At 72.1% G+C, this 114,502-nt stretch carries 105 protein-coding genes and 2 riboswitches (1 of these 107 cut by a window edge); of the genes, 62 read left to right on the top strand and 43 right to left on the bottom strand.

The features are described from left to right. Positions 1–43 precede the first annotated feature (43 nt). Together QMF80_RS20970 and QMF80_RS20975 are read left to right on the top strand one after the other, a co-directional pair. Positions 44–946, top strand: a complete 903-nt coding sequence (locus QMF80_RS20970; protein WP_283455557.1) for a TIGR01777 family oxidoreductase — start codon at positions 44–46, stop codon at positions 944–946. Positions 947–1,105: 159 nt separating this feature from the next. Beyond that, a complete protein-coding gene (locus QMF80_RS20975) occupies positions 1,106–2,362 on the top strand; it encodes an FAD-dependent oxidoreductase (RefSeq protein ID WP_283455559.1) in 1,257 nt (418 codons plus the stop codon). 98 nt (positions 2,363–2,460) lie between these two features. Here the strand turns inward: QMF80_RS20975 and QMF80_RS20980 are convergent, their stop codons facing one another. Continuing rightward, complete coding sequence (locus QMF80_RS20980) at positions 2,461–3,900, bottom strand: NsdA family TPR-like regulatory protein (protein ID WP_283455561.1); 1,440 nt, start codon at positions 3,898–3,900, stop codon at positions 2,461–2,463. A gap of 172 nt (positions 3,901–4,072) precedes the next feature. On the opposite strand from QMF80_RS20980, the gene QMF80_RS20985 reads away from it, so the two are divergent. The 5 genes from QMF80_RS20985 to QMF80_RS21005 all read left to right on the top strand — a co-directional run bounded on the left by QMF80_RS20985 (position 4,073) and on the right by QMF80_RS21005 (position 7,472). Further along, positions 4,073–4,351 carry a hypothetical protein gene (locus tag QMF80_RS20985; RefSeq protein WP_283455563.1) on the top strand — a complete coding sequence of 93 codons (279 nt, stop codon included), beginning with the start codon at positions 4,073–4,075 and terminating at the stop codon, positions 4,349–4,351. A gap of 119 nt (positions 4,352–4,470) precedes the next feature. Beyond that, complete coding sequence (gene lipB / locus QMF80_RS20990) at positions 4,471–5,268, top strand: lipoyl(octanoyl) transferase LipB (protein ID WP_283455565.1); 798 nt, start codon at positions 4,471–4,473, stop codon at positions 5,266–5,268. A gap of 130 nt (positions 5,269–5,398) precedes the next feature. Next, on the top strand, positions 5,399–6,346 hold the full coding sequence (lipA, locus tag QMF80_RS20995) for a lipoyl synthase (RefSeq protein ID WP_283455566.1): 948 nt from the start codon (positions 5,399–5,401) through the stop codon (positions 6,344–6,346). A gap of 225 nt (positions 6,347–6,571) precedes the next feature. Then, positions 6,572–6,769 (top strand): SCO2195 family GlnR-regulated protein, encoded by a 198-nt coding sequence (locus tag QMF80_RS21000; protein WP_214937012.1) that lies wholly within the window; start codon positions 6,572–6,574, stop codon positions 6,767–6,769. Positions 6,770–6,779: 10 nt separating this feature from the next. After that, positions 6,780–7,472: a DUF4191 domain-containing protein gene (locus QMF80_RS21005; protein WP_283455568.1), complete on the top strand. Its 693-nt coding sequence runs from the start codon at positions 6,780–6,782 to the stop codon at positions 7,470–7,472. A 129-nt stretch (positions 7,473–7,601) separates the two neighbouring features. Here QMF80_RS21005 and QMF80_RS21010 read toward each other — a convergent pair whose 3' ends face one another. Next, positions 7,602–8,069 (bottom strand): RDD family protein, encoded by a 468-nt coding sequence (locus QMF80_RS21010; protein WP_283455570.1) that lies wholly within the window; start codon positions 8,067–8,069, stop codon positions 7,602–7,604. A gap of 188 nt (positions 8,070–8,257) precedes the next feature. Here QMF80_RS21010 and glnA point away from each other — a divergent pair, with 188 nt between their 5' ends. Beyond that, on the top strand, positions 8,258–9,667 hold the full coding sequence (glnA, locus tag QMF80_RS21015; protein WP_283455572.1) for a type I glutamate--ammonia ligase: 1,410 nt from the start codon (positions 8,258–8,260) through the stop codon (positions 9,665–9,667). Positions 9,668–9,767: 100 nt separating this feature from the next. Here the strand turns inward: glnA and QMF80_RS21020 are convergent, their stop codons facing one another. Then, the gene (locus QMF80_RS21020) at positions 9,768–10,421 is read right to left on the bottom strand and encodes a TetR/AcrR family transcriptional regulator (protein ID WP_283455573.1); all 654 of its coding nucleotides are present in this window, start codon (positions 10,419–10,421) and stop codon (positions 9,768–9,770) included. A gap of 86 nt (positions 10,422–10,507) precedes the next feature. Between QMF80_RS21020 and QMF80_RS21025 the strand changes: the two genes are divergently transcribed. Then, a complete protein-coding gene (locus QMF80_RS21025; protein ID WP_283455575.1) occupies positions 10,508–11,278 on the top strand; it encodes an SDR family NAD(P)-dependent oxidoreductase in 771 nt (256 codons plus the stop codon). Positions 11,279–11,302: 24 nt separating this feature from the next. Here QMF80_RS21025 and QMF80_RS21030 read toward each other — a convergent pair whose 3' ends face one another. The 6 genes from QMF80_RS21030 to QMF80_RS21055 all read right to left on the bottom strand — a co-directional run bounded on the left by QMF80_RS21030 (position 11,303) and on the right by QMF80_RS21055 (position 20,320). Continuing rightward, the gene (locus QMF80_RS21030) at positions 11,303–11,821 is read right to left on the bottom strand and encodes a DUF4240 domain-containing protein (RefSeq protein ID WP_283455757.1); all 519 of its coding nucleotides are present in this window, start codon (positions 11,819–11,821) and stop codon (positions 11,303–11,305) included. A gap of 117 nt (positions 11,822–11,938) precedes the next feature. Next, positions 11,939–14,623, bottom strand: a complete 2,685-nt coding sequence (aceE, locus tag QMF80_RS21035) for a pyruvate dehydrogenase (acetyl-transferring), homodimeric type (RefSeq protein ID WP_283455577.1) — start codon at positions 14,621–14,623, stop codon at positions 11,939–11,941. Between the two features lie 227 nt (positions 14,624–14,850). Next, positions 14,851–15,474, bottom strand: a complete 624-nt coding sequence (locus tag QMF80_RS21040) for a GntR family transcriptional regulator (RefSeq protein WP_283455759.1) — start codon at positions 15,472–15,474, stop codon at positions 14,851–14,853. Positions 15,475–15,633: 159 nt separating this feature from the next. Then, positions 15,634–17,037, bottom strand: coding sequence for a 2-oxoglutarate dehydrogenase, E2 component, dihydrolipoamide succinyltransferase (sucB, locus tag QMF80_RS21045; protein ID WP_283455579.1), 1,404 nt, complete (start codon positions 17,035–17,037; stop codon positions 15,634–15,636). Positions 17,038–17,090: 53 nt separating this feature from the next. Continuing rightward, positions 17,091–18,479 carry a dihydrolipoyl dehydrogenase gene (gene lpdA, locus QMF80_RS21050; protein ID WP_283455581.1) on the bottom strand — a complete coding sequence of 463 codons (1,389 nt, stop codon included), beginning with the start codon at positions 18,477–18,479 and terminating at the stop codon, positions 17,091–17,093. Positions 18,480–18,790: 311 nt separating this feature from the next. Then, complete coding sequence (locus QMF80_RS21055; RefSeq protein WP_283455583.1) at positions 18,791–20,320, bottom strand: leucyl aminopeptidase; 1,530 nt, start codon at positions 20,318–20,320, stop codon at positions 18,791–18,793. A gap of 358 nt (positions 20,321–20,678) precedes the next feature. Here QMF80_RS21055 and QMF80_RS21060 point away from each other — a divergent pair, with 358 nt between their 5' ends. From QMF80_RS21060 to QMF80_RS21080, 5 genes are all read left to right on the top strand, one after another. Beyond that, a complete protein-coding gene (locus QMF80_RS21060; RefSeq protein WP_283455584.1) occupies positions 20,679–22,706 on the top strand; it encodes a hypothetical protein in 2,028 nt (675 codons plus the stop codon). Positions 22,707–22,883: 177 nt separating this feature from the next. Beyond that, positions 22,884–24,413 (top strand): GT4 family glycosyltransferase PelF, encoded by a 1,530-nt coding sequence (pelF, locus tag QMF80_RS21065; RefSeq protein WP_283455586.1) that lies wholly within the window; start codon positions 22,884–22,886, stop codon positions 24,411–24,413. Continuing rightward, a complete protein-coding gene (locus QMF80_RS21070; RefSeq protein ID WP_283455588.1) occupies positions 24,410–25,942 on the top strand; it encodes a hypothetical protein in 1,533 nt (510 codons plus the stop codon). The genes pelF and QMF80_RS21070 overlap by 4 nt, the downstream gene beginning before the upstream one ends. A gap of 1 nt (position 25,943) precedes the next feature. Further along, the gene (locus QMF80_RS21075; protein ID WP_283455590.1) at positions 25,944–26,618 is read left to right on the top strand and encodes a spherulation-specific family 4 protein; all 675 of its coding nucleotides are present in this window, start codon (positions 25,944–25,946) and stop codon (positions 26,616–26,618) included. Continuing rightward, positions 26,615–27,454 (top strand): endo alpha-1,4 polygalactosaminidase, encoded by an 840-nt coding sequence (locus tag QMF80_RS21080; RefSeq protein ID WP_283455593.1) that lies wholly within the window; start codon positions 26,615–26,617, stop codon positions 27,452–27,454. The genes QMF80_RS21075 and QMF80_RS21080 overlap by 4 nt, the downstream gene beginning before the upstream one ends. A gap of 69 nt (positions 27,455–27,523) precedes the next feature. On the opposite strand, the gene QMF80_RS21085 is transcribed toward QMF80_RS21080, so the two are convergent. The 5 genes from QMF80_RS21085 to QMF80_RS21105 form a co-directional block, all read right to left on the bottom strand. Next, complete coding sequence (locus tag QMF80_RS21085) at positions 27,524–28,702, bottom strand: sensor histidine kinase (protein WP_283455761.1); 1,179 nt, start codon at positions 28,700–28,702, stop codon at positions 27,524–27,526. Positions 28,703–28,753: 51 nt separating this feature from the next. Continuing rightward, positions 28,754–29,500 (bottom strand): hypothetical protein, encoded by a 747-nt coding sequence (locus QMF80_RS21090; RefSeq protein ID WP_283455595.1) that lies wholly within the window; start codon positions 29,498–29,500, stop codon positions 28,754–28,756. Then, positions 29,497–31,197: a phosphatidylglycerol lysyltransferase domain-containing protein gene (locus QMF80_RS21095; protein ID WP_502962892.1), complete on the bottom strand. Its 1,701-nt coding sequence runs from the start codon at positions 31,195–31,197 to the stop codon at positions 29,497–29,499. Before QMF80_RS21095 ends, QMF80_RS21090 begins: the two co-directional genes overlap by 4 nt. A gap of 252 nt (positions 31,198–31,449) precedes the next feature. Continuing rightward, the gene (gene cobT / locus QMF80_RS21100; protein ID WP_283455599.1) at positions 31,450–32,541 is read right to left on the bottom strand and encodes a nicotinate-nucleotide--dimethylbenzimidazole phosphoribosyltransferase; all 1,092 of its coding nucleotides are present in this window, start codon (positions 32,539–32,541) and stop codon (positions 31,450–31,452) included. An 82-nt stretch (positions 32,542–32,623) separates the two neighbouring features. Continuing rightward, a complete protein-coding gene (locus QMF80_RS21105) occupies positions 32,624–33,832 on the bottom strand; it encodes a bifunctional adenosylcobinamide kinase/adenosylcobinamide-phosphate guanylyltransferase (RefSeq protein WP_283455600.1) in 1,209 nt (402 codons plus the stop codon). 114 nt (positions 33,833–33,946) lie between these two features. On the opposite strand from QMF80_RS21105, the gene QMF80_RS21110 reads away from it, so the two are divergent. Further along, positions 33,947–34,159 (top strand): hypothetical protein, encoded by a 213-nt coding sequence (locus QMF80_RS21110; RefSeq protein WP_283455602.1) that lies wholly within the window; start codon positions 33,947–33,949, stop codon positions 34,157–34,159. 61 nt (positions 34,160–34,220) lie between these two features. Here QMF80_RS21110 and QMF80_RS21115 read toward each other — a convergent pair whose 3' ends face one another. Together QMF80_RS21115 and QMF80_RS21120 are read right to left on the bottom strand one after the other, a co-directional pair. Then, positions 34,221–34,979 carry a class I SAM-dependent methyltransferase gene (locus QMF80_RS21115; protein WP_502962893.1) on the bottom strand — a complete coding sequence of 253 codons (759 nt, stop codon included), beginning with the start codon at positions 34,977–34,979 and terminating at the stop codon, positions 34,221–34,223. Positions 34,980–35,029: 50 nt separating this feature from the next. Continuing rightward, the gene (locus QMF80_RS21120; RefSeq protein ID WP_502962891.1) at positions 35,030–35,638 is read right to left on the bottom strand and encodes a DUF3043 domain-containing protein; all 609 of its coding nucleotides are present in this window, start codon (positions 35,636–35,638) and stop codon (positions 35,030–35,032) included. A gap of 264 nt (positions 35,639–35,902) precedes the next feature. Between QMF80_RS21120 and QMF80_RS21125 the strand changes: the two genes are divergently transcribed. Together QMF80_RS21125 and pspAA are read left to right on the top strand one after the other, a co-directional pair. Then, on the top strand, positions 35,903–36,703 hold the full coding sequence (locus tag QMF80_RS21125; RefSeq protein ID WP_283455604.1) for a PspA/IM30 family protein: 801 nt from the start codon (positions 35,903–35,905) through the stop codon (positions 36,701–36,703). 13 nt (positions 36,704–36,716) lie between these two features. Beyond that, positions 36,717–36,995 (top strand): PspA-associated protein PspAA, encoded by a 279-nt coding sequence (pspAA, locus tag QMF80_RS21130; protein ID WP_283455606.1) that lies wholly within the window; start codon positions 36,717–36,719, stop codon positions 36,993–36,995. Between the two features lie 18 nt (positions 36,996–37,013). Here the strand turns inward: pspAA and QMF80_RS21135 are convergent, their stop codons facing one another. Further along, positions 37,014–37,820: a hypothetical protein gene (locus QMF80_RS21135; protein ID WP_283455608.1), complete on the bottom strand. Its 807-nt coding sequence runs from the start codon at positions 37,818–37,820 to the stop codon at positions 37,014–37,016. A gap of 70 nt (positions 37,821–37,890) precedes the next feature. Between QMF80_RS21135 and QMF80_RS21140 the strand changes: the two genes are divergently transcribed. The 3 genes from QMF80_RS21140 to QMF80_RS21150 all read left to right on the top strand — a co-directional run bounded on the left by QMF80_RS21140 (position 37,891) and on the right by QMF80_RS21150 (position 42,764). Further along, positions 37,891–38,712 carry an adenosylcobinamide-GDP ribazoletransferase gene (locus QMF80_RS21140; RefSeq protein WP_283455611.1) on the top strand — a complete coding sequence of 274 codons (822 nt, stop codon included), beginning with the start codon at positions 37,891–37,893 and terminating at the stop codon, positions 38,710–38,712. Positions 38,713–38,755: 43 nt separating this feature from the next. Next, the gene (locus tag QMF80_RS21145) at positions 38,756–39,481 is read left to right on the top strand and encodes a response regulator (RefSeq protein ID WP_283455613.1); all 726 of its coding nucleotides are present in this window, start codon (positions 38,756–38,758) and stop codon (positions 39,479–39,481) included. Between the two features lie 151 nt (positions 39,482–39,632). After that, a complete protein-coding gene (locus QMF80_RS21150; protein WP_283455615.1) occupies positions 39,633–42,764 on the top strand; it encodes an efflux RND transporter permease subunit in 3,132 nt (1,043 codons plus the stop codon). A 112-nt stretch (positions 42,765–42,876) separates the two neighbouring features. Here QMF80_RS21150 and nadA read toward each other — a convergent pair whose 3' ends face one another. Beyond that, entirely contained in the window at positions 42,877–44,064 is a 1,188-nt protein-coding gene (nadA, locus tag QMF80_RS21155) for a quinolinate synthase NadA (RefSeq protein ID WP_283455617.1), read from the bottom strand. A 321-nt stretch (positions 44,065–44,385) separates the two neighbouring features. On the opposite strand from nadA, the gene erpA reads away from it, so the two are divergent. Beyond that, positions 44,386–44,742 (top strand): iron-sulfur cluster insertion protein ErpA, encoded by a 357-nt coding sequence (gene erpA, locus QMF80_RS21160; protein WP_214949940.1) that lies wholly within the window; start codon positions 44,386–44,388, stop codon positions 44,740–44,742. Positions 44,743–44,841: 99 nt separating this feature from the next. On the opposite strand, the gene QMF80_RS21165 is transcribed toward erpA, so the two are convergent. After that, complete coding sequence (locus QMF80_RS21165) at positions 44,842–46,353, bottom strand: hypothetical protein (RefSeq protein WP_283455621.1); 1,512 nt, start codon at positions 46,351–46,353, stop codon at positions 44,842–44,844. A 121-nt stretch (positions 46,354–46,474) separates the two neighbouring features. Then, positions 46,475–46,711: a hypothetical protein gene (locus QMF80_RS21170; protein WP_283455624.1), complete on the bottom strand. Its 237-nt coding sequence runs from the start codon at positions 46,709–46,711 to the stop codon at positions 46,475–46,477. Positions 46,712–46,843: 132 nt separating this feature from the next. Here QMF80_RS21170 and QMF80_RS21175 point away from each other — a divergent pair, with 132 nt between their 5' ends. Beyond that, positions 46,844–47,818, top strand: coding sequence for a carbohydrate kinase family protein (locus tag QMF80_RS21175; protein ID WP_283455626.1), 975 nt, complete (start codon positions 46,844–46,846; stop codon positions 47,816–47,818). Positions 47,819–48,098: 280 nt separating this feature from the next. On the opposite strand, the gene QMF80_RS21180 is transcribed toward QMF80_RS21175, so the two are convergent. Further along, a complete protein-coding gene (locus QMF80_RS21180) occupies positions 48,099–49,484 on the bottom strand; it encodes a cysteine desulfurase/sulfurtransferase TusA family protein (RefSeq protein ID WP_283455628.1) in 1,386 nt (461 codons plus the stop codon). Between the two features lie 294 nt (positions 49,485–49,778). On the opposite strand from QMF80_RS21180, the gene ctaC reads away from it, so the two are divergent. The 4 genes from ctaC (at position 49,779) to QMF80_RS21200 (ending at position 54,235) form a co-directional block, all read left to right on the top strand. Continuing rightward, positions 49,779–50,753 carry an aa3-type cytochrome oxidase subunit II gene (ctaC, locus tag QMF80_RS21185; protein WP_283455630.1) on the top strand — a complete coding sequence of 325 codons (975 nt, stop codon included), beginning with the start codon at positions 49,779–49,781 and terminating at the stop codon, positions 50,751–50,753. After that, entirely contained in the window at positions 50,750–52,480 is a 1,731-nt protein-coding gene (gene ctaD, locus QMF80_RS21190) for an aa3-type cytochrome oxidase subunit I (RefSeq protein WP_283455633.1), read from the top strand. Before ctaC ends, ctaD begins: the two co-directional genes overlap by 4 nt. Beyond that, positions 52,477–52,875 (top strand): cytochrome c oxidase subunit 4, encoded by a 399-nt coding sequence (locus QMF80_RS21195; RefSeq protein WP_283455635.1) that lies wholly within the window; start codon positions 52,477–52,479, stop codon positions 52,873–52,875. The genes ctaD and QMF80_RS21195 overlap by 4 nt, the downstream gene beginning before the upstream one ends. A gap of 112 nt (positions 52,876–52,987) precedes the next feature. Further along, the gene (locus QMF80_RS21200) at positions 52,988–54,235 is read left to right on the top strand and encodes a L,D-transpeptidase (RefSeq protein ID WP_283455637.1); all 1,248 of its coding nucleotides are present in this window, start codon (positions 52,988–52,990) and stop codon (positions 54,233–54,235) included. Between the two features lie 92 nt (positions 54,236–54,327). Here QMF80_RS21200 and QMF80_RS21205 read toward each other — a convergent pair whose 3' ends face one another. Beyond that, a complete protein-coding gene (locus QMF80_RS21205; RefSeq protein ID WP_283455639.1) occupies positions 54,328–54,729 on the bottom strand; it encodes a hypothetical protein in 402 nt (133 codons plus the stop codon). Positions 54,730–54,905: 176 nt separating this feature from the next. On the opposite strand from QMF80_RS21205, the gene ctaE reads away from it, so the two are divergent. The 6 genes from ctaE to QMF80_RS21235 all read left to right on the top strand — a co-directional run bounded on the left by ctaE (position 54,906) and on the right by QMF80_RS21235 (position 62,153). Next, positions 54,906–55,526, top strand: a complete 621-nt coding sequence (gene ctaE, locus QMF80_RS21210) for an aa3-type cytochrome oxidase subunit III (RefSeq protein WP_283455641.1) — start codon at positions 54,906–54,908, stop codon at positions 55,524–55,526. A gap of 76 nt (positions 55,527–55,602) precedes the next feature. Further along, on the top strand, positions 55,603–56,412 hold the full coding sequence (gene qcrC, locus QMF80_RS21215) for a cytochrome bc1 complex diheme cytochrome c subunit (RefSeq protein ID WP_283455644.1): 810 nt from the start codon (positions 55,603–55,605) through the stop codon (positions 56,410–56,412). Further along, positions 56,409–57,467, top strand: a complete 1,059-nt coding sequence (gene qcrA, locus QMF80_RS21220; protein WP_283455646.1) for a cytochrome bc1 complex Rieske iron-sulfur subunit — start codon at positions 56,409–56,411, stop codon at positions 57,465–57,467. The genes qcrC and qcrA overlap by 4 nt, the downstream gene beginning before the upstream one ends. Next, positions 57,464–59,092 (top strand): cytochrome bc1 complex cytochrome b subunit, encoded by a 1,629-nt coding sequence (gene qcrB / locus QMF80_RS21225; RefSeq protein WP_283455647.1) that lies wholly within the window; start codon positions 57,464–57,466, stop codon positions 59,090–59,092. The genes qcrA and qcrB overlap by 4 nt, the downstream gene beginning before the upstream one ends. Positions 59,093–59,237: 145 nt before the next feature. Then, positions 59,238–60,302, top strand: coding sequence for an anthranilate phosphoribosyltransferase (trpD, locus tag QMF80_RS21230; RefSeq protein WP_283455649.1), 1,065 nt, complete (start codon positions 59,238–59,240; stop codon positions 60,300–60,302). A gap of 99 nt (positions 60,303–60,401) precedes the next feature. After that, positions 60,402–60,518, top strand: a riboswitch (SAM riboswitch). 216 nt (positions 60,519–60,734) lie between these two features. Further along, positions 60,735–62,153: an aminotransferase class V-fold PLP-dependent enzyme gene (locus tag QMF80_RS21235; RefSeq protein ID WP_283455652.1), complete on the top strand. Its 1,419-nt coding sequence runs from the start codon at positions 60,735–60,737 to the stop codon at positions 62,151–62,153. 102 nt (positions 62,154–62,255) lie between these two features. Here the strand turns inward: QMF80_RS21235 and QMF80_RS21240 are convergent, their stop codons facing one another. Next, positions 62,256–62,537 (bottom strand): Lrp/AsnC family transcriptional regulator, encoded by a 282-nt coding sequence (locus QMF80_RS21240; RefSeq protein WP_283455655.1) that lies wholly within the window; start codon positions 62,535–62,537, stop codon positions 62,256–62,258. Then, positions 62,534–63,256 (bottom strand): rhomboid family intramembrane serine protease, encoded by a 723-nt coding sequence (locus QMF80_RS21245; protein ID WP_283455657.1) that lies wholly within the window; start codon positions 63,254–63,256, stop codon positions 62,534–62,536. The genes QMF80_RS21240 and QMF80_RS21245 overlap by 4 nt, the downstream gene beginning before the upstream one ends. Positions 63,257–63,429: 173 nt before the next feature. Here QMF80_RS21245 and QMF80_RS21250 point away from each other — a divergent pair, with 173 nt between their 5' ends. The 7 genes from QMF80_RS21250 (at position 63,430) to QMF80_RS21280 (ending at position 71,841) form a co-directional block, all read left to right on the top strand. Continuing rightward, positions 63,430–63,669, top strand: coding sequence for a hypothetical protein (locus tag QMF80_RS21250; protein ID WP_283455658.1), 240 nt, complete (start codon positions 63,430–63,432; stop codon positions 63,667–63,669). Between the two features lie 44 nt (positions 63,670–63,713). Further along, positions 63,714–65,078 (top strand): NYN domain-containing protein, encoded by a 1,365-nt coding sequence (locus tag QMF80_RS21255; protein ID WP_283455767.1) that lies wholly within the window; start codon positions 63,714–63,716, stop codon positions 65,076–65,078. A 252-nt stretch (positions 65,079–65,330) separates the two neighbouring features. Further along, positions 65,331–66,362: a C40 family peptidase gene (locus QMF80_RS21260; protein ID WP_283455660.1), complete on the top strand. Its 1,032-nt coding sequence runs from the start codon at positions 65,331–65,333 to the stop codon at positions 66,360–66,362. Positions 66,363–66,599: 237 nt separating this feature from the next. Continuing rightward, entirely contained in the window at positions 66,600–67,637 is a 1,038-nt protein-coding gene (locus QMF80_RS21265) for a C40 family peptidase (RefSeq protein WP_283455662.1), read from the top strand. A 42-nt stretch (positions 67,638–67,679) separates the two neighbouring features. Beyond that, positions 67,680–68,810, top strand: coding sequence for a hypothetical protein (locus QMF80_RS21270; RefSeq protein ID WP_283455663.1), 1,131 nt, complete (start codon positions 67,680–67,682; stop codon positions 68,808–68,810). A 19-nt stretch (positions 68,811–68,829) separates the two neighbouring features. After that, entirely contained in the window at positions 68,830–69,972 is a 1,143-nt protein-coding gene (locus QMF80_RS21275) for a glycosyltransferase family 4 protein (RefSeq protein WP_283455665.1), read from the top strand. A gap of 252 nt (positions 69,973–70,224) precedes the next feature. Then, positions 70,225–71,841 carry a GMC oxidoreductase gene (locus QMF80_RS21280; RefSeq protein ID WP_283455667.1) on the top strand — a complete coding sequence of 539 codons (1,617 nt, stop codon included), beginning with the start codon at positions 70,225–70,227 and terminating at the stop codon, positions 71,839–71,841. A gap of 24 nt (positions 71,842–71,865) precedes the next feature. Here the strand turns inward: QMF80_RS21280 and QMF80_RS21285 are convergent, their stop codons facing one another. After that, a complete protein-coding gene (locus QMF80_RS21285) occupies positions 71,866–73,662 on the bottom strand; it encodes an AMP-dependent synthetase/ligase (RefSeq protein WP_283455669.1) in 1,797 nt (598 codons plus the stop codon). A gap of 229 nt (positions 73,663–73,891) precedes the next feature. Here QMF80_RS21285 and QMF80_RS21290 point away from each other — a divergent pair, with 229 nt between their 5' ends. The 6 genes from QMF80_RS21290 (at position 73,892) to QMF80_RS21315 (ending at position 78,932) form a co-directional block, all read left to right on the top strand. Then, a complete protein-coding gene (locus QMF80_RS21290; RefSeq protein WP_283455671.1) occupies positions 73,892–74,710 on the top strand; it encodes a metallophosphoesterase family protein in 819 nt (272 codons plus the stop codon). Between the two features lie 107 nt (positions 74,711–74,817). Continuing rightward, positions 74,818–75,264 carry an SRPBCC family protein gene (locus QMF80_RS21295; RefSeq protein ID WP_283455673.1) on the top strand — a complete coding sequence of 149 codons (447 nt, stop codon included), beginning with the start codon at positions 74,818–74,820 and terminating at the stop codon, positions 75,262–75,264. A 60-nt stretch (positions 75,265–75,324) separates the two neighbouring features. After that, positions 75,325–76,545: an ArsA family ATPase gene (locus QMF80_RS21300; RefSeq protein ID WP_283455675.1), complete on the top strand. Its 1,221-nt coding sequence runs from the start codon at positions 75,325–75,327 to the stop codon at positions 76,543–76,545. Positions 76,546–76,635: 90 nt separating this feature from the next. Then, positions 76,636–77,094 (top strand): DUF5304 domain-containing protein, encoded by a 459-nt coding sequence (locus QMF80_RS21305; RefSeq protein ID WP_283455677.1) that lies wholly within the window; start codon positions 76,636–76,638, stop codon positions 77,092–77,094. A 62-nt stretch (positions 77,095–77,156) separates the two neighbouring features. Beyond that, positions 77,157–78,098: an ROK family glucokinase gene (locus tag QMF80_RS21310; RefSeq protein WP_283455679.1), complete on the top strand. Its 942-nt coding sequence runs from the start codon at positions 77,157–77,159 to the stop codon at positions 78,096–78,098. A gap of 72 nt (positions 78,099–78,170) precedes the next feature. Next, on the top strand, positions 78,171–78,932 hold the full coding sequence (locus QMF80_RS21315; RefSeq protein WP_283455683.1) for an endonuclease/exonuclease/phosphatase family protein: 762 nt from the start codon (positions 78,171–78,173) through the stop codon (positions 78,930–78,932). 115 nt (positions 78,933–79,047) lie between these two features. Here QMF80_RS21315 and QMF80_RS21320 read toward each other — a convergent pair whose 3' ends face one another. Then, entirely contained in the window at positions 79,048–79,632 is a 585-nt protein-coding gene (locus tag QMF80_RS21320; protein ID WP_283455685.1) for a hypothetical protein, read from the bottom strand. Further along, entirely contained in the window at positions 79,625–80,404 is a 780-nt protein-coding gene (locus QMF80_RS21325; RefSeq protein WP_283455688.1) for an alpha/beta hydrolase, read from the bottom strand. Before QMF80_RS21325 ends, QMF80_RS21320 begins: the two co-directional genes overlap by 8 nt. A 165-nt stretch (positions 80,405–80,569) precedes the next feature. On the opposite strand from QMF80_RS21325, the gene QMF80_RS21330 reads away from it, so the two are divergent. From QMF80_RS21330 to QMF80_RS21355, 6 genes are all read left to right on the top strand, one after another. Continuing rightward, positions 80,570–81,310 (top strand): lysophospholipid acyltransferase family protein, encoded by a 741-nt coding sequence (locus QMF80_RS21330; protein WP_283455769.1) that lies wholly within the window; start codon positions 80,570–80,572, stop codon positions 81,308–81,310. Positions 81,311–81,373: 63 nt separating this feature from the next. Continuing rightward, positions 81,374–82,591: a MacS family sensor histidine kinase gene (macS, locus tag QMF80_RS21335; RefSeq protein ID WP_283455690.1), complete on the top strand. Its 1,218-nt coding sequence runs from the start codon at positions 81,374–81,376 to the stop codon at positions 82,589–82,591. Positions 82,592–82,671: 80 nt separating this feature from the next. Next, positions 82,672–83,316, top strand: a complete 645-nt coding sequence (locus QMF80_RS21340; protein ID WP_283455771.1) for a response regulator — start codon at positions 82,672–82,674, stop codon at positions 83,314–83,316. 173 nt (positions 83,317–83,489) lie between these two features. Then, positions 83,490–84,518, top strand: a complete 1,029-nt coding sequence (locus tag QMF80_RS21345; protein WP_283455692.1) for a 6-phosphofructokinase — start codon at positions 83,490–83,492, stop codon at positions 84,516–84,518. A gap of 145 nt (positions 84,519–84,663) precedes the next feature. Next, positions 84,664–85,659, top strand: a complete 996-nt coding sequence (locus tag QMF80_RS21350) for a 2-hydroxyacid dehydrogenase (RefSeq protein ID WP_283455693.1) — start codon at positions 84,664–84,666, stop codon at positions 85,657–85,659. A 54-nt stretch (positions 85,660–85,713) separates the two neighbouring features. Next, positions 85,714–85,995: a hypothetical protein gene (locus QMF80_RS21355; RefSeq protein WP_283455695.1), complete on the top strand. Its 282-nt coding sequence runs from the start codon at positions 85,714–85,716 to the stop codon at positions 85,993–85,995. Here QMF80_RS21355 and QMF80_RS21360 read toward each other — a convergent pair. Beyond that, positions 85,937–87,940 (bottom strand): anthranilate synthase family protein, encoded by a 2,004-nt coding sequence (locus QMF80_RS21360; protein ID WP_283455697.1) that lies wholly within the window; start codon positions 87,938–87,940, stop codon positions 85,937–85,939. The genes QMF80_RS21355 and QMF80_RS21360 overlap by 59 nt on opposite strands. A 261-nt stretch (positions 87,941–88,201) precedes the next feature. Between QMF80_RS21360 and QMF80_RS21365 the strand changes: the two genes are divergently transcribed. Together QMF80_RS21365 and QMF80_RS21370 are read left to right on the top strand one after the other, a co-directional pair. Then, positions 88,202–89,557 (top strand): class II 3-deoxy-7-phosphoheptulonate synthase, encoded by a 1,356-nt coding sequence (locus QMF80_RS21365; protein ID WP_283455699.1) that lies wholly within the window; start codon positions 88,202–88,204, stop codon positions 89,555–89,557. 158 nt (positions 89,558–89,715) lie between these two features. Further along, on the top strand, positions 89,716–89,997 hold the full coding sequence (locus tag QMF80_RS21370) for a (2Fe-2S)-binding protein (RefSeq protein WP_283455701.1): 282 nt from the start codon (positions 89,716–89,718) through the stop codon (positions 89,995–89,997). 74 nt (positions 89,998–90,071) lie between these two features. On the opposite strand, the gene bfr is transcribed toward QMF80_RS21370, so the two are convergent. Then, positions 90,072–90,551 carry a bacterioferritin gene (gene bfr, locus QMF80_RS21375; RefSeq protein ID WP_283455703.1) on the bottom strand — a complete coding sequence of 160 codons (480 nt, stop codon included), beginning with the start codon at positions 90,549–90,551 and terminating at the stop codon, positions 90,072–90,074. A 165-nt stretch (positions 90,552–90,716) separates the two neighbouring features. On the opposite strand from bfr, the gene QMF80_RS21380 reads away from it, so the two are divergent. After that, positions 90,717–91,349 (top strand): sulfite oxidase-like oxidoreductase, encoded by a 633-nt coding sequence (locus QMF80_RS21380; protein WP_283455705.1) that lies wholly within the window; start codon positions 90,717–90,719, stop codon positions 91,347–91,349. Between the two features lie 32 nt (positions 91,350–91,381). On the opposite strand, the gene QMF80_RS21385 is transcribed toward QMF80_RS21380, so the two are convergent. The 6 genes from QMF80_RS21385 to thiO form a co-directional block, all read right to left on the bottom strand. Then, positions 91,382–91,879 (bottom strand): DUF4396 domain-containing protein, encoded by a 498-nt coding sequence (locus QMF80_RS21385; protein WP_283455707.1) that lies wholly within the window; start codon positions 91,877–91,879, stop codon positions 91,382–91,384. 96 nt (positions 91,880–91,975) lie between these two features. Then, positions 91,976–92,842 (bottom strand): deoxyribonuclease IV, encoded by an 867-nt coding sequence (locus tag QMF80_RS21390; RefSeq protein ID WP_283455709.1) that lies wholly within the window; start codon positions 92,840–92,842, stop codon positions 91,976–91,978. Then, positions 92,843–94,747, bottom strand: a complete 1,905-nt coding sequence (pknB, locus tag QMF80_RS21395; protein WP_283455711.1) for a Stk1 family PASTA domain-containing Ser/Thr kinase — start codon at positions 94,745–94,747, stop codon at positions 92,843–92,845. 394 nt (positions 94,748–95,141) lie between these two features. Next, positions 95,142–95,936: a thiazole synthase gene (locus QMF80_RS21400; RefSeq protein WP_283455713.1), complete on the bottom strand. Its 795-nt coding sequence runs from the start codon at positions 95,934–95,936 to the stop codon at positions 95,142–95,144. 3 nt (positions 95,937–95,939) lie between these two features. Then, entirely contained in the window at positions 95,940–96,158 is a 219-nt protein-coding gene (gene thiS, locus QMF80_RS21405) for a sulfur carrier protein ThiS (RefSeq protein ID WP_283455716.1), read from the bottom strand. Beyond that, on the bottom strand, positions 96,155–97,333 hold the full coding sequence (gene thiO / locus QMF80_RS21410; protein ID WP_283455718.1) for a glycine oxidase ThiO: 1,179 nt from the start codon (positions 97,331–97,333) through the stop codon (positions 96,155–96,157). The genes thiS and thiO overlap by 4 nt, the downstream gene beginning before the upstream one ends. Further along, positions 97,331–97,443: riboswitch (TPP riboswitch) on the bottom strand. (Overlaps the previous gene by 3 nt.) 65 nt (positions 97,444–97,508) lie before the next feature. On the opposite strand from thiO, the gene QMF80_RS21415 reads away from it, so the two are divergent. The 5 genes from QMF80_RS21415 to QMF80_RS21435 all read left to right on the top strand — a co-directional run bounded on the left by QMF80_RS21415 (position 97,509) and on the right by QMF80_RS21435 (position 101,966). After that, positions 97,509–98,774 carry an NAD(P)/FAD-dependent oxidoreductase gene (locus tag QMF80_RS21415; RefSeq protein WP_283455720.1) on the top strand — a complete coding sequence of 422 codons (1,266 nt, stop codon included), beginning with the start codon at positions 97,509–97,511 and terminating at the stop codon, positions 98,772–98,774. Between the two features lie 68 nt (positions 98,775–98,842). Continuing rightward, positions 98,843–99,208, top strand: coding sequence for an Rv2175c family DNA-binding protein (locus QMF80_RS21420; protein ID WP_283455722.1), 366 nt, complete (start codon positions 98,843–98,845; stop codon positions 99,206–99,208). A 71-nt stretch (positions 99,209–99,279) separates the two neighbouring features. Further along, a complete protein-coding gene (gene thiE / locus QMF80_RS21425; RefSeq protein WP_283455724.1) occupies positions 99,280–99,918 on the top strand; it encodes a thiamine phosphate synthase in 639 nt (212 codons plus the stop codon). 132 nt (positions 99,919–100,050) lie between these two features. Then, the gene (gene metF / locus QMF80_RS21430; RefSeq protein WP_283455726.1) at positions 100,051–100,965 is read left to right on the top strand and encodes a methylenetetrahydrofolate reductase [NAD(P)H]; all 915 of its coding nucleotides are present in this window, start codon (positions 100,051–100,053) and stop codon (positions 100,963–100,965) included. Between the two features lie 41 nt (positions 100,966–101,006). Then, a complete protein-coding gene (locus tag QMF80_RS21435) occupies positions 101,007–101,966 on the top strand; it encodes a hypothetical protein (protein WP_283455728.1) in 960 nt (319 codons plus the stop codon). A gap of 34 nt (positions 101,967–102,000) precedes the next feature. On the opposite strand, the gene QMF80_RS21440 is transcribed toward QMF80_RS21435, so the two are convergent. The 5 genes from QMF80_RS21440 to QMF80_RS21460 form a co-directional block, all read right to left on the bottom strand. Then, positions 102,001–103,425, bottom strand: coding sequence for a phytoene desaturase family protein (locus QMF80_RS21440; protein WP_283455730.1), 1,425 nt, complete (start codon positions 103,423–103,425; stop codon positions 102,001–102,003). A gap of 18 nt (positions 103,426–103,443) precedes the next feature. After that, positions 103,444–104,061, bottom strand: a complete 618-nt coding sequence (locus tag QMF80_RS21445; protein ID WP_283455732.1) for a DUF4126 domain-containing protein — start codon at positions 104,059–104,061, stop codon at positions 103,444–103,446. 125 nt (positions 104,062–104,186) lie between these two features. Then, positions 104,187–104,585 carry an SCO2097 family morphological protein gene (locus QMF80_RS21450; RefSeq protein ID WP_283455734.1) on the bottom strand — a complete coding sequence of 133 codons (399 nt, stop codon included), beginning with the start codon at positions 104,583–104,585 and terminating at the stop codon, positions 104,187–104,189. Positions 104,586–104,835: 250 nt separating this feature from the next. Then, positions 104,836–105,594, bottom strand: coding sequence for a class I SAM-dependent methyltransferase (locus QMF80_RS21455; RefSeq protein WP_283455736.1), 759 nt, complete (start codon positions 105,592–105,594; stop codon positions 104,836–104,838). A 71-nt stretch (positions 105,595–105,665) separates the two neighbouring features. Beyond that, positions 105,666–106,139, bottom strand: a complete 474-nt coding sequence (locus QMF80_RS21460; RefSeq protein ID WP_283455738.1) for an SAV_6107 family HEPN domain-containing protein — start codon at positions 106,137–106,139, stop codon at positions 105,666–105,668. Positions 106,140–106,343: 204 nt separating this feature from the next. On the opposite strand from QMF80_RS21460, the gene QMF80_RS21465 reads away from it, so the two are divergent. Genes QMF80_RS21465 through QMF80_RS21475 form a run of 3 tightly spaced genes read left to right on the top strand, consistent with a single transcriptional unit; the run spans position 106,344 to position 109,946 of the window. After that, on the top strand, positions 106,344–107,234 hold the full coding sequence (locus QMF80_RS21465) for an ATP-binding cassette domain-containing protein (RefSeq protein WP_283455740.1): 891 nt from the start codon (positions 106,344–106,346) through the stop codon (positions 107,232–107,234). Continuing rightward, a complete protein-coding gene (locus tag QMF80_RS21470) occupies positions 107,206–109,290 on the top strand; it encodes a YhgE/Pip domain-containing protein (protein ID WP_283455742.1) in 2,085 nt (694 codons plus the stop codon). The genes QMF80_RS21465 and QMF80_RS21470 overlap by 29 nt, the downstream gene beginning before the upstream one ends. Positions 109,291–109,319: 29 nt before the next feature. Continuing rightward, positions 109,320–109,946: a TetR/AcrR family transcriptional regulator gene (locus QMF80_RS21475; RefSeq protein WP_283455743.1), complete on the top strand. Its 627-nt coding sequence runs from the start codon at positions 109,320–109,322 to the stop codon at positions 109,944–109,946. A 311-nt stretch (positions 109,947–110,257) separates the two neighbouring features. On the opposite strand, the gene QMF80_RS21480 is transcribed toward QMF80_RS21475, so the two are convergent. The 3 genes in view from QMF80_RS21480 to QMF80_RS21490 are tightly spaced (each overlapping or abutting the next) and all read right to left on the bottom strand, a layout consistent with a single transcriptional unit that may run on beyond the window. After that, on the bottom strand, positions 110,258–112,675 hold the full coding sequence (locus QMF80_RS21480; RefSeq protein ID WP_283455745.1) for a transglutaminase TgpA family protein: 2,418 nt from the start codon (positions 112,673–112,675) through the stop codon (positions 110,258–110,260). After that, complete coding sequence (locus QMF80_RS21485) at positions 112,672–114,030, bottom strand: DUF58 domain-containing protein (RefSeq protein ID WP_283455747.1); 1,359 nt, start codon at positions 114,028–114,030, stop codon at positions 112,672–112,674. Before QMF80_RS21485 ends, QMF80_RS21480 begins: the two co-directional genes overlap by 4 nt. Continuing rightward, on the bottom strand, positions 114,030–114,502 hold the 3' portion of the coding sequence (locus tag QMF80_RS21490; protein ID WP_283455748.1) for an AAA family ATPase. 538 nt of this gene lie beyond the right edge of the window; only the last 473 of its 1,011 coding nucleotides appear in the window; the start codon falls outside the window, past its right edge; its stop codon occupies positions 114,030–114,032. Before QMF80_RS21490 ends, QMF80_RS21485 begins: the two co-directional genes overlap by 1 nt.

Genomic DNA, 114,502 nt, shown 5'->3' on the forward strand with positions numbered 1-114,502 from the left:
GTCAATGGGGGGCTGGCCGGGGGCGGCGGGGGAGGATGGGGGGATGCGAATCGTGGTCACCGGCTCGGCCGGACTCATCGGGGCGGCACTCGTACGCTCGCTGCGCGCGGACGGCCACGACATCGTGCGCCTGGTCCGCCGCGCCCCCACCGCCCCGGACGAGGCCGAGTGGGACCCCCGCCGGGGCCACGTCGCCCCCGCCGCCCTGACCGGCTGCCAGGCCGTCGTGCACCTCGCCGGGGCGGGGGTCGGGGATCACCGCTGGTCGGCGGAGTACAAGCGGGAGATCCGGGACAGCCGCGTACTCGGCACCACCGCCATCGCCACCGCCGTCGCCGCGATGGACACCCCGCCGTCGGTGCTCGTCTGCGGCTCCGCCGTCGGGTACTACGGGGACACCGGGCAGCGGGCCGTGGACGAGAGCGCTCCGGCGGGCCACGGGTTCCTGCCCTCCGTCTGCGTCGAGTGGGAGGCCGCCGCCGCCCCCGCCGAGGCGGCGGGCGTACGGACCGTCTTCGCCCGTACCGGGCTCGTCGTGGCCGCCGAGGGCGGCGCCTGGGGCAAGCTGTTCCCCATTTTCCGGGCCGGGATCGGCGGCCGCCTCGGTACGGGCCGCCAATACTGGTCGTACATCGCCCTGCACGACGAGATCGCGGCCCTGCGTCACCTGATCGTCACCCGGGAGCTGTCCGGCCCGGTGAACCTGACCGCCCCGGAGCCCCTGACCAACCGCGAGGTCACCGCGGCCATGGGGCGCGTGCTGCGGCGGCCGACGCTGTTCGCCGTACCGGCACCGGCGATGCGCCTGGCCCTCGGGGAGTTCGCCGAGGACGTGCTGGGCAGTCAGCGGGTGCGCCCCGCCAAGTTGCTGGCGTCCGGGTTCGCCTTCCGGTACCCGGGGATCGACGAGGCGATCCGGGCGGCGCTGGCGGGGGAGCGGCGCTAGCCCTGCGACCGTTCGTGACCCGCGTGCGACCCGCATGTGTCCGTTGTGCGACCTGTACGCAACCGGAGTTGTTCGAAAAAGCTCGTCCAACTCGGGTTCTGCTGGAGTTGGTTGGGGGAAGGGAGAGCAGACAAGCGCGCCGACCTCGGGGAGGGGCACGTGCTCAGCAGCGCACACCATGCGGACGTAGTCATCGTAGGAGCCGGAGTCTCAGGACTCGCGGCGGCACACCACCTGATCGCAGCGGGGGTCAGCGTCACCGTCCTGGAGGCCGCCGACGACCCCGGCGGCCGGATGGCCACCGAGCGGACCGACGGATTCCGGCTGGACCGGGTCGGTCAGCTCCTCAACACCACATACCCGGAACTGGCCCGCACCCCGGGCCTGGAGGGCCTGGTCCTGCGGCCCTTCGCCCCCGGCGTCCTCGTCCGCAGCGAGGGCAAGCAGCTGCGGGCCGGAGCCCTCACCCCGGCCCGCGCCCTCGCCAGCGGCTCGCTCGACCAGGCCCGGCTCAGCGCCGCGCTCGGCCGTCTCGCGGCCCTGCCCGAGGAACGGATCCTGGCCCGGCCCGAACGCAGCGCGCTCGCCTCGCTGCGCACCCGGACCCTGCCCCCACGCACGGTCAACGGGGTCCTGCGGCCCCTGCTCGCCACCCTGCTCTGCGACCCGGACCTCAGCACCTCCAGCCGGGTCGCCGACCTCGCGCTGCGCCGCTTCGCCCGCGGCCGCCTCGCGGTGCCCGAGGGCGGGGCCGCGGCCCTGCCCGCGCTCCTGGCCGCCGGGCTGCCGCCCGGCACCGTGCGGACCGGCGTGCGCGTGCGCTCGGTCGCCACCAACCTCGTCATCACCGAGGAGCACGGCGACTTCGCCTGCCGCTCGGTCCTGCTCGCCACCGGCGCCCGCGCCGCGGCCGACCTGCTCCCCGGCCTGCGGGTGCCCCGCTTCCACCAGATCACCGTCATCCACCACGCGACCGCCGCCGAACTGCCCTGGGACGGCTCGCTGCTGCTCGACGGCGACCCCAAGTGGCCGGTCGCCCACACCACCGTGATGAGCGCCGTCGACCCGAGCCGGGCCCCGGCCGGACGTTCGCTCGTCAGCACCACCGTCCTCGGTCCGCCGCCGCCCGCCCGGACGGTGGCCTCCCGCCTCGCCCGGCTCTACGAGACCTCCACCCGGGACTGGGAGCTGCTCGCCGTCCACCACACCCCCGAGGCCGTCCCCGCCATGCCCGCGCCGTACGACACGCGGCGCACGGTGCGCGTCCTGGCCGGGCTGTACGTGTGCGGCGACCACCGGGACACCAACACCGTGCAGGGCGCCCTGCACTCGGCCCGCCGCGCCACCACCGCCGTCCTGCGCGACTTCGGCATCCCGGTGCCGTCCGCGGCCCCGGCCCTCCCGGCGGCGGCCTGAAACCACGCACTGCGGGGCCCGGTTCCCTCACCGGAACCGGGCCCCCGGCACGTCCGGCGCCCCGGCACGTGCCGGACCCGCGCCGCCCCGACCCGCGCCTACGACAGGGCCGCCACCCGGTCCCGGTAGGTCCGCACCGCCGCCGCGTCCCGGTAGGGCTCCAGCCGCCGCTCGAAGTCCCGTACGTACTCCACCGCCCGCACCGACCGCATCTCCATAGCCTGCTGCGCCGCCTCCGCGCCCAGCGCGCACGCCTGGTCCAGTTCCCCCAGCCCCAGCCGGGCGGTGGCCAGCACCACCCGGCAGAACAGCCGGGAGCGCGCGAAGCCCGGTGCCCGCAGCTGGAGCGAGCGCTCCGCGTGCTGCGCCGAGGCCCGGTACTGCTGAAGGTCGCGGTGGCAGTGCCCGAACTCGTCCGCCAGCTCCGCCTCGTCGAAGGTCCGCGCCCAGTGCGGTACGTCGTCCCCCGGGCGCGCCGCGCCGAGCGAGCGCTCCGCCCGTACGAGGGAGGCGGTGGCCGCCCGTACCTCGCCCAGCACCGCGTGCCCCCGGGCCTCCGCCGCGTGCAGCAGCCCCTGGACCACCTGCGGCGGGCCCGAGCCGACGCCCTGCTGCGCCACCCGGGCCAACTGGACGGCCTCCCGCCCGTGGCCCAGGTAGACGGCCTGGCGGCTCATGGTGACCAGGACGTAGGCGCCGTAGGGCCGGTCCCCGGCCGCCTGGGCGAGCCGCAGGGCCTGCACGAAGTAGCGCTGGGCCAGTCCGTGGGCCGCGATGTCGTACGAGGTCCATCCGGCCAGCCGGGTCAGGTCGGCGGTGGCCGCGAACAGCCGGCGCCCGGAGCTCTCGCCGTAGGTGCCGCGCAGCATCGGCTCCGCCTCGTGCTCCAGGTAGCGCACCAGGGCCTGCCGGGCGTGCCCGCCGCCGTAGGCGTGGTCCAGGGACCGGAACAGGTCGCCGACCGACTTGAGGGCGGCGATGTCCCCGGCGGTGACCCGCTGGCCGGGCCCGCGGTCGATCTGGCGCTGGCGCGGCACGGTGGTCCGGCCCTGGGCCGGGATCCGCGAGGCCCCGGGGTCCACGCCCCGGCCCACCCGCTCGTCGGCCCGGCCGATCAGCCAGTCCCGGCTGGGGACGACCAGCCCGGCCGGCGTGAAGGCGATCTTGCGCAGTTCGGCGTGCGAACCGGAGTCCTTGCGCCACAGACCGCTCGCGATGTCCACGGCCTCCTCGGGGGTGGCCGCGAACTCCAGGCCCGCGTAGACGGGGGCGCAGGCGTCCAGCCCGAGGTCCTGGGCCGAGAGCCGTCTGCCGAGGCGCCGGGTGAAGACCTCGGCGATCAGCGCCGGGGTGGTTCCGCGCGGCTGCTGCCCGCGGAGCCACCGGGTGACCGAGGTTTTGTCGTACCGCAGATCGAGACCGTGCTCCAGCCCGAGCTGGTCGACGCGGCGGGCGAGCCCGGCATTGGAGAACCCGGCCTCGGCGATCAGTGCCGCGAGCTGCCGGTTGGGGACGCGCTGGGCAGGTCGTTCCGTCATCGGCTCCACGGTCTCCTGACGTGACGGACCGGTGTCCCGGCCCTGTGAACGGCGTGAATGTAGCGGCGAACTTCGCCCGGACCGCCCCCTCTGTCCCACATTCATCCGATCGTGCGAAGAACCGGGCAAGGCCTTTACGGCCTGCCCGGGGGCCCGCGCATAAGCTGCTGGCATGACCCGCTGGCCCCACGAGCCGCATTCCGTACCGGACGCGGTGCCGGAATCCACCGCCCCGCTTCCCGCGCCCGAGATCACCGAGGCCGAGTGCCGCCGGTGCGGGACCCTGATCGCCGGGCTGGACGGGCGGTACGCCTGCGGAGTGTGCGGCTGGGTCAACGACCACTCCGAGGGCCACCGCAGGCTCCCGCGCGCCGACGAGGACCCGGACCGGCCGGCCAAGGGCCGCAGACGCCCCCGCCAGCTCCCGCCCCCGCCGCCACCGGCCGGGTAGCGGCCGCGGGCGGTCCGGGCCGGGGCCCTGCCGACGGGCCGCGGGGGCGCCGTACGCTGGGTGGGTGCGATATGGGTGCGATATGCACGCACACGCGGTTTCAACGAGGAGGCGCTGCGGTGGCTGAGCTGCGGTTTGTCCATCTGGGCTTCGGGCCGGATGCCGTCGAGTACACCGAGGCGTGGGAAGAGCAGCGGCGGGTCCACGCCGCCCGCTTCGCCGACGAGACCGAGGACACCTGTCTGCTGCTGGAGCACCTGCCGGTCTACACGGCCGGTCGGCGCACCGCCGACAGCGAGCGCCCCCTCGACGGCACCCCGGTGGTCGACGTGGACCGCGGGGGCAAGATCACCTGGCACGGCCCCGGCCAGCTCGTCGGCTACCCGATCATGAAGCTGCCCCGCCCGGTGGACGTGGTCGCCCACGTCCGGCGGCTGGAGGACGCGCTGATCCGCACCGCCGCCGACCTCGGCCTGGAGACCACCCGGATCGAGGGCCGCTCCGGCGTCTGGGTGCTCGGCGACCCCGTCGAGGACCGGCCCAGGACCGGCGGGCTCTCCCTCGACTTCGACCCGCGCCTGGCGGACGAGGAGTTCGACCCCCGGCTGAACGGCCCCGAGTACGCGCCCTCCAACGCCGGACAGCGCCGCGAGGACCGCAAGCTCGCCGCCATCGGCATCCGCGTCGCCAAGGGCGTCACGATGCACGGCTTCGCGATCAACGTGAACCCCGACAACACCTGGTTCGACCGGATCGTCCCCTGCGGCATCCGCGACGCCGGTGTGACCTCGCTCTCGTACGAACTGGGCCGCGAGATCACCATCTCCGAGGTGCTGCCGGTCATCGAGGGCCACTTGAGGGACGTCCTGGAGGGCGCCGAGCCGCGGCCGCGCGTCGTAGAGCCCGTGGCGGGCTAGCGTCCGCCCCCGGCGGCGAGCCGCGCGGGGAATGCTCCCGGCCGCCCGCAGGTTGGCCGACGTAAGAACGTATGAAATTACGGGCGTACCCTGGTGGGCGCCGAAGAATCGAAGTCACAGGGAGCCGGTCGTGTCCGCAGTCGCACCCGACGGACGCAAGATGCTGCGCCTCGAGGTCCGTAACGCCCAGACCCCCATCGAGCGCAAGCCCGAGTGGATCAAGACCCGGGCGAAGATGGGCCCCGAGTACACCAAGATGCAGGCCCTGGTGAAGGGCGAAGGACTGCACACGGTGTGCCAGGAAGCCGGCTGTCCGAACATCTACGAATGCTGGGAAGACCGCGAGGCCACCTTCCTCATCGGTGGCGACCAGTGCACCCGGCGCTGCGACTTCTGCCAGATCGACACGGGCAAGCCCGAGGCCCTCGACCGCGACGAGCCGCGCCGCGTGGGCGAGTCCGTGGTCACCATGGACCTGAACTACGCCACGATCACCGGCGTCGCCCGCGACGACCTGCCCGACGGCGGCGCCTGGCTGTACGCCGAGACGGTGCGCCAGATCCATCAGCAGACGGCGGGCCGCGAGGGCGGCCACACCAAGGTCGAGCTGCTCGCCCCGGACTTCAACGCGGTCCCGGAGCTGCTGGAGGAGGTCTTCGCCTCCCGCCCCGAGGTCTTCGCGCACAACGTGGAGACCGTCCCGCGGATCTTCAAGCGGATCCGCCCCGGCTTCCGCTACGAGCGCTCGCTCGACGTGATCACCAAGGCGCGCGAGTACGGCCTGATCACCAAGTCGAACCTGATCCTCGGCATGGGCGAGGAGCGCGAGGAAGTCACCCAGGCGCTCAAGGACCTGCACGGCGCGGGTTGCGAACTCATCACGATCACCCAGTACCTGCGGCCCTCGCCGCGGCACCACCCCGTGGAGCGCTGGGTGAAGCCCGCCGAGTTCGTGGAGCTGGCGAAGGAGGCCGAGGACATCGGTTTCTCCGGTGTGATGTCGGGTCCGCTGGTGCGTTCCTCGTACCGCGCCGGCCGGCTGTACCAGCAGGCGATGGACCACCGGACGACTGTGTGAATTCGCGCACAAACTCTTACTGAGCGGTAACACCGCAGTGACGCGGCCCCTAGGCTCCCTCAAGGGAGACATCTGGCGGGCCGCGTCAATGTTTCATCACTGTTTGACCAGTCGGTCATGCACTGGTAACACCATTCAGTGACGCTGGGTCCACGCACCGCACACGCCGCAGGCGTGCGGCACACAGGCCGCACCACCGATGTGAGCACCGAGAGAGGGATCGACATGCAGGCCGCGCCCGTTCGCGCCATCGCCATCCCGTCGTTCACCGACGCCTTCCGGGGCATCGAGTCGCTGCTCATGAGCGGCGCACGTCGCAACGCCTGGACGGCGGTCCTGGAGGATCGCCGACGGGCCAAGGACCGGGTCGAAACCGAGCACGTACTCGAGGCCGCGGCGACCCGGACCCCGCAGGCCACGTAAACTTCGCTCCATGGCGAGCAAGTCAAACGCAGAGACTGCTGCGAACCCCGGGCGACTGAAGCAGATCGCCCTGACGTACAAGATGACCCGTAAGGCCGACCCCAAGGTCGGTCTCATCGTCGCGGGCGTGGGAATCGTCACCATTGGTGTCTTCCTCGGGATCGGCTTCCTGATCGGTCACCCGGTCTATCTCGCCATCCTGGGTGTCCTGGTGGCGTTCCTCGCGATGGCGATCATCTTCGGACGGCGGGCCGAGTCCGCCGCCTTCGGACAGATGGAGGGCCAGCCGGGCGCTGCCGCGGCGGTACTGGACAACGTGGGCCGGGGCTGGTCCACCACCCCCGCCATCGCGATGAGCCGCCAGCAGGACATCGTGCACCGCGCGGTCGGCAAGGCGGGCGTCGTGCTGGTGGGCGAGGGCAACCCGAACCGGGTCAAGAGCCTGCTCGCCGCCGAGAAGAAGAAGATGGCGCGCATCATGCCGGAGGTGCCGGTCCACTTCGTCATCGTCGGCACGGGCGAGGGCGAGGTACCGCTGAAGAAGGTGCGTACGACGCTCCTCAAGCTCCCGCGCGTCCTGGCCGGCCCGCAGATCACCCAGGTGAACGACAAGCTCCGGGCCATGGGTGACCTGATGAGCAACATGCCCATCCCGAAGGGTCCGATCCCGGGCCGCGGCGGACAGCGGCCGCCGCGCGGCTGACCCGTATCGCATACAAGACGTACGACGAGTGGGGCGTCCCGGGCCGATGGTCCGGGGCGCCCCACTCGTTTGTCCTTGCTGCGCGGACGCGTCTCTCGGATGCGCGGACGTGCCGGATGCGGCGAGGTCTCAGATGCGGACCTGGACCGCGCGGGAGAGCCGGTCGTGCAGGCCGCGGCTGTCGCGGTCCCAGATGACCGCCGGGATGACCAGGGCCAGCAGTACGGTACGCAGCACCACGCGGCCGAAGCCGAGACGGCCGCCGTCCTCCGCGATCACCCGGAGGCCGAGGATCCGCTTGCCGGGGGTGAAGCCCACGGTGCCGACCGTCAGGACGACCAGGGCCACGAAGACGCCCAGGGTCCAGTTGGCCGACGCGGTCATGTCGCCCCGCGTGATCAGCCCGTATGCGATCAGCTGACAGCCGAGCCAGTCGATGGCCACGGCGCCCAGCCTGCGGCCGAACCGGGCCACGGAACCCGGGCCCTCCTTGGGCAGACCGAGCTGCTGGCCCGGGTAGCCGAAGTCGACGCCCATCTCCTCGGCGGCCGCGCGCGGGCCGGAGAGCCACGATCCGATTGCTTGCCTGTTGTCCACCCGACCACGGTACCGGTGGTGCTCCGGCACGGTTCGGCGGGACCCTGGTTAACTTGTGCGAAACAAATGGGTCATGCTTGAGAAATCCCGTCTGCTTATGGTCGGGACCAGCGTGCGCCACCGCACTGGACGCACCACGAGCTATACAGCCCGCCCCTGCCCGGGGGGTCGGGAGTAGGAGGAGTTGGATGTTCCAGAACGCCGACGAAGTGAAGAAGTACATCGCAGACAACGACGTCAAGTTCGTCGACGTCCGTTTCTGTGACCTGCCCGGAGTGATGCAGCACTTCACGATCCCGGCAGGCGTCTTCAACCCGGACGAGGAACTGGCGTTCGACGGCTCCTCGATCCGCGGCTTCCAGGCGATCCACGAGTCCGACATGGCGCTGCGCGCCGACCTGTCGACGGCTCGACTGGACCCGTTCCGCCGCGACAAGACGCTGAACATCAACTTCTTCATCCACGACCCGATCACGGGCGAGGCCTACAGCCGCGACCCGCGCAACATCGCGAAGAAGGCCGAGGCGTACCTCGCCTCCACCGGCATCGCCGACACCGCGTACTTCGGTCCCGAGGCCGAGTTCTACGTGTTCGACAGCGTGCGCTTCGCGACCACCGCGAACGAGAGCTTCTACCACATCGACTCCGAGGCCGGCGCCTGGAACACCGGGTCGACCGAGAACAACCGCGGCTACAAGGTCCGCTACAAGGGCGGTTACTTCCCCGTCGCCCCGGTCGACCACTTCGCCGACCTGCGCGCCGAGATCTCCCTCGAACTGGACGCCCAGGGCCTCCAGGTCGAGCGCCAGCACCACGAGGTCGGCACCGGTGGCCAGGCCGAGATCAACTACAAGTTCAACACGCTGCTCGCCGCGGCCGACGACCTGATGCTGTTCAAGTACATCGTCAAGAACGTCGCCTGGCGCAACGGCAAGACCGCGACCTTCATGCCGAAGCCGATCTTCGGTGACAACGGCTCGGGCATGCACGTGCACCAGTCGCTGTGGGCGAACGGCGACCCGCTGTTCTACGACGAGTCCGGCTACGCGGGTCTCTCGGACATGGCCCGCTACTACATCGGCGGCATCCTCAAGCACGCGCCGTCGCTGCTGGCGTTCACCAACCCGACGGTGAACTCCTACCACCGCCTGGTGCCCGGCTTCGAGGCCCCGGTCAACATGGTCTACTCGCAGCGCAACCGCTCCGCCGCGATGCGCATCCCGATCACGGGCTCGAACCCGAAGGCCAAGCGCGTCGAGTTCCGCGCCCCGGACCCGTCGTCCAACCCGTACCTCGCCTTCTCGGCGCTGCTGCTCGCGGGCCTCGACGGTGTGAAGAACAAGATCGAGCCGATGGAGCCGATCGACAAGGACCTCTACGAGCTCTCGCCCGACGAGCACGCGAGCGTCCCGCAGGTCCCGACCTCGCTCGACGCCGTCCTCAAGGCCCTCGAGGACGACAACGAGTACCTCCAGGCGGGCGGCGTCTTCACGTCCGACCTGATCGAGACCTGGATCGACTACAAGCGCACGCACGAGATCGCCCCGATCGCCCTGCGCCCGCACCCGCACGAGTTCGAGCTGTACTTCGACCTCTAAGCCGTGCCGTAGCACCACCGAGGGCCGCCACTCCGCAAGGGGTGGCGGCCCTCGGTCGTGTCCGGTCACGCCGTGGGCGGCCCGTCGCGGGCCGTCCCGGTCAGCGGAGGATCGGCATGCCGCCCGTGAGGTCGCGGAGGCAGCGGGAGGCCAGTTCGGCGGGGGAGCCGGGGCCGAGGGCGGGGCCGTCACCGGTGGCCCAGACCTCCAGGGAGACCCGGATCGCGTCGGTGGCCGCCGCGGCGAGGACGCGTACGGCCAGGGCGTCCGCGTCCGGGCCCGCCAGCCGGGCGATCAGCGGGACCAGTTGTTCCTCGGACTCCTGGTTGACCCGATACCAGACGGCCCGCAGGGCGGGGTCGCCGGTCGCCGCGCGCAGCAGGCCGCGGGTCACCTCCAGGCCCTCGACGATGGCGAGCGGGTCGGTCAGGGAGCGGGTCACGGCGCGCTCCAGGGCCTCGGCGAGCGGGGTGCCGGGGCGTTCCTCGGCGAGCAGGGCCCGCCACTCGTCGCCGCCGCCCGCGAGCAGGGGGGCCACCGCCTCCTGCTTGTTGCGGAAGTAGCGGTAGAACGTGCGCAGCGCCACGCCCGCGCGATGCGCGATGTCCTCGGCTGTGGTGCCGTCGGGGCCGTGTTCGGCGAACAGTTCACAGGCGGCGCGGGCGATGTCCAGCTGGGTGGCCGCCTTGCGCCGTTCGGTCAGTGACTGGGCTCCGGGGCCGGGCTGGGGAGAGTACGGACGGGGAGATCTCACCCACGAAGCCTACCTCTGTCGGCCAGAATGGGCGGCATTCATTGTCATGCTGGCAAAACATGTCACATAGCCGTACGCTCGGGCCCATGAACCGTTACGAAGGACGTCGCGTCCTCATCACCGGCGGCGGCTCCGGCATCGGCCGCGCCACCGTCCACCGCATCCTGTCCGAGGGCGGCCGCGTCCACACCGTGGACGTCAGCGAAGAGGGTCTGAGGGCCACCGCCGACCAGGCCGCCGCCGACGGCCGCGCGGGGCAGCTCACCACCGCCGTCCTCGACATATCCGACGAAACCTCGGTACGGGAGGGCGTGGCCGCCGCCGTGGCGGGCCTCGGGGGCCTCGACGTACTCGTCAACGCCGCGGGCATCCTGCGCTCCGCGCACACCCACCAGACCACGCTCGACTTCTGGAACAAGGTCATCACGGTCAACCTGACCGGCACGTTCCTGATGATCCGCGAGGCCATCCCGGCGCTGATCGACGGCGACCAGCCGGTCGTCGTCAACTTCAGCTCCACCTCAGCGTCCTTCGCCCACCCCTACATGGCCGCCTACGCGGCGAGCAAGGGCGGCATCCAGTCGATGACCCACGCCCTCGCCGCCGAGTACAGCAAGCAGGGCGTGCGCTTCGTGGCCGTGGCCCCGGGCTCCATCGAGAGCGGGATGACCACCGGCAACGGCCCCGGCCTGCCCGAGGACACCGACTGGAGCCTGTTCGCCAAGCTCGCCCCGGCCCTCGGCCAGGGCTTCGCGGGCCCGCAGACCGTCGCGGGCGTCGTCGCGATGCTCGGCTCGGAGGACGGCGCCTTCATCACCGGTACGGAGATCCGCGTCGACGGTGGTACGCACTACTAGGCCCTGTCCGGCCCCGCCAGGGGCTCAGTCGCCGAAGCGGTCCCAGAGCCGGGGGAAGTGTTCCGCCAGCGCGGACTCGTCCTCCAGGTCGAGCACGGCGCCCTCCGGCTCCGCGGCCTGCCGCGGGACGCCCAGGTCCGGCGGCTCCGAGCCGGTCAGCTGCTCGTACGCCTCGTCCGCCGCGTACCCCAGCTCCTCGCCGTCGCCGTCGATCTCCTCGTCGAAGTCGCCCAGCAGCTCGGCGAGGTGGTCCGGGTCGTGCACGGCGCCCTCGAAGACCTCCCGGCCCTGGCCGATCAGCCAGCAGCGGAAGTAGTCGAAGGCGTCGTCGCTCGCCCCGTTGAGCAGGATCGCGGCGGCGCCCCACAGCTCCCAGGTGTACGCCCGGTTGTAGCGCGCCTCGAAGTGCCGCGCGAAGTCCATGACGGAGTCGGGGTCGAGCCGCACCAGCCGCTCCACGAGCAGGTCGGCGTGCTCTTCCGGGTCGCCTCCCGCGGCCGCGCGGGTACTGTCGACAATCTCCCAGAACTCCGTCTCGTCCATCACGGCTCAAGCATCACGGGTCCGACCCGGCGCCGCCACCGCGCGTACGGCGAAAGGCCGGTGTCCGCCCCTTCCGGGGCCGGACGCCGGCCTTATGGCTCAGTGCTGCCGGGCAGCTCAGAGGCCGTAGCGCTCGCGGGCTTCCTTGATGGACGAGGCCGGGACCTCGCCGCGGCGGGCCAGCTGCGCCAGCGCGGCGACCACGATCGACTGGGCGTCGACACCGAAGTGGCGGCGCGCGCCCTCACGGGTGTCGGAGAGGCCGAAGCCGTCCGTGCCCAGCGAGGTGTAGTCCTGCTCGACCCACTGGCTGATCTGGTCCGGGACCTGACGCATCCAGTCGGAGACGGCCAGCACCGGGCCCTGAGCGCCTTCCAGCGCGCGGGTGACGTACGGGACGCGCACCTCGCCGCGCAGCAGGGCCTCGTCGCACTCCAGCGCGTCGCGGCGCAGCTCGCCCCACGAGGTGGCGGACCAGACGTCGGCGGAGACGTTCCACTCGGCGGCGAGGAGCTTCTGCGCCTCCAGGATCCAGTGGATCGCCGTGCCCGAGGCCATGAGCTGGATCTTCGGGGCGTCCGCGGCCGGGGCCGCCTCCGCCAGGTCGGCCGCCGTGTTGAAGCGGTACAGACCCTTGAGGATGCCTTCCTCGACGCCCTCGGGCATCGCGGGCTGCACCTTCGGCTCGTTGTAGACCGTCAGGTAGTAGAAGACGTCTTCCGGCTGCTCGCCGTACATCCGGCGCAGGCCGTCCTTGACGATCACCGCGATCTCGAACGCGAAGGCCGGGTCGTAGTTGAGCGACGCCGGGTTCGTGGACGCGATCAGGTGGGAGTGGCCGTCCGCGTGCTGGAGGCCCTCACCGGTCAGGGTGGTGCGACCGGCGGTGGCGCCGACGATGAAGCCCTTGCCGAGCTGGTCGGCGAGCTGCCACATCTGGTCGGCGGTGCGCTGCCAGCCGAACATCGAGTAGAAGATGTAGAACGGGATCATCGGCTCGCCGTGCGTCGCGTACGACGTACAGGCGGCGATGAAGTCGGCCATGGCGCCGGCCTCGGTGATCCCCTCGTTGAGGATCTGGCCGTCCTTGGCTTCCTTGTAGTACATGAGCTGGTCGCGGTCGACGGGGTCGTACGTCTGACCCAGCGGCGAGTAGATGCCGGCCGACGGGAAGAGGGACTCCATACCGAAGGTACGGGCCTCGTCGGGGACGATCGGCACCCAGCGCTTGCCGGTCTCCTTGTCCCGCATCAGGTCCTTGACGAGCCGGACGAAGGCCATGGTGGTGGCCATCTCCTGCTTGCCGGAGCCCTTGAGCAGCGGGGCGAAGGAACGGTCCGCCGGGGCGGGCAGGGCCACGTGCTTGACCTTGCGGGCCGGGGCCGGGCCGCCGAGCGCCGCGCGGCGCTCGTTGAGGTACTGGACCTCGGGGCTGTTGGCGCCCGGGTGGCCGTAGGGCACCTGGCCGTCGGTGAAGGCGCTGTCCGGGATCGGGAGGCCGAGCAGGTCGCGCATGTCCTTGAACTCGTCGACCGTGAGCTTCTTCATCTGGTGGTTCGCGTTCTTCGACTCGAACCCGGCGCCCAGCGTGTAGCCCTTGACGGTCTGCGCGAGGATGACCGTCGGCGCGCCCTTGTGCTCCAGGGCGGCCTTGTACGCGGCGTACACCTTGCGGGGCTCGTGGCCGCCGCGGGAGGTGTGGAAGCACTCGGCGATCTTCGCGTCGGAGAGTACGGCCGCCAGCTGGACCAGGTCGGCGTTCGCGCCGAAGAAGTGCTGGCGGATGTAGGCCACGTCACGGGTCGCGTACGTCTGGAACTGCGCGTCGGGTACCTCGCGCAGGCGGCGTACCAGCGCGCCGGAGGTGTCGAGCTGGAACAGCTCGTCCCATGCCGAGCCCCACAGGGACTTGATGACGTTCCAGCCGGCGCCGCGGAACTGGGCTTCCAGCTCCTGCACGACGCGGAAGTTCGCGCGTACCGGACCGTCGAGGCGCTGCAGGTTGCAGTTGATGACGAAGGTCAGGTTGTCGAGCTGCTCGCGGGAGGCCAGGGCCAGGGCGGCGGTCGACTCGGGCTCGTCCATCTCGCCGTCGCCCAGGAAGGCCCAGACGTGCGAGTTGGCGGTGTCCTTGATGCTCCGGTTCTGCAGGTAGCGGTTGAAGCGCGCCTGGTAGATCGCGGAGAGCGGGCCGAGGCCCATGGAGACGGTGGGGAACTCCCACAGCCAGGGCAGGCGCCGCGGGTGCGGGTAGGACGGCAGGCCCTGGCCGCCGGACTCCTGGCGGAACTTGTCGAGCTGCTGCTCGGAGATCCGGCCGTCGAGGAAGGCGCGGGCGTAGATGCCGGGGGAGGCGTGGCCCTGGATGTAGAGCTGGTCGCCCGATCCGTCGGCCTCCTTCCCGCGGAAGAAGTGCTGGAAGCCGGTCTCGTAGAGCCAGGCCGCCGAGGCGAAGGTGGCGATGTGGCCGCCGACGCCGTACTTGGAGCCGCGGGTCACCATGGCGGCCGCGTTCCAGCGGTTCCAGGCGGTGATCCTGGCTTCCATCTCCATGTCGCCGGGGAACTCGGGCTCCGCGGCGGTGGGGATGGTGTTGACGTAGTCCGTCTCCAGCAGCTTCGGCAGGGCGAGGCCGGCGGCCTCGGCGTGCTGGAGCGTGCGGCGGAGCAGGTATTCGGCGCGGCGCGTACCGGCGGCCTGTGCGACGGCGTCGAGGGAGGCCGCCCATTCGGCGGTCTCCTCGGTGTCGCGGTCCGGGAGCTGGTCGAGCTCGCTCGGAAGCTTTCCTACGGGGTCGGACATCGCGGTGTGCGCCGCCTTCCGGACAAAAGGAGAGGTGGTGAAGAAATCCCTGACGGGCAGGACAGGGTCGTTGGACCCGTGTGGGGTCCGCGGACGACTGTAAGTCGCTGATCGATGATCGATCAAACAAAAGTGGCGAAAAAATGGCCGTATGACAAAAGTCGGCACTGCGTGCCAATGAACAAGGCACGCAGTGCCGACCAAATGGGTCGAAAGCGGGCGGGATATCAGGCCCGCGGGGCGCATCCCAGGACGTGCCGCTTCACCAGCAGACCGATCTCCGGGTCCTGGTTGCGGAACGCCTCGACCAGCGCCGCGTGCTCCTCGGCGTACGACTTCTGTACGGTCCCCAGCCAGCGGATCGACAGGGCCGTGAACACCTCGATGCCCAGGCTCTCCCACGTGTGCAGCAGCACGCTGTTCCCGGCGGCCCGCACCAGCTCCCGGTGGAAGCCCACCGTGTGCCGCACCTGGGCCGTGCCGTCCGCGCTGCGGTCGGCCTGCCACAGCGCCTCCACATGGGGCTCCAGGGCCGTGCAGTCGGCCGCCAGCCGGGGCGCCGCCAGCTCCGCCGCGATCTGCTCCAGGCCCGCCCGTACGGGGTAGATCTCCTCCAGGTCGGCGGCCGAGAGGTTGCGCACGCGGACGCCCTTGTTGGGCGCCGACTCGATCAGCCGGAGGATCTCCAGCTCGCGCAGGGCCTCGCGCACCGGGGTCTGGCTGACCTCCAGCTCGACCGCGATCCTGCGCTCCACGATGCGCTCACCGGGCTTCCAGCGCCCGCTGACGATCCCCTCCACGATGTGCTCGCGGATCTGCTCGCGCAGCGAGTGCACCACGGGTGGCGTGATCATCGGGTCGTCATCTCCTGATGGGTGTGCAGGGTTGTGCGGACCGGGCTCGGGCGACCCGGGCGGGGGCCTGATGCGTAGAGAATACGGCGGCGCCCCCGCCCGGAAGTATTCCGGGCGGGGGCGCCGACGGTGAGACTCGCTACAGACGCGTCGCCCTTACAGGCCGAGTTCGACCTCGAACTCGCCCGCTTCGAGGATCGACTTCACGGCCGAGAGGTACCGGGCCGCGTCCGCGCCGTCCACCAGGCGGTGGTCGTAGGACAGGGTCAGGTACGTCATGTCGCGGATGCCGATGTTCGTGCCCTCGGGGGTCTCGATGACCACCGGGCGCTTGACCGTCGCACCGATGCCCAGGATGGCGACCTGGTTCGGGGGCACGATGACCGTGTCGAACAGCGCACCGCGCGAGCCGGTGTTGCTGATGGTGAAGGTCGCGCCCGACAGCTCGTCCGGCGTGATCTTGTTGCCGCGGACCTTGGCGGCCAGCGAGGCGGTCGCCTTGGAGATGCCCGCCAGGTTGAGGTCACCGGCACCCTTGATGACCGGGGTCATCAGGCCCTTCTCGGAGTCCACGGCGATGCCGATGTTCTCCGAGTCGAAGTAGGTGATGGTGCCCTCGTCCTCGTTGATCCGGGCGTTGACGACCGCGTGGGCCTTCAGCGCCTGGGCCGCGGCCTTGACGAAGAACGGCATCGGTGAGAGCTTGACGCCCTCACGGGCCAGGAACGAGTCCTTGGCCTGGCCGCGCAGCTTCATGATCTTGGTGATGTCCACCTCGACCACGGAGCTGAGCTGCGCCTGCGAGTGCAGGGCCTTCATCATGTTGTCGCCGATGACCTTGCGCATGCGGGTCATCTTGACCGTCTGACCGCGCAGCTCGGACACCGCGGAGGCCGGAGCCTTCGCGGCCGGAGCCGCGGCCTGGGCCGGAGCGGCGGCGGCCTTGGCCGCCTCGGCGGCGGCCAGGACGTCCTGCTTGCGGATGCGGCCACCGACACCGGTGCCCGAGACCGCGGACAGGTTGACGCCGGACTCCGAGGCGAGCTTGCGCACCAGCGGGGTCACGTACGCACCCTCGTCACCGGCGGGGGCGTGGCCCACGGCAGTCACGGCGGGGGCGGGGGTGACCGGCGCCGGGGCGGCGACCGGGGCGGCCGGAGCCGGAGCGGCCACCGGAGCGGCCGGGGCCACGGGCGCCGGACCGGCCACGGGGGCGGCCGGGGCCGGGGCGGCCGGGGCCGGGGCGGCCGGAGCCGGGGCGGCCGGAGCCGGGGCGGCCGGGGCAGCGGGAGCCGGGGCGGCGACCGGAGCCGGGGTGCCGCTGCCGTCGTCGATGATGGCCAGCTCGGCGCCGACCTCGACGGTCTCGTCCTCGGCGACCTTGATGGAGGCCAGGATGCCCGACACGGGGGACGGGATCTCGGTGTCGACCTTGTCGGTCGAGACCTCGAGCAACGGCTCGTCGGCCTCGACGCGCTCGCCCTCGGCCTTCAGCCAACGGGTGACAGTGCCCTCAGTAACGCTCTCTCCGAGCGCCGGAAGGGTTACGGAAACCGACATGGTTTCAGTTGCTCCTAACGAAAGTGCGGAAGTGGTCGTCGCGCCCGTGACGATTAGTCGTGGTTGTGCAGCGGCTTGCCGGCCAGCGCGAGGTGCGCCTCACCGAGGGCCTCGTTCTGCGTCGGGTGCGCGTGGATGAGCTGCGCGACCTCGGCCGGCAGAGCTTCCCAGTTGTAGATCAGCTGGGCTTCGCCGACCTGCTCGCCCATGCGGTCGCCCACCATGTGGATGCCGACCACGGCACCGTCCTTGACCTGGACGAGCTTGATCTCGCCCGCGGTCTTGAGGATCTTGCTCTTGCCGTTGCCCGCGAGGTTGAACTTCGCGGCGATGACCTTGTCCGCACCGTAGATCTCCTTGGCCTTGGCCTCGGTGATTCCGACGGAAGCGACTTCGGGGTGGCAGTACGTGACGCGCGGAACACCGTCGTAGTCGATCGGGACGGTCTTCTGACCGGCCAGACGCTCCGCTACCAGGATGCCCTCGGCGAAGCCGACGTGCGCGAGCTGGAGGGTCGGGACGAGGTCGCCGACGGCCGAGATGGTCGGCACGTTGGTCTGCATGTACTCGTCGACCAGGACGTAGCCGCGGTCCATCGCGACGCCCTGCTCCTCGTAGCCCAGACCCTGCGACACGGGGCCGCGGCCGATGGCGACCAGCAGCACCTCGGCGTCGAAGGTCTTGCCGTCGGCCAGCGTGACGCGCACGCCGGTCTCGGTGTATTCGGCCTTCTGGAAGAAGGTGCCCAGGTTGAACTTGATGCCGCGCTTGCGGAACGCGCGCTCAAGGAGCTTCGAGCTGTTCTCGTCCTCCACCGGCACGAGGTGCTTGAGGCCCTCGATGACGGTGACCTCGGAGCCGAAGGACTTCCACGCCGAGGCGAACTCGACGCCGATGACGCCGCCGCCCAGGATGATCGCGGACTCGGGCACGCGGTCCAGGACCAGCGCGTGGTCCGAGGAGAGGATGCGGTTGCCGTCGATCTCCAGGCCCGGCAGCGACTTCGGCACGGAGCCGGTCGCCAGCAGGACGTGGCGGCCCTGGACACGCTGGCCGTTCACATCGACGGAAGTCGGGGAGGAGAGGCGGCCCTCTCCCTCGATGTAGGTCACCTTGCGCGAGGCGACCAGGCCCTGCAGACCCTTGTACAGGCCCGAGACGACCTCGTCCTTGTACTTGTGGACACCGGCGATGTCGATGCCCTCGAAGGTCGCCTTGACACCGAACTGACCCGCTTCGCGGGCCTGGTCAGCGACCTCGCCCGCGTGGAGAAGGGCCTTCGTGGGGATACATCCGTTGTGCAGGCAGGTGCCACCGAGCTTGTTCTTCTCGATCAGGGCAACGTCGAGACCCAGCTGGGAGGCCCGCAGCGCCGCGGCGTAACCGCCACTGCCACCGCCGAGGATCACTAGGTCGAAAACGGTGCTGGCGTCGTTCGCCACGTCACGTCCTCCATGCATGTGCGCCGGGCGCCGGTCCTCTGGGACCGGGCGGCGGCTGGTAATCGGCCGCTTTTCTTCGGCCCTGTGGTGGGGGCCCTGTCCTGCCGAGAACCCATCTTCGCATTTGTCGGGGGAACGCGGGACGCCGGGCCCGTGGTGTGACCGGTCGTTCTGCCCGAACAGGGGGTTACCCCAGCGTAGAAACCTACGGAGCGGCAGGAAGTTTCGTCGAGAGTGAACGCGCCCCCGCGACCTTGGTCAGGTCCCGGGGGCGCGTCGTCGCACTCCGTTCACCGCGCGTGCGCGGTGTGTCAGCCCAGGTCGCCCGTGGCCGTGCGCTCGGCCAGCCGCACCAGGGTGCGCACGGCCGAGCCGGTGCCGCCCTTCGGGGTGTAGCCGTACGGCGCGCCCTCGTGGAAGGCCGGACCCGCGATGTCCAGGTGCGCCCAGGTGATGCCCTCGCCCACGAACTCCTGCAGGAAGAGACCGGCGACCAGGCCGCCGCCCATGCGCTCGCCCATGTTCGCCAGGTCGGCGGTGGGGGAGTCCATGCCCTTGCGCAGGTCGGCGGGGAGCGGCATCGGCCAGGAGGCCTCGCCGACCTCCTCGGCGATCTCGTGGATCGACGTACGGAACGCGTCGTCGTTGGCCATGATGCCGAAGGTCCGGTTGCCCAGGGCCAGCACCATCGCGCCGGTCAGGGTCGCGACGTCCACGATCGCGTCCGGGTTGTCCTCGGAGGCCTTGGTCAGCGCGTCCGCGAGGACCAGGCGGCCCTCGGCGTCCGTGTTGAGGACCTCGACGGTCTTGCCGCTGTACATGCGCAGCACGTCACCGGGCTTGGTGGCGGAGCCGGACGGCATGTTCTCGGCGAGCGCGAGCCAGCCGGTGACATTGACCTGGAGGCCCAGCTTGGCGGCCGCGACGACGGCGGCGAACACGGCGGCCGCGCCGGACATGTCGCACTTCATCGTCTCGTTGTGGCCGGCGGGCTTGAGCGAGATGCCGCCCGAGTCGTAGGTGATGCCCTTGCCGACGAAGGCCAGGGTCTTCTCCGCCTTGGCGTGGGTGTAGGAGAGCTTCACCAGGCGCGGCGGGTTCTCGGAGCCCTTGCCGACGCCGATGAGGCCGCCGTAGCCGCCCTTGAGGAGCGCCTTCTCGTCGAGCACCTGGACCTTGATCCCGTGCTCCTTGGCGGTCGCGGAGGCGACCGCGGCGAAGGCCTCGGGGGTCAGGTCGTTCGGCGGGGTGTTGATCAGGTCGCGGGCGATGTTGACCTCGGCCGCGACGATGACAGCGCGCTCGGCGGCGGCCTTGTGCTCCTTGTCGCGCGGCTTCGCGCCGAGCAGGGCGATCTCGGCGAGGGGCTGCTTCGGGCCGCCGTTCTTGACGGCCTTCTTGTCGCCGCCCTGGTACACGGTGAACGCGTACGCGCCCAGCAGGGCGCCCTCGGCGACCGCGGTCACGGCGGAGGCGTCGTCCAGGGGGAGTGCGAAGGCGGCCTTCTTGGTGCCGTGCAGCGCGCGGGCGGCGGCGCCGGAAGCGCGGCGCAGCGCCTCCTCGTCGTAGGACTCGTCCGTGTCCGGGACCGAGCCGAGCCCGACCGCCAGCACGACCGGGACCTTCAGGCCGGCCGGGGCGGGCAGCTTGGTGACCTCGCCTTCGGCGCCGGAGGCGCCGAGGGCGTCGAGCACGGCGGCCAGCTTTCCGTCGAACGCCTTGTCCACGGCCTCGGCGCCGGCGGCTACTACGGGTCCCTTGGGGCCCTTCGCCACGCCGACCACGAGGGCGTCGGCGCGCAGCGTCGCCGCGCCGGCAGTGCTGAGAGTCAGAGCAGTCACGGTGGTGAAGTCTCGCTTCCGTCTATGTGGTGTGAGGCTGCGGTCGGGTCGGGATCGCCGGCCGTTCCAGCAGCGATCGTAATCCGGCACTGCGGCCGCCAGAAATGAGCCTACGCGTACGGACTCGTCCGTACGTCACTCGAAGGTTTGGCAAGTTGTTCGACCCGGGGGCCTGAGGGTTCACCCATCTGTGGTCTCTGTTCCAGGTTTGCCGCTTAGACCTGACGAGGTCCGAGAGACTCGAGCCACTCTCGCAAGGGGACGCGGGGTCCCTTTGCATGATTTCCACAGAGCCTCCCCGGCCCGGCCGTCCGCCACAGGGCCGTAGTCGAGGGATGTCTGCGGGGGGAAGGCCGAAATGGTCAACAAGAACCGGATGAACAGGGTCGCCGCCGCCATGGCCGCGGCAGCCCTGATGTCCGTCGCAGTACCCGCCGCGACCGCTCAGGCGGCCACGGCACCACGGATCGACCTGAAGGTGCTGGTCGTCGACGACGGCGGCAGCTCCGTACAGGCGATCACCGCGGAACTCACCGGCAGTGGCGTTCCGTTCACCCGCGTCGACCTGGGCAGCAGCAGCCGCCCGGTGATCAACGCGGCGTACCTCGCCGACACCGTCGACGGGCGTCCGCGCGCCAAGTTCCAGGGCGTGGTGCTCCCGAACGAGAACCCGTTCGGAGCGGGCTCGGCCGAGATGGCCGCGCTCAGCGCCTACGAGACGACCTACAACATCCGGCAGGTGGACGCCTACACCTGGGCGCACCCGGAGGTGGGTCTGGAGTACACCGACAACGGGGGGTACAGCGGGACGCTCGACGGCACGCAGGCGGCCGTCACGGCGGCCGGGAAGACGGGTCCCTTCGGCTACCTGGGGGGTCAGGTCGCCTTCGAGGACAACTCACCTCTGATCCCGGAGAGTTACGGCTTCATCGCCAAGCCGCGCGCGGGCTACACGAGCTTCCTCGACGCCCCGGTCGGCTCGGGGCGGGCCTCGCTCGTCGGCGAGTACGCGCACGACGGGCGCATGGAACTGGTGGTCACCTTCGGGTACAACCAGTACCAGCAGCAGTTCCGGCTACTGGCCCGGGGCATCGTCGAGTGGCTCACCCAGGACGTCCACCTCGGCCGCAGCCGCAGCTACTTCGCGGTCCACGTCGACGACGTGCTCGCCCCGGACGCACGCTGGAGCAAGGACCTCAACTGCACGCCGGGCGACTACGCCTGCCCGGGCGGCGAGGGCCAGGAGAGCGACATCCGGATGACCGCCGCCGACGCGCAGTACCTCGCGCAGTGGCAGACGAGCAAGAACTTCAAGCTCGACATGGTCTTCAACGCCGGAGCGGGGGAGGAGTGGAAGGCGGCGCACGGCGCCACCGACGCGCTCGCCGCCCAGCTCATCGCCGACAAGGCGAAGTACCGCTGGGTCAACCACACCTACACGCATCTCTTCCTCGGGTGCGTGCAGAACGTCGCCACCAACCCCTGGTCGTGCAGCACCAACGCCCAGGGCGCCATCCAGTGGGTCACCAGGGCCGACATCTCGTCGCAGATCAGCCAGAACAACAACTGGGCCGCCTCCAAGGGCATCACCACCGACCGCTCCGAACTGGTCACCGGTGAGCACTCGGGCCTCAAGGTGCTGCCGCAGCAGCCCGTGGACAACCCCAACCTGGCCCAGGCGCTCGCCGACAACGGCGTGAAGTGGACGGCGAGCGACAACTCCCGCGAGCCCGGCATGCGGGCGGTCGGCGCCGCCCAGACCGTCCCCCGGTACCCGATGAACGTGTACTACAACACGGGCACCAACGCGGAGATGGCCGACGAGTACAGCTGGATCTACACCAGCCGCGCGGACGGCGGCAGCGGCCTGTGCGAGGACAACCCGGGGACCTCTACCTGCCTGCCCGGCGCCCTCGACCCGAACACCGGCTTCCTGAACTACATCGTCCCCCAGGAGGCCCGTACCGCCCTGCGGCACGTCCTCTCCAACGATCCGCGCCCGCACTACGTCCACCAGGCCAACCTCGCCGAGGAGCGCACCCTCTACCCGGTGCTCGACCAGGTCCTCGACACCTACCGCACGCTCTACGCCCCCAGCGTGCCCGTCGTCAACCAGAGCCAGAAGGACTCCGGTGTCGAGCTGAGCCGCCGCACCGCCTGGGACAAGGCGCTCGCCGCGGGCCAGGTCACCGCCTACCGCATCGGGACCGACGTCACGGTCAAGGCCCCCGGCGGGGTCGTCGCGCCGATCACCGCCCCCGAAGGCACCAAGAAGCAGATGCTGCTCGGTACGTCCGTCTTCGGCGAGGCCTACGCGGGCAACCGGTCCGCGTGGACGGCGCCGGAGGCCCTCCAGTCCGCGGTGACGCTCAGGCTGCCCAGCTGACGCGCCCAGCTGACCCGTCACAGCTGACCGTCTCGGCTGACCTGTCGCAGCCGACCGGCCCGGCCGACCGGGCCTGACCGCACCCAACAGCACGTCGCAGCACACGCAGCACACAGTGCCGGCGCTCCGCGAACCCACGGGCGCCGGCCCCTTTTCCGTCCTGGGGGGACACACCGCATGAGCCATGGGCGTCATGTCACCATGCTCACCGAAGGCACCTATCCACACGTGCACGGGGGCGTCAGCACCTGGTGCGACCAGCTGGTCCGCGGCATGCCGGAGGTCGACTTCAACGTCATAGCCCTCACCGGCTCGGGACGCGAGCCGGTGACCTGGGAACTGCCGCGCAACGTCTACCGGCACACCGCCGTACCGCTCTGGGGCCCGGCGCCCGGCCGAGGCCGCCGCTGGGCCCTGCGGGGCAAGGCCCACCGCCGCTTCACCGAGACGTACGAGCAGTTCCTGCTCTCGCTGCTCGACCCGGCCCGCGGGGGGTTCTCCGCCGCCCTCCACGAACTGGCCCTGCACGCCCGGGCCGGACGGCTCGCCGCCGTCCTGCGCTCCGAATCCGTCCTGCGCACCCTGATATCCGTGTGGACCCGCCCGGAACTGCCCACCGCGGGCGCCGCGCCCACCATCCACGACGCGCTCACCGCCACGGACCTGCTGGAACACGCGCTGCGCCCGCTCGCCGTCCGGATCCCGCCCGACAGCGTCGCGCACGCCGTCAGCAGCGGCCTCGCGACCCTGCCCGCGCTCGCCGCCAAACGCCTCGACGGGGTCCCGTTCCTGCTCACCGAGCACGGCATCTACCTGCGCGAGCGCTACCTCGGCTACCGCACCGCCGCGCAGCGCTGGCCCGTCAAGGCCCTGATGCTCGGCTTCTACCGCGAGCTGAACACCGAGGGCTACCGCCAGGCCGATCTGATCACCCCGTGCAACCAGTACAACCGGCGCTGGGAGGAGCGCGGCGGGGCGCCCTCCGACAAGATCCGTACGGTCTACAACGGCGTCGACCCGCACGCCTTCCCCGAGGCCGGGCCCGAGCCGGAGGTCCCCACCCTCAGCTGGTGCGGACGCATCGACCCGATCAAGGACCTCGAAACCCTCATCCGGGCCTACGCGTTCATGCGCGAGGAGCTGCCCGCCCTGCGGCTGCGGCTTTTCGGACCCGTCCCGGCGGGTTGCGAGGACTACCGGCTGCGCCTGGAGAAGCTCGCCGCCGAACTCGGGGTCGGCGACGGGATCTCGTACGAGGGCCGCATCGAGCAGGTCGCCAAGGCCTATGCGGCGGGCAGCATCGTGATGCTCTCCAGCATCAGCGAGGGCTTCCCCTTCAGCATCATCGAGGCCATGTCCTGTGGCCGCACCACCGTCTCCACCGATGTCGGCGGGGTCCGCGAGGCCGTCGGCGACACCGGGCTCGTCGTCCCGCCCCGCGAACCCGAACTCATGGCCAAGGCCACCCTCGCCCTGCTGCGCGACGACGCCCGCCGCGCGGAACTGGGCCGGATGTCCCGCAAGCGGGTGGTGGAGAAGTTCACCCTGCACCAGTCCGTGGACGGCTTCCGGCACATCTACCGCGAACTCGCCGATGAGAAGCGGGCCGGACAGCCCGTGCTGCCCGTCCACGCGGGCGACGACTGGACCCAGCGCCTCGCCGACCCCTGGTACCGCGAACTCGCCGCCGACGGGAGCCTGTGGTGAGCGGCTCCCTCTGGCTCAAGATCCCCGGCGGGGACACCCTGCCCGCCATCCCCCGGCCCCGGCGCACCGGGCCGGGGGTGCCCGCCGCCGACCCGATGGACGAACTCGCCGAACGGCTCGGCCCGTTCATCGCCGCCGCCGTGCACCCCGACGAGATAGCCGCCGTCCTCGAATCCGACGGCATGACCGACGAGCACATCCGGCTCGCCTACGGCCGCCACGACTCCTTCGGCCTCGCCGAGGAGCTGTACGCCCGGGTGCCCCGGTCCTTTCCCGAGCCCGCCGAGACCCCCGACCCCTGGAAGGTCTCCCTCACCGCCTGCCTGCTGCGCGGGGTGATCTTCGCGCTGCCCGGGCTCGCCTACATCCTGGGCGCGCCCCTGCTGGAGGGGCCGCCCGACCGGCTCGGGCTGCCCGCCGGGACCCTGACCCTGCTCGCCGGGGCCCTCATCGGCTGGGTCTGGGACCAGACCCTGTCCCACCGCGCCTACTCCTGGCTGGGCCTGGGCGACCGGGCCGCCGCCGGGCGGACCCTGCTCGTCGGCGCCCCGGCGGGCGCCCTGCTGGGGAGCGCCGCCGCGCTCGCCGTCCCCGGGAGCCCCGCCTTCTCCTACGTCTTCGCCGCCGGTCAGGCCCTGTACGTCGGGGCCGCGACCGTGCTGCTCGTGCTCGGCCGGGAGCGGCTCCTGCTCTGCGCCCTGCTGCCCATGGCGGGCGGCGCGGTGCTGTCGCTGACCGTGGGCATGGCGACCCCGCTCCGGGTCGCCCTGCTCGCCGTGTCCCTGCTCGCGGCCTGCACCCTCGCCCTGCGGGAGCTGCCGCTGGCCGCGGGGGTACGGACGGCGGGGCGCCGGATCCGCGACCGGGTCCGGCGGGGTCCCGGGGAGGGCCCGGTGCGCTGGCGGATGCTGCGGGGCGCCGAGGAGGAGTTCGCCCCGCGCGGCCCCCGGCTCGCCGACTCCGTGCCCTTCGGGGTGTTCGGCCTGGGCACCGGCCTGCTCGTGCTCTACGCCGCCCTCGGCGAGGTGCTCGCGGGCGGCCCCGCCGAGGCGGTCGCGGCCCCCTCGGCGGTGGCCCTCACCCTCAGCATGGGCCCCGCCGAATGGCTGCTCCACCGCTTCCGCAGCGGCTCCCTCGCGGGGCTGCGGGCCGCCCGCTCCTCCCGCGCGTTCTGGGGGCGGATGCTGCTCACCCTGGCCCGCTGCCTGGCCTCGTACCTGATGGTGCTGCTCGCGCTGGGCATCGCCGGAACCCTGCTGTGGCCGGGGGCGCCCGGACTGACCGGGGTCCGGGTGGCCACCCTGCTGCTGCTCGGCGCCGTGATGTGGACCGGGCTGCTGCTCCAGTCCTTCGGCGCGGTCCGGACCGCCGCCGGGGTGTGCGCGAGCGCCGCCGCCGCGCAGAGCCTGGCCCTGCTGACCGGCTTCGGCCAGCCCCGGCTGGTCCAGCTGGTGGTGGCGGGGACGGCGGCCGCGGTCCTGGCCGCGCTGGTCTGCGTACTCCTCGGCCGCGCGACGGCGCACCGCTGACATGACCGGAGAAGTGAAGGAACACATGCTGCTGGTGCCCCTGTACGAGCATCCCGCCGACCAGCCGGAGGCCTGGGAGACCCTGATCCGGTCCGCGGGCCGCCTGCACTCGGTCGTGCTCAACCCCGACAGCGGCCCGGGCGCCGCCCCCGACGAGCGGTTCGCGGCCGTCGCGGAGCGGCTGCGCGCGGCGGGCGTGCCCGTCCTGGGCTACGCCGACACCGACTACGGGCGGCGCCCGCACGCGGCCGTGGTCCAGGACCTGCTGCGCCACCGCGACTGGTACGGCGCCGACGGCGCGTTCCTCGACCAGGCCGCCGCCGACGGGGACCAGCTGGCCCACTACCGGCGGCTCGGCGTCGCCGCCCGGGCCGCGGGCGCCCGTACGCTCGTACTCAACCACGGGGTGCACCCCCACCCCGGGTACGCCGAACTCGCCGATCTGCTGGTCACCTTCGAGGGCCCGTGGGACGCCTACCGGGACGCGGTCGCGGTCCCGCCCTGGACCGCCGACCATCCCGCGCAGCGGTTCTGCCACCTGGTGTACGCGGTCCCGCCGGGCGCGCCGACCGCCGAACTGGCCGCGCAGCGCGGGGCGGCGGTGCACTGCGCGGTCCCGGGCACGGGGGCGCACCCGTGGGGGACCCTGCCGTACGCACTGGAGGCCGCCGGATGAGCGGAACGACCGCCTGGCGGGCGCGCGCCCTGTGGCTGCTGCCGCTGCTGCTGCTCGCGGCGGCCTGTACGGCGGGTCCCGAGGGGGGCGGCGACGACGGCCCGGCCCCCGGCCCGGCGCCCACCCGGGCGCCGGGGGAGCGCTGGCAGCCCGCGCCGCGGGTGAGCTGGCAGTGGCAGCTGACGGGGAAGCTGGACACCTCGGTGAACGCGGCCGTCTACGACGTGGACGGGTTCACGACGAGCAAGGAGCAGGTCGCGGGCCTGAAGAAGGACGGCCGCGAGGTGATCTGCTACCTGTCGACCGGCGCGTGGGAGGACTTCCGGCCGGACGCGGGGGCGTTCCCGAAGGACATGCTCGGCAAGGGCAACGGCTGGGAGGGGGAGCGCTGGCTGGACATCCGGCGGCTCACCGAACTGGAGCCGCTGATCGCCAAGCGCTTCGACATGTGCAGGTTCAAGGGCTTCGACGCGGTGGAGCCCGACAACATGGACGGCTACCGCAACACCTCCGGCTTCCCGCTGAGCGCCGAGGACCAGCTGCGCTACAACCGGCTGATCGCGAGACTGGCGCACGACCGGGGGCTCGCGGTGGGCCTCAAGAACGACCTCGACCAGGTCCCGCAGCTGGTCGGCGACTTCGACTTCGCGGTCAACGAGCAGTGCGCGCAGTACGGCGAGTGCGAGCGGCTGACCCCGTTCGTCGCGGCGGGCAAGGCCGTCTTCCACGTGGAGTACGAGCTGCCGCTGGGCCGGTTCTGCGCCCGGTCCAAGGAGCTGGGGCTCAGCTCGCTGGAGAAGAAGTACGAGCTGGGAGCGTGGCGCAAGGCGTGCTGAGCGCGGGAACGGACCGGGAACGGATCCACGCCGGAGCCGCGCCGCGCTCACACGGGCAGGATGCCGCGCTCACACGGGCAGGATCACGTGCACCCGGTAGCCGCCCCCGTACCGGGGCCCGGCGAAGCAGGAGCCGCCCAGGGCCCCGGCCCGCTCGCGCATGCCGAGCAGGCCGTGCCCGCCGCCCGGATCCGCCGGCTCGGGCGAGGAGTCCGCGCCGGAGCCGCCGTCGTCCAGCACGGTGACCTCGGCCGAGGAGCCGACCCGGACGACGCTGACCTCGGCGCGGGCCCCCGGCCCGGCGTGCTTGCGTACGTTCGTCAGCGCTTCCTGGATCACCCGGTACGCGGCCAGGTCCACGGCGGCGGGAAGGGCCGCGTCCCGGCCCGGGCCCAGCTGGACGATCACGTCCACCGGCAGCCCGGCGTGCCGGAAGGTGTCCACCAGCGCGTCCAGGACCGCGAGCCCCGGCGCGGGCTCGGTCGGGGCCTCCGGGTCACCGGACTGGCGCAGCAGGCCGACGGTGGCCCGCAGTTCGTTCAGCGCGGAACGGCTGGCGTCCCGTACGTGCGCCAGGGCTTCCTTCGCCTGGTCGGGGCGCTTGTCCATGACGTGCGCGGCCACCCCCGCCTGCACGTTGACCAGGGCGATGTGGTGCGCCACCACGTCGTGCAGGTCGCGGGCGATCCGCAGCCGCTCCTCGGCGACCCGGCGCCGGGCCTCCTCCTCGCGGGTGCGCTCCGCGCGTTCGGCCCGCTCCCGGATCGCGTCGATGAAGGCGCGGCGGCTGCGGACGGCGTCCCCGGCGGCCGCGGCCATCCCGGTCCACGCGAAGAGCCCCAGGTTCTCCTGCGCGTACCAGGGCAGCGGCCCGGCCAGCATCGCCACCCCGGTCAGCCCGGCCATGGTGAGCAGCCCGACCCGCCAGGTGGTGGGCCGGTCGGTGCGCGCGGCCAGGGTGTACAGGGCGACCACCGCGCCCATCGCGACGGGCGCCCGGGGGGCCCCGGTGATCAGCTCGGTCAGGGTGAGCGCGCTGGTCACGGCGAGCACGGCCAGCGGGTGGCGCCGCCGCAGCACCAGGGCCGCGGCGGCGAGCACCATCAGCGCCAGGGACAGGGGCTGGGGGGCGCGCGTACCGAAGGCGGGCCCGTGCGGCCCGTGCGGGTCGGCGAATGACCCGATGACCATGGCGGTGAACACCCCGGCGGCGAGCAGGGCATCGGTGGCGAGCGGGTGCGCGCGCATCCAGTGCCGGGTACCGGCCAGGGGCGGCCCGAAGGGTGTGGTCACGGGAAGCTACGGTACGGCCTGCGGGCCGCCCGGCGCGGGCAGCGTGGGCGAGGGCGGCGGCGGGGGCCTGCGCCCCGGCGGGACGCGCCGCCGCGCACCCCAGGTGGCGCGGACCAGGCACACCACCATGACCGCCGCGATGGCCGCCAGGTGCTCCTTGCCCGCCAGGTTGTTCTTGACGGCCACCTCGATGATCATCGCGGCGATGACCAGGCCGCCCGTGACGTACGCCCGGTAGCGCCAGCACACGAACACCGCGAGCCCCACCACCGCCGCCGAGGGCCCGGTGTCATTGACCACCCGGTCCGTCAGCGGCAGCCCGAAGGGGTGCTCCGGGCTGAGCGACAGCCCGATCCGCGCGTACGTCGTACCGGCCAGCGTGGCGACGTACCCGATCAGCAGGGTCCGCCACCAGCCGATGCAGATCTCCGCGATCCCGAACACCAGCAGCATCTGGAGCAGCGCCCCCCAGACCGGCAGGTCCAGGGCGGGCACGAACAGCGACAGCGGGGTGCGGATCAGGGCCAGCCAGAACGGGTCGACGGCCTTCACCGATCCGAGGTTCTGGACCGGCTGGAAGCCCCATGACTGGTTCTGCACGATCTGGAAGACCGTCGTCAGGAGGACGGCGCCGATCGACATGGGAACCGCCCGCCACCCCTTGGCGGCGAGCGTGTCCCGGACGGTCCAGTACAGGGGCCCCCACTCACGGCGGGCGAACCGCCGCAGGGGGGATGTGCTCCATGCTGTCAACGATGGGTCTCCAGGTGTCTGCGGTGCAGCCACTTCGGCAGTCCGGGAGCCTCCAGGAAGCCCTCGGCGCGGCCCGCCGCGATACCGATCCGCAGCAGGTCCGAACTCTTCTCGAAGAGCATGAACCGCGGTTCCCAGATCGGCCGGTATTTGGCGTTGGCCCGGTAGAGCGACTCGATCTGCCACCACCGGGAGAAGAAGCTGAGCAGCGACCGCCACATCCGCAGCACCGGACCGGCGCCGAGCTTGGACCCGCGCTCGAAGACGGACCGGAACATCGCGAAGTTCAGCGAGACCTGGACGACCCCGATGTCCTTGGAGCGTTCCAGGAGTTCGATGACCATGAACTCCATCAGGCCGTTCTCGGAATCCCGGTCACGGCGCATCAGGTCGAGCGACAGACCCTTGGGTCCCCACGGTACGAAGGACAGCACGGCCCGCAGCTCGCCCTTGCCGTCGGTGCACTCCAGCATCACGCACTGACCGTCCCCCGGATCACCCAGGCGGCCCAGCGCCATGGAGAACCCGCGCTCGGTCGCGCCGTCGCGCCAGTCGTCGGCGCGGCGCAGCAGGACGTCCATCTCGTCGGCCGGGATGTCCGCGTGCCGTCGGATCCGCACGTCGTACCCGGCCCGCTTGACCCGGTTGTAGGCCTGCCGGACGGTCCGCATCGCGCGGCCCTCCAGCGTGAACTCGTCGGTCTCCACGATGGCCTCGTCGCCCAGCTCCAGGGCGTCCAGGCCGTGCCGCGCGTAGATCGTGCCCGCTTCCTCGCTCGCGCCCATCACGGCGGGCACCCAGCCGTGCTCGCGGGCCTCCGCCAGCCACGGCTCGATCGCGCCGGGCCACGCCTCGGGGTCGCCGATCGGGTCGCCGGACGCCAGCGAGACCCCGCCGACCACCCGGTAGGTGACCGCGGCCTTGCCGGTGGGGGACCAGATGACGCTCTTCTCGCGGCGCAGCGCGAAGTAGCCCAGCGAGTCGCGGTCGCCCTGCTTGGCGAGCAGCGCGCGCAGCCGCTCCTCGTCCTCCTCGCCCAGCGGGTCGACGGCGCGGCGGGACCGGAAGGCGGCGAACAGCACCGCCAGCAGGAGCATCGTCGACATGACGTTGATGAAGACGTCCACCCAACTGGGCGTGGTGATCCCGCTCAGCGTCTGGTCGTCCGGCGCCAGCGTCACGAGCCGCATCACGCCGTAGCGCCAGCGGGTCAGGAACGTCACGCCGGTCTGGTCCGGAGCCTGGTTGGTCGCGCCCACCAGCAGCGCGGCGACCAGCGAGGTGATCAGCAGGCCCACGGCCGCGACCACGGTCGCCAGCTTCGGGTTGGACCGGTCACCGCGCGCGTAGAACTCCTTGCGGCCCAGCAGCAGCGCCCCGACGAACGAGGCGGTCAGCACGAGCGACACCCAGTTCTGGGTGTGCGAACGGAACTCGGGGTAGTACGAGGTGCACGTCACCAGGGCGAAGGCGAGCAGCAGCAGCCCGCTCAGCACCAGGTTGAGGATCCAGGCGGCCCGCTTGCGGCGCCCCATGGTCACCGCGAGCAGCAGCGAGAACAGGCCGGACGCGAAACCGGCCGTCAGGAGGTATGGCGTGTAGAAGTCGGCGGTGTTGTGGTCGCGCAGGTCCTGCCCGAGCGAAAGCCACACCGCGCTGAGGAAGTTGATGAAGGTGACGGCGCGCAGGTACCACACCGCGAACGCGGCGCCGCGCCGCGATCGGGCGCTCCCCCTGCCGGTTTCCCGGCTGCCCCCCGCCTTGTCGGCGTCGCCGCCGGAGTCTTTCCTGCCGCTCGGATCCCCACCGGGTCGTCGGTCGGTGTTCCGGTCGGTGTCTGCGCTGGTCAAACGGACCTCTCCCATGGAAAGCGATGATATGGGGCCCGCCTTCCCTCGAAGAGCCGGAAGACCCCGGGCCTGGTCAGGGCGCCAAGGGTCCCCGACCAGTCACTCCGACGGCTCGGCCGCCGCCCTCCCCCGGACGTCGTCCGGGGGCACCCCCGGCGGGAGTTCCGCCGCGAGTGCGGCGGCCGCCTGGACCAGGGGGAGTGCGAGCAATGCCCCGGTTCCTTCTCCTACGGTGACGCCGTGGTCGAGCACAGGGTTGAGCGCCATCCGGTCCAGCGCCTTGGCCTGGCCCGGTTCGCCGCTCGCCTGCCCCGCCAGCCACCAGTCCGGCGCGCGGAACGCGGCCCGCTGGGCCACCAGACCGCAGGCCGCCGAGACGACCCCGTCCAGGATCACCGGCGTACGGCGCACCGCGCACTGGAGCAGGAAGCCGGTCATCGCGGCGACGTCCGCCCCGCCGACCGCCGCCAGCAGCGCCACCTGGTCGCCGAGGACCGGGCGGGCCCGGCGCAGCGCGTCACGGATCGCCGCGCACTTGCGCATCCACGTCAGGTCGTCGATGGGCGCGCCGCCGCGCCCGGTGACCACGGAGGCGTCGGTACCGCACAGCGCGGCGACCAGGGTGGCGGCGACCGTGGTCCCGCCGACGCTCAGGTCACCGAGGACCACGAGGTCGGTGCCGGAGTCGGCTTCCTCGTCGGCGATCGCGATGCCCAGGTTGATGGCGTCCCGGGCCTCCTCGACCGTCATCGCGTCCTCACGGTCGATCCGGCCGCTGCCCCGGCGCACGCGGTGCTTGACCACGTCCTCGGGCAGCAGCGCCGGATCGCAGTCCAGGCCCGCGTCCACGACCCGCAGCCCCGCGCCGAAGCGGGCGGCCAGGATCGATACGGGGCTGTGGCCGTCGAGTACGGCGCGCACCAGTTCGTGGGCGGAGCCGGCCGCGCGGGCGGAGACGCCCTCGGCGGCGATCCCGTGATCGGCGGCGAAGAGCACGACGCGGGGGCGTGTGATCGGCCTGACCGGTACGGCGCCCTGCGCGGCGGCGAGCCAGTCGGCCAGCTCGTCGAGCCGGCCCAGCGCCCCGGCGGGCACGGCCAGCCGTTCGCGGCGATCCTCGGCATCACGACGGACGCCCCCGTCGGGGCGCTCGATCAGATCGGAGAAGTCGTCGAGGTTCAGCGTGGTCATTTGCCGAAGAGTACCCGTGCGCGCCCGCCGGTTCATGCCTCAGTTCCGTCAACACCGGCGCGGCCGGACCCGTTCGGGAGGTTCAGTCCTTCAGGGTCACCGGCAGGCCCGCCACCACCAGCAGGACGTGCTCGCACTCGGCCGCCACCGCCGCGTTCAGACGGCCCAGTTCGTCGCGGAAGCGGCGGCCCGACACGGTCGCCGGGACCACCCCGGCCCCGACCTCGTTGCTGACCAGGACCACCCGGCGTCCGGTCGACCGTACGGCCGCCACCAGCTCCGCCGTCCGCTCGCGCAGCTCCTTGCGGCCCCGGGCCTCCCAGGTCGCGTCGTCCCAGGCCCCGGCCCGGTCCATCGCGTCGGTGAGCCACAGCGCGAGGCAGTCGATCAGCAGCGCCGGACCGCCCTCCGCGCCGAGCAGCGCGACCAGTTCGCAGGTCTCCGCCGTCCGCCAGGTCCTCGGGCGCCGCTCCCGGTGCAGTCCGACCCGGGCCGCCCAGTCCGGGTCCCCTTCACGGACGCCGCCCGTGGCGACGTAGAGGACCTCGGGGAGAGCGGCCAGGCGGCGCTCCGCCTCGACGGACTTCCCGGACCGCGCCCCGCCCAGCACCAGCGTGCGCCGCGGCAGGTCAGGCACCGCGTGGTAGTCGCCGACGATCAGCGTGGACCCGTCCGGTACGGCCCGCGCCCCGGCGGCCGCGCAGCGGCGCGTCAGCTCCGGGCCCGGCGTCACGTCGTGGTCGAGGTGGACCGCGATCACCTCGGTGGCCGGACCGACCGCGCCGCTCGCCCGCAGTCGGGCCAGCGCCTCGGGCCGCCCCAGCACGTCCAGCAGGACCATGTCGTACGGGTGCTCCTCGACGGTGTGGGCCGTACCGGCCGGGGCTCCGCCCGGCGGCAGGTACAGCAGCCGGTCCCCGTCGGGCGCGGTCACCTCGTACCCGGTGCCGGGCGCGTCCATCGCCACCGCCCGCACCCGGTGACCGCTGATCACCGCCAGCTCCCGCCCGTCCGGCACCCGCCCCGCGGCGGGCAGCCCCGGGGGCAGCTCCACGGCGGGCCCGTCGTGCGGGTGGGTCAGCAGCACCTGGCGCACCCCGCTCAGGGAGTGCCCGGCCCGGGCGGCGGCCAGTACGGCCCCGGGAGTGAGGTCGAGCAGCAGCGCGCCGTCCACCAGTACGGCGGTGGCGGCCCGCGCCCGGGTGCCCACGGAGACGGCGCAGGCCGCACAGGGACAGCCGGGGCGGGGCAGTCCTTCGGGTGTGCCGGTGCCGAGCAGAGTCAGTTCCACGGGATGATCCTCCCGCGTCCGCGCGGGTGGTGCGCGCCCGGCTACTCTGCGGGCAGACTCACGGGGAGTACCGGTCGTGTACCGGACGGGTACGGACGAGCAACGGAGGCGGACATGGCGTGGACGTGGCGGTTCGAGACGGCCGAGGGCGGCGAGTCGACCCCGGCGGTGGTCCCGGAGGAGTTCACCACGCAGGGCGACGCGGAGTCCTGGATCGGTGAGTACTGGAAGGAGCTGCTGGAGGGCGGTACGGAGCGGGTGAAGCTGTCCGACGACGGCGGCACCGAGCTGTACACGATGAGCCTGCGCGAGGCGCTGAACGCCTGACAGCGGCCGGACCGTCCGGGCCAGGGGGGCCGCCCCCGCCCCGGACGGTCGGTACGCGGGATCAGCCCCGGACCCCGCACAGGTGCAGCAGGGCCGCGACCCCGCGGTAGGGGTCGGTGCGCCCGGCCCGGTCCTCGGCGGCCAGCAGCAGGTCGAGCTCGGCCTCGGGGGGCAGGGTCTCGCCCGCCTCGGTGCCGTCGGTGAAGACGCGTACGCCGTACCAGGCCTGCAGCGGCGCGCCGATCCCGGACAGGGTCGCGGTGAGCGTCGCCAGCCGGTCCGCCCGGACGTCCAGCCCCAGCCGGTTCGTGTAGTCGACGCTGTCGAAGGCGGCCAGCGCCCCGGACCAGTCGCCGCAGAGCGCGGGACGCATCGCTAGGGCGTCGCCGTTGCGCACGAGCAGGGACAGCAGTCCGCCGTGCGCGAGCATCCGGGCCAGCCCGGCGAGCATGCCGTCCGACTCCGGTACGTACATGAGCACGCCGTGGCAGAGCACGACGTCGAAGCTGCCCGGCAGGAAGTGCGCACCGGTCTCCCGGCCGTCGCCCTCCATCAGCCGGACCCGGTCGCGGATCCCGGCGGGCTCGGCGTCGAGCGCCTCGCGGGCCACGGCGAGCATGCCGGGGTCCTGCTCCAGGCCGGTCACCATGTGTCCGGCCCGGGCCAGGCGCAGGGCCTGGGTGCCCTGGCCCATGCCGACGTCGAGGACGCGCAGCCGCTGCCCGACCGGGAAGCGGTGCGCGATCTGCTCGTCGACCTGGCGGCCCACGAGTTCCTGGCGGACCGCGTTACGCAGTCCGCCCAGGCCCTCCAGCCACAGTCGGGCACCGCCCGCGAAGCTGTCGCCCGCGGCTGCGGGCGGCGCTCCGGTCAGGGCCGTTCCCCACGCTTGACCTGCGGCTTCGGCAGGCGAAGCCGACGCATCTGGAGCGTGCGCATCAGGCCGTAGGCGACGGCGCCGCGCTTCGGCTCGTCCGCGAAGCGGGTGTTCAGCGCCTTGCGCAGGCGGATGAACAGGCCGATGGAGTCGATGATGATCAGCACGATCACCCCGAGCCACAGGATGAGCGCGATGTTCTGGATCGAGGGCACCCGGACCATGCTCAGCACCAGGATGATCACCGCGAGGGGCAGGAACATCTCGGCGACGGAGAAGCGGGAGTCCACGTAGTCGCGGACGAAGCGCCGGACGGGGCCCCGGTCGCGGTTGGGCATGGCGCGCTCGTCGCCGCGGGCGAAGGCCTCCCGCTGCTTGGCCATGTCCTCGCGGCGGCGTTCACGGGCGCGCTTGGCATCCTCCTTGCGATTGCCGGTCGAGGCCACCACGGCCTTGCGCTGCGACTGGGCCACAGCACGCTTCGGCGTCGGGCGGCCCTTCGGGGCCTGCGGGTCACGGGTCTGCGAGAAGCCGGTGCTCACCTTGTCGGCGGCTGCGGCCTTCTCTTCCTTGGAGGAGCGGCTACCAAACACAAAACCCAAGGGTACGTGGTTGCGGCCAGGGGCCCCACCCCCGTGGGGAACGATCCCGCAACGGCGGGCGTCCTTAAGGGTGGCGGGCCCGCCCGTCGCGCCCGTCCCCCCGGGGGCCACCTACTCCGTAAGCCTGACGGGCCGGAGCAGAGGTCGTCCTGGAGGAGGAGCGCATCCGCACCGGAACAGTGCGGTAATGGAGACAGGGCCCGTACTGTGGGTTCTGTAGGTGACCACGAGCCGAAGTCCTTCAGAAGGGGGCGCGCGAAGCCCATGAGCGGTGTCATGAAGCGTATGGGGATGATCTTCCGCGCGAAGGCGAACAAGGCCCTTGACAAGGCCGAGGACCCGCGCGAGACCCTCGACTACTCGTACCAGAAGCAGCTCGAACTGCTGCAGAAGGTGCGCCGCGGTGTCGCCGACGTCGCGACATCGCGCAAGCGCCTGGAGCTCCAGCTCAATCAGCTCCAGGGGCAGTCCGCCAAGCTGGAGGACCAGGGACGCAAGGCGCTCGCACTCGGCCGTGAGGACCTGGCCCGCGAGGCCCTGTCCCGCCGGGCATCGCTCCAGCAGCAGGTCAGCGACCTCGAAGTGCAGCACCAGACCCTCCAGGGCGAGGAGGAGAAGCTGACACTCGCGGCGCAGCGCCTCCAGGCCAAGGTGGACGCCTTCCGCACCAAGAAGGAGACCATCAAGGCCACCTACACCGCGGCCCAGGCGCAGACCCGGATCGCGGAGTCCTTCTCCGGCATCTCGGAGGAGATGAGCGACGTCGGCCTCGCCATCCAGCGGGCAGAGGACAAGACCGCCCAGCTCCAGGCGCGCGCGGGCGCGATCGACGAGCTGCTCGCCTCCGGCGCCCTGGAGGACCGGAGCGGCCTCGGCTCCCGGGACGACATCCAGCTCGAACTGGACCGTCTCTCCGGCGGCACCGACGTGGAGCTGGAGCTGGCCCGGATGAAGCAGGAGCTCGCGGGCGGCCCGTCGGCGCAGCAGCAGGCCATCGAGGGCGGCGCGGGCACCGGCCAGCAGCCGCAGGGCCAGCCGCAGACCCACCGCTTCGACAAGCAGTAGAACGGGGCCCGTCATGATTGTCCGCATCATGGGGGAAGGCCAGGTCCGGCTCGACGACAAGCACGTCGCCGAGCTGAACACGCTCGACGACGAACTCCTCGCGGAGATGGAAGCGGGCGACGAGGAGGGCTTCCGGCGCACACTGGGGGCGCTCCTGGACGCCGTGCGCCGTCTGGGCAGCCCGCTGCCGGACGACGCGCTGGAGCCCTCCGGGCTGATCCTGCCCGGACCGGACGCGGAGCTCGACCAGGTCAGGGACATGCTCAGCGACGACGGCCTGATCCCGGGCTGACGGCCCGGGGCCCCGCCGCTAGAGCTTGGTGTTCTTGGTCTTCTTGATCCGCTCCCGCACGGCCCGGGTGACCTTCGCGGCCCCCATCTCGGGGTCGGGAGTTCCGCCGATGAAGTTCTCGACCTTACGGCGCGGCGCCGCCCAGCGCCGGTCGTGATGGAACGCCCGCAGCCCGGCCCTCGCCCGGGCCCGCGGGCGTTTCGCGTAGAACCGGCGCGCGTAGGGCGACCCGGGCCGGGCGAGGCGGACCGAACCGATCAGTGCCACGAACGGGACCACCGTGCCCAGCAGCGCCACCCGCGGTTTGCCCTTCCACAGGGTGACCAGGGCCAGGAAGAAGTTGGTGGCCGTGTTCAGCACGACCAGCCCGCGGTTGTGCCGCTCCCCGGAGGTCAGGTCGTTGACCCCGAACGGCAGGAACCCGCCGAGCACCAGCGCCACCAGCGCCGCCGTCAGCACCACGATCTCCACGCTCTTGCGGCCCTGCTCGCTCCAGTACACGTCGTCCAGGTGCAGGACCAGCGCGAACTCGTCCAGCACCAGGCCCGCTCCCAGCCCGAACAGCACCGCCGAGATCAGCGCCCCCACGCTGTGCCCGCCGCTGCCCACCGCGCCGAAACCGCCGATGATCGTCAGGACCACCCCCGGCACCACGTGGTGGACGTGCATGCCGCCCGGGGTGATGTTCTTGAAGGGGCCGCGGCCCGCCCGGATCATCCGCGTGATCGTGCGGGTGACCAGGAACGACGTCACGAACGACAGCAGCGCGAGCAGCAGCGGGAGCTTCCCCGGTTCGACGATGTTGCGGTACCACCAGTGACCCATGACACCAGCTCCCGGTTTGACAGGTAATGAGCAATTTACCGTCAGTGGCGAGCGAGTACCGTTCCCCGCGATGAACGATCCGCTCCCCGGCACGCCCCCGCCCCCGCCCGACGTGCGCGCCCCGCTCCGCGACGGCCTGCGTTTCGCCTTCGGTACGCTCACCGTCCTCCCCGCCCGCATCACCCGCTGGGACCGCCCCGCCGCCCGTACCGGGATGGCCTGCGCCCCCCTCGCCGGGCTGGTCGTCGGCCTGTGCGCGGCCGCGCTGGGCGGCGTACTCCTGCTGCTGGGGGCCGGACCGCTGCTCGCGGCCGTCGCCGCCGTCGCCGTGCCCGCCGCCCTCACCCGGGGGCTGCACCTCGACGGGCTCGCCGACACCGCCGACGGGCTGGGCAGCGCCAAGCCCGCCGAGACCGCGCTGCGCATCATGAAGCAGTCGGACATCGGGCCGTTCGGCGTGATCTCCCTGGTGCTGGTCCTGCTGCTGCAGACCGCCGCCCTCGCGGAGATCTACGCCGACAGCTGGACCCGGGGCGCCCTCGCCGCCGTCCTCTCCGCCGTCGCCGCCCGGACCGCGCTGACCCTGGCCTGCCGGGCCGGAGTCCCCCCGGCCCGCTACGAGGGCCTCGGCGCGGCCGTCGCGGGTGCGGTCCCCACCGGGACGGCGACCGCCGTGGCCGCGCTCACCGCCGCGGCCGCCGGCTGCGCCGCCCTTCCGCTGGGCCTCCCCGCCGCCGCCCAGCACGCCCTGGCCGTCCTCGTGGCGCTGGCCGCCGCCGAACTGCTGCTGCGCCGCTGCGTCCGCCGCTTCGACGGGGTCACCGGCGACGTCTTCGGCGCCCTGGCGGAAACCGCCGCGACCACGTCCCTCGTGGTCCTCGCCCTGGGCTGACCCGGCGGGCCCGCCCCGCGCGGGCGACGTACGCTCTCTGTCCGTGGAACACACGCCGAGCGACCCGACGCCCCCCGCCGCGCCCATCCGGGTGCTCCTCGCCGACGACCAGGCCCTGCTGCGCAGCGCCTTCAAGGTCCTGGTGGACTCCGAGCCCGACATGGAAGTCGTCGGGGAGGCCGCCGATGGGGCGCAGGCCTACGCGCTGGCCCGGGAGCGGCGGGCCGACGTGGTCCTCATGGACATCCGGATGCCCGGTACGGACGGGCTCGCCGCCACCCGCATGATCAGCGCCGATCCCGAACTCGCGGGCGTGCGCGTGGTGATGCTGACGACCTTCGAGGTCGACGAGTACGTCGCCGCGGCCCTGCGGGCGGGCGCCTCCGGGTTCCTCGGCAAGGGCGCCGAACCCGACGAGCTGCTGAACGCCATCCGGATCGCCGTCGCGGGGGAGGCGCTGCTCTCCCCGGCCGCCACCAAAGGGCTGATAGCCACCTTCCTGGCCCAGGGCGGCGGGGCGGGCCCGGCCGCCGGGGGTTCGGGGGCGCACGCCGAGCGGCTCGCCGCGCTGACCGTACGCGAGCGCGAGGTGCTCGTCCTGGTCGCCGGGGGACTCTCCAACGACGAGATCGGCGGCCGCCTGGAGGTCAGCCCGCTCACCGTCAAGACCCATGTGAACCGGGCGATGGCCAAGCTCGGCGCCCGCGACCGGGCCCAATTGGTGGTCATCGCGTACGAATCCGGACTTGTCCGGGCCCGCTCCGAGTAGCCCGGCGCCCGGAGAGCGGGCCGAAGTGGTGCGGCGTACTGCGGACGCGGTACACGGGAGCCGAGGACGGGACCTACGGGCGACGTAAGAGCGCTCCGGGATGGGCCAGGGTAGGAGGACCCTCGCTCAACTCGGCAGAGAGATCTCATCCATGTCCTGGCTGTCCCGCTTCAGCCTTGCCCAACGGGCGCTGATCGGCCTCGTGTCGATCGTCGCGCTCCTGTTCGGCGCCATAGCCATCCCGCAGCTCAAGCAGCAACTGCTGCCGTCCATCGAGCTGCCGATGGTGTCCATCCTCGCGCCGTACCAGGGCGCCTCGCCCGACGTGGTCGAGAAGCAGGTCATCGAACCCATCGAGGCCACTCTCAAGGGCGTCGACGGCATCACCGGCATCACCTCCACCGCCAGTGAGGGCAACGCCCTCATCCTGGCCAGGTTCGACTTCGGGGACAGCGGCACCAAGCAGCTCGTCGCCGACGTCCAGCAGGCCGTCAACCGGGCCCGCGTCCGGCTGCCCGCCGACGTGGACCCGCAGGTCGTGGCCGGCTCCACCGACGACATGCCCACCGTCGTCCTCGCCGCCACCTCCACCAAGGACCAGCAGGCCCTCGCCGACCAGCTGGAGCGCACCGTCGTCCCCGTCCTGGCGGACATCACGGGCGTCGGCCAGGTCAGCGTGAACGGCGTCCAGGACCTCCAGGTCACCGTCACCCCCGACCAGAGCAAGCTGGCCGCCGCGGGCCTCGACACGGCCGCGCTCGCCAAGGGCCTGGAAGCGGGCGGGGCCACCATGCCCGCCGGTTCCTTCGACGAGGACGGCAAGAACCGCACCGTCCGCGTCGGCGGCGGCTACACCTCCCTCGCCCAGCTGGAGGACCTGCGCCTGAGCGCCGGACCCGGCAAGCAGCCGGTCCGCCTCGGCGACGTGGCGGGCGTCAGGCAGGAGCCCGCCAAGGCCGTCTCCATCACCCGTACCAACGGCAAGCCGAGCCTGGCCGTCGTCGTCACGATGGACAAGGACGGCAGCTCCGTCGCCATCTCCGACGCCGTCAAGGAGAAGCTGCCCTCGCTCACCGCCTCGCTCGGCTCCGGCGCGGCCCTCACCATGGTCAGCGACCAGGGCCCGGCCGTCGCCACCGCCATCTCCAGCCTCACCACCGAGGGCCTGCTCGGCCTGGTCTTCGCGGTGATCGTGATCCTGGTCTTCCTCGCCTCGATCCGCTCGACGCTGGTCACCGCGGTCTCCATTCCGCTGTCCATCGTGCTCGCCCTGATCGTGCTGTGGACGCGCGACCTGTCGCTGAACATGCTGACGCTGGGCGCGCTCACCATCGCCATCGGCCGGGTCGTCGACGACTCGATCGTGGTCCTGGAGAACATCAAGCGCCACCTCTCCTACGGCGAGGAGCGCGAGGCCGCCATCATCACCGCGGTCAAGGAAGTGGCCGGCGCGGTCACCTCCTCCACCCTCACCACCGTCGCCGTCTTCCTGCCGATCGGCCTGGTCGGCGGCATGATCGGCGAGCTGTTCAGCTCCTTCTCGCTCACCGTCACCGCGGCCCTGCTGGCCTCGCTGCTGGTCTCGCTGACGGTCGTACCGGTGCTGTCGTACTGGTTCCTGAGCGCCCCCAAGGGCGTGGACGGCGCCCCCGTCGATCCGGTCGCGGTCCGCCGCGCCGCCGAGGAGAAGGAGTCGCGCAGCCGCCTCCAGACCTTCTACGTCCGGGTGCTCGGCTTCGTCGCCCGCCGCCGCCTGGCCACCGTGGCCGTGGCGTGCGTCCTCCTCGTCGCCACCTTCGCGATGGCCCCGCTGCTGAAGACAAACTTCTTCGACAAGGGCGAGCAGGACGTCCTGACCGTCAAGCAGAACCTGGCGCCGGGCACCTCGCTGGCCGCCTCCGACGAGGCGAGCCGCAAGGTGGAGAAGGTCCTGGCCTCCGTCGACGGGGTCAAGGACTACCAGGTCACCGTCGGTTCCTCCGGCTTCATGGCGGCCTTCGGCGGCGGTACGGGCACCAACCAGGCCTCCTACCAGGTCACCCTGAAGGACGCCAAGGACGGGGAGGCCGTCCAGCAGCGCATCGAGGACGGCATCGCCAAGCTCGACGGCATCGGCCGCACCACCGTCTCGGCGGGCGCCGCCTTCGGCAGCCAGGACCTCAGCGTGGTCGTCAAGGCGGGCGACGGCGCCGTCCTCGCCAAGGCCGCCGAGCAGGTCCGTACCGAGGTCGCCAAGATCAAGGGCGTCACCGACGTCCAGAGCGACCTGTCCCAGTCGGTGCCGCGGATCTCGGTGACCGCCACCGCCAAGGCCGCCGACCTCGGCCTGAACCAGGCCGCCCTCGGCGGGATCGTCGCCCAGGCCGTGCACGGCACGCCCGCGGGCAAGGCGGTCCTCGACACCACCGAGCGGAACATCGTCATCGCCTCGGCCCGGCCCGCCCAGACCCTGGCCGAACTCCAGGCGCTGCCCGTCGGCCCGGTCAAGCTCGGCGACATCGCCGACGTCAAGGTGGTCCCGGGCCCGGTCGCGATGACCCGGATCGACGGCGCCCGCGCCGCCACCATCACGGCCAAGCCGACCGGTGACAACACCGGCGCGGTCAGCACCGAACTCAGCGCCAAGCTCAAGGCCCTGGACCTGCCCGCGGGCGCCACCGCCACCATCGGCGGCGTCTCCTCGGACCAGAGCGACGCCTTCGGCTCGCTGGGCCTGGCCATGCTCGCGGCCATCGCGATCGTGTTCATGCTGCTGGTCGCGACCTTCCGCTCGCTCGTCCAGCCGCTGATCCTGCTGGTCTCCGTACCCTTCGCGGCGACCGGCGCGCTCGGCCTGCTCCTCATCACCGGCACCCCCCTGGGCGTCCCGGCGATGATCGGCATGCTGATGCTCATCGGCATCGTGGTCACCAACGCGATCGTGCTGATCGACCTGGTCAACCAGTACCGCGCCCAGGGACTGGGCGTCGTCGAAGCCGTCGTCGAGGGCGGCCGCCACCGGCTCCGCCCGATCCTGATGACGGCCCTGGCGACGATCTTCGCGCTGCTCCCGATGGCGCTGGGCGTCACGGGCGGCGGCGGCTTCATCTCGCAGCCGCTCGCGGTGGTGGTCATCGGCGGTCTCATCAGCTCCACGCTGCTGACCCTGCTCCTGGTCCCGGCCATCTACACGATGATCGAACTCTCCAAGGAGCGCCGGGCGGCCAAGCGTTCCGCCAAGCGCTCGGCCCGCCTGACGGCGGTCCCGGCGCCGGAGGAGAAGCAGACCCCGGCCCAGGTCTGACCGGCCCGGGCCCGCTCGCGGGTCCCGGCCGGGCCCGGCGACACGGCCGAAGGGGCGCCCCTCAGCGGAGGGGCGCCCCTTCGGCGCGTTCAGGTCCCGCCGTGCGCGGCGGCTACGGCAGCGCGAGCATGCGCTCCAGGGCGAGCTTCGCGAAGCTCTCGGTCTCCTTGTCCACCGTGATCTGGTTGACGAGGTTGCCCTCGGCCAGGGACTCCAGGGTCCACACCAGGTGGGGGAGGTCGATGCGGTTCATCGTCGAGCAGAAGCAGACCGTCTTGTCGAGGAAGACGACCTCCTTGTCCTCCGAGGCGAAACGGTTCGCCAGTCGGCGGACCAGGTTCAGCTCGGTGCCGATGGCCCACTTGGAACCGGCCGGGGCCGCCTCCAGCGCCTTGATGATGTACTCCGTCGACCCGACGTAGTCCGCCGCCGCCACGACCTCGTGCTTGCACTCCGGGTGCACGAGCACGTTCACGCCGGGGATCCGGGCGCGCACGTCGTTCACCGAGTCGACCGAGAACCGGCCGTGCACCGAGCAGTGCCCGCGCCACAGGATCATCTTGGCGTCGCGCAGCTGCTGGACGGTCAGGCCGCCGTTCGGCTTGTGCGGGTTGTAGAGCACGCAGTCGTCCAGGGACAGGCCCATGTCGCGGACGGCGGTGTTGCGGCCGAGGTGCTGGTCGGGGAGGAAGAGGACCTTCTCACCCTGTTCGAAGGCCCACTCCAGGGCCTTCTTGGCGTTGGACGACGTACAGATCGTGCCGCCGTGCTTACCGGTGAAGGCCTTGATGTCGGCCGAGGAGTTCATGTACGAGACGGGCACCGTGGTGTCGGCGATCCCGGCCTCGGTCAGCACGTCCCAGCATTCGGCGACCTGCTCGGCGGTGGCCATGTCGGCCATCGAGCAGCCCGCGGCCAGGTCCGGCAGGACGACCTTCTGGTCGTCGGTGGTGAGGATGTCCGCGGACTCGGCCATGAAGTGCACGCCGCAGAAGACGATGTACTCGGCCTCCGGCCTGGCGGCCGCGTCCTTGGCCAGCTTGAAGGAGTCGCCGGTGACGTCGGCGAACTCGATGACCTCGTCACGCTGGTAGTGGTGGCCGAGGATGAAGACCTTGTCCCCGAGCTTCTCCTTGGCCGCGCGGGCGCGGGCCACCAGGTTCGGGTCGGACGGCGAGGGCAGGTCGCCGGGGCACTCGACCCCGCGCTCGCTCTTGGGGTCGGCCTCACGGCCGAGCAGCAGCAGGGCGAGGGGCGTCGGCTGGACGTCCAAAGGCTGGGCGGTGGTCACGACACGCACCCTTTCTGTTCTGCGACAGGGGACTTCTGAAGACATCGCGTCGACTTCTCGTCTATTTGACGCTATCTATCATAACCGCTTCATGTCACTTTGACGATGCCGATAGTGTCGATGTGACGCATTCGCCCGGCCAGGGCCGGGCCGGGCGCCGCCGGACGGCCCACACGCGGTGGGTGCGGCGGCCAGGTGTGCGAGCATGAATATCTGGCACAAGCGGCGGACCCGGAATGAATCGGCGGCCGCGCTCGTTGCCACCGACGGCAAGAGTCCGACGTTTCCCTGCCTCCGGCGGGAAGCCGCCCACTTCGGGAGTGAATGCAGATGTCCGTTCAGGACGAAAAGACCACTGTGAGCGACGGCATCCTCCTGTCCGACGCCGCCGCGGAGAAGGTCAGGACCCTGCTGGAGCAGGAAGGCCGCGAGGACCTGGCACTGCGCGTCGCCGTCCAGCCCGGTGGCTGCTCCGGCCTGCGCTACCAGCTCTTCTTCGACGAGCGGTCCCTCGACGGCGACGTCGTCAAGGACTTCGACGGCGTCAAGGTCGTCACGGACCGGATGAGCTCCCCATACCTGCACGGTGCCTCGATCGACTTCGTCGACACCATCGAGAAGCAGGGCTTCACGATCGACAACCCGAACGCCACGGGGTCCTGCGCCTGCGGCGACTCGTTCAGCTAACCCCTGAGCCAGTAGGGCGCCACGCGCGCGGAGGGGCCCGGCCGTCATGAGACGGCCGGGCCCCTCTGTCATGCCGCGCTGTCGCGCCCTGCCGCGGGCCTACTGCCGGGCCAGGGGCTTGCCCGTGGTCGCGTCCACCACCGAGCGGTTGCCGAGCGGCTGCTCCAGGGTGACCGTGACCGACATCTCCTTGGCGATCAGGATGCAGACCCGGCCCGCCTCGTTCGGGGTGTCGGTGATCTTCACCGTGACCGCCTCGGCGCTCTCCCGGGCCTGCGCGGCGTACGTACTGCACGCCCCGCCCCAGAAGTGCACCGTCAGCTTCCGGTCGGTCGCGGAGTACGAGAACCCGGGCACCGTACGACCGCCCTGCGGCGCCGGACCCGCGTCCCGCGCGGCGGGCTGGACCACCGTACGAGCGGCTCCGCCGCCCGACGTACCCGTGACCTCGAACAGCCAGGCCGGAACCAGACCCCGCGCCCCGTCCACGGTCCCCGCGGCCAGCCCCAGCACCGCCGAGCCGACGGTCTCCGTCCGCGGCGGCTTCATCGGGCGCGGATCCGGATTGCACGGCGGGGTGTCGCCCGGCCCGACCGGGGTCTCCGGTTCCAGCGGCACCGACGTGGCGCACGCGCTCGGCCCGGTCCCGGTCCCGGGAGCCGGGCCCGACGCGGCGTTCAGCCGGTCCAGCGCCTCCTGCGCGCCGACCACCGGCTGCTCGGCGGACCGTACCGGGGCCTTCAGCTCACCGGTACCCGCCACCACCTGCCCGTCCGGGCCCACGCTGACCGTGCTCTGCCAGCCCTGCGTGGGCAGACCGCCGACCACCGGGTCCGCGGTGACCACCCGTACGGAGCCCTGGACCTGCCGGGCGTCCAGCTTCGCCCCGTTCTGGCCCGCCGCCGCGAGCAGCGGGGCCGCGGCCTTCTTCGCCGCCTCCTCGCTCAGCGGCTTCGCCGTGTCCGCCGCCGGGGGCGGGACCGCGTCCGATCCGGGAACGGACGCGGCCCCCGGTGCCTGCGCGCCGCCACCGGGGAGAGTGGCGGGCCCGCAGGTGTCCTTGCCGCGCGTGCAGTTGTCCGTACCGCCCGCCTGGTAGCGGGTGAAGCTCCAGGTCCCGGGCGCCTTGAGGTTCACCTGGAGGCGCGGCCCGGAGGGATCCGCGACTACCCCCGCCTGCCACAGCTCGCCCGACAGCCGCGGGGCGCCGCTGATGCCGAGGGCCGACGCGAGCCGGGCCACCTCGGCCTCGGTCACGTCACCGCCCGCCGCGAAGGAGGGCGCGGTGCCCGGGCCCTGGGGGAGCGGGCCCTGCGACCGGTAGGTCACCCCGGAACCCGAAGGATCCGGTTCGCCCGGCGCGATGCCGGGCGCGCTCGGGCCGGGGGAGGGCGCGGTGGCCGAACTCCGCGAGGCCGCGGAAGCCGCAGCGGAGTCCTTGCCGGTGCCGCCGTAGGCCGTGGTCGCCCAGTACGCCGTACCGCCCCCGGCGAGCACCACGGCGGCCGCCACCGAGGCGACGGCCCACGCGGGGCGCCTGCGCCGCGCGCCGCGCGCCGGTTCGGTCTGCTGTTCGGTCCCGCCGGTCGGGCCGGATTCTTCGGTGCTCACCGCATCGCTCCTTTTCCTGCCTCTGTCTGACTCGCCGTACGTGCGTGATGCGAGTGGGACGGAACAGGAGCGAAACCGGTTCCCCGGCTTCCGGAGGAGGGCCGCGAGACGCTCCGGGGACTCAGTCCCCGTAGGCGGCGGTCGAGGCGATCAGCAGGGCCGAGGCGGGCGGCACGCTGACCCCGAGGATCTGAGAGGGTGCCACCCGGGCCCGCGCCGGGCCCGCCGGGACCGGCCAATGGGGTGCCATCCGGGCACAGTCGCCGAGCAGTCGGGCGAATCCTGGCTGACGCGACACTTCCGCGCCCGGCTCGGCGGCGGTGTACTGCGGGTACCCGAAGCCATCGGTGTAGGTCATGACGGCACCGTAGGCAGCACGCGCGGCGCGAAGAAAGACCTACTACGGGGTAGTTTCTGCCGGTCGGCCTCACGCCGTCCACCGGGTAGCTTTGACTGTCCCCTTGCCGCCCTCCGCAGGAGCATCCACGCCGTGCGCATCGCAGTCACCGGCTCCATCGCCACCGACCACCTCATGACCTTCCCCGGCCGCTTCGCCGACCAGCTGGTCGCGGACCAGCTGCACACGGTCTCCCTCTCCTTCCTCGTCGACAACCTCGACGTACGGCGGGGCGGGGTCGGCCCGAACATCTGCTTCGGTATGGGGCAGCTCGGCAGCCGCCCGGTCCTCGTCGGAGCCGCGGGCTACGACTTCGACGAATACCGTGCCTGGCTCGACCGGCACGGAGTGGACACCGAGTCCGTACGGATCTCCGAGGTGCTGCACACCGCGCGCTTCGTGTGCACCACGGACGCGGACCACAACCAGATCGGCTCCTTCTACACCGGCGCGATGAGCGAGGCCCGGCTGATCGAGCTGAAGGCCGTCGCCGACCGGGTGGGCGGGCTCGACCTCGTCCTGATCGGCGCGGACGACCCCGAGGCGATGCTGCGCCACACCGAGGAGTGCCGGACGCGGGGGATCCCCTTCGCCGCCGACTTCTCGCAGCAGATCGCCCGGATGGACGGCGAGAACATCCGCACCCTGATGGAGGGGGCGACGTACCTCTTCTCCAACGAGTACGAGAAGGGCCTCATCGAGTCGAAGTCCGGCTGGACCGACGCGGAGATCCTGGCCAAGGTCGGCACCCGCGTGACCACGCTCGGCTCGAACGGCGTCCGCATCGACCGGGTCGGCCACGAGCCGATCGTGGTCGGCTGCCCCGAGGAGACCGCGAAGGTCGACCCGACGGGCGTCGGCGACGCCTTCCGCGCCGGGTTCCTCACGGGGCTGGGCTGGGGCGTGGGCCTGGAGCGGGCGGCGCAGGTCGGCTGCATGCTGGCGACGCTGGTCATCGAGACCCTGGGCACGCAGGAGTACACCCTGGCCCGGGCCCACTTCATGGAGCGCTTCGCCAAGGCGTACGGCCCCGAGGCGGCGTCGGAAGTCCAGTCCTACCTGTCCTGACGGCGGCCCCGAACCGCGCCCTCGACCGCCGGGCGGGCTGGCTGTGCCTTCCAGGCGCACCCCAACCCCCCCGGCGGCGCCCGGCTCCGCCACCCCCGGCCTTGCGGACCGGGAGTGCAGCCACCCGTCCCAGCCTCGCCGGCGTTTGAGGCGCCGCCGGAGGCAGCCGCAGGCCCACGCGCCGGCCCCTCGCTCGTCGGCGCGGCTGACAGACGCCCTCAATCGCCGGGCGGGCTGGAATCGCCCTCCGGGCACCCGCCCCCGGCGGCGGCCGGACCCGCTACGCCCGGCGGCGGACCGTGTACGCGACTCCCGCCCCGCCAGGGGCCGGGGCTTCGCCCACGTACTCCTGCCCCCGCATCCCGCACCACGCCGGGATGTCCAGCCGGGCCACCTCGTCGTCCGACAGGACCGTCACCGTCCCGCCCACCGCCACGCCCCCGATCGCGTTGGCGAGCTCGATCACCGGCTGCGGGCACCGCAGCCCCAGCGCGTCCACCACCAGGGACTCGGCCCCGGTCACCGACACCGGGTCCGGCGCCACGCCGAGGCGTTCCCTTACGCCGCCCACCGCGCCCGGCAGCACCTCCAGGAACCGGTTCACCTCCTCGGCCGTCGTGCCCACCGGCAGCGAGACCCGGACGTTGCCCTCCGACAGCACCCCCATCGCCTTCAGCACATGGCTCGCGGTCAGCGTCGAGCTCGTGCACGAGGACCCGGACGACACCGAGAACCCGGCCCGGTCCAGCTCGTGCAGCAGGACCTCCCCGTCGACGTACAGGCAGGAGAAGGTCACCAGGTGCGGCAGCCGCCGCACCGGATCGCCGACCACCTCCACGTCCGGGACCAGCCGCGCCACCCGCCGCCGGATCCGGTCCACCAGGACCCGCAGCCGCTCCGACTCGGCCGCCGCCTCCGCCCGTACGGCCCGCAGCGAGGCCGCGGCCGCCACGATGGCCGGGATGTTCTCGAACCCGGGGGAGCGCCCCGACTCCCGTTCCCCGCCGGGGCCTTGGGGAGCGAAGCGGACGCCCTTGCGGACCGCGAGCAGCCCCACTCCCGCCGGACCGCCCCACTTGTGCGCGCTCGCGGTCAGCAGCGACCACCCCTCGGGCGCCGGACCCCAGGGCAGGGACTGGGCCGCGTCCACCAGCAGCGGGACCCCGGCGGCCCGGCAGCGGGCGGCCACCTCCGGCACCGGCTGGACCGTGCCCACCTCGTGGTTGGCGGACTGCAGGGCGGCCAGCGCGGTGTCCGCGCGCAGCGCCCGTTCGAACACGTCGGGGTCCACCGCGCCGACGCGGTCGACCGGGACTTCGGTGAACTCTCCTCCGCGTGCCCCGACTGCCGCCGCCGAATGGAGGACAGAACTGTGTTCGACCGCGGACACCACCAGGTGGGTTCCGACGCGCCGACGGCCCGCCAGGGCGCCCTCGACGCCCGCGTGAACGGCGTGCGTCCCCGAAGGAGTGAAGACGAGTTCGTCCGGACGGCACCCCACGGCCTCCGCGGCGGCCTCCCGCGCGGCGTCCAGCAGCAGCCTGGCCCGCCTGCCCTCCCGGTAGAGCCGGGCCGGATCGGCCCAGCCCTCGTCCAGCGCGGCCTGCAGCGCCTGCCGGGCGACCGGGTGCAGCGGGGCGGCGGAGGCGACATCGAAGTACGGCATCCGCCCACGCTAGCCGCAGCCCCCGCGCGCCCCGGTGTCGCCCGAGGTCAGGGCCCGTCAGATACCCTCCGGAGTCCGCCATTCAGGGGCAGATGGACCCTCCCCCGTACGGCGGATCCACCCCTTCGGGGGCAGTAGCGGCGCGTTGGGCACCCTCCCCGCGCGACCCCAAATAGCGTCCAGTAGGGTTTGGTCCGCATAAACATCCAAACCCCTGCCTGCGTCAGGGCCGGCGACCGACCCGAACACGGCCGCGGCCGACCGCGCGGGCCGAGACTCTCGGGAAGGCGCTACGTGAGTCCCTACGGCTCCGACCGCTCGCCGCGGCGCCCGATGCGGCGGAAGCTGCTGCAGGCGCTGACTGCGGGCGTGGTCCTGGCGACCGCCACTGGTTGCTCGTATTCATATAAGAACTTCCCCAACCTCGGTATGCCGGACCCGGTCACCAAAGAGGCGCCGATCATCCTCTCCCTGTGGCAGGGGTCGTGGGCGGCCGCTCTGATCACGGGCGTCCTGGTCTGGGGCCTGATCATCTGGAGCGTCATCTTCCACCGGCGCAGCCGGACGAAGATCGAGGTCCCGCCGCAGACCCGGTACAACATGCCGATCGAGGCGCTGTACACCGTGGTCCCGCTCATCATCGTCTCGGTGTTGTTCTACTTCACCGCGCGTGACGAGTCGAAGCTGCTCTCCCTCTCCGCGAAGCCGACCCACACGATCAACGTGATCGGCTTCCAGTGGAGCTGGGGCTTCAACTACGTCGAGAACGTCGACGGCGATGCGGTGACCCCGAAGGCCGGTGAGGTCCCGAAGGAGCTCGCCTCCATCCCGGACCGCTTCACCAAGGCCTTCCCCGCGGGCGCCGAAGGCGTCTACGACAAGGGCGTCCCCGGGTCCCGCGACCCGGACACGAAGAACCCGGGTCCGACCCTCTGGCTGCCCAAGGGCGAGAAGGTCCGCTTCATCCTGTCGTCCAACGACGTCATCCACTCCTTCTGGGTGGTCCCGTTCCTGTTCAAGCAGGACGTCATTCCGGGCCACACCAACGTCTTCGAGGTCACCCCGACCCAAGAGGGCGTCTTCATGGGCAAGTGCGCCGAGCTGTGTGGCGTCGACCACTCCCGGATGCTCTTCAACGTCAAGGTCGTCTCCCCCGAGGAGTACCGCAAGCACCTCAAGGACCTTGCGGAGAAGGGGCAGACCGGTTACCTCCCGGCCGGCATCAAGCAGACCGACCCGGCCCGCAACGCTGAGGTGAACAAACTGTGAGCATCCTCAATCAGCCTCAGGGTGCCGCCGCCGACTCGTACGAGAACGAGCTGCCGGTACGGCGCAAGCAGCCGGGCAATGTGGTCGTGAAGTGGATGACCACGACCGACCACAAGACCATCGGCACGATGTACCTGGTCACGTCGTTCGTGTTCTTCATCATCGGCGGGATCATGGCGCTCTTCATGCGCGCCGAGCTGGCCCGTCCGGGCACGCAGATCATGTCGAACGAGCAGTTCAACCAGGCGTTCACCATGCATGGCACGATCATGCTGCTGATGTTCGCCACCCCGCTGTTCGCGGGCTTCGCGAACTGGATCATGCCGCTGCAGATCGGCGCGCCCGACGTGGCGTTCCCGCGGCTGAACATGTTCGCGTACTGGCTGTACCTCTTCGGCTCGACCATCGCCGTGGCGGGCTTCGTCACCCCTTCGGGTGCCGCCGACTTCGGCTGGTTCGCCTACTCCCCGCTGTCGGACGCCGTCCGCTCGCCGGGCATCGGCGCCGACATGTGGATCATGGGTCTGGCCTTCTCCGGCTTCGGCACGATCCTCGGTTCGGTCAACTTCATCACCACGATCATCTGCATGCGCGCGCCCGGCATGACGATGTTCCGCATGCCGATCTTCACCTGGAACGTGCTGCTGACCGGTGTCCTGGTCCTGCTCGCCTTCCCGGTGCTGGCCGCCGCGCTCTTCGCGCTGGAGGCGGACCGTAAATTCGGTGCGCATGTGTTCGACGCGGCCAATGGCGGCGCCCTACTGTGGCAACACCTCTTCTGGTTCTTCGGCCATCCAGAGGTGTACATCATCGCGTTGCCATTCTTCGGAATCATTTCCGAGGTCATCCCGGTCTTCTCCCGCAAGCCGATGTTCGGCTACATCGGTCTGATCGGTGCGACGATCGCGATCGCCGGCCTCTCGGTGACGGTGTGGGCCCACCACATGTACGTCACCGGTGGTGTGCTGCTGCCGTTCTTCTCGTTCATGACCTTCCTGATCGCGGTCCCGACCGGTGTGAAGTTCTTCAACTGGATCGGCACCATGTGGAAGGGCTCGCTGTCCTTCGAGACCCCGATGCTCTGGGCCGTCGGCTTCCTGATCACCTTCACCTTCGGTGGTCTGACCGGCGTCATCCTGGCCTCGCCCCCGATGGACTTCCACGTCTCCGACTCGTACTTCGTCGTCGCGCACTTCCACTACGTCATCTTCGGCACCGTGGTCTTCGCGATGTTCTCCGGCTTCCACTTCTGGTGGCCGAAGTTCACGGGCAAGATGCTGGACGAGCGCCTCGGCAAGATCACCTTCTGGACGCTGTTCGTGGGCTTCCACGGCACGTTCCTGGTGCAGCACTGGCTGGGCGCCGAGGGCATGCCGCGTCGTTACGCGGACTACCTCAACGCCGACGGGTTCACCGCGCTGAACACGATCTCGACGATCAGCTCGTTCCTGCTCGGCCTGTCGATGCTCCCCTTCATGTACAACGTCTGGAAGACGGCGAAGTACGGCAAGAAGGTCGAGGTCGACGACCCGTGGGGCTACGGCCGCTCGCTCGAATGGGCGACGTCCTGCCCGCCGCCGCGGCACAACTTCCTCACCCTGCCGCGGATCCGTTCCGAGTCCCCGGCGTTCGACCTGCACCACCCGGAGATCGCGGCCCTCGACCACCTCGGGGACCACGGCGTGGCCACCAAGGCAGTCGCCGGTGGCAAGGAGGCGGGCAAGTGAAGATCCAGGGCAAGATGTTCCTCTGGCTCTCCTTCTTCATCCTGATCATGGCCGTCGTGTACGGCGTGTGGTCGAAGGAGCCCGTCGGAACCACCGCGCTCTTCCTGGCCTTCGGCCTGAGCGTCATGATCGGCTACTACCTGGCCTTCACGGCCCGGCGCGTGGACGAGATGGCCCAGGACAACCTGGAGGCCGACGTCGCCGACGAGGCGGGCGAGCTGGGGTTCTTCTCCCCGCACAGCTGGCAGCCGCTCTCGCTGGCCATCGGTGGCGCCTTCGCCTTCATGGGCGTCATCTTCGGCTGGTGGCTGATGTACTTCTCCGCGCCGCTGATCGTGATCGGTCTGTGGGGCTGGGTGTACGAGTACTACCGGGGCGAGAACGCCAACCAGTAGTGCCGCTCGCATGACCCACGTGGGGCCCGGACACCTCGTCGAGAGGAGTCCGGGCCCCTCGTTTGCAGTCACCCCGCGCGCCGTAATAGTCATATCTTCATAGCGTGGTCTCATGAACCACTCACCGCGTCTTTGGACGGTTATCGGCTGCTCCCTGCTGGTCGCGTCCCTCGGGGCCGGCGCCACCGCATGCGGGTCGGGCGAGGACAACCCGCTGTCAGCCCGCCCCTACGACGCGGGCGACGAGGTCGCCTTCAACCAAGCGTCGGGCGGCCGCCCCGTCGACCCCGACCGCCCCCTCGAAGTCACCGCCAAGAGCGGCGACGGCCGGATCACCGACGTGAGCGCCGTCGACACCCACGGCCGCTTCCTCGCGGGCGAACTCTCCGCCAAGGGCGACCGCTGGCACAGCACCGCCCCGATGGCGGCGGGCGTCCGCTACACCGTCACCGTCGGCACGGAGGACGAACGGGGCTCCCAGGGGCAGCGCACGATGACCTTCGAGACCACTCCGGCCAAGAAGGTCCTCCACGTCGAATTCGGCCCGGAGGCGGGTAAATACGGCGTAGGCCAGCCCCTGACGGCCGAACTGACCGAACCGGTCAAGGACAAGGCCGCCCGCGCGGTCATCGAGCGGGGCCTGATCGTGGACTCCGCCACCAACGTCCAGGGCGCCTGGCACTGGGTGGACGACAAGAAGCTCCACTTCCGGCCCAAGGAGTACTGGCCCGCCAACTCCACCGTCTCCGTACGGAGCAACCTGGAGGGCGTCAAGATCGCCGACGGCCTCTACGGCGCCGCCGCCAAGTCGCTCAAGCTCGACATCGGCGACCGGGTCGAGGTCGTCACGGACGCCTCCTCGCACTACCTGACCTTCAAGCGCAACGGCGAAGTGATCAACACCATTCCGGTCACCACCGGAAAGCCGGGCTTCTCCACCCGCAACGGCGTCAAGGTGGTGCTGGGCAAGCAGTACTTCGTCCAGATGCGCGGCGACACCGTCGGAATCGGCGGCAGCGAGAACTACAACCTCCCCGTCTACTACGCCACGCGGGTGACCTGGAGCGGTGAATACGTCCACGCCGCGCCGTGGTCGGTCGGCTCCCAGGGCTACGAGAACGTCAGCCACGGCTGCACCGGCATGAGCACCGGCAACGCCGCCTGGTTCTACGAGAACATCAACGAGGGCGACATCGTCAAGGTGATCAACAGCATCGGCGACGACATGGACCCCTTCGGCAACGGCTACGGCGACTGGAACCTGGACTGGAAGGAATGGCGCGAGGGCAGCGCCCTGCTCAAGGGCACCCAGGACGGCCGCAGCCCGATCGACGCCGCCCGCCTGCGCCCCCAGGTCTGACGCGCCGTCCGCCGCGTCCGCCGCGTCCGCCGCGGAGCGCGAAACGGCCCCTGGAAGCCCTTAGGAGGGCTCCAGGGGCCGTTTCGCGGCCTTCAGGCGCTCAAGGACAGCCGCGTGCGCAGGATGTCGGCCAGCGCCTCCGCGAACTCCACGGGGTCCACCGGCAGGGTCACCGCCCGGTCCGCCCGGCTCCAGGTGGCCAGCCAGGCGTCCTGCGGACGCCCGATCAGCAGCAGTACCGGGGGACACCGGAAGATCTCGTCCTTGATCTGGCGGCACACGCCCATGCCCCCGGCCGGAACGGCCTCCCCGTCCAGCACGCAGGCGTCGATGCCGCCCGCGTCCAGCTCCTTCAGGACGGCGTCCATGGTGGCGCACTCCAGGAACTCCACCGGCGGCAGGTCCGCTGCGGGCCTGCGCCCGGACGCCAGCCGCACCTGCTCCCGGGTGTTGGCGTCATCGCTGTAGACCAGAACCCGCGCAGTCGCCCGCATTTCGTTCCTCCACGTGTCACATGAATCACGTTGATGATGTCGCGGATGCTACTCCGTCCGACACCCTGTCAACATCGGTTCGCAGGGGCCTCCGATGGGCCGTTCGGGCCTTGCACATGCCCCGGACACTCCGAACGGCACCCCCCGGGGTGAGGGCGGGATAAGCGACCGACATAATGTCGGTCGTGGCGACAGCAACGACAGTAGATACCGGGCACGCGCACCCGACGGTCAACAGGCCGAACCTCGTCAGCGTTGGAACGATCATCTGGTTGAGTTCCGAGCTGATGTTCTTCGCGGCCCTCTTCGCGATGTACTTCACCCTGCGATCGGTGACAGGCGCCGAGTACTGGGCAGAACAGGCCTCGGCCTTGAATCTGCCCTTCTCGGCGACGAACACGACGATCCTGGTGCTTTCCTCGCTCACCTGCCAGCTCGGCGTATTCGCCGCCGAGCGCGGTGACGTGAAGAAGCTCAGGACGTGGTTCATCATCACGTTCGTCATGGGTGCGATCTTCATTGGCGGCCAGGTGTTCGAGTACACCTCGCTGGTCAAGGAGGAGGGCATGAGCCTCTCGTCCAGTCCGTACGGCTCGGTGTTCTACCTGACCACCGGCTTCCACGGGCTGCACGTGACGGGTGGCCTCATCGCCTTCCTGCTGGTCCTCGGCCGGACGTACGCGGCTAAGAGGTTCACCCACGAACAGGCCACGTCGGCCATCGTCGTGTCCTACTACTGGCACTTCGTCGATGTCGTCTGGATCGGCCTCTTCGCCACGATCTACCTGATCAAGTAGCGAACACGTCGCCGGGCCCGTCCCGGCACTCCATCCAGACACACCGACGCAGAAGATCCTGACACCGGGGTAATCCGTGAAAAAGCTCTCCGCACGACGACGCCATCCGCTGGCGGCGGTCGTCGTTCTACTCTTCGCCCTGGCGGTCACCGGGGGGCTGTATGCTGCCTTCGCGCCCGCGGGCGACGCGCAGGCAGACGAAACCTCCCAGTCCCTCGCCATCGAGGAGGGCAAGAAGCTCTACGCCGTGGGCTGCGCAAGCTGCCACGGGACCGGCGGCCAGGGTTCCTCTGACGGCCCGAGCCTGGTGGGTGTCGGCTCCGCGGCCGTCGACTTCCAGGTGAGCTCGGGTCGCATGCCCGCCCAGCAGCCCGGCGCCCAGGTGCCGAAGAAGCCGGTCATCTACACCCAGGCGCAGACCGACCAGCTGGCCGCGTTCGTCGCGTCCCTCGGTGCCGGTCCGATCACGCCGACCTCGAAGCAGTACGACCCGGCGGGCGCGGACATCGCCGCCGGTGGCGAGCTGTTCCGAAACAACTGCGCCCAGTGCCACAACTTCACTGGTGAGGGTGGCGCGCTGACGCACGGCAAGTACGCCCCGAACCTTGAGGACGTACCGCCGAAGCACATCTACGAGGCCATGCTCACCGGCCCGCAGAACATGCCCTCCTTCCCGGACAGCACCATGCCGGAGAAGCAGAAGAAGGACATCATCGCGTACCTCCAGAACGTGAACGGCGAGAAGTCGAACAGCCCCGGTGGTCTCAAGCTCGGTGGCCTCGGCCCCGTGTCCGAGGGTCTCTTCGGCTGGATCTTCGGTCTGGGTGCGCTGATCGCTGTCGCCGTCTGGGTCGCGGCCCACACCGCTAAGGCCAAGAAGTCATGAGTAGCCAAGACATTCCCGAAGAGAAGCACCTGCCGAGCGAGCAGGGCGACGCGCACCACGGTGGCGTAGCGCTGGCGGACGACCCGTTCGCCGACCCGGGCCTCCCGGCCCACCGGCCCCGTATCCAGGACATCGACGAGCGGGCGGCCAAGCGCTCCGAGCGCACGGTCGCGATGCTCTTCACGCTGTCGATGCTGGCCACGATCGGCTTCATCGCCTCGTACGTGACCCTGCCGGTCGACAAGATCGTGTTCATCTTCCCCATCGGGAAGGTGAGCGCGCTCAACTTCGCCCTCGGCATGACCCTGGGCACGGCGCTCTTCTGCATCGGCGCGGGCGCGGTCCACTGGGCCCGCACCCTGATGTCCGATGTCGAGGTCGCCGCCGAGCGCCACGAGATCGCCGCACCGCCGGAGGTCAGGGCGCAGGTCCTGTCGGACTTCGCCGACGGCGCCAAGGAGTCGGCCATCGGCCGGCGTCCCCTGATCCGCAACACGATGCTGGGCGCGCTGGCCATGCTGCCGCTGTCCGCCGTCGTGATCCTGCGCGACCTGGGTCCGCTGCCCGAGGACAAGCTCCGCAAGACGCTGTGGGCCAAGGGCAAGCTGCTCATCAACGACAACACGAACGAGCCGCTGCGTCCCGAGGACATCATCGTCGGCTCGCTCACCTTCGCCAGGCCCGAGGGCCTGGAGGAGGACCAGCACGACTTCCAGACGCAGATCGCCAAGGCTGCCCTGATGATCGTCCGCATCAAGCCGGAGGACATCAAGGACAAGCAGGAGCTGGAGTGGTCCCACGAGGGCATCGTGGCCTACTCGAAGATCTGCACCCACGTCGGCTGCCCGATCAGCCTGTACGAGCAGCAGACGCACCACGTGCTCTGCCCGTGCCACCAGTCCACCTTCGACCTCTCCGACGGCGCCCGTGTCATCTTCGGCCCGGCCGGTCACGCGCTTCCGCAGCTGCGGATCGGCGTGAATGACGAAGGCTTCCTCGAGGCGCATGGCGACTTCGAAGAGCCCGTCGGTCCTGCATTCTGGGAGCGCGGATGAGCACTGCCACTCAAACCACGGAGCGCAAAGCGCCTGCTGGTGAACGTGTAGCCGACTGGGCGGACGGCCGCCTGGGCATCTACAGCCTCGCCAAGTCGAACATGCGCAAGATCTTCCCGGACCACTGGTCCTTCATGCTCGGTGAGATCTGCCTGTACAGCTTCATCATCATCATCCTCACGGGTGTGTACCTGACGCTGTTCTTCCACCCGAGCATGAACGAGGTCGTGTACCACGGCTCGTACGTGCCGATGCAGGGCGTCCAGATGTCCGAGGCCTTCGCCTCGACCCTGGACATCAGCTTCGACGTGCGCGGCGGTCTGCTCATCCGGCAGATCCACCACTGGGCGGCGCTGATCTTCGTCGCCGCGATGGTCGTGCACATGATGCGCGTGTTCTTCACCGGCGCGTTCCGCAAGCCGCGTGAGGTCAACTGGATCTTCGGCTTCCTGCTGCTGTTCCTCGGCATGTTCACCGGATTCACCGGTTACTCGCTGCCGGACGACCTGCTCTCGGGTACCGGTGTCCGCTTCATGCAGGGCGCCATCCTGTCCGTCCCGGTCGTCGGCACGTACCTGTCGATGTTCCTGTTCGGCGGGGAGTTCCCGGGTGGAGACTTCGTCTCGCGCTTCTACTCGGTGCACATCCTGCTGCTGCCCGGCATCATGATGGGCCTGCTGGTGGCCCACCTGATCCTGGTCTTCTACCACAAGCACACCCAGTTCGCGGGCCCCGGCAAGACGAACAAGAACGTCGTCGGCATGCCGCTGCTCCCGGTGTACATGGCCAAGGCCGGAGGCTTCTTCTTCCTGGTCTTCGGTGTCATCGCGGCCATCGCGGCGATCGCCTCGATCAACCCGATCTGGGCCATCGGCCCGTACCGCCCGGACCACGTGTCCACCGGTGCGCAGCCCGACTGGTACATGGGTATGCCGGAAGGCCTCATCCGTGCGATGCCCGGCTGGGAGATCAACCTCTGGGGTCACACGCTCGTCCTGGGCGTGTTCATCCCGCTGCTGCTCTTCCCGCTGGTGCTGTCCTCGATCGCGATCTACCCGTTCATCGAGGCCTGGGTCACCGGGGACAAGCGCGAGCACCACATCCTGGACCGCCCGCGCAACGTGCCGACCCGTACGGGCTTCGGTGTCGCCTGGATCGCGGAGTACATCGTGCTCCTCATCGGCGGCGGCAACGACATGTTCGCGCAGTACTTCCACCTGTCGATCAACTCGATCACCTGGTTCGTGCGGATCGGTTTCTTCGTCGTCCCGGTCATCGCGTTCATCATCACCAAGCGGATCTGCCTCGGCCTCCAGCGCCGGGACCGGGACAAGGTGCTGCACGGTCGCGAGACCGGCATCATCAAGCGCCTGCCGCACGGTGAGTTCGTCGAGGTCCACGAGCCGCTCTCGCAGGGCAAGCTGCACACGCTGACCTCGTACGAGCAGTACGGGCCGATCGAGATCGGCCCGACGGTCGACGAGAACGGTGTCGAGCGCAAGGTCAAGCCGCTGGAGAGGCTCCGCGCCAAGCTGAGCAAGGGCTTCTACGGCGAGAACAACCAGATTCCGAAGCCTTCGGCGGAGGAGTACAAGGAGATCCAGAGCGGCCACGGCCACCACTGATCCTGCTTGAAGGACTGATTCAGGTCAGTCTTCGCGTCGCCACGGCAAGAGCCCCGTCCAGTCACTGGACGGGGCTCTTTGCCGTCCTCCCGCGCTGGATAGGCTGGGGCCTCATCCATCGGCTGTGGACCATCAGGAGCGGACCATGAACGTTGTGACCCCGGCAGGCGGCGGCAGCGTGGCGGCCCGCACCTGGCCGGCCGTACTGGACGCCCTGCTCGAAGGCCGCGACCTCGGTGCGGACGACACCGCGTGGGCGATGGACCGGATCATGCGGGGCGAGGCGACCGACGCGCAGATCGCCGGCTTCGTGGTGGCGCTGCGGGCCAAGGGCGAGACGGTCGCGGAGATCAACGGCCTCGTACGGACCATGTACGAACACGCCAACCTGATCGAGGTCCCCGGCCGCACGGTCGACATCGTCGGGACGGGCGGCGACGGCGCCAAGACCGTCAACATCTCCACGATGTCCGCGATCGTGGTCGCCGGTACGGGCGCCAAGGTGGTCAAGCACGGCAACCGCGCCGCGTCCTCCGCGAGCGGCGCCTCGGACGTCCTGGAGAAGCTGGGCGTCAACCTCGACCTCACCCCCGCACGGGTGACCCAGGTGGCCGAGGAGGCGGGCATCACCTTCTGCTTCGCCGTCAAGTTCCACCCGGCCCTGCGGTACGTGGCCAACGCCCGCAAGGAACTGGGCATCCGCACCACCTTCAACGTCCTCGGCCCGCTGACCAACCCGGCGCGGGTACGGGCCCAGGCGACCGGTGTCGCCGATCCCCGGATGGCCCCCATCGTGGCGGGAGTGCTCGCCGAGCGCGGCTCCTCCGCGCTGGTCTTCCGCGGCGACGACGGCTTCGACGAGCTGACCACGACCGCGACCTCCCGGGTGTGGTGGGTGCGCGACGGCGCGGTCACCGAGCACCGCTTCGACCCGCGCGACCTCGGGATCCCGGTGGTGGACGTCTCCGCGCTGCGGGGCGCGGACCCCTCGTACAACGCGGACGTGGCCCGCAGGCTGCTGGCGGGCGAGAGGGGCCCGGTCCGCGAGGCCGTCCTGCTGAACTCGGCGGCGGCCCTGGTCGCCCTGGACCCGGGCGCGGGCACCCTGGAGGAGCAGCTGGCGGCGGGCATCGTCCGGGCGGCCGAATCGATCGACTCCGGCGCGGCCGAGGCGGCGCTGGCACGCTGGGTGCGGGCGAGCAACGCGTAGCGCGTCCGGGCCGCCGTACGGCGGTTTCGCGTCAGGCCCCGGTTCCGCCATGCGGACCGGGGCTTGTGCGTGCGGGATCTTGTGGCAGGATGCTCAGCAGGTCACGAGTGACAGCGTTTAGGCCCCGGCTTGCTGTCCGGCAACCCTCCTTCCGTGGCGGGGTGCCCCGGGTGATGACCAGGCCGTAGGCAGCAAGGCTTGCGGCAAGCGCGGATCCCTCGATTCCAGGGGTCCTGGTCTCTCGAGGAGCGTTTTTTCGTGAGCAAGCGAATGCGATAGGGCGACTCCGCCCCTTCTTCACCCCCGGAACAGGGTCCTGTCCGCGTACCGCGGCGCGCCCACCGTCCCCCGGGGTCTTCCCGTACCCCGCCGCACCCGGCCGCGTACGGGCCGTCTGAAGCCATTCACCCCTGCCTGCCGGGAGATACCGCCATGTCCGCTTCCCCGAACGCCGCTGCCGCCACCGCTGCCGCCACCGCTGCCGACACCGCCACCGCTGCCGACACCGCCTGCGACGCCGCCTGTGCCGAGCCGCTCCAGGTGCTGGGCCGCGACGTCACCGTCCCGCTCGTCACCGGCGGCGAAGTCACCTACGCGGCCCTGGACTACGCCGCCAGCGCCCCGGCCCTGCAGCGGGTCTGGGACGACGTGGCCGCGTACGCCCCGTACTACGGCAGCGTGCACCGGGGCGCCGGGTACCTCTCGCAGCTCTCCACCGACCTCTTCGAGCAGAGCCGGGTCACGGTCGCGGAGTTCCTCGACTGCCGCCCCACCGACCAGGTGGTCTTCACCCGCTCCACCACCGACTCGCTCAACCTGCTCGGCCAGGTGCTGCCCGCCGACTGCCAGGTGTTCGTCTTCGAGACCGAGCACCACGCCTCGCTGCTGCCGTGGCGTGACGCGCAGGTCACCTACCTCAACGCCCCGCGCACCCCGGAGCAGGCCGTCGCCACCCTGGAGCGCGCGCTGGCCGACCGCGACCCCTACGGCCCCGCCTTGGTCTGCGTCACCGGCGCGTCCAACGTCACCGGTGAGCTGTGGCCGGTCAAGGAACTCGCCGCCGCCGCCCACGCCCACGGCGCGCGGATCGTGCTGGACGCCGCGCAGCTGGCCCCGCACCACCCCGTGTCCGTCCAGGAGCTGGACGTCGACTGGATCGCCTTCTCCGGCCACAAGCTGTACGCGCCCTTCGGCTCGGGCGTGCTCGCCGGGCGGGCCGACTGGCTCCAGGCGGCCGACCCGTACCTCGCGGGCGGCGGCGCCTCCCGCAAGGTGGCCCGGCGCGAGGACGGCGGCGTGGACGTCGAGTGGCACACCACCGCGGCGCGCCACGAGGCCGGTTCGCCGAACGTCATCGGCGTCTACTCCATCGCCTCCGCCTGCCGCGCCCTGACCGAGGCCGGGTTCGACACGCTGGTCGCCCGTGAGCGGCACCTGATCGCGAAGGTCCGCGAGGGCCTGGCCGGCGTCCCGGCCGTGCGGGTCCTGTCCCTGTTCGGGGACGACGCGCCGCGCGTGGGGGTCATCTCGTTCGTGGTGGACGGCTGGAACAGCTCGCACTTCGCGGCGGCGCTGTCCGCCGAGTACGGGATCGGGGTGCGCGACGGCCTGTTCTGCGCCCACCCGCTGGTCCGCACGCTGCTGGGCAGCGCACCGCAGGAGCCGGGCGAGTGCGGGGCGCCGGAGGCGGAGCCGGGCGAGCTCTCGCTGAACGCGATCCGCGTCAGCTTCGGCGCCGGTACCCCGGACGAGCACGTGGAGCGGTTCGTGGGGGCCGTGCGCGAGCTGGTCACCCAGGGCGCGCGGTGGACGTACCGCACCGAAGAGGGCCGCTGCGTCCCCGCCGTCTGACGTCGTCGCCTCGATCGGCGGCGGGGCCGTCCACGCGGGCCCGGTTCCGGCCGGGACCGGGCGGCCGGGGCGCGGGGACGCCTCAGGCGGGCGGGCCGGCGGTCAGCCGTCCAGGCCGATCGCGAAGGCCGCTTCCAGGTCGTGCTGGGAGTAGGTGCGGAACGCCACGTGGGTGTCCGTCGCCTCCACGCCCGGGATCTTGCTGATGCGGCCCGGGATGATGTCCGCCAGGTCGTCGTGGCGGTGCACACGGACCAGGGCGATCAGGTCGTAGGTCCCCGTGACGGAGTAGACCTCGCTGACGTTCTCCAGCGCGGCGATCGACTCGGCGATCTCGGGGATGCGGTCCACGCTGGTCTTGATGAGCACGATCGCGGTGATCACGGCTGGCTGTCTCCCTCGGTGGCCGTCGCTGGTCGCCTCACTCTAGTCGTACGCCGATATCGGACCCAGGCGTAGAGGAAGCCGACCGAGAAGCCCACCACGTGGGCCAGGTAGGCCACTCCGGGTCCGCTGCCCGCGCGCTGGGCCGCCAGCCATTGCAGGCCGAACCAGAACAGCAGCACGATCCAGGCCGGGAAGCGCAGCGGCACGAAGAAGAGGAACGGGAACAGGCTGGTCACCCTGGCCTTGGGGAAGAGGCAGAGGAAGGCGCCCAGGACGGCCGAGATGGCTCCCGAAGCGCCCACCAGGGTCTGGTCGGAGGACGCGTTGGCCGCCGCGTACGCCGCCAGCGCGAGGTAGCCCGTGGTCACGTAGAAGGCGAGGAAGCGGATCCGGCCCATCCGTTCCTCGGCCATCGCGCCGAAGACGTACAGGAACAGGCCGTTCCCCAGGAGGTGCAGCCAGCTGCCGTGCACGAACAGCGCGGTCAGCGGGGTGAGCGCGGCGCGGCCGGAGCCGGTGAGGAGTTCGTCTGGCACGACGCCCCAGCGCCGGAAGTACGCCGTCCCCGCGGCCACCAGCCGCTCGCCCGTGCCGTAGACCGGGTTGAGCCCGGAGGCCGGGCCCAGGACGAAGACCACCGCGCAGCCCACGATCAGCGCGTACGTCACCACGGGCCCGCGGGCGGCCTCGCGCAGGGTCGGCCAGCTGAGGGTCATGGGACAGAGCATGGCGTAAGCGGAGGGACCCGGGCAGCTTGCCCCGCCGCGTCTCGCATGGAGGACGGGACTCCACGGGAGGGTGACGTCAGGCCGTAGGGTTACGTGCTGCGGTCCCGCCGAGAGGCGCGGACCGCTTTAATTGAAACAACGACGAAGGAGAGAGCGGCCTGATGACGGTTCCCCTGCCGACCGAGACCACCCGGTGGCGCTGCACGCTGTGCGGCAACCTCACGCGGTTCGACGTCACCCGCTCGTCGAAGGTCGTGGAGTACGTCCACCTGGACCTCGCCGGGGAGCCCAAGGTCGAGGAGCGCGAGGTGGTCAATGAGACCATCGAGTCGGTCCGCTGCCGCTGGTGCAACGCGGTGGACCAGATCGAACTCGTGGCACGGCCGGGTGCCGACTCCTGACGGAGTCGGTGCCCTCGGACCAGAAGTAACGGTAGGGGTGACGGATCGTGGAGCCAGCAAGCGGCGCGGAGTCGGCCGACGCGGCCGGTGACGCCGCGGAGGTGCTCGACCGACCGCTGCCCGAAGGCGTGCGGCGCCGGGTGGTCGCGCTGGTCTCGGACGCCTTCGGCGGCCTGACGGTCGCCGACCTGCCCGGCCAGTTGCGCCAGTACGCCCGGTTCACGCCCTCCCGGCGGGCCAAGTTCGCGGGCAACGCGATGGCGGCGGCCGTGGAGAGCGACGCCGTCTTCCGCGGCCGGGTCGCCGAGAAGCTGCGCGAGGGCCAGCCCGAGCTGACGGCCGCGCTGGAGGCGGGCGCCCCGCCCGCCGCCGCGGACCCCCTGGACGTGGCGGCCGCCGCGTACGTCCTGCGGCCCGGAGGCTGGGTCAAGCTCGTGGCCGCGGCGGGCGAGGAGGCGCAGCGCGCCGACGCCGAGCGGGTCGGCGAGGAGACCCAGCGCGAGCTGGAGCGGCTGCGCGAGGAGCTGGCACATCTGCGCGAGACGCAGCGCGCGGGCGGCGAGCAGGTGCGCACCGAACTGGACGCCTCCCGCAAGGAAGCGGAATCGCTTCACCGCAAGCTGCGCAGCGCCCTGAACGACGTCAAGCGCGGCGAGGCGGCCCTGCGCAAGGTGGCCGCCGAGATCGACGGGATCCGCGGCGAGAGCGCCGCGCGGGTGGCGACGGCCGAGAGCGAGTCCCGGCGGCTGAAGTCCCGCCTGTCGGAGGTGGAGTCGGCCCTGGAGACCTCGCGCCGGGCCACCCGCGAGGGCCGCAGCATCGAGGACATGCGGCTGCGGCTGCTGCTGGACACCGTGCTCGACGCGGCCCAGGGGCTGCGCCGCGAGCTGGCACTGCCGCCGGTCTCGACGCGGCCCGCGGACACGGTGGAGGCGGTGGAGCCGGGCCGGATGACCCCGAAGGACATCGCGGCGCGGGCGCTGTCGGAGACCGATCCGGCGCTCCTGGACCAGCTGTTGGCGCTGCCCCAGGCCCATTTGGTGGTGGACGGCTACAACGTCACCAAGACCGGCTACCCGACGATGCCGCTGGAGAAGCAGCGGCTGCGGCTGCTGGGCGGGCTGTCGATGCTGGCAGCGCAGACCGGCGCCGAGATGACCTGTGTCTTCGACGGCGCCGAACTGGCCGCGCCGGTGCTGCTGGCGCCGCCGCGCGGGGTGCGGGTGCTGTTCTCCAAGGCGGGCGTCACGGCGGACGAGTTGATCCGCCAGCTGGTGCGCGCGGAACCGCCCGGGCGGCCCGTGGTGGTGGTCTCCACCGACCGCGAGGTGGCCGACGGCGTGGCCAAGGCGGGCGCCCGGCCGGTCACGTCCGCCTTGTTGCTCAAGCGGCTTTCGCGCGTTTCGTAACTCCTGGGCTGGATCGCCCAATTGCCGGAATTTTCGGAACGTACCGTCAAGTGGCCGCTACAGCGCGTGCGGTATAGGTAAAGAAGCTGGTAGGCGACCGAATTTTCCCTCGTCAGGATTTGAATTGATCACGGGAGGGTCACTATGGTCGGCCCAAACCTTCGTGCGATGGATCACTCATTCGGGGTACCGGGCGAAGGGGCTGCCGAGTGTGCGCGCTCCGGTGGCTCTAGGAAGAAGGAGCTCGCCCCCGTGGCGTCCCACCGTCGACCCAAGCAGCCGAGCCGCCTCCGCGTGACCGTTCTGACGGCCACCGCCGCCGCGGCCGTCGTCGTGTCCGCCAACGGCGCCTCGGCCGCCCCGCAGCCGAGCAAGGACGAGGCCAAGGCCAAGGTCGACACGCTCTACACGGAGTCCGAGCAGGCCGTCGAGAAGGCCAACGGAGCCAAGGAGCGCCAGGACAAGCTGGAGAAGGAGATCGGCCAGATCCAGGACCAGGTGGCCAAGGGTCAGGACGAACTCAACACCCTGCGCAACGCACTCGGTTCGATGGCCAGCGCCCAGTACCGCAGCGGCGGCATCGACAGCTCGATGGCGCTCTTCCTCTCCGCGAACCCGGACGAGTACCTCGACAAGGCCTCCACCCTGGAGCAGCTGAGCGGCAAGCAGGTCGAAGCCGTCCAGAAGATCCAGGCGAAGCAGCGCACCCTCGCGCAGCAGCGCCAGGAGGCCTCGGGCAAGCTCGCCGACCTCGACGCCACCCGCAAGGAACTGAACGAGAAGAAGAAGACCGCCCAGGACAAGCTCTCCGCGGCGCAGGCGGTCCTCAACTCCCTGAGTGCGGACGACCGCGCGAAGCTCAGCGATCAGGAGAAGCGCGCCAGCAGCGGGGACGCCGACAAGGCGAACGCGGGCGGCGGCGCCAAGGGCTCGGGCCGCGCGGGCCAAGCCCTCGAGTACGCCAAGACCCAGCTCGGCGACGCGTACCACATGGGCGACACGGGCCCCGACTCGTGGGACTGCTCGGGCCTCGTCCAGTGGGCCTACGGCCAGGCCGGTGTGGACCTCCCGCGCGTCACCAACGACCAGGCGAACGCGGGCCGGCACCTGAGCCTGAGCGAACTGCAGCCCGGCGACCTGATCCTGTTCTACGGCGACCTGCACCACGTCGGCCTGTACGCGGGCAACGGGATGACGCTGCACGCCTCCAACCCGCGCGGCGGCGTGAAGTACGAGGCCGTCCGCAACATGCCCTTCCAGTTCGGTGTCCGCGTCGGCGGCTGACCCCTCCCCACGGGGCGCGCCGTACACCGCCCATCCGGGCGAATTACCCGCCCCCGCTCGGCCCCCTCGCCCCGCCGGTGACCTGCGTCTCCGGCGGGGCGTCACTGTGCGTGCCCGCTGACGGTCGTTGGCCGGTGCCGCGCCGCGCCGCTACTGTCTGCCAGCGCGGAACCCGGCACACGGCCGCCCACGGGGGGCGGACCCGGGCCCCGCGCTAGCGCAAGGGAGCGGCACACCGTGGCATCCCATCGCCGGACCGCGCCTACGGGCCCCGAGCGGAGCACCAGGGTCACCGTCCTGACCGCCGCCGCGGCCACCGCCGCGGTCGCCATGACGGGCGTACCGGCCAGCGCGGCCCCCGCCGACCCGCCGGCCGCGACCCGGGCCCAGGTGGACCGGCTCTTCGAAGAGGCGGAGCAGGCCACCGAGCGCTTCAACGCGGCGGGGGAGCGCAGCGCGAAGCTGCGCGCCGAAGTCCTGCGCGCCCAGGACGCGGTGGCCCGCGGCCAGGACCGGATCAACACCATGCGCGGGGTCCTCGGCAGCTTCGCCGGGGCCCAGTACAAGTCGGGCGGCCTCGACCCCGCCGTCGAACTGATGCTCTCCGAGAACCCGGACGACTACCTCGACAAGGCCAGCGCCCTGGACCGGCTGACCGGTCGCCAGGCCCACCAGCTCGACGAACTGCGCGAGGAGCAGCGCGCGCTGGACCAGGAGCGGCGCGTCGCCTCCGGCAAGCTCGCCGAACTCGACGAGCTGCGCGCCGACACCGCCCGCCAGAAGCGCTCCGTCACCGCCAAGCTCGCCGCCGCGCGGCGGCTGCTCAACGCGATGCCCACCGAGGAGCGGGACTCCTTCGAGCGTTCCTCGCGCTCCGGCGGACACTCCGACGCGCTGCTCGACCTGCCCGGCCCGGGGGCGGCCTCCTCGGGGCGCGCCGCGACCGCCGTGATGGCGGCCCGCGCCGCCGTCGGGCGCCCGTACGTGTGGGGCGCGACCGGACCCTCCGGGTTCGACTGTTCCGGGCTGATGGTGTGGTCGTACCGGCAGGCGGGCGTCTCGCTGCCGCGCACCTCGCAGGAGCAGCGGCACGCGGGCCGCCGGGTGTCCCTGTCGGAGGCCCGGCCGGGCGACCTGGTGACCTACCGCTCCGACGCCAGCCACGTGGGCATGTACATGGGCAACGGCCAGGTGGTGCACGCCCCGTACCCGGGGGCCGCCGTGCGCTACGACCCCGTCGGGATGATGCCGGTGTCCTCGGTGACCCGGCCGTGATCGCGCCCTGAGCCCGCGCGGGCCGGCGCGTACGATCACGGGATGCTCCGGGGTCCCGTACGCGCGCTGTTCCTGCTGCTGGCCGTCCTGCTGGGCTGCGGGTCGGCGGCCTGTGGCGGCCCCGCGGGCGGACCGCGCGAGGACGCCGCCGGGCTCGCGATCCGGCGGGCGGTGGCCGACTGGTCGGCCCGGCCTCCCGCGGCGCTCGCCGCCCTCCCGCTGGAGGGCTGGACGTACGAGGTGACCTCGGTGCGCCGGGACGGCGTACGCGCCTCCGCCGCGGCCCGGCTGCGCTACCGGCTCGCCGGGTACGACGCCGCCCCGGCGGGCTCGGACCGCTCCCTCGCGCTGAGCGAGGACGGCGGCCGGTGGAAGGTCACCGGCGACCGGCCCGCGGCCGGGGCCCCGCCGCAGCTGTGGGACCAGGGGCCGGTGACGGTGGTGCGCGGGGAGCACGTGCTGGTGCTGGGCGGCGCCGGGCGGTCCCGGGCGGAGCTGGAGGCCGTCGCGGGGGTGGCCGGGCGGACCGTCCCCGAGGTGAGCGCGGCCTGGCCCCGGCCGTGGGCGGGCCGGGTGGTGGTCGTGGTCCCCGGGTCCCTGGACGCGATGGCGGCGCTGCTGGGCCGCCCCGTCGACGCCTACCGGGGGCTCGCGGCGGTGACCACCGCGCTGGTGGGCGCGGCCCCCGCCCCGGCCGACCGGGTGGTGGTCAACCCGCAGGCGTACGGGGAGCTGAGCGAGGAGGGCCGCCAGGTGGTCCTCACCCACGAGAGCACCCATGTCGCGACCCGCTCCGCGACCACCGACACGACCCCGCTGTGGCTCTCGGAGGGCTTCGCCGACTGGGCGGCGTACCGCTCGGCGGGGCGCACCCCGGCGCAGGCCGCGCCCGCCCTGCGCCGGGCCGTGGGCCGGGGTGAACTTCCGTCCGCGCTCCCCTCGAACGAGGAGTTCACCTTCGGGGGTGACGCGCAGGCGCTGGCCCGGGCCTACGAGGGGGCCTGGCTGGCCTGTCGGCTGATCGCCGACCGGTGGGGCGAGGCGGCCCTGGTCAGGCTCTATGAGAGCGCGGGCCGCACCGCGCTGCCGATGGCCCTGCGGACCACCCTGGACACGGACCTCCCCCACCTCACCCAAACGTGGCAGTCGACCCTGAGGAAGGAGCTCCGGTGAGCGGTAGCCTCGCCGCACGATGCACAAGACGCTGATCGTGACCAACGATTTCCCGCCACGGCCGGGCGGCATCCAGGCCTTCCTCCACAACATGGCCCTGCGGCTGGATCCGGACCGGATCGTCGTCTACGCCTCCACCTGGAAGCGCGGTGCGCAAGCCCGCGCGGCCACCGCCGCCTTCGACGCGGAACAGCCCTTCCCGGTGGTCCGCGACGGGGCGACCGTGCTGCTGCCGACGCCCCGGGTCACCCACCGGGCGGCCGGTCTGCTGCGGGAACACGGCTGCGAGGCGGTCTGGTTCGGCGCCGCGGCCCCGCTCGCCCTGATGGGGCCCGCCCTGCGCCGGGCAGGGGCCCGGCGGGTGGTCGCGACCACCCACGGGCACGAGGCGGGCTGGTCCCAGCTGCCCGGCGCCCGCGGGCTGCTGCACCGGATCGGCGAGGGCACGGACACGATCACCTACCTCGGCGAGTACACCCGGTCGCGGATCGCGGGCGCGCTGACTCCCGGGGCGGCGTCGCGGATGGTGTGGCTGCCGCCGGGCGTGGACGAGAAGACCTTCCACCCCGGCTCGGGCGGTGACCTGATCCGGGCCCGGCTGGGGCTCGCCGGCCGGCCGGTGGTGGTGTGCGTGTCCCGGCTGGTGCCGCGCAAGGGCCAGGACACCCTGATCCGGGCGCTCCCCCTGATCCGGGCCGAGGTGCCGGAGACGGCGTTGCTGATCGTGGGCGGCGGGCCCTACGAGGGCGCCCTGCGGGCGCTCGCCGAGGCGGCGGGGGTCGCGGACGCGGTGCGCTTCACGGGGGCCGTGCCGTGGCGGGAGCTGCCCGCGCACTTCGGGGCGGGCGACGTCTTCGCTATGCCGTGCCGGACCCGGCGGGGCGGGCTGGACGTGGAGGGCCTGGGCATCGTGTACCTGGAGGCCTCGGCGAGCGGTCTGCCGGTGGTCGCGGGGGACTCGGGGGGCGCGCCGGACGCGGTCCTGGACGGGGAGACGGGGTGGGTGGTGCGGGGCGGTTCCGTGCCGGACGCGGCGGACCGGATCGTGTCGCTGCTCCAGAACCCGGCCCTGGCCCGCCGCATGGGGGAGCGGGGCCGCGCGTGGGTGGAGGAGCGGTGGCGCTGGGACCTGCTGGCGGAGCGGCTGCGCGGGCTGCTGTGACCGGCGGCGCCGTTCACGGGACTTCTCCGCCCCGGACCGCGCACCCCGGACCTCGTGCCCCGGACCGCGCACCCCGACCTCGTGCCCCGGACCCCGGACGCCGCGCCCCGCACCGCGCCCCGGACGTCGACGAGGTGGAAGGATGCCCTCGAACGGGGCGGGGCGGAGGTCGGCCGCCATATCTGACTGTCACTCAGATGTGTGGCGGTACCGCGTCTGGGTGGACGGCCGGATTCCGCCCATGATGCGACCATGACATCACATCTGACGCGCCGTCATCTCCTGGGGATCGGCGCCCTCCAGACCGCCGCCGCCCTCGGGTTCACCCGGATCGGGCTGTCCGCCGCGGCCGCCGCCGAGCCCCCGGCCGCGCAGTACGCCCCCGCCATCGTCGTCGGGTCCGGCTACGGCTCCGCCGTCGCCGCCCTGCGCCTCGGGCAGGCGGGCGTGCGTACCGTCGTCCTGGAGATGGGAAGGCTCTGGGACACCCCGGGGCCCGACGGGAAGGTCTTCCCCTCCACCTCCGCCCCCGACCAGCGCTCCATGTGGTTCCGCACCCGCACCGAGGCCCCGCTCGCCACCTTCCTCTGGCTGGACGTGGTCAACCGGAACATCTCCCCCTATCCGGGCGTCCTGGACCGCGTGAACTACGGGGACATGTCCGTGTACGTGGGCCGGGGCGTCGGCGGCGGCTCCCTCGTCAACGGCGGTATGGCGCCCACCCCCAAGCGCTCGTACTTCACCGAACTGCTGCCCCGCGTCGACGCCGACGAAATGTACGGCACCTACTACCCGCGCGCCCGCCAGATGCTCGGGGTCAACGACATCGACCCGTCCTGGTTCGAGTCCACCGAGTGGTACCGCTTCGCCCGGATCTCCCGCAAGCACGCCCAGAACACCGGCCTGAAGACCACTTTCGTGCCCAACGTCTACGACTTCGAGTACATGAAGCGGGAGGCGGCCGGGACCGCCACCAGGTCCGCGCTCGCGGGCGAGGTCATCTACGGCAACAACCACGGCAAGAAGAGCGTCGACAAGACCTACCTCGCCGCCGCCATCGGCACCGGCAACGTCACCATCGAGACCCTCCAGCGCGTGGTCGCCGTACGCCGGGACCCGGCGGGCGGGTACGTCCTCACCGTCCGGACCAGCGACCTGACCGGCCGGGTCACCCAGACCCGTGAACTGGGCTGCAAGCAGCTCTTCCTGGGGGCGGGCAGCCTCGGCACCACCGAGATCCTGCTGCGCGCCCGCGAGACCGGCACCCTGCCCGCCCTGAACGACCAGGTGGGCCTCGGCTGGGGCCACAACGGCAACGTGATGACCGCCCGGGCCAACCACCTCTGGGACACGGTCGGCGCCAACCAGGCCACCATGCCCGCCCTGGGCATCGACGACTGGGACAACGCCTCGAACCCCGTCTTCGCCGAGATAGCCCCGCTGCCCATGGGGATCGAGCACTGGATCTCGATGTACCTGGCGATCACCAAGAACCCGGAGCGCGGCCACTTCACCTACGACGCCGCGAGCGACTCGGCCCGGCTCCAGTGGACCCGGGACCAGAACACCCCGTCCGTGAACGCGGCGAAACGGCTCTTCGACCGGGTCAACCGGGCCAACTTCACGATCTACCGCTACGACCTGTTCGGCGAGAACAGGGCCTTCGCCGACAACTTCACCTACCACCCGCTGGGCGGCTGCGTCCTGGGCAACGCCACCGACGACTACGGCCGGGCCAAGGGCTACCAGGGCCTGTACGTGGTCGACGGCTCGCTCGTCCCGGGCTCGCTCGGGGTGAACCCGTTCGTCACCATCACCGCCCTCGCGGAGCGGAACATGGCGCGGATCCTCGCCGAGGACCCTCGCTAGCGCCGCGGCCGGCCGGGCCGGGGGTCAGCCGCGGTAGAGGGCCTCGACCTCGTCCGCGTAGTCCTTCGCCACCACATTGCGCTTGAGCTTCAGCGAGGGCGTGAGGTGACCCGACTCCTCCGTGAACTGGGAGGGCAGAATGCGGAATTTCCGCACCGATTCCGCCTTGGAAACCGCCGCGTTGCCGTCGTCCACGGCCTGCTGCACGGCCGCGTTGAGGTCCGCGTCCTCGCGCAGCGACGCCGCCGTCGACCCCGCGGGCTTGCCGTTCTCCGCCGCCCACCGGCCGAGGAACTCCTCGTCGATGGTCACCAGCGCGGCCACGAACGGCCTCGCGTCGCCGACCACCATGCACTCGGCGACCAGCGCGTGGGCACGGATCCGGTCCTCGATCACCGCGGGAGCGACGTTCTTGCCGCCCGCGGTGACGATGAGTTCCTTCTTGCGGCCGGTGATCGCGAGGTACCCGTCCTCGTCGAGGGTGCCCACGTCGCCGGTCCGGAACCAGCCGTCGACCAGGGCGTCGGCGGTGGCGGTCTCGTTCTTCCAGTACTCCTTGAAGATGTGCTCGCCGTGCAGCAGCACCTCGCCGTCGTCGGCGATGCGCACGACCGACCCCGGGAGCGGCTGGCCGACCGTACCGATCTTCGTCCGGTCCCACGGGTTGAAGGCGGTCGCGGCGCAGGACTCCGTCAGGCCGTAGCCCTCCAGCACGGTGAAGCCGATGCCGCGGAAGAAGTGGCCGAGCCGCTCGCCGAGCGGGGCGCCGCCGGAGATCGCGTACTCGCCGCGTCCGCCGAGCACCGTGTGCAGCTTGCCGTAGACCAGCTTCGTGAACACCTTGTGCTTGAGCTTGAGGCCGAACGACGGGCCGCCCGGGGCGTCCAGCGCCTTGCTGTACGCGATCGCCGTCTCGGCGGCCGCGTCGAAGATCTTGCCCTTGCCGTCGGCCTGCGCCTTGGCGCGCGCCGAGTTGTAGACCTTCTCGAAGACCCGCGGCACGCCGAGGATCAGCGTCGGCTTGAAGGACTGCAGCTCGTCGGTGAGGTTCTTGATGTCCGGTACGCAGCCCAGCCGGATGGGGGCCAGCACGGCCGCCACCTCGACCAGGCGCCCGAACACGTGGGCCGCCGGGAGGAACAGCAGGACCGAGCACTCGCCGGTGCGGAAGAGCGGGCTGAGCCGCTCCACCACGTTGCCGCACTCGGCGAAGAAGTTGCGGTGGGTCAGCACGCAGCCCTTGGGGCGGCCGGTGGTGCCCGAGGTGTAGACGATGGTCGCCGGGTCGTCGGCGTTCGCCAGGCCGCTGCGCTCGTCGACCTCGGCGTCGCTCACGTCGGCGCCGGAGGCCTTCAGGGCCGCTAGGGCGCCCGCCTCGATCTCCCAGACCTCGCGCAGCTCGGGGAGCCGGTCGCGCAGGGCGGCCACGGTCGCGGTGTGCCCGGGGCTCTCGACGATCACGGCGGCCGCGCCGGAGTCGCCGAGGATCCACTGGATCTGCTCCGGCGAGCTGGTCTCGTACACCGGGACGGTGACGGCGCCCGCGGTCCAGATCGCGAAGTCGGTCAGCACCCACTCGTAGCGGGTCCGCGAGATCAGGGCGACCCGGTCGCCGGGGCGGATGCCCGCGGCGATCAGGCCCTTCGCGACGGCGTGGACCTCCGCCAGGAACTCGGTGGCGGTCACGTCCTGCCAGGCGCCGTCGACCTTGCGTGCCATCACGGCGGTGGTCGGATGCTGAGCGGCGTTGCGGCGGATGAGATCCGTCAGGTTCCCGTCCGACGGGACCTCGTACAGGGCCGGAAGACTGAACTCGCGCAAGACTGCTGCTCCTCTGGGCGCCATCGCCACCATGTGGACCGACCGGACGTTACCCACGAGTAGTGGGTTCCCGATAGAGGGAACCGGCCAGATGTTCCGTGCGTCACACGACACGGCCGTGCCCGGCCGACCCTAGTCGACGCTCTCCGTGACCCGGAAGTAACCGCAGGTCCGGGCAGCTGTACGAGATCCCCTGTTCCCGGATCCCCGGCACGCCTAGGGTGGCGGCATGGGTGGCACGAGCAGTACGAAAAGCGGCGACGGGCGCCGGACGGGCAAGAGCGGCACGCGGGTCCACGTGATCAGCGACGTCCACGGCAACGCCGCGGCCCTGGCGCGGGCCGGAGAGGGCGCCGACGCCCTGATCTGCCTCGGCGACCTGGTCCTCTTCCTGGACTACACCGACCATTCGCGCGGCATCTTCCCCGACCTCTTCGGCGTCGAGAACGCCGACCGGATCGTGGCCCTGCGCACCGAACGCCGCTTCGACGAGGCCCGCGCGCTGGGCCGCGAGCTGTGGGCGGGCCTGGACCGCGAGCGGGTGATCGAGGGCGCGGTGCGCAGGCAGTACGAGGAGATGTTCGCCGCGTTCCCCACCCCCACCTACGCCACCTACGGCAACGTCGACATCCCGGCGCTCTGGCCGCAGTACGCCCGCCCCGGCACCACCGTCCTCGACGGCGAGCGCGTGGAGATCGGCGGCCGGGTCTTCGGCTTCGTCGGCGGCGGCCTGCCCTCCCCGATGCGCACCCCGTACGAGGTGGACCCCGAGGAGTACGCGGCCAAGATCGAGGCGCTCGGCGAGGTCGACGTCCTGTGCTCGCACATCCCGCCCGAGGTCCCCGAACTCTGCTACGACACCGTCGCCCGCCGGTTCGAACGCGGCAGCGCGGCCCTGCTCGACGCCATCCGCAGGACCCGCCCCCGCTACGCCCTCTTCGGGCACGTGCACCAGCCGATGGCCCGCCGGATGCGGATCGGCGGCACCGAGTGCGTGAACGTCGGGCACTTCGCGGCGACGGGAACGCCCTGGGCCCTGGAGTGGTGAGGCCCACCCGCGCGGTAGCCTTCACGCGGCGGCCACAGGCCGCACACTTCCTCGAACGTCCCCCAGCTGCCGCTGGGAGGTACCCCCAGCCCGGAGGAGCGACCGCGATGGCGGAACACACCAGCTCGAGCATCACGATCGAAGCGGCGCCCGCCGACGTCATGGCCGTGATCGCCGACTTCGGACGGTACCCCGAGTGGACCGGCGAGGTGAAGGAGGCCGAGGTGCTGGCCACCGACGCCGCGGGCCGCGCCGAGAAGGTGCGCCTGCTCCTCGACGCCGGAGCGATCAAGGACGACCACACCCTCAACTACGCCTGGAAGGGCGCGGACGAGGTCAGCTGGACCCTGGACAAGTCGCAGATGCTGCGCCAGCTCGACGGGTCCTACCGGCTGGCCCCGCTGGACGGCGGCGCCCGCACCGAGGTCACCTACCAGCTGACCGTGGACGTCAAGATCCCGATGCTCGGCATGATCAAGCGCAAGGCCGAGAAGGTCATCATCGACCGCGCGCTCGCGGGCCTGAAGAAGCGCGTCGAGTCCGTCGAGGCCTGAGCCCCGCCCGGCCCACCGGCCGCCGCCCCTCCCGCTGTATCCGAACCGGAGCCGTCGTACGTGCACACCTTGCTGATCACCGGCCCCGGGGGCTCGGGACGGACCACCGTCACGGCCGCCACCGCCCTCGCGGCGGCCCGGCGCGGGCGGCGGGTACTGGTCCTCTCCGGCGACCCCGGTGACCCGCTGGGCGCGCTCCTGGGCCCGGCGCTCGGCGCGCCCGTCGAGGTCGGGGCCGGGCTGGACGCCGTACCGGTCGCGGCCGAAGGGCTGTGGGCCGCCCGGATCGACTCCGGGGACGAGGTCCGCGCCGAGCTCGTCGCCCTCCAGGAACGCGGCTCCGCCGTCCTCGGCATGCTCGGGGCCCGGCCCCTGGGCGCCGAGGAACTCACCGAACTCCCCGGCGCCGAACAGTTCGCCCTGCTGAGGGCGCTGCGCCGGGCGGCCGGAGCGGCCCGGTCCGGAGCCTTCGACCTGGTCGTCGTCGACATGCCGCCCGTCCACCAGGCCATCGCCGCCCTCGCGCTCCCGGCCCAGCTGCGCCGCTACCTGTCCCGGCTGCTGCCCGCCCAGCGGCAGGCCGCCCGGGCGCTGAGGCCCGTACTGGCCCAGCTGGCCGGAGTGCCGATGCCCGCGCAGTGGCTGTACGAGGCCGCCGCGCGCTGGGACGAGGAGCTGGCCGCCGTGCAGGCCGTCGTCGAGGCGGACACCACCTCCGTACGGATGGTGGCCGAGCCGGGCCCCGGCGCCGACGCCGCGCTCCGGCTCGGGATGCTCGGCCTGGCCCTGCACCAGCTGCCCGTCGGGGCGGTCGTGGCCAACCGGCTCGTGCCCCGCGGCTCCGCGGACCCCTGGCTGGCCGGGCTGGCCGCGCAGCAGGACACCTACGTCGCCGCCTGGGCGAAGGCCCACCCCGGTGCGGCCGGGCCGGGCCTAGCCCACCTGGGCGCCGACCCGGGCGGACCGCGGGAGCTGGCCGCGCTGGACTGCGACGCGCTGGCGGCCGTGCCCCGCGGAACGCGCCCGGAGTGGGCCGTGGAGGACCGGACCGCCGAGGACGGGGTGCTCGTCTGGGCGGTCCCGCTGCCCGGGGCCCAGAAGCCGGACCTGGACCTGGTCCGGCGCGGGGACGAGCTGCTGCTGACGGCGGGCCCGTTCCGCAGGATCGTTTCCCTGCCCTCGGCCCTGCGCCGCTGCACCGTCTCGGGCGCCGGACTGCACGAGGGGACCCTGCGGATCCGGTTCACCCCGGACCCCGGCCAGTGGCCGCTTCGCCCCTGAACGCCGTGCCCCCGTTCGGGTAACGTCGAGGGTGTTCCCCCAGCGCCACCGCGCCGCCGCCGTATCCAGCCGTATCCAGGAGAGTCCGCCATGAGCGAGGCCACCGACCGTCCCGCAGACGACGACGCCTGGGCCGAGGCGTGCGCCGAAGACCTGGCCGCCGAGCGGGAACGACGCCGCTCCGGGCGGGACGGCGGCGCCACCGTCCCCGGCAGCGCCGCCGAGGAACTGTTCAAGCTGTTCGACGCGGTCGCCGACAAGGTCGCCGGGCTGAACAACCCGCTGATCGGGATGGCCGCCCAGGGTGCCGCCCGGCAGTTCGTCAGCCAGGCCAAGAGCGCCGTCAAGCCCGTCGTCGAGCGCAACCCCGAGGTTTTCGACCACCTCGCGGCCGCCGGATCCGAGCTGCTCGCCGCTTACCGCTCGGCCGTCGAGGGCCACGAACGCCGCTGGGCCCGGGACGAGCCCTCGCCGCGCACGGATCCGCAGGCAGGACCCAAGAACGACGACGACGGATCCGGGCCCGCCGAGCGCATCGATCTCGACTGACTCCCGTCCAGCCCTCGGGTACCGTGGGCCCTGGCGGGGCTTGACCGGAAACCGAGGGACTAATGGGACTCACCATCGGCGTCGACATCGGCGGCACGAAGATCGCGGCCGGCGTGGTCGACGAAGAGGGCACCATCCTTGAGACGTACAAGGTGCCCACCCCGCCGACCGCGGACGGCGTGACCGACGCGATCTGCGCCGCAGTGTCCGAAGTCGGCAGCAGCCACACCATCGACGCCGTCGGCATCGGCGCCGCCGGATACGTGGACGACAAGCGCGCGACCGTGCTCTTCGCGCCCAACATCGACTGGCGGCACGAGCCGCTCAAGGACAAGGTCGAGCAGCGCATCGGTCTGCCGGTCGTCGTCGAGAACGACGCCAACTGCGCCGCCTGGGGCGAGTACCGCTTCGGCGCCGGCCAGGGCCACGACGACGTCATCTGCATCACCCTCGGCACCGGCCTCGGCGGCGGCATCATCATCGGCAACAAGCTGCGCCGCGGCCGCTTCGGCGTCGCCGCCGAATTCGGCCACATCCGGGTCGTCCCCGACGGCCTGCTGTGCGGCTGCGGCAGCCAGGGCTGCTGGGAGCAGTACGCCTCCGGGCGCGCGCTCGTCCGGTACGCCCGCCAGCGGGCCAACGCCACCCCCGAGAACGCGAAGACCCTGCTCGCGCTCGGCGACGGCACCCCCGAGGGCATCGAGGGCAAGCACATCAGCGAGGCCGCCCGGGCGGGCGACCTGGTGGCCATCGACTCGTTCCGCGAACTGGCCCGCTGGGCCGGAGCCGGACTGGCCGACCTGGCCTCGCTCTTCGACCCGTCGGCGTTCATCGTCGGCGGCGGGGTCTCCGACGAGGGCGACCTCGTCCTCGACCCGATCCGCAAGTCCTTCAAGCGCTGGCTGATCGGCGGCGCCTGGCGCCCGCACGCCCAGGTCCTCGCCGCACAGCTGGGCGGCAAGGCCGGGCTCGTCGGCGCGGCGGACCTGGCCCGCCAGGGCTGAGCCGTCCGGCTACGGCATTCTGCCCGTCGCGCCCCCCGGGGGAGCGGCGGGCAGCTGCGTAGGTTGGCCGGTATGAGTCTGCCGACGCCGCCTCCGCTGCCCAACTCCCGTACCGAAGCCGACGGTTCCGCCGTGATCCGGGTCCTCGGCTACAACGTGCGCTCGCTGCGCGACGACGAGGACGCGCTGGTCCGGGTGATCCGGGCCTGCGCACCCGACCTGGTCTTCGTCCAGGAAGCCCCGCGGTTCTTCCGGTGGCGCAAACACGCGGCCCGCCTCGCCGCGAAGACGGACCTCGTGGTGCTGAGCGGGGGCGCCACGGCCGCCGGGCCGCTTCTGCTGTGCTCGCTGCGGGCCTTCGTGGAACGTACGGAGGACATCCTGCTGCCGCTGACCCCCGGGGAGCACCGGCGGGGCTTCGCCACGGCGGTGGTCCGGATCGGCGGCGTACGGCTCGGGGTCCTGAGCGCGCACCTGTCGCTGCGGGCGGCGGAACGGTACGAGCAGGCGGGGATGCTGCTGGAACGGCTGGCCGCGATGGACGCGCCGTACGTGGTGGCCGCCGGTGACATCAACGAACGGCCGGAGGGGCCCGCGTTCCGCCGGCTGGCGGGGGAGCTGCAGGACTGCTGGACGGCGGCGCCGTGGGGCGGGGAGCTCACGTCGGAGCACGTGCCGGGGGGCCAGCGGATCGACGCCGTGTTCGCTTCGCGCGGGGTGGAGGTGCTGGGCTGCGGGGTGCCCCGGGGGCTGGCGGGGGTCTCCGACGCGGACCTCTCCGCGGCGACGGACCACTACCCGGTCCTGGCCGCCCTCCGCCTACCGGCGAGGTAGCGCCCGCCGCCGCCCTCGATCGCCGGGCGGGCTGGTTCTGCGCAGGGCGACACGAGCCCGCCCGGCGTTTGAGGGCCGCCTCAGCCCGCCCGGCGCTTGAGGGCGGCGGGTGGGGTCAGACCACCGCGCCGCGGCCCGGGTGGTCGTCTTCGTCGTCGTCCCCACGGGTCATACGGGCCACCAGCGTCCCGAACCCGCCCAGGAAGCCACCGACGCCCAGCGCCGTCAGCCACCAGGTCATCTCCCACTGGAACAGCACCGCCAACAGCAGCAGCACCGGCCCGCCCACCACCGCCAGCCAGGCGAAGCGGGACGTGGTGTCGCCGGACGGCAACGGCGGCGGCTCCGGCGGGACGAAGTGTCCCTCGTCCGAGGCCCCCGCCCCCGCGTCGGCGGCCGGCTCCGGCAGCGCGTGGTCACGCGGCCCGACGCCCACGCCCGGCGCGAACACCACCGAGCTGCCCAGCACCGGCGGCCCGGCCGGTCCGGTCGGCCCGGCGTCCTTCTCCGGCGGCTTCGGCGTCACGGCCGGCTCCGGCTGGACGTCCTCCTCCGGCAGCATCAGGTTCTCGATCGGTCTGTACGGCCGTGCGCCCGGCGGGTCCGGCGGTTCCTGCCCGTACCCGGCGACGATCGCCGCCCACGCCGCTTCCTCGTCCAGTGGAGGCACGCCTCCCGACGACTCCTCGTGCTCAGCCACCGCTGGCCGCCCCCTCCCTGCCGACGCTCTCCGCGAGCCGCCCGATGAACGCGTAGCTGTCCGCGAAGATCCGCTCCGCGTCATGGTCCAACGTCGCGACGTGGTAGCTCTGTTCCAGCAGGGTCTCGGTGACATCGGTGGAGGACACCCGCGCCAGCACCCGCGCCGAGTCCACGGGCGGTACGACATGGTCCTGCGGGCTGTGCAGAAGCAGCATCGGCTGGGTCACCTGGGGCAGCTCGGTGTCCACGAGCCGCAGGAACTGGCGCAGCGAGTGCGCGGCCCGGGTCGGGATCCGGTCGTACCCGACCTCCTCGGAACCGCCCTTGGCGATGTCACTGGCGATGCCCGGCGTGGAACGGACGAAGTGCCGGGCCACCGGCAGGGCGAACGCCAGCGGGTCGTGCACCTTGTTGGCCGGATTGACCACGACCACACCGCTGATCGCGTCCCCGTACTTGGCGGCCAGCCGCAGCGTGAGCGCCCCGCCCATGGACAGCCCGAACACGAACACCTGCTCGCACCGCTCCAGCAGCTCCCGCAGGGCGCGGTCGACCTCGGCGTACCAGTCCTGCCAGCCGGTGAGCTGCATGTCCTGCCACCTGGTGCCGTGCCCGGGGAGCAGCGGCAGCGACACCGTCAGTCCGCGCTCGGCCAGATACTCGGCCCAGGGGCGCAGCGACTGCGGGGAACCGGTGAAGCCGTGGCAAAGAAGGACACCGACCTCTCCGCCCTCGTGGCGGAACGGCTCGGCTCCAGGGAGGACGGGCACCTGAGTCTCCTTGATCATCACGTTCTGGGGGCGGGTGCGCTGTGTGACTTCACCGTACGCGACCGCGCTGACACCGACCAGGGTCGTCGGGCCGCCAGGGGCCCGGTCACGGGTTAAGGTCTGTTCGACAGACAAAGGAAGGCTTTCGAGTTGATCTACGGCGCAATGAAGTTCTCCATCGGCGGCTCCCTGAAGCTCGCTTTCAGGCCGTGGGTGGAGGGCCTCGAGAACATTCCCGCCGAGGGGCCGGCGATCCTCGCGAGTAACCATTTGTCCTTCTCCGACTCCTTCTTCCTGCCCGCGGTGCTGGACCGGAAGGTCACCTTCATCGCCAAGGCGGAGTACTTCACCTCGCCGGGGGTCAAGGGCAGGCTGACGGCCGCCTTCTTCAAGGGCGTCGGCCAGCTCCCGGTGGACCGCTCCGGCGCGCGCGGCGCGGGCGAGGCCGCCATCAAGAGCGGCATCGATGTCATCGAACGCGGGGAGCTGTTCGGTATTTACCCCGAGGGGACGCGTTCACCCGACGGCCGCCTCTACCGGGGCAAGCCCGGCGGCCTGGCCCGGGTGGCGCTGGCCACCGGCGCCCCGGTGATCCCCGTGGCGATGATCGACACCGAGAAGATCCAGCCCCCCGGCAAGGTCGTCCCGAAGCTGATGCGCCCGGGCATCCGGATCGGCAAGCCGCTCGACTTCAGCCGCTACCACGGCATGGACGGCGACCGCTTCATCCTCCGCTCGGTGACCGACGAGGTCATGTACGAGATCATGAAGCTGTCCGGCCAGGAGTACGTCGACATCTACGCGACCGCCGCCAAGCGGCAGATCGCCGACGCCGAGAAGGCCGCCAGGGCCGACCAGGCCGCTGAGGCCGCCGCGGAGGCGGCCGCCGACGCCGAGAAGAAGTAGCGCACGCGCGGAACACGGGGGGACGGGCGGACCGGGCGGGGCCGCCCGTGAGGGGTGGGGGAGATGGCCAGACGCGAGCGCGTCGTACGGATGTCGGTCGAGCAGCCGCTGTGGCGGGCGCTGACCGCCTACCGGCTGCTCACCATGGTCTACGCGGTACTGCTCTTCGCCTTCTCCTACCGCGAGTTCACCCGTCCCTGGGTGGCCTCCTGCTACCTCGGCTTCCTCGCGCTGTGGACCCTGGTCACCTTCCCCAAGGTGGCCACCGCGGTCAGCTGCACGAAGCGGTTCCTCGGCGCCGACCTCACCGTCGCGGTCGTCGGCATCCTGCTGACCCCGCTCGCGGACACCCAGGCGAGGATCTCCGCGGGCGGTCCCACGCTCCCCTCGATCTGGGCCGCGGGCTCGGTCCTCGCCTTCGCCATCAAGGGCGGCTGGCGCTGGGCGGGTTTCGCCTCCTCGTTCGTGGCCGTCGCCAACATCGTGATCCAGCGGGGCGAACCGACCCGGGACACCCTCCACAACGTGCTGCTGGTGTGGGTCGCCTCCATCGCCATCGGATACGTCGTCGAGGTGGCCCGGGCCAGTGAGGCGACCCTCGCCCGCGCCCTGGAGATCGAGGCCGCCACCCGCGAACGCGAGCGGCTGGCCCGGGACATCCACGACGGGGTCCTCCAGGTCCTCGCCATGGTCCAGCGGCGCGGCGCGGAAGTCGGCGGCGAGGCCGCCGAGCTGGGGCGGATGGCGGGCGAGCAGGAGGTGGCGCTGCGCACCCTGGTCTCCAGCGGCCTGGTGCCCACCTCGCGGGTCTCCCGGGACGAGTCGCTGGGCGCCCTGGTGGCCAGCGTGGACGAGGACGAACCCGGCGCGGACGAGGGGGAGCTGGACCTGCGCTCCCTGCTCGCCCCGCACGCCGGGTCCCTGGTGAGCTTCGCGGAACCGGGCGCCCCGGTCCCGCTCCCGGTGCCCGCCGCGCGCGAACTGGCCGCGGCCGTCGGCGCCGCCCTCGACAACGTGCGCAAGCACGCGGGGGAGGGGGCGCGGGCCTGGATCCTGGTCGAGGACTGGGGCGACGAGGTGATCGTCACGGTCCGCGACGACGGTCCCGGCATCGCGGCCGGACGCCTGGACCAGGCCGCGGGCGAGGGCCGCCTGGGCGTGGCCCAGTCGATCAGGGGGCGGTTGCGGGACCTGGGCGGCACGGCCGAGCTGGTCTCCGTGCCGGGGCAGGGCACCGAAGTGGAACTGAAAGTACCGAGGGGGAGGACTCCGTCCCGATGAACACCGGACACACGGCACACACCGATCGCACGGCACACGCCGATCAGACCGAACGCGCCGAGCGAGGCGAGCTGAAGGTGATGGTCGTCGACGACCACCCCATGTGGCGCGACGCGGTCGCCCGCGACCTGGCCGCCGCCGGGTTCGCGGTGGTGGCCACGGCGGGCGACGGCCCCGAGGCCGTCCGCCGGGCGCACGCGGCCGCCCCGCACGTCCTCGTCCTCGACCTCAACCTGCCGGGCATGCCCGGGGTGCAGGTCTGCAAGGAACTCGTCGGCGCCAACCCGGCCCTGCGGGTCCTGGTCCTCTCCGCGAGCGGTGAGCACGCCGATGTGCTGGAGGCGGTGAAGTCCGGCGCCACCGGCTACCTGCTGAAGTCCGCGGGCGCCGCCGAGCTGATCGACGCCGTGCGCCGCACCGCGATCGGCGACCCGGTCTTCACCCCGGGCCTGGCCGGGCTGGTCCTCGGCGAGTACCGGCGCCTGGCCACCGACCCGGCGCCGGTGGCCGCCGACGAGCCGACGGCCCCGCGGCTGACCGACCGGGAGACCGAGGTGCTGCGCCTGGTGGCCAAGGGGCTGTCGTACAAGCAGATCGCGGAACGGCTCGTCATTTCGCACCGCACGGTGCAGAACCACGTGCAGAACACCCTGGGCAAGCTCCAGTTGCACAACCGGGTGGAGCTGGTCCGGTACGCGATCGAGCGCGGCCTCGACGACGCGTAGCGCTCCGCGTAGATCGTACGAATTCCCGTACGAGTGAACGTGAGTACGCAACCACCCTTAAATTCACCGGAATTGACCCTCCGCACGCGGTTCAAGTGACCTGCGTCACCACTAGCGTGGCCGCCGTGCGGGCTCAGCGGGCTCAGTGGGCCCCTTGGCGAAGGGAAGATTCCATGAAGGTCGGAGTGCTGACCGGCGGCGGCGACTGCCCCGGACTCAACGCGGTCATCCGCGCGGCGGTGCGCAAGGGCGTCCAGGAGTACGCGTACGACTTCGTCGGTTTCAAGGACGGCTGGCGCGGGGCGGTCGAGGGCGACACCGTGCCGCTGGGCATCCCGGAGGTCCGCGGCATCCTGCCCCGCGGCGGCACCATCCTCGGCTCCTCGCGCACCAACCCGTTCAAGGTGGAACAGGGCGTGCGGCGGATCAAGGAGAACCTCACGAAGTACGAGGTCGACGCCCTCATCGCGGTCGGCGGCGAGGACACCCTCGGGGTCGCCGCCCGGCTGTTCGACGAGTACGGCATCCCCTGCGTCGGCGTACCCAAGACCATCGACAACGACCTGTCGGCGACCGACTACACCTTCGGCTTCGACACGGCCGTCGGCATCGCCACCGAGGCCATCGACCGGCTGCACACCACCGCCGAATCGCACATGCGGGTCCTGGTCGTCGAGGTCATGGGACGCCATGCGGGCTGGATCGCCCTGCACTCGGGCCTGGCGGGCGGCGCCAACGTCATCCTCATCCCCGAGCAGCGGTTCGACGTGGACCAGGTCTGCTCGTGGGTGACCTCCCGGTTCAAGGCGAGCTACGCGCCGATCGTGGTCGTCGCGGAGGGCGCCATGCCCAAGGACGGCCAGATGGTGCTCAAGGACGCCACGAAGGACTCCTTCGGGCACGTCCGGCTGTCGGGCGTGGGTGAGTGGCTGGCGCTGGAGATCGAGGCACGGACCGGCAAGGAGGCCCGTACGACGGTGCTCGGCCACGTGCAGCGCGGTGGTACGCCGAGCGCCTTCGACCGGTGGCTCGCGACCCGGTTCGGCCTGCACGCGATCGACGCGGTGCGGGAGCGGGACTTCGGCAAGATGGTCGCCCTCCAGGGAACGGACATCGTCCGGGTGCCGATCGCCGAGGCGACGGCGAAGCTGAAGACGGTGGACCCGGCGCTGTACGCGGAGGCCGGGGTGTTCTTCGGCTGAGGCCGGCGGGGCGCCGACGCCGCCGACGCCGATGCCGCCGACGGGGCTGACAGGCGTGCCCGGAGCATGGGTCGTATCGTGACGAACGGCATGGATACGGCCGTACGCGGCCCATGGTCCGGCGGTCCTACGGACGGGAGCAGGCGTGGAGATCCTGGCATTCGGTGTGACGGCCGACGAGAAGCCGCTCCTGGAGCGCGCCTTCGCGGGACAGCACGAGGTCCGCGCTCTGGACGTCTTCCTGAGCGAGGACACCGCGCCGATCGCGGCGGGCTACGAGATCGTCTCCTCCAGCGTGAACGCCGGGCTGAACGGGCGGGTGCTGCGGACCCTGGCCGCGGGCGGGACCAGGATGATCGCCCAGCGCTCGACCGGGTTCAACAACATCGACCTGGAGGTCGCGGCCGAGCTGGGCCTGACGGTCGGCCGCGTCTCCTCCTACTCGCCGTACTCGGTCGCCGAATTCGCCTGGACCCTGGCGATGGCGGTCAACCGGCGGATCGTGCGCGCCTCGAACCGGACCCGGGACTTCGACTTCCGGCTGAACGGCCTGATGGGCCGGGACCTGAGGGGCCGAACGGTGGGCGTCCTCGGCACCGGGAAGATCGGCGAGGCGTTCACCCGGATCGCCCACGGGTTCGGGATGAACCTGTTGGGCTGGGACGTCGCGCAGAACCCCGCGTGCGTGGACCTGGGCATGAAGTACGTCGAGAAGGAGGAGCTGTTCGCGGCGGCCGACCTGATCAGCCTGCACGTGCCGCTGCTGGACTCGACGCACCACATCGTCGACTCGGCGGCGCTGCGGATGATGAAGGACGACGCGATGCTCGTGAACACCAGCCGCGGCGGCCTCGTGGACACCGACGCACTCGTCGGCGAACTACGGGCCGGGCGGTTCTCGGGGGTGGGCCTGGACGTGTACGAGGCGGAGGCCGGGGTGTTCTTCCTGGACAAGTCCCTCGACGCGGTCGAGGACGACACGCTCGCGCGGCTGGTGACCTTCCCGCACGTGGTGGTGACCTCGCACCAGGCGTACTACACACGGGACGCGGTGGAGCAGATCATCGCCACGACCGTCTCCAACGTGGGCGACTACCTGGCGGGCCGCCGCTCGGAGAACACTCTGGTCCCGGGGGCCTGACCGCGCTCCCGGACACCCCTTCCCGGGAGCGCGGCCCGCCCCTACGATCACCGCGTGGACATCCCCATAGTGATCCGCTGGATCTTCCTCGGCCTCTTCGTCTTCGGCCTCTTCATGCTGATGCTCAGCGTGAACCGGTTCCGCCGGGGCGGCCTTTCCGGCCGCCCCGACGCCGCCTGGGAGATCGCCGACCAGGGCGCCTCCCTGCTCTTCGCCGCCGCCATGGTCGCCGGGAGCTGGACGCTGGCCGTCTACAGCCTGCTCCTGGCGGGACCCGTCATGATCGCGAAGCACGCCCGGTCGTACCTGCGCCACCGACGGGCACCGGCGGCCTGATCCCGCGCACCCCCGCCAGCAGCTCGCGCACCAGGTCCGCGCCCCGCAGGGTCAGCACCGACTCGGGGTGGAACTGGACCCCCGCGAAAGCGCCCGCGGAGCCACTGGCCGGGCCGTCCGCCGAGCGCAGCGCGTGCACCTCGTACGTCCGCGGGTCCCGGGCGACCTCCACGCCCGCCGCGGCCAGCCTGGCCGCCGCCGGGTCGTCGCAGCGGGCGGTGTAGGTGTTGTAGAACCCGACCACCTCCCGGGTCCCGAACACATCGACGCCGGTCTGCGCCCCCTGGGCCGGTTCCGCCTTGCGGACCAGCGGGAGCCCCAGTTCGGCGGCCAGCAGCTCATGCCCGAGGCAGACGCCCAGGATCCCGCCCCGGTGGCCGGCCAGCAGCTCCCGGGCCAGCGCCCGCAGCGTGCGCATCCGGGGGTCGGCGGCGTCCTGCGGGTTCCCCGGGCCGGGGCCCAGCACGACCGGGCCCGCCCACGCGAGGGCGGCGGCCCGCAGCCCCGGGTCGTCGTAGCGGCGTACGGTCACCTCCAGCCCGCACACCCGCAGCACGTGCGCCAGCATCGCGGTGAAGGTGTCCTCCGCGTCGATGACCAGGGCGTGCCCGTCCGCCTCGGCGGCCCGCTCCTGCATCCGCAGCCAGAACGGCGCCAGGTCCCGGCGGCGGTCGGCCAGGGCCGCCGTCACCCGGGGATCGTCGCCGAGCCGGACCGGCCCCGCGGCGGGCCGGGGCGCGGCCGGGCGGACCCCCAGCGCGGCCAGCACCCCGGCGGCCTTGGCGTGCGTCTCGGCCACTTCGCCCGCCGGGTCGGAGTGCCGCACCAGCGTCGCGCCCACCGGCACGCGCAGCGTCCCGTCGGGGGAGATGTCGGCGGTGCGGATCAGGATGGGGGAGTCCAGGCTCTGCGTCCCGTCGGCGGCCCGGCCCAGCAGGGCGAGCGCGCCCGCGTAGTATCCGCGCCCGCCGGACTCGTAGCGCTCGATGACCCGGCAGGCGTTCTGCACCGGGGAGCCGGTGACGGTCGCCGCGAACATCGTCTCGCGCAGCACCTCCCGCGCGTCCAGGGTCGAGCGTCCGCGCAGCTCGTACTCGGTGTGCGCGAGGTGGGACATCTCCTTCAGCCGGGGTCCGACGACGACCCCGCCCCGGTCGGCGACCGTGCACATCATCTTCAGTTCCTCGTCGACGACCATCGACAGCTCCTCGGTCTCCTTGCGGTCGCCGAGGAAGGCGAGGAGCGACTCGGCCGTGGGGCCTTCGGCGGGATAGCGGTAGGTCCCGCTGATCGGGTTCATCACCACCGTGCCGCCGGACATCCGGACGTGGACCTCGGGGCTGGCCCCGACCAGGGTCCGCCCGGTCGGGCCGCCCGTGTGGACGACGTACGTCCAGTACGCGCCCCGCTCGGCCACCAGCAGCCGCCGGAACAGGGCGAGCGCGTCGGCCCGGCCGTAGCCCGGGATGCGGCCCTCGTAGGTGCGCCGGATGACGAAGTTCGCGCCCTCGCCGCGGCCGATCTCGTCCTCGATGACCCGCTCCACGGTGGCCGCGTACCGCTCGTCGGGGACGTCGAAGCCGCCGCCCTCGACCCGCACCTCGTGGTCCGGGAGTGCCGCCAGGGCCTCGTCGAGCGGGAGCGCGTACGCCTCCTCGGCGACCAGCACGCTCAGCGGGGTGCCGTCGTCGCGTACGTCGAAACCGCGCTCGCGGATCTGCCGGAAGGGCACCAGGGCGAGCGTGGGCAGGTCGCCGACCGGGAGGTCGGCGAGGCGCTCGGCCTCGTGCACCGGGCCGATCAGCACCTCGACGGTGTCGTGGTCCAGACCGGGGGTCCGGCGGCGCAGCAGCGCGAACGGCGGGCCGGAACCGTCGAGCAGCCGGTCCAGCGGGTTGAGGGGACGGTCGTTCGCGGGGCTGTCGATCGCAGGGCGGTCGTTCATGGTCGGGCGTCCTTCCCAGTGGTGTGCGTGGAGAGGAGCGGCCCGGGAAACACCGAAGGCCGCCCCCCGGGGCGGCCTTCGCGTCTGTCGAGTGGGTACGCGAGTCAGTGGGCCGCCGAAGGAGCGGTCCACCACCAGTTCTGGTTCGAGTTCGCGTACATGACCGGCACCCTAGCCCACGCGGTCCACCGACGAGGGACGTCCGTCTCACGATCCGATCGCAGGGCTGGACGGCCCCTGTGACGACGTAATGTGTACGAGGTGACCGTGAACGCTGAAACCCAAGCCCCCGCCGCCAAGGCGACCTGGCGAGACCTTCCCGCGGCGCAGCAGCCTTCGTACCCCGATGCCGAGGCTCTGCGCGCTGTCGTCGCGGACCTCGAGTCGTATCCTCCGCTCGTCTTCGCGGGTGAGTGCGACCAGCTGCGCGCCCGACTGGGAGCCGTCGCCAAGGGCGAGGCGTTCCTGCTCCAGGGCGGCGACTGCGCCGAGGCATTCGACGGCGTCTCCGCCGACCACATCCGAGCCAAGCTCAAGACGCTGCTCCAGATGAGCGCCGTCCTGACCTACGCGGCCTCCGTGCCCGTGGTCAAGATCGGCCGCATCGCGGGCCAGTACTCCAAGCCGCGCTCCAAGGACACCGAGACCCGCGACGGCGTCACGCTGCCGACCTACCGCGGTGACTCCGTCAACGGCTTCGCCTTCACCGAAGAGTCCCGGATCCCGGACCCCGAGCGGCTGAAGCGGATGTACAACGCCTCCGCCTCGACCCTGAACCTGGTGCGCGCCTTCACCACCGGTGGTTACGCCGACCTGCGCCAGGTGCACGCCTGGAACCAGGACTTCGTGAAGGCCTCCCCCTCCGGGCAGCGCTACGAGCAGCTCGCGCGGGAGATCGACAACGCGCTGAACTTCATGAAGGCCTGCGGCACCGACCCGGCCGAGTTCAAGGCCGTGGAGTTCTACGCCTCCCACGAGGCGCTGCTCCTCGACTACGAAGGCGCGCTGACCCGCACCGACTCGCGCACCGGCAAGCTCTACGACACCTCGGGCCACATGGTCTGGATCGGTGAGCGGACCCGCCAGCTGGACCACGCGCACATCGAGTTCTGCTCGCAGATCGCCAACCCGATCGGCATCAAGCTCGGCCCCACGACCACCGTGGACGAGGCGCTGACCTACATCGACCGCCTCGACCCCGAGCGCGAGCCGGGCCGGCTGACCTTCGTCGTCCGCATGGGCGCCGACAAGGTCCGCGACAAGCTCCCCGCGCTGGTCGACAAGGTCACCGCGTCCGGTGCCACCGTCGGGTGGGTCACCGACCCGATGCACGGCAACACCTACGAGGCGGCCTCCGGCCACAAGACGCGCCGTTTCGACGACGTGCTCGACGAGGTCAAGGGCTTCTTCGAGGTGCACAAGGAGCTGGGCACCCACCCGGGCGGCATCCACGTCGAGCTGACCGGTGACGACGTCACCGAGTGCGTCGGCGGCGGCGACGAGATCTTCGTCGACGACCTGCACCAGCGCTACGAGACGGCCTGCGACCCGCGGCTCAACCGCAGCCAGTCGCTGGACCTCGCGTTCCTGGTCGCCGAGATGTACCGCGACCAGTAGGAATCGCGACGAGTTGGTAGCTTCCTGTGACGGCGGGGCGCGGATCGATGTGATCCGCGCCCCACCGTCGTGCCCAGGCCTTTTAGGGAACCCTAAGTTTAGGTAGGGTTAGGTAAGCCTCACCGAACAGGGGATGGCTGGCTGACTCGGTCCGGGAGGTGAACCGCGTGTACGTCTGCTCTTGCTTCGGCATCACGGACAAGCAGGTCAAGGCTCACGCGGACGCGGGCGCGTGCTCGCCCCGCCAGATCGCCTCCGCCACCAAGGCGGGCACCGACTGCGGCGCGTGCGTGCGGACCATCCAGGGCATCCTCGGCCGGGGCGCGTGTCCCCGCCGCGAGCTGCTGGAGAAGGGCAACGCTGCCGCCGTGCTGGCGGCCGACCCGGCGCTGGTCTCCGGGACGGCACCGGCCGAACCGGTACTCGCCGAAGCCGCCTGACACCCGTCCGGCCGATTCGGCCCGTGCTGGTGCGGCACCAGTGCCGCACCGGGCAACGTTCGCCCCGTCGTGCACTAGCTTTCCGGCTGCTCCAGCAGCTGTGCGATGTAGAGCGGCTCACCGATGGACTCGATCAGCTCAAGCTGGGTGTCGAGGTAGTCGATGTGGTGCTCCTCGTCCTCCAGGATCTCCTCGAACAGCCGCGCCGAGGTGATGTCACCCTTGCCGCGCATGACCTCGATCCCGCGCTTGAGGCGGTCGATGGCCTCGACCTCGACCTGCCGGTCGGCCTGGAACATCTCGGTCAGGGTCTGACCGACCCGGACGTGGAAGAGACGCTGGTAGTTCGGCAGACCGTCGAGCATCAGAATGCGCTCGGTGATCTTGTCCGCGTGCTTCATCTCGTCGATGGACTCGGCGCGCGTGTACTTGGCGAGCTTGGTCCAGCCCTTGTTGTCCTGAATGCGGTAGTGCAGCCAGTACTGATTGATGGCCGTCAGCTCACCGGTCAGCTGCTCGTTCAGGAATTCAAGAACCTCGGGGTCGCCCTGCATGGCAGCGGGCTCCTTCCGGACGGTGTGACGGGATAGGTGCGCGCATCCTCGCACCGCCGCCCGGGGCCGTCCAGTAAGTGCCTCCTTAGTGGGAGTTACTGGGACTTGCCCGAATCAGGGCGGACCTGGTCATGACCACCCTGCCCAGTCTGTCACCATGGACTCATGGGTCAGCCGGAAAGCCGCGAATCTCCGGAAGCAGAGCAGCTGGAGCTTCCTCCGGGGCAGCGGCTGCAGAAGGGCTGGCCGGTCACCCACTACGGTCCCGTACCCAAGTTCAAGCCGGACCGCTGGGAGTTCAGGGTCTTCGGCGCCACCGCCGACGGTGACAAGCACTGCTGGAACCACGAGGAGTTCGCGGCCCTGCCCTTCGCCTCCGTGGTGGCCGATCTGCACTGCGTGACGAAATTCAGCATGCCGGGTGCCGAATGGGGCGGTGTGTTGACCCGCCGCCTGCTGGAACTGGCTCCGCCCGCCCCGACGGTCACCCACGTGATGGTGTGGGCCGAGTACGGCTTCAGTTCGAACATGCGGCTCGCGGACTTCGCCTCCGAGCGGGCCGTCTTCGCCACCCATCAGGGCGGTGAACTCCTCACCGCCGAACACGGTTTCCCGCTGCGGCTGGTCGTCCCGCACCTGTATGCCTGGAAGGGCCCCAAGTGGGTCCGCGGGATCGAGTACATGACCGCCGACCGGCGCGGGTTCTGGGAAGAGCGCGGCTACCACAACATCGGCGACCCCTGGCGCGAGCAGCGCTACTCGTACCAGGAGGAGCCGGGCGACGGCCCCGAGCTCTGACCAGTGGCACCGCCGACGGTGCTCGGTACCGCTCAGTGGTACGGGTGGACCACCGCGTGGCCCTTGCCGCGGCCGATCAGCCACTTGTTGACCGGGGTGGTGACGACGAAGGCCGCCGCGAGCGAGACCGCCAGGACGATCCAGAACAGGGCCTGTGACAGCTGCGCGTCCATCGCACCCGGCCAGAGCGCGATCACGCCGTTGTCGATCAGCTCCATGACGGCGATCGAGACGGTGTCGGCGGCCAGCGCCACGCGGAAGGCGGTCCGCGGGTCCACGCCCGCCGCCAGGATTCCGCGCAGGGTCAGCGCGTAACCGAAGACGAAGGCGAGGACGATCGCCAGGACCATCGTCGCCACGTTCCCCCAGCCCAGGGCCGTGCCGACGATCATGCCGAGCACTTCGCCGATGGCGCATCCGGTCAGGCAGTGGAGGGTGGCCTTGGCGGCCATCGCCCATCCGCCGTGTCCCGGGCGGTGGTGCGCGGGCTCGTGCCCGTGCTGGTGCTGGTGCTCGTGTGCGTGATCCATGACGACCCCCAGTGAGGAACGCGGAATGCGGTCCTGTCGATAGGGCGGAACCGTATACCCCCCAGGGGTATTCCCATGACTCTGGGGAGTGTGGGATCAGTGGAGTGCGCGCAGTTCCTTGAGCAGGGCCACGTCCGCCGCGTGCCCCTCCTTGCCGCCCGGCGTCTCGATGATCAGCGGTACGCCGTCCGTCGCGGGGTGCGAGAACAGCTCGGCGAAGGCGTCGCGCCCGATGTGGCCCTGGCCGATGTTCGCGTGCCGGTCCTTGTGCGCGCCCACGCCCTCCTTGGAGTCGTTGGCGTGGATCAGTTTCAGCCGTCCCTCGCCGACCGCGTCCACGAGCAGGTCCAGCGTCTGCTTGGTCCCGCCCGGCTCCGCGAGGTCGTGCCCCGCCGCGAAGATGTGGCAGGTGTCGAGGCAGATGCCGAGCTGGGGATGGGCGTCGAGGGCCTCGAAGTACGGGCCGAAGTCCCAGGTCCGCGAGCACAGCGAGAAGCCCTGCCCGGCCGTCGACTCCAGCAGCAGGAAGGGGTCGTCGTCATGCGTCAACTCGTCCAGCAACGGCAGCATGTGCTCCCTGACCTGCGCGAACGCGAGTTCGCGCGGGCGGCCTCCGGTCGCCGAACCGGTGTGCACGACCACCCCGCGCGCGCCGATCTCCCGGCCCCGGCGCAGCGAGTGGCGCAGGGACTCCACCGACCTCTCCACCGTCGCCTCGGTGTGCGAGCCGAAGTTGATCAGGTACGGCGCGTGCACGTACACGGGGAGGGACTCCTCGGCGCACCGCGCGCGGAACAGCTCGTCCTGCTTCGGGTTGCCCGCCGGGGTGGCCCAGCCGCGCGGGTTGGCGACGAAGACCTGCACGGCCTCGGCGCCCATCTCCCGGGCGTAGGCCAGACCCACGGACGCGAGGCCGCCCGCGACTGGGACGTGCCCGCCCACCGGATTGCGCTGCTCGGACATCTACAGGCCCTTGGTCTTGACGGTGATGGTGCTGCCCTCGGCGGCGCTCTGGCCGCCCGGCACGGACTGGGTGTCCACGGTGTTACTGAAGGACAGGAACGGCCGCTCGACCCTCACCTTGAAGCCCGCGCCCTCCAGCGCCCGCTTCGCGGCGTCCACATCCTGGTTGGTGACGTCCGGTACCTGGACCTGGCGCGGGCCCTTGGACACGGTCAGCGTGACGGTGTCGCCCGCCGCCGCCTGGGCGCCCGCGCTGAGCGACTGGTTGGCGACCGAGCCCGCCGGGCTCGCCGAGTTGACCTGCTCGGGCGCGATCTCGACCTTCAGACCGAGGTCCTCCAGACCCGTCCGGGCCTGCTCGACGCCCGCACCGACCACGCTCGGGACCTGCAGCGGGCGGCCCTTGCTGACCACCAGCGCCACGGCCGTGTCCGGGGCGCGCTGGTCGCCGCCCGCCGGGTCGGTGCTGATGACCGCGCCCTGGGGGAGGTCCTGGCTGAAGGCCTGGGTGACCAAGCCGGGCGCGAGGCCCGCCCTGGTCAGCTCGGCCTTGGCCGCGTCCAGGGGCTTGCCCCTGACGTTGGGGACGAGGACGACCTCGGGGCCGCGCGAGACGGTCAGCGTCACCGACCCGTTGCCGCGGATCCGCTTGCCGCTCTCCGGATCGCTGTTCATCACGGTGCCGCGCTCGAAGGTCCCGCTGAACTTCCGGTCCACCCCCTTCACGCCGAGACCGGCCGCCGAGAGCTGGGTCCGGGCCTGTTCCTCGGTCTTGCCGAGCAGGTGCGGGACCTTGGTGAACTGGCCCGCGCTGATGTACCAGACGCCGGTGCCCAGGGCCACGGCGAGCAGGGCCCCGGCGATGCCCAGGTAGGTGGTGCGCCGGGGACGTGGACGGCGTACGGCGTGCTGCCGCTGCGGCGGCTCCGGGCGCTCCAGCCGGGAGGTGTGCTGGGTGGGGGCGGCCGCGGGGGCGCTGCGCGGGATCACGCTGGTGCGGTCCTCGGCCGCCGTGCGCTCCTCGGCGCGGGCCTGCGGCGGTACGGCGTCCAGTTCGACCTCGCTGAGGACGGAACGGGCCTCGCGGGCCAGGGAGAGCAGGGCCACCGCGTCGTACGGGCGCAGCTCGGGGTTGCGGGCGGCGGCCGCGGCGACCAGCTCGTCCAGCACCACCGGCAGCCCGGGGACGGCCGCCGAGGGGGACGGCACGTCCTCGTTGAGGTGGCGGTAGATCACCTGGGCCGGGGTGCCGCCGGTGTGCGGCTTGGCGCCGGTGAGCATCTCGTACAGGACGACACCGCAGGCGTAGACGTCGACGCGGGTGTCGGTCAGGCCGGTCTCGATCTGCTCGGGGGCGAGGTAGGAGACGGTGCCGAGGATCGAGCCGGTGGTGTCGGTGACCGCGTCGACGCTGCGGACGAGGCCGAAGTCGGCGACCTTCACCCGGCCGTCGTCGCCGATCAGGACGTTCTCGGGCTTCATGTCCCGGTGCACGAAACCGGCGCGGTGGGCGGCGCCGAGGGCGGCGAGCACCGGCTCCAGGATGTCCAGCGCGGCGCGCGGCTGCAGTGCGCCGCGTTCGCGCAGGACGTCCCGCAGGGTGCAGCCGGAGACGTACTCCATGGCGAGGAAGACGTACGGGCCGTCCGTGCCCTGGTCGAAGACGCCGACCACATTGGGGTGCGCGAGGCGCGCCACGGATTTGGCCTCGCGGATGAAGCGCTCCACGAAGGCGGCGTCGGCGGCGAGGGCCGGGTGCATCACCTTGAGGGCGAGCACGCGGTCGAGGCGGGTGTCGAGGGCGCGGTAGACCGTGGCCATGCCGCCTGCCGCGATGCGGGCGTCGATGCGGTAGCGGCCGTCGAGCGCGCGCCCGACGAGGGGGTCGTCCAGGGTCGTATCCACCCGGCGATTCTACGAGTGGCCCGCGGCCCCCCACCCCCCGCTCCCCACCTTGCAGCCCACCTGTGACGCACCCCTCGGCCGAGGGCCCCTGCCGGACCCGGCCTGTCGGGCGGGCGCCGAAGCCCCCATCCGGCCCGCCGCGCCGCGCGGCCTCGCCGGAGGCCGGGTCCTGTGCCGGGGGCCGCGCCTATCCAGCCCGCCCGGCGTTTGAGGGCCCGCCGGAGGCTGCCGGTGCGCAATGCCGGGCCGTACGTGGCCGGGGCGGGTGGGGCCCTGCGGGCTGGCTCGCCCTCCGGGGGGGGGCGGCCGGTGGGGCTGGACGTGCGGCCCGGTGGGGCTGGACGTGCGGCCCGGAGGGGCTGGAGGTGGCGCCCGGTGGGGCTGGAAGGGTGGGTTAGAAGGCTGGGCGTTCGGGGTCCAGGGTGGGGCGGCCTTCGGTGGGGGTGGACGCCGTGGCGAAGTGGCGGCGGGGGATCCGCCCCGCCCGGTACGCGAGCCGCCCCGCCGCCACCGCGTCCCGCATCGCCGCCGCCATCAGCACCGGCACCTGCGCCCGCGTCACGGCCGACGCCAGCATCACCCCCGCGCACCCCAGCTCCATCGCCAGGGCCGCGTCGGACGCGGTCCCGGCCCCCGCGTCGAGGATCACCGGCACCCCCGCCCGTTCCGTGATCAGCTCGAAGTTGTGCGGGTTGCGGATGCCCAGCCCGGACCCGATCGGCGACCCCAGTGGCATGATCGCGGCGCAGCCCACGTCCTCCAGCTTCCGCGCGAGCACCGGGTCGTCGTTGGTGTACGGGAGGACCGTGAAGCCCTCGTCGACCAGGGTCTCGGCCGCGTCCAGCAGCTCGACCCCGTCGGGCAGGAGGGTCCGCTCGTCGGCGACCACCTCCAGCTTGATCCAGTCCGTGCCCAGCGCCTCCCGCGCCAGCCGCGCGGTCAGCACGGCCTCGCCCGCGGTGAAGCAGCCCGCGGTGTTCGGCAGCACCGCGATGCCGAGCCGGTTCAGCACGGACAGCACGGAGCCCTGGACCGTGGGGTCCAGGCGCCGCATCGCGACGGTGGTGAGTTCCGTACCGGAGGCGAGCAGCGCCCGTTCGAGCACGTCGAGGCTGGGCGCTCCGCCCGTGCCCATGATCAGGCGGGACGAGAAGGTCCGGCCCCCCAGGACGAAGAGGTCGTCGGTCATGGCTCAGCCTCCCTGGACGGCGGTGAGGACTTCGACGCGGTCGCCGTCGCCGACCGGCGTGAGCGGCCACTGGCCGCGCGGGACCACGCTCTCGTTGAGCGCGGCGGCGACCCCCCTGGGGGCGGCGCTCAGGGTGGCGACGACGGCGTCGAGGGTGGTGCCCGCGGAGATCTCGCGGGGTTCGCCGTTGACGGAGATGACACAGGTGCCGGAGACGGTCATGCGGGGGACTCCTCGCGTACGGCGGAGAAACGGCGGGGGCTGAAGGGCCGGGCCACCTCGGGCAGCTCGCCGGTGGTGAGGACGTCGGCCATCACCTCGCCGGTCAGCGGGGTCAGCAGCACGCCGTTGCGGTAGTGCCCGGTGGCCAGGTGCAGCCCCGGCAGGTCGGTGGGGCCCAGCAGGGGGGCGTTGTCGGGGGAGCCGGGGCGCAGGCCCGCACGGGTCTCGGTGAGCGGGAGTTCGGTGATCCCGGGCACCAGTTCGTGCGCGTCGCGCAGCAGCTCGTACACCCCGCCCGCGGTGACGGTGGTGTCCCAGCCCAGTTCCTCGCTGGTGGCGCCGACGACGAGTTCGCCGTTCTCGCGGGGGACCAGGTAGACGTGGCTGCCGCGGACCACGGCCCGTACGGTGCGGGACAGGAAGGGCGCGTAGGCGGGCGGTACGAAGAGCCGCAGTACCTGCCCCTTGACCGGCCGCACCGGAGGCAGCACCTCCGGCGGTACGCCGTCCAGCCTGCCGCTGAGACTGCCCGCGGCCAGCACCACCTGACCGGCGGCCACCTCGGTGCCGTCGTCGAGCACCGCCCCGGCGGCCCGGTCGGCGGTGACGCCCAGCCGGGCCGCGCCGGTCCGGTGGAGGGTCACCCCGGCGCGTTCGCAGGCGGCCAGCAGGGCGGCGGCGAGCCGCCGGGGGTCGACCTGGTGGTCGCCGTCGACACGCAGGCCGCCCCGGACGCCCGGGGCCAGCATCGGCTCCAGGCGGCGGCACTCGCGGCCGGTCAGCCACTCCGACTCCAGGCCGCAGCGGCGCTGGAGGGCGTGCAGTTCGCGCAGGTGGACCCGGTCGTCGGCGTCGAGGGCGACGGCGAGGGTGCCGCAGGCGCGGTAGCCGATGTCCAGGCCGCCGCTGGCGTCGGCGAGGTCGGCGGCGAAGCGCGGGTAGCGCTCGGCGGAGGCGAGGTTCAGGGCGAGCAGGGTCTCCTCGCCGTAGTGCAGCTCGGTGACGGCGGCGAGCATGCCCGCCGCGACCTGGGCGGCGCCGCCGCCGGGCGCCGGATCGGCCAGGGCGACGCGCAGCCCGCGCCGGGCCGCCTGCCAGGCGGTGACCAGGCCGATGATGCCGCCCCCGATGACGAGGACATCGCATCCCCGGCCGGATGTTCCGAAAGAGTGCATGGGCGTCCAGCCCCTCCCTTCGCCGGCATGACCCGGATCAGGTTCGTACGGTCGGAGGCCGTCCAGCCTCCCTCTCAGCCCGGTCCGCCCGGACTCCCGCGATAGGTACGGTGGCCAGACTAACCCCGCCCCCGGGGCCCGGTAAGGCTGCCTCCTATTCCTGACTGATCGTCAGATGATTAGGCTGGGCGGCGTGAACGAGCAGACGCACAAGAGCCCGCCCGCCGTGGTGATCGTCGGCGCCGGAATGGCCGGGGTGCAGACCGCGGTCGCCCTGCGCGAGCAGGGCTTCACCGGACCGGTGACCCTGCTGGGCGCCGAACCCCACCCGCCCTACGACCGGCCCCCGCTCTCCAAGGCGGTCCTCCTCGGCACGGCCGAGGGCGCCGCCTTCGACGTGGACTTCGCCGCGCTGGACATCGAGCTGCGCCTCGGGGTCGAGGCCACCGCCCTGCGCGCCGCCGACCACGCGCTCGACACCACCGCGGGCCCGGTCCCGTACGGCGTCCTGGTCCTGGCCACCGGCGCCGAACCGCTCACCCTGCCCGGCACCGACGGCCTGCCCGGCGTCCACCTGCTGCGCACCCTCGACGACGCCCGGCGGCTGCGCCCGGTGCTCGCCGCCGCCCCCGAGGCCGTGGTCATCGGCGCGGGCTGGATCGGCGCCGAGTTCGCCACCGCCGCACGCCGGGCGGGCTGCGCCGTCACCGTGGTCGAGGCCGCCGACCGGGTGCTCGCGGGCGCCCTGCCCGCCGAGGTCGCCGCCCCCATGGCCGACTGGTACGCCCAGGCCGGAGCCCGCCTGATCACCGGCGCCCGGGTCGCCGGGATCGAACCGGGCGGGGCCGGAGCCCCCGGCCGGGTGCTGCTGGCCGACGGCGGCGAGCTGCCCGCCACCGCCGTGGTCGTCGGCATCGGCGCCCGCCCCGCCACCGGCTGGCTGGCCGGGACGGGCGTGGAGCGCGGCCCCGACGGCTCGGTCACCGCCGACGCCCACCTGCGGACCTCCCTCGCCGACGTGTACGCCGTCGGCGACTGCGCCTCCTTCCCCTCCGCGCGCTACGGCGCCCGGCTCCTCGTACACCACTGGGACAACGCCCTGCAGGGCCCGCGCACCGTCGCCACCAACATCCTGGCCGCGGCCGCCGGGGTCCCCGCCGCCGTCTACGACCCCGTCCCGTACTTCTGGTCCGAGCAGTTCGGCCGCTTCGTCCAGTACGCCGGGCACCACGGCGGGGCCGACACCCTGCTGTGGCGCGGGGACCCGGCCGGGGCCACCTGGTCGGTGTGCTGGCTGCGCGAGGGAGCGCTGGTGGCGGTGTTCGCCGTGGGCCGCCCCCGGGATCTGGCGCAGGGCCGCAAGCTCATCGAGTCCGGGGCCCGGGTGGATCCGGAACGGGTCGCGGACCCCGCCGTTCCGCTGAAGGCGGCGGCCCTCTGACGTGCTCCGGACCCCCGCACGGACCGCCCGACTACCGGCTGTCCGTCCCGGATGGCACGCTTGTCCTCGTGACCGAGATTGACGCAAAGATCGAAACCCTCGTCCCCGCCTGGCTCTACCTCCCCGACATCGCGGAGATGCTCGGCATCGAGGTGACCAAAGTCCGGCAGATGGTGAAGGAGGGCCAGCTCCTCGCGGTGCGCCGCGGTGAGAACCGTTCCCTCCAGGTGCCCGCCGCCTTCATTGACGGCGACAAGGTGGTCAAGGGCCTCGTCGGCCTGCTGACCGTGCTGCGCGACGACCGCTTCTCCGACGACGAGATCCTGGAGTGGCTGTTCACCGCCGACCCCACCCTGCCCGGCACCCCTGTACAGGCCCTGAGCGAGAATCGCGGCACGGAGGTGAAGCGCCGCGCTCAGGCGCTCGCCGTCTGACCTGATCCGCTCCACGCGGTGTACGGGCCCGCCCGCGGCCCGTACACCGCGACCATCACGGGGGTTTCCCAATGCAGCAGCTGTCCGATGCCCGGCTCTACCTGTGCACGGACGCCCGCAAGCGACAGGGCGACCTCCCCGAGTTCCTCGACGCCGTCCTCGCGGGCGGGGTCGACATCGTCCAGCTCCGCGACAAGGGCATGGAAGCGGGCGAGGAACTGGAGTACCTCCAGGTCTTCGCCGAGGCAGTCCGGCGCCACGGCAAGCTCCTCGCGGTCAACGACCGCGCCGACGTCGCCCACGCCATCGGCTCCGACGTCCTGCACCTGGGCCAGGGCGACATCCCCGTCCCCGCCGCCCGGGCGATCCTCGGCGGCGCCGTGCTGATCGGCCGGTCCTGCCACGCCGAGTCGGAGGTGGACGCCGCCGTCGCCGAAGCGGGCGTCGACTACTTCTGCACCGGCCCCTGCTGGCCCACCCCGACCAAGCCCGGCCGCTTCGCCCCCGGGCTCGACCTGGTCCGGTACGCGGCCTCGCTGGCCCAGGAGCGGCCCTGGTTCGCCATCGGCGGGATCGAAGCCGACACCCTGGACGAGGTGCTCGACGCGGGCGCCGAGCGGGTCGTGGTCGTCCGTGCGATCACCGAGGCCGCCGACCCGGGCGCGGCCGCCGCCTCGCTCGCGAAGCGGGTCCGCGCGCGCCTGGGCTGAACCGCCGCGGGCATCGCGGCGGGAACCGCCGGATCAACCGGGAGACCAGCGGCCCGGCCGGATCTGTCCAAAAACGTGTCCAATCGGTGGACGCCGCTTCGGTCGCCGCGGAGCCGCGTCTAACCTGCGCATATGGCCCTTGGTACCGCTTCCACCCGCCCGGACCGCGCACGCACCGTCCGCGACATCCTCGCGTCCGGCATGCCGTCGTACTCCTTCGAGTTCTACGCGCCCCGGACCGAGAAGGGTGAGCGCAGCCTCTGGAACGCCCTGCGGCGCATCGAGGCGGTCGCCCCGGGCTTCGTCTCCGTGACCTACGGAGCCGGCGGTTCCACCCGTGGCGGCACGGTCAAGGCGACCGAGCGGATCGCCGCCGACACCACGCTGACCCCGGTCGCGCACCTCACCGCCGTCGACCACTCCGTCGCGGAGCTGCGCAACGTCCTGGGCCAGTACGCCGACGCCGGGATCCGGAACATGCTCGCGCTGCGCGGCGACCCGCCCGGCGACCCGCTGGGCGACTGGATCGAGCACCCCGAGGGCGTGCTCTACGCCGCCGATTTGGTCCGGCTGATCAAGGAGTCCGGCGACTTCTGCGTCGGCGTCGCGGCCTTCCCCGAGATGCACCCGCGCTCCCTCGACTGGGACACGGACATCCGGCACTTCGTGGACAAGTGCCGTGCGGGCGCCGACTACGCGATCACGCAGATGTTCTTCGATCCGGAGAACTACCTCCGACTGCGCGACCGCGTGGAAAAAGCGGGCTGCGAGACCCCGATCATCCCTGAAGTCATGCCTGTTGTGAACGTGAGGACCCTCGACCGGCTGCCGGAACTGAGCAACGCCGTCTTCCCGGTGGAGTTGAAAGATCGCATGCTCGCGGTCAAGGACGATCGAGCCGCTGTACGCTCCATTGGCATCGAGTTCGCCACGGAGTTCTGCGCGCGGCTGCTGTCCGAGGGCGTACCAGGACTGCACTTCATCACGCACAACTCCACGGCGACACTGGAGATCTACGAGAACCTGGGCCTGCATCAGCGGGCCTGAACGGCCGTACCCGTGGGCGGCCTACCCGAGAGGGGCCATGCATGGGAATGACGGTCCTCTACATCGCGTTCGGCTTCGTCGCGTTGTGGCTGCTTGCCGAGGTACTGCTGCAGTACAAGGCCAGGCTGCGCTGGCGGCTGCTCGCCTTCGGCGGCTTCGTCGGCGTGGTCGCCGGGGTGGTGCTGCCGTCGGTGCTGGTCATCGCCGCGGGCGCGACCGCCTTCGCGGTCGGCCAGGCCCTGGTGACGCTCTCCTTCCGCAAGGGGTTCGTGGCGGGCTGGGCTCTGCGCCGGGGCGGGGCGCCCGTACGGACCGCCTCCAAGCGGCGGCGCGGGGCGGGCGGCGCACCGCGTGAGCCCGCGCTGGAAGTGACCGGGCTGGAGTACGGGCCCGAGGGCGCGGCCGGCGCGCAGGGCGACGAGGACCGGGACTTCGGGTCCGAGGGCCGGGGTGCGGACGGGGTCCAGGCCACCCAGGCCTTCGCCGCGGCCCAGGCCGCCGACGCGGGGCAGACGGCGGCCTTCGCCTCCCCGTTCGGCGCGGGCGAGCAGGACGCCCACCAGTACACGCCCTACTACGACCAGCAGCCCCAGCAGTCCCCGCAGGGGCAGGGCCAGGGCGACGGGTACGACTACCACACCGGCTACCCGGCGGCCGGGGAGCAGCCGGTGTACGCCGCCTACTCCGACCCCTACATCGGCACCGGCGGGCTCGCCCAGCCCGCGCCGTACGCTGACTACCCGCCGTACGCGGCCGACCCGTACGCGGCCGACCCGTACGCCGCCGACCCGTACGCGGCCCAGAGACCGGCGGTCTACGAGCAGTACTCCATGGACACCCCGCCCGGTGGTGTGTGGGTGCCGCAGCAGCGCTACACCGAGCAGGACGCCCCGTACCAGCAGCAGCCGCAGCAGCAGGACCCGGCGGATCCGCAGCAGCAGCAGCAGCCCTACCCGTACCCGTACCAGGGCACGGGGGAGTACGAGCCGTACCGCTACTGACCCCGGCCGCCCCCGCCGCCCCGGCCCCCGGTGCTCACCGGGAGCCGCGGAACCCGGCCCCCTCCACGATCAGGCCCGCCACCAGGGCCCCCGTCATCCCGGCGTGCGCCAGCCCGCCGCCGGGGTGCGCCCAGCCGCCCGCCAGGTACAGCCCGGGCAGGGCCGTCGCGTTGGCGGGGTAGAGCATCCGGCCGTCCGCGCCCGCGAGGGCGGGCGGCGGAACCGCGCCCCCCGCGGCGCCCGTGGCCTCCGCGACATCGGCCGGGGTGCGCGCCTCCTGCCACAGCAGCCGCTCCCGCAGCCCCGCAACGGCCCGCCCGGCCGCCGCCAGCAGCTCCTCGGCCGGTACCCCGGAAGCGGTGCACACAGCGCTCACGGTGACCGCCTCGTGGTCCGCGTCGGGGCGCGTGGCGGGGTCGTCGGGCCGCAGCACGGTGACGGGGCGGGCACCGGGGGAGTGCACCACCGTCCGGTGGGCGGTGTCCGGGGGGCGCGGGCCGCGCAGCGCGAGGAACAGGGTGGTCCGGCTCAGCGCCTCCGTGCGCGGGACGACCGCGCCCCCGGGCCAGGGCAGCGACCCGGGCAGCAGCGGGACGAGGAGCCCCCGGGGATCGGCCCCGCAGACCACCGCGTCGGCTTCGGCCCGGGTCCCGTCGGCCAGCAGTACCCCGGCCGCCCGGCCGTCGCGCTCCAGCACCTCCCGTACCGGGGCGCCGAAGCAGAACTCCACCTTCCGCTCCCGGCAGCGCTCGTACACGGCGGTGGCCAGCTCCCGGATCCCGCCGCGGACGTACCAGCTGCCGAAGGTCTGCTCCATGTACGGGAGCACCACGGCGGAGGCCGGAGCGGTCCGCGGGTCCACGCCGTGCCCCAGCACCATCGCCTCCAGCAGGGTGGCGAGCGGCCCGCCCAGCTCCCGCCGGGCCACCTCGGCCAGCGTCGGCGGGCGGCGGCGCAGCAGCCCGCTGCCCCGCAGCGCGGGGTAGGGGTCGCGGGCCAGTACCTGCCAGTCGGGCCACAGGGGCTCCTCCAGCAGCGGGCGGCGGGTGGCGTCCCAGGCGCTGCGGGCCCGCCCGAGCACCCCGCTCCAGCGCTCCCCGGCGCCCGCGCCGAAGGCTTGGTCGAGGACGGTGGCGACGCCGCCGCGCGAGGCGTTGGGGAGGGTGACGTCCGTGCCGTCGGCCAGCAGGTGCCGGGCCGAGGGGTCCACCTGGACCGGCTCGGCGCACTCCTCCAGAGGGCGCTTTCCGGTCTTCACGAACAGGTCGCGGTAGACGGCGGGGAGGTGCAGCAGGCCAGGGCCGGTGTCGAAGACGAAGCCGTCGCGCTCGAAGCGCCCCACCGCTCCGCCGTAGGTCGCCGAGCGCTCGTACACCGTCACCCGGTGGCCCGCCACAGCCAGCCGGGCGGCCGTCGCCATCGCGCCCATCCCGGCGCCGATCACCGCAATTCGTGCCATGCGTCCGACCCTACCGAGTCACCCCGGTGGCCTCGTCGGCGAGGCATGGGCCAGCCGTTTCTCCTCGCGGCGCTGGGCCCGGCGGCGCCGGAAGCGGCGGATCCGGCTCCAGAGGTAGAAGAGCAGGGCGAGCCCGATGAGCAGCAGCACCCCGGCGATGACGGCGGCGGCCTGCGGGTTGAACATGGCGAAGGTGACGATCCCGCCGACCCCGAGGTCCTCGGCCGTGCTCAGCGCGATGTTGGTGAACGGCTCGGGCGAGGTGTTCACCGCCATCCGGGTGCCCGCCTTGACGAAATGGCTGGCCAGCGCGGTGGACCCGCCGACGGCCCCGGCGGCGATGTCGGAGAGGGAGCCGCTCTGTCCGGCCAGCAGCGCGCCGACGACGGCCCCGGAGACGGGGCGGATGACGGTGTGGACGGTGTCCCAGAGCGAGTCCACGTACGGGATCTTGTCGGCGACGGCCTCGCAGAGGAACAGGACGGCCGCGACGATGAGGACGTCGGTGCGCTGGAGCGAGGCGGGCACCTCGTCGGTGACCCCGGTCGCGCCGAAGATGCCGAGCAGCAGGACCACGGCGTAGGCGTTGATTCCGCTGGCCCAGCCGCTGGTGAAGACCAGGGGGAGGACACTCACCCGGTCATCATGCAGCACCCGGGCCCGGCCGGGCGTTGCGAACCGCCAGACGGGACGGGGCCGGACCGGAAAGGGGATGAGCGCCGTTCAGGCGCTCATCCCCTCACCGAAAGTTTTGCGGGGCCCTACTGGCCCTGCTCGTCACGGCGTCGCTGCCACCGCTGCTCGATCCGGTTCATCATGGTCCGGCGCTGCCGGTTCTGGTCGTGGCCCGCGTCACCGGCGCCGGCCACGGGATGCTCGCCAGGTTTGGGTGCCTTGCGCCATCCGGTGACCGCGAGAACCGCACAGCCCAGCATGACGAGGAACCCCACCACACTGACCCAGATCAGGTTCTGCGCGACCATTCCGGTCATGAGGAGCGCGATACCCACCAGAAAGCCTGCGACTGCCTGGTAGACCCGTCGTCGGGTGTACGTACGCAGCCCGCTTCCCTCAAGCGCTGTCGCGAACTTGGGATCTTCGGCGTACAGCGCTCGCTCCATCTGCTCGAGCATTCGCTGCTCGTGCTCCGAGAGCGGCACGGGAGTCCTCCTCATCCGTCGGTCGCGCGGGGTAGCGACCAGGGGTCCCCTCCAGGATAGGCAGGGAATCGCCCCCGTGAAACCCGCCCCTCTACGCCATTTCGCCAAACCGTACCGTCGTAAGGGCGGTCGTTGAGGCGCTTATTCCCCAATGGCCCGTCCACCATGCCGACGGTGTCCCCCGATCATACGGGGCCGACCGGCTGAACGGGGTGCCGACGGCACACTCCGTTCACGGCAGCGCCGCAGATCAGACGCGCTTCTCGCCCAGGACGTGCAGCTGCGTGGCGACCGCGTGGAAGGCGGGCAGCTCGGCCGCCGCTTCCTCCAGGCGCAGCAGTGCTTCGACGGCTCCCGGCTCGGTGTCCACCAGGACTCCGGGGACCAGGTCGGCGAAGATCCGCACGCCGTGCACGGAGCCGACCGCGAGGCCCGCTCCGGCGACCAGTTCGCTGAGCTGGTCGGCGGTGAACCGGCGCGGCATCGGGTCACCGGCGCCCCAGCGGCCCGCCGGGTCGGTCAGGGCCGTCCGGGCCTCGGTGAAGTGCCCGGCCAGCGCGCGGGCCAGGACGGCTCCGCCGAGTCCGGCGCCGAGCAGGCTGAGCGTGCCGCCGGGCCGCAGCGCCGCGACGGCGTTGGCCACGCCCTCGGCCGGGTCGTCGACGTACTCCAGCACGCCGTGGCACAGCACCACGTCGTACGCCTCGCGGTCGACGACGTCGAGCAGGCCCTGGGCATCGCCCTGGACCCCGCGGACCAGGTCGGCGACCCCGGCCTCGGCGACCCGGCGCTCCAGCCCGAACAGCGCGTTCGGGCTGGGGTCGACCACGGTCACGCGGTGGCCGAGCCGGGCCACCGGGACGGCGAACTTGCCGGTGCCGCCACCGGTGTCCAGTACGTCGAGCACATCCCGCCCGGTCGCCTTGACCCGGCGGTCGAGGGCCTCCTTCAGGACCTCCCACACCACGGCGGTGCGGAGGGAGGCACGGGGGCGGGAAGTGTCCGACACGGCTGATGGCTCCTCGGCGCTGAAGGGTGAGCGGTCCGGCCCCACCCTATTGCCTTCGCCGTCCGCTCAGGTCATCCCAGCTCGGGGCGGCCCGCCCGGGGTTCCGGCAGGGTCGGCCGGAGCTCCAGCATCCGTTCCACCAGCCGCAGGAACATCCCCGTGGCCCGCACCAGGTCGTCCGCGTCGCGGGTGCTCGCCGCGTCGGCTATCCCCGCCTCGGCCCGGGCCCGGCGGGCGGCCCCCGAGGCGAAGAGGGCGCTCCACTCCGTCAGCTCCGGGGCCACCTGGGGGAGCACCTCCCAGGCGCTGCGGATCCGGGGCCGCCTGCGCGGGTGCACCGGTTCGGGCCGCCCGCGCGCGGCGAGCACCGCCGCGGCGGTGCGCAGGGCCGCGAGGTGGGCGGTGGCATAGCGCTCGTTGGCCCGGGGCAGACGCGCGGCCTCGGCAAGCCCGCGACGGGCCTTGTCGAGCAGCTCGACGGCGGCCGGAGGGGCAGCGGACTTGCGCGCGACGGGATGGACAGGGGACGGGGACGGTGTGGCCATGACGAACCTCCTGTCGTTGCGTGGAGCGTTGCGTGCACCCGTACGGGGTGCGGACTTCCCCTCCATCGTGAGGGCACCCACTGACAATCGTTCTGACCTGCGGGTTCCCCCCTTTGGCTGGACAACACCCCCCGGATGTGCGGTTCGTGGAGCCATGGTGATAGTTTTTGCACTGACCAGTCAGTTCAAAAAGAGGGGGAGGGTGTGGACAGCCCGCACGGAGCGGCCGTCAAGGCCGAGGACTTCGGACTCAAAGGCCCACGAGGCTGGGTCTTCCGGGGAGTGTCGTTCGACGCTCCGGCCGGTTCGCTGATCGCCGTCGAGGGGCCCTCCGGCAGTGGCCGGACCTGCCTGCTCCTCGCGCTCACCGGCCGCATGAAGCCCACCGAGGGATCCGCCGAGATCGGCCGCCACCGGCTGCCGAAGAAGATGGCCGCGGTCCGCCGGATCGCCGCCCTCGGCCCGGTCCCCGGGGTCACCGACCTCGATCCCGCGCTCACCGTCGCTGAGCAGCTGCGCGAGGGCGCCCTGCTCCAGCGCCGCTACGACGCCCCCGTCCGGGCCCTGTTCCGCCCCCGCGCCGAGCGCGCGTCGAGCGCCGCGGCCCGGATCGAGGCCGTCCTGGCCGCCGTAGGACTGCGCCTGGAGAGCCTGCCCAAGGGTCCGCGCACCTCCGTGCGCGACCTGGAACGGCTCGAAGCCCTGCGGCTCTCGGTGGCCATCGCGCTGCTCGGCGGCCCCCGGCTGCTGGCCGTCGACGACACCGACCTCAAGCTCTCCGACGCGGAACGCGCCGAGGCCTGGACCCTGCTGCGGCACATCGCCGACTCCGGCACCACCGTCCTGGCCGTCTGCAGCGAGGCCCCCGAGGACGCACTGGTCCTGCGCACGGCCGCGGCCCGCCCCGCGGCCACCAGCACGGACACGGGTACGGACGCCGACACCGAGCCCGTCACCGAGCCCGTCACCGAGCCCGTCACCGAGCCCGGAACGGCCCCTGCCACGGCCACCGCCGCCGAATCCGACGCCGACACCGACACCGGAACCGACACGAAGGGGGCGGCGGATGCGCTCGCCGAAGCTCGCCGCGCTTGAGCTCAAGCGGTTCGGCCGGGGGAAGCTGCCCGCCGCCGCGCTCGTGGCCCTCCTCCTGCTCCCGCTGCTCTACGGCGCCCTCTACCTCTGCTCGTTCTGGGACCCGTACAGCCGCCTCGACAAGATCCCGGTCGCGCTCGTCAACGCCGACAAGGGCGCCGACGCCGCGGGCAAGCACATCGACGCGGGCGGGGAGATCACCAAGAAGCTGCACGCCAGCAAGACCTTCGACTGGCACGAGGTCGACGCGGGCGAGGCCGCCAAGGGCCTGGAGAAGGGGAAGTACTACCTCTCCCTGACCATGCCCGCCGACTTCAGCAAGAAGATCGCCTCCAGCTCCGGCGACGACCCCACCACCAGCGCGCTCCAGGTCCGCACCAACGACGCGAACAACTACATCGTCGGGTCGATCTCGCGCACCGTCTTCGCCGAGGTCCGTTCCGCCGCGACGGCCAACGCCTCCCGCGGCTTCCTCGACAAGATCTTCGTCTCCTTCTCCGACCTGCACGACAAGACCGCCGAGGCCGCCGACGGCGCCGACAAGCTCAAGGACGGCGCGGGCAAGGCCAAGCAGGGCGCCCAGGACCTCGCCGACGGTCTCGACACCGCCAAGGAGAAGACCGGCGAACTGGCGGGCGGCATCAGGAAGCTCGACACCGCCGCCGGACAGCTGGAGACCGGTACGCGGGACATCGCGTCCGGCACCCAGACCCTCGCCGACAAGGTCCACGGCGCCGCCGACAAGGCCCGCCCGCTGATCAAGGACCCCAAGCAGCTCTCGGACACCGCCGAACTGGTCGCCGACACCGCGCACACCGTCAACAACCACCTCGACACCTTCGCCAAGAAGGCCCCCGAGGCCGCGCGCGTCACCCAGCGGGTCTCCACCGGCGCGGCTTCCGTCTACGCCGACGTCTGCACCAAGGCCACCGGCCCGCAGCCCGCCTCCTGCCCGCAGCTCAAGAAGGTCAAGGACGACGCGGCCGAGGCCGCCGAACTCTCCGCCGATGTGAACACCCTGGTCAAGGACGCGAACGGCGACCTCGGCAAGCTCAAGGGCCAGCTGACCACCCTGGAGAAGCAGGCCCGCGACCTCGCCGAGAAGGCCCCCTCCCTCTCCTCCGACCTCGACGCGGCCGTCACCAAGGTCGACGCCCTGAACACCGGCGCCCACAAGGTCGCCAAGGGCATGACCCAGCTCCACACCGGCCTCGGCACCGCCGCCAGCGGCTCCTCCGGCCTGGAGAGCGGCGTCGGCAAGCTCGGCGACGGCGCGCACAGCCTCGACGGCGGCATGTTCAAGCTGGTCGACGGCACGGGCGACCTCGCCACCGGGCTCCACGACGGCGTGGGCAAGATCCCCGACTACGACCAGCCGCAGCGCGACGCCCGCACCGAGGTCATGGCCGACCCGGTCAAGCTGGCCAGCCAGTCCCTGCACAAGGCGCCCAACTACGGCACCGGCTTCGCCCCGTACTTCATCCCGCTCTCCCTCTGGGTCGGCGCGATGGTCGCCTACATGCTGATCGCCCCGCTCAACAAGCGGGCCCTGGCCGCGGGCGCCTCGCCCTGGCGGGTGGCCCTGGCGGGCTGGCTGCCGGTGGCCGGGCTGGGCGTCGTACAGGTGGGCGCGCTGATGTCCGTACTGCACTGGGGACTGGGCCTGGAGATGGCCCGGCCCGCCCTCACCATCGGCTTCCTCGCCGTGACCACGGCCTGCTTCTCGGCGATCGTGCAGTGGATGAACGCCAAGTTCGGGGCGGCCGGGCGGATCCTCGTCCTCGTCGCGCTGATGCTCCAGCTGACGTCGGCGGGCGGCACCTACCCCGTTCAGACCAGCCCCGGCTTCTTCGGCTGGATCCACCCCTACCTCCCGATGTCCTACGTCGTCGAGGGCTTGCGGCGGCTGATCAGCGGCGGCGACCTCGCCCCCGTGTGGCAGGGCTTCGGAGTCCTGGCCGCCTTCACCGTCGGGGCCCTGGCCCTCACCGCCCTCGCCGCCCGCGGCAAGCAGGTGTGGACCATGGACCGGCTGCACCCCGACCTGAGCCTGTAGAGAGCCGGGGACCTGTGAGAATCAGCGCCATGGACAGCAGCAGCACCGGTACTGGCTCCGGTCGACGCCAGGCCACGCGGCAGAAGCTCTACGAAGCGGCCGTCACCCTCATCGCCGAACAGGGGTTCTCCGCGACTACGGTCGACGAGATCGCCGAACGGGCGGGAGTCGCGAAGGGCACCGTCTACTACAACTTCGCGAGCAAGACCGATCTCTTCGAGGAGCTGTTGCGGCACGGGGTCGGACTCCTGACCGTCTCCCTGCGGACCGCCGCCGAGGAGACCGAGGCGCGCGGAGGCACCCGGGTCGAGGCGCTCGACCAGATGATCCGGGCCGGGCTCGTCTTCATCGACCGCTACCCGGCCTTCACCCAGTTGTACGTCGCCGAACTCTGGCGGACGAACCGGGCCTGGCAGTCCACCCTGATGGTGGTCCGGCAGGAGGCGGTGGCCGTGGTGGAGACGGTGCTGCGGGAAGGGGTCGAGCGGGGGGAACTCAGCGCGGAGATCGACGTGCCGCTGACGGCGGCGGCGATGGTGGGGATGGTGCTGGTCGCCGCGCTGGACTGGCAGTCCTTCCAGAGCGAGCGGTCCATCGACGACGTGCACTCGGCGCTGTCGCTGCTGCTGCGGGGGCGGGTCAGCGGGAGTCGCTGAGTCGGCGGTGTCCCCCGGGCGGGGCGGCCGCGTAGAACTGAGTATCCGTACCTAGGCGTGGAAATGAGTACGCGCACGGATGGGCCTCCACCTGCGATGACCGCAGACTGGGGGTGACGGACGGGGCCTCGGCCCGCACCGCGGACACGGGGCCGCGGAGCGGGCCGGTGTTCCGCCGACGGGGGACGGGGGACGGACGCCGGTGCGGTGGGCTCGGGGGGATCGAGCCCACCGCACCGGCGTTCCGCGTTTCCCGTGTCCTCGATCGCCGGACGGGCCGGGTTTCGCTCGGCTCCGCGAGGGCGGGTCCGTCAGCCGCGGCGGCGGGTGAGGCGGGTGCCGAGGGGGCGGACGAGCCGGGTTCCCAGGCGGCCGAGGCGCAGGGTGGCCGTGGACCAGCGGGACGCGGCGGACCAGCGGACGCGGACCGCCGAGCGCGGCGCGAACACCGCTCGCAGACGGCTGCGCCGCGAGACCCCGGCCAGCAGGGCCGCGCGGGCCGCCAGGACGTCGGGCCCCAGCGGGACCGCCACCGCGCCCGGTGGCGCGTACAGCTCCCGTTCCACCGCCCCCGCCACCCGCCGTACCGCGTCCGCCGCGTCCGGGGCCAGTCGTCCCCGCTCCACGATCCGGGCCGCGGCGGCCCGGGGGGACAGGGCTTCGTCGGGGATGATCCCGACGTCCCACGCCGAGTCCCCCAGCTCCCGCCACGCGTCCAGCGGGTCCCCGCCGCGCAGCAGCCGCGCCCGTACCCGGCGCCGCCACAGCAACGGCAGCAGCGGCACCACGAGGACCACCACCGCCGACGCCGACCAGGCGAGGACGGTACCCGCCGACACCCCGCCGCCACCCGAACCGGCGCCCGCCGCGACCGCCGGGTTCCCGCACTCGCCGAGCTTCTTCAGCTCCGGCGGGCAGTCGTCCGACTGCGAAGGGGCCGCGCTGGGCGCGGCCGCCGACGCCGACGGCAGCGGCGCCGGGGCGGACGGCTGCGAGACCGGAGTGTCGGGCCGGGTGTACGACGGGGTCGACCCGCGCTGCGGGGTCGGCTCGAAGCGGGTCCAGCCCACGCCCTCGAAGTACAGCTCGGGCCACGCGTGCGCGTCCCGCATGCTCACGGCCACGCTGCCGTCGCCCTGCCGGGTGCCCGGCGCGAAACCGACCGCGACCCGGGCCGGGATCCCCAGCGAGCGGGCCATCGTCGCCATCGAGAAGGAGAAGTGGATGCAAAAGCCCCGCTTGTCCTCCAGGAACTTCACGATGGCCTGCGAGCCACTGCCCGAGGCGACCTTCGTGTCGTAGGTGAACCCGCCGTTGACGGCGAAGTAGTCCTGGAGCGCCACCGCCTTCGCGTAGCTGCCCCGCGCCCCCTGCGTGACCCGCAAGGCCGTGTCCGTGACCGCCCTCGGCAGGTTGTCCGGCAGCTGCGTGTACTCGCCGAGGAACTGGGGGGAGGCGGGCGGCGCCGCCGCCAGCTGCTCGGCCGTCGGCCGCAGCTCCAGGCTGCGCACGGTGTACTGCGCGCCCTGCGTGTTCTGGTACTTCTCCCTGCTGAGCTGCTCGCCGACCAGCGTCCGCCCCACCGGCTCGTACCGCCAGCGCCCGCGGACGTCCACGCCGGTCGCCGGGTAGGGCATCGGCAGGTAGCGCTGCGCGTAGGTGCCCGACGCCGAGACGTTGGTGCGGACCTCGGTGGCGCCCGCGCGGACGTCCCCGCTCAGGCCCGGCGGCTCCGGCAGCCGCGCGGGGAGTTCGGTCAGCGGGCGCGCGGACGCCTCCCACTTGACCCCGTCGAACCGGTCGAGCGAGAGGATCCGCAGGTACTGGTTGGAGAGTTCCTTGCTGTCCGACCGGTACTTCAGCACCTCGCGGTTGTCCTGCGTGTTGAGGCTGTCCTGGAGGGCCACCAGCGGATTGACCGCCTGCGCCGTTCCGACGCCCAGGCCCCCGCCGCCACCGCCCGAGCCCTGCGCGTCCAGCAGCCCGCCGCCCATCGCGGGCAGCGCCGCCGACACCGCGAGGGCGATCCCGAGGGTGAGCGCGCCGATCCGCCGACCGGTCCGTACGGGGGCCAGCGGCCGGCTCCCGCCGCCCGCCCCGCCCGTACGGCCGCCCGCACCGTCCGGGGCCGCGCCGCCGAAGACCCGGCCCCAGCGGGCCAGCCGGTCCCGGCTCTCGGCCAGGAGCAGCAGCAGGTAGCCGCAGGCCGACAGGACGAACCACAGCCAGGACGCCCCGCCGCCGCCGCTCAGCCCGGCGCCCACCGAATACAGCGCCAGCAGCGGCAGCCCGGCCGCCGCGGCGGCCCGTAGCGTCACCGCCAGCGTGTCCACGAGCAGCGCGATCAGCAGCACCCCGGAGATCAGCAGCAGCCGGATCCCCTCCGTCAGCGGCGCGGGCGCGGCGAACTCGCCCACGTCCCGCAGCCCCTGCCGGAACAGTCCGCCGAAGTCCGTCACCAGGTAGGCGAGCGGCCCGGACCCGGTGGGCTGCCCCCGCCCGGCGAACAGCAGGAGCAGCAGGACCGCGCTCACCAGCAGCTGCGTGGCCACCGTCAGCGGGCGGGCCAGCGGCACCCGCCGGGCCGCCGCGCCGACCCCGCTCTGGACGGCGGCCAGCACCGCCGCCTGCAGGATCCAGGTCGTGGGACGTACCAGGGGCAGCATCGCACTGGCGGTGAGCAGGGTCGCCAGCAGCGCGAAGAGGGTCAGTCTCGCCCGGCCGCTCATGCTGTGCCTCCGCTGGTGTTCACGTCATGGCCCGGTCCGTGGCCCTGGCCGGTGGCCGCCTGCCGCCACAGTTCGGCGAAGGCGGTCGCGGGGGGTACGGCGACCGCGGTCCAGCCCGCGTCGCGCAGCTGCCGCAGCCGTTCGGCCTGCGGGTTCGGCGTCCGCTCCGGGGCGGCGCCCGGAGCGGCCCAGGCGTCGGAGTCGATCACGAAGGCGACCGCGCCGCCGGACCGGCCGCGCATCTTCGCCGCCAGCGAGGTCTGTACGTCGTCCAGCTCACCGAAGAATGCGATCAGCAGCCCGTCGTGGCCGGCGCGCACCTGGTCGTGGGCGCGGGAGAGCCCGGCCCCGTCGGAGTGCCCGACGATCGCGAGGGTGTCCATCATCAGGCCCGCCGCCTCGGCGGACTCCTGGCCGCCGGAGGAGAAACCGCCCGCGCCCTCGCTGGGCACCGAGTTCCCGGTGTCGGTCAGCAGCCGGACCGAGAACCCCCGCTCCAGCAGGTGGACCAGGGCGGAGGCGGCGCCGGAGACGGCCCATTCGAAGGCCGAGTCGGGGCCCGCGCCCTCGTAGGCGAGCCGCCGGGTGTCCAGCAGGACGGTGGCCCGGCTGCGCTGCGGCTGCTCCTCGCGGCGGACCATCAGCTCGCCGTAGCGGGCGGTGGACCGCCAGTGGACGCGGCGCAGGTCGTCGCCCTGCCGGTAGCCGCGCGGGATCACGTCGTCGTCACCGGCCAGCGCGAGCGAGCGGAGGCTGCCGTCGCCGTAGCCGGAGGAGTCGCCCGCCAGCCGTACGGCGGGCAGCGGTTCGGTGCGCGGGATGACGGTGAGGGTGTCGTAGGTGCTGAACGAGCGGGTCAGCTCCACCAGCCCGAAGGGGTCGGCCAGGCGCAGCTGGAGCGGCCCCAGCGGGTAGCGCCCGCGCAGGTCGGAGCGGACCCGGTAGGACACCTCGCGGCGGCCGCCCGGCTCCACCCGGTCCAGGACGAAGCGGGGCCGGGGCCCGAGGACGTACGGCACCCGGTCCTGCAGCATCAGCAGGCCCGTGGGCAGCCGGGAGACGTTGTCCATCCGCAGCTGGACCCGGGCCTCGGCGCCCGCGGGCACCCGCATCGGGGTCAGGCGCCGGCTCCCGGTGACCCGGTAGCGGGTCCGGTGCAGGGCGAGGACGCAGATCAGCGGCAGCAGGGCGATCAGCAGCCCGACGCGCAGCAGGTCGGCCTGGCCCAGGACGTAGGCGCAGACGGCGGCGGCGATGCCCGCGGCCAGGAAGGACCGGCCGCGGGTGGTGAGCCCGGAGAGCGCCGTGCGCAGTCCGCCGCTCTCGCCGGCACCGCCAGGGGTACCGGCGCTCATCAGAAGCCCCGGACGTCCGCGCCGGGCGGCTGCTCGCCGCGCGCGGTGGCGGCCGGGACCGGGGTCCGCTGGAGGATCTCGGCGATCACCTGTTCGGAGGTCCGGCGGCTGAGCTGGGCCTGCGCGGTCGGCAGCAGCCGGTGCGCGAGCACCGGGGCGGCCAGCGCCTGTACGTCGTCGGGCAGCACGTACTCCCGGCCCGCGAGGGCGGCGGAGGCCTTGACGGCGCGCAGCAGGTGCAGGGTGGCCCGGGGTGAGGCGCCGAGGCGCAGCTCGGGGTGGTGGCGGGTCGCGGAGACCAGGTCCACGATGTAGCGCCGGACGGGCTGGGCGACGTACACCTCGCGGACGGCGTCGATCAGCTTGAGGATGTCGTGCGCGTGGGCGACGGCGGCGAGGTCGTCGAGCGGGGACTGGCCGCCGTGCACGTCGAGCATCTCCAGCTCGGCCTCGGGGCTGGGGTAGCCGACGG

Origin of the sequence: Streptomyces sp. G-G2, assembly GCF_030063135.1 — a bacterium.
Classification (GTDB): domain Bacteria; phylum Actinomycetota; class Actinomycetes; order Streptomycetales; family Streptomycetaceae; genus Streptomyces.

Coding starts and splice junctions, on each gene's coding strand:
- QMF80_RS20970 (WP_283455557.1), top strand. CDS start 44: ATGCGAATCGTGGTCACCGGCTCGGCCGGACTCATCGGGGCGGCACTC.
- QMF80_RS20980 (WP_283455561.1), bottom strand. CDS start 3,900: ATGACGGAACGACCTGCCCAGCGCGTCCCCAACCGGCAGCTCGCGGCA.
- QMF80_RS20985 (WP_283455563.1), top strand. CDS start 4,073: ATGACCCGCTGGCCCCACGAGCCGCATTCCGTACCGGACGCGGTGCCG.
- QMF80_RS21000 (WP_214937012.1), top strand. CDS start 6,572: ATGCAGGCCGCGCCCGTTCGCGCCATCGCCATCCCGTCGTTCACCGAC.
- QMF80_RS21005 (WP_283455568.1), top strand. CDS start 6,780: ATGGCGAGCAAGTCAAACGCAGAGACTGCTGCGAACCCCGGGCGACTG.
- glnA (WP_283455572.1), top strand. CDS start 8,258: ATGTTCCAGAACGCCGACGAAGTGAAGAAGTACATCGCAGACAACGAC.
- QMF80_RS21025 (WP_283455575.1), top strand. CDS start 10,508: ATGAACCGTTACGAAGGACGTCGCGTCCTCATCACCGGCGGCGGCTCC.
- QMF80_RS21030 (WP_283455757.1), bottom strand. CDS start 11,821: ATGGACGAGACGGAGTTCTGGGAGATTGTCGACAGTACCCGCGCGGCC.
- aceE (WP_283455577.1), bottom strand. CDS start 14,623: ATGTCCGACCCCGTAGGAAAGCTTCCGAGCGAGCTCGACCAGCTCCCG.
- sucB (WP_283455579.1), bottom strand. CDS start 17,037: ATGTCGGTTTCCGTAACCCTTCCGGCGCTCGGAGAGAGCGTTACTGAG.
- QMF80_RS21060 (WP_283455584.1), top strand. CDS start 20,679: ATGGTCAACAAGAACCGGATGAACAGGGTCGCCGCCGCCATGGCCGCG.
- pelF (WP_283455586.1), top strand. CDS start 22,884: ATGAGCCATGGGCGTCATGTCACCATGCTCACCGAAGGCACCTATCCA.
- QMF80_RS21075 (WP_283455590.1), top strand. CDS start 25,944: ATGACCGGAGAAGTGAAGGAACACATGCTGCTGGTGCCCCTGTACGAG.
- QMF80_RS21080 (WP_283455593.1), top strand. CDS start 26,615: ATGAGCGGAACGACCGCCTGGCGGGCGCGCGCCCTGTGGCTGCTGCCG.
- QMF80_RS21085 (WP_283455761.1), bottom strand. CDS start 28,702: ATGCGCGCGCACCCGCTCGCCACCGATGCCCTGCTCGCCGCCGGGGTG.
- cobT (WP_283455599.1), bottom strand. CDS start 32,541: ATGACCACGCTGAACCTCGACGACTTCTCCGATCTGATCGAGCGCCCC.
- QMF80_RS21110 (WP_283455602.1), top strand. CDS start 33,947: ATGGCGTGGACGTGGCGGTTCGAGACGGCCGAGGGCGGCGAGTCGACC.
- QMF80_RS21125 (WP_283455604.1), top strand. CDS start 35,903: ATGAGCGGTGTCATGAAGCGTATGGGGATGATCTTCCGCGCGAAGGCG.
- pspAA (WP_283455606.1), top strand. CDS start 36,717: ATGATTGTCCGCATCATGGGGGAAGGCCAGGTCCGGCTCGACGACAAG.
- QMF80_RS21135 (WP_283455608.1), bottom strand. CDS start 37,820: ATGGGTCACTGGTGGTACCGCAACATCGTCGAACCGGGGAAGCTCCCG.
- QMF80_RS21140 (WP_283455611.1), top strand. CDS start 37,891: ATGAACGATCCGCTCCCCGGCACGCCCCCGCCCCCGCCCGACGTGCGC.
- QMF80_RS21150 (WP_283455615.1), top strand. CDS start 39,633: ATGTCCTGGCTGTCCCGCTTCAGCCTTGCCCAACGGGCGCTGATCGGC.
- erpA (WP_214949940.1), top strand. CDS start 44,386: ATGTCCGTTCAGGACGAAAAGACCACTGTGAGCGACGGCATCCTCCTG.
- QMF80_RS21170 (WP_283455624.1), bottom strand. CDS start 46,711: ATGACCTACACCGATGGCTTCGGGTACCCGCAGTACACCGCCGCCGAG.
- QMF80_RS21180 (WP_283455628.1), bottom strand. CDS start 49,484: ATGCCGTACTTCGATGTCGCCTCCGCCGCCCCGCTGCACCCGGTCGCC.
- QMF80_RS21200 (WP_283455637.1), top strand. CDS start 52,988: ATGAACCACTCACCGCGTCTTTGGACGGTTATCGGCTGCTCCCTGCTG.
- QMF80_RS21205 (WP_283455639.1), bottom strand. CDS start 54,729: ATGCGGGCGACTGCGCGGGTTCTGGTCTACAGCGATGACGCCAACACC.
- ctaE (WP_283455641.1), top strand. CDS start 54,906: ATGTCGGTCGTGGCGACAGCAACGACAGTAGATACCGGGCACGCGCAC.
- qcrA (WP_283455646.1), top strand. CDS start 56,409: ATGAGTAGCCAAGACATTCCCGAAGAGAAGCACCTGCCGAGCGAGCAG.
- qcrB (WP_283455647.1), top strand. CDS start 57,464: ATGAGCACTGCCACTCAAACCACGGAGCGCAAAGCGCCTGCTGGTGAA.
- trpD (WP_283455649.1), top strand. CDS start 59,238: ATGAACGTTGTGACCCCGGCAGGCGGCGGCAGCGTGGCGGCCCGCACC.
- QMF80_RS21235 (WP_283455652.1), top strand. CDS start 60,735: ATGTCCGCTTCCCCGAACGCCGCTGCCGCCACCGCTGCCGCCACCGCT.
- QMF80_RS21245 (WP_283455657.1), bottom strand. CDS start 63,256: ATGACCCTCAGCTGGCCGACCCTGCGCGAGGCCGCCCGCGGGCCCGTG.
- QMF80_RS21250 (WP_283455658.1), top strand. CDS start 63,430: ATGACGGTTCCCCTGCCGACCGAGACCACCCGGTGGCGCTGCACGCTG.
- QMF80_RS21270 (WP_283455663.1), top strand. CDS start 67,680: ATGCTCCGGGGTCCCGTACGCGCGCTGTTCCTGCTGCTGGCCGTCCTG.
- QMF80_RS21275 (WP_283455665.1), top strand. CDS start 68,830: ATGCACAAGACGCTGATCGTGACCAACGATTTCCCGCCACGGCCGGGC.
- QMF80_RS21280 (WP_283455667.1), top strand. CDS start 70,225: ATGACATCACATCTGACGCGCCGTCATCTCCTGGGGATCGGCGCCCTC.
- QMF80_RS21290 (WP_283455671.1), top strand. CDS start 73,892: ATGGGTGGCACGAGCAGTACGAAAAGCGGCGACGGGCGCCGGACGGGC.
- QMF80_RS21295 (WP_283455673.1), top strand. CDS start 74,818: ATGGCGGAACACACCAGCTCGAGCATCACGATCGAAGCGGCGCCCGCC.
- QMF80_RS21305 (WP_283455677.1), top strand. CDS start 76,636: ATGAGCGAGGCCACCGACCGTCCCGCAGACGACGACGCCTGGGCCGAG.
- QMF80_RS21310 (WP_283455679.1), top strand. CDS start 77,157: ATGGGACTCACCATCGGCGTCGACATCGGCGGCACGAAGATCGCGGCC.
- QMF80_RS21315 (WP_283455683.1), top strand. CDS start 78,171: ATGAGTCTGCCGACGCCGCCTCCGCTGCCCAACTCCCGTACCGAAGCC.
- QMF80_RS21330 (WP_283455769.1), top strand. CDS start 80,570: ATGAAGTTCTCCATCGGCGGCTCCCTGAAGCTCGCTTTCAGGCCGTGG.
- macS (WP_283455690.1), top strand. CDS start 81,374: ATGGCCAGACGCGAGCGCGTCGTACGGATGTCGGTCGAGCAGCCGCTG.
- QMF80_RS21340 (WP_283455771.1), top strand. CDS start 82,672: ATGGTCGTCGACGACCACCCCATGTGGCGCGACGCGGTCGCCCGCGAC.
- QMF80_RS21345 (WP_283455692.1), top strand. CDS start 83,490: ATGAAGGTCGGAGTGCTGACCGGCGGCGGCGACTGCCCCGGACTCAAC.
- QMF80_RS21360 (WP_283455697.1), bottom strand. CDS start 87,940: ATGAACGACCGCCCTGCGATCGACAGCCCCGCGAACGACCGTCCCCTC.
- bfr (WP_283455703.1), bottom strand. CDS start 90,551: ATGCAGGGCGACCCCGAGGTTCTTGAATTCCTGAACGAGCAGCTGACC.
- QMF80_RS21380 (WP_283455705.1), top strand. CDS start 90,717: ATGGGTCAGCCGGAAAGCCGCGAATCTCCGGAAGCAGAGCAGCTGGAG.
- QMF80_RS21385 (WP_283455707.1), bottom strand. CDS start 91,879: ATGGATCACGCACACGAGCACCAGCACCAGCACGGGCACGAGCCCGCG.
- QMF80_RS21390 (WP_283455709.1), bottom strand. CDS start 92,842: ATGTCCGAGCAGCGCAATCCGGTGGGCGGGCACGTCCCAGTCGCGGGC.
- QMF80_RS21400 (WP_283455713.1), bottom strand. CDS start 95,936: ATGACCGACGACCTCTTCGTCCTGGGGGGCCGGACCTTCTCGTCCCGC.
- thiS (WP_283455716.1), bottom strand. CDS start 96,158: ATGACCGTCTCCGGCACCTGTGTCATCTCCGTCAACGGCGAACCCCGC.
- thiO (WP_283455718.1), bottom strand. CDS start 97,333: ATGCACTCTTTCGGAACATCCGGCCGGGGATGCGATGTCCTCGTCATC.
- QMF80_RS21415 (WP_283455720.1), top strand. CDS start 97,509: ATGATTAGGCTGGGCGGCGTGAACGAGCAGACGCACAAGAGCCCGCCC.
- thiE (WP_283455724.1), top strand. CDS start 99,280: ATGCAGCAGCTGTCCGATGCCCGGCTCTACCTGTGCACGGACGCCCGC.
- metF (WP_283455726.1), top strand. CDS start 100,051: ATGGCCCTTGGTACCGCTTCCACCCGCCCGGACCGCGCACGCACCGTC.
- QMF80_RS21435 (WP_283455728.1), top strand. CDS start 101,007: ATGGGAATGACGGTCCTCTACATCGCGTTCGGCTTCGTCGCGTTGTGG.
- QMF80_RS21440 (WP_283455730.1), bottom strand. CDS start 103,425: ATGGCACGAATTGCGGTGATCGGCGCCGGGATGGGCGCGATGGCGACG.
- QMF80_RS21460 (WP_283455738.1), bottom strand. CDS start 106,139: ATGGCCACACCGTCCCCGTCCCCTGTCCATCCCGTCGCGCGCAAGTCC.
- QMF80_RS21470 (WP_283455742.1), top strand. CDS start 107,206: ATGCGCTCGCCGAAGCTCGCCGCGCTTGAGCTCAAGCGGTTCGGCCGG.
- QMF80_RS21475 (WP_283455743.1), top strand. CDS start 109,320: ATGGACAGCAGCAGCACCGGTACTGGCTCCGGTCGACGCCAGGCCACG.
- QMF80_RS21480 (WP_283455745.1), bottom strand. CDS start 112,675: ATGAGCGGCCGGGCGAGACTGACCCTCTTCGCGCTGCTGGCGACCCTG.
- QMF80_RS21485 (WP_283455747.1), bottom strand. CDS start 114,030: ATGAGCGCCGGTACCCCTGGCGGTGCCGGCGAGAGCGGCGGACTGCGC.